General features: G+C 41.8%; 119 protein-coding genes, 1 tRNA gene, 1 riboswitch and 1 other annotated feature (1 of these 122 running past the window's edge). Of the genes, 60 read left to right on the top strand and 60 right to left on the bottom strand.

Translation table 11 applies throughout. The features are described 5' to 3' along the window. From tdh to ACGTN9_RS07575, 8 genes are all read left to right on the top strand, one after another. A protein-coding gene (tdh, locus tag ACGTN9_RS07610) for an L-threonine 3-dehydrogenase (RefSeq protein WP_499591751.1) crosses the window boundary here: on the top strand, nt 1-14 show its 3' end. 1027 nt of this gene lie to the left of the window's left edge; only the last 14 of its 1041 coding nucleotides appear in the window; the start codon falls outside the window, past its left edge; its stop codon occupies nt 12-14. A 141-nt stretch (nt 15-155) separates the two neighbouring features. Beyond that, nucleotides 156-1334, top strand: coding sequence for a glycine C-acetyltransferase (locus tag ACGTN9_RS07605; protein WP_499591750.1), 1179 nt, complete (start codon nt 156-158; stop codon nt 1332-1334). Nucleotides 1335-1482: 148 nt separating this feature from the next. Then, the gene (gene miaB / locus ACGTN9_RS07600) at nt 1483-3054 is read left to right on the top strand and encodes a tRNA (N6-isopentenyl adenosine(37)-C2)-methylthiotransferase MiaB (RefSeq protein WP_499591749.1); all 1572 of its coding nucleotides are present in this window, start codon (nt 1483-1485) and stop codon (nt 3052-3054) included. A 2-nt stretch (nt 3055-3056) separates the two neighbouring features. Further along, entirely contained in the window at nt 3057-3482 is a 426-nt protein-coding gene (locus ACGTN9_RS07595; RefSeq protein WP_499591748.1) for a YlbF/YmcA family competence regulator, read from the top strand. A gap of 184 nt (nt 3483-3666) precedes the next feature. After that, nucleotides 3667-4227, top strand: coding sequence for an outer spore coat protein CotE (locus ACGTN9_RS07590; RefSeq protein WP_093045732.1), 561 nt, complete (start codon nt 3667-3669; stop codon nt 4225-4227). Nucleotides 4228-4387: 160 nt separating this feature from the next. Continuing rightward, nucleotides 4388-6964, top strand: a complete 2577-nt coding sequence (mutS, locus tag ACGTN9_RS07585; protein ID WP_499591747.1) for a DNA mismatch repair protein MutS — start codon at nt 4388-4390, stop codon at nt 6962-6964. Between the two features lie 15 nt (nt 6965-6979). Continuing rightward, nucleotides 6980-8839: a DNA mismatch repair endonuclease MutL gene (mutL, locus tag ACGTN9_RS07580; protein WP_499591746.1), complete on the top strand. Its 1860-nt coding sequence runs from the start codon at nt 6980-6982 to the stop codon at nt 8837-8839. A gap of 547 nt (nt 8840-9386) precedes the next feature. Continuing rightward, nucleotides 9387-9953, top strand: a complete 567-nt coding sequence (locus ACGTN9_RS07575; protein ID WP_499591745.1) for a hypothetical protein — start codon at nt 9387-9389, stop codon at nt 9951-9953. A gap of 61 nt (nt 9954-10014) precedes the next feature. On the opposite strand, the gene ACGTN9_RS07570 is transcribed toward ACGTN9_RS07575, so the two are convergent. Next, nucleotides 10015-10371, bottom strand: a complete 357-nt coding sequence (locus tag ACGTN9_RS07570) for a helix-turn-helix domain-containing protein (protein WP_499591744.1) — start codon at nt 10369-10371, stop codon at nt 10015-10017. A gap of 276 nt (nt 10372-10647) precedes the next feature. On the opposite strand from ACGTN9_RS07570, the gene miaA reads away from it, so the two are divergent. From miaA to glnA, 7 genes are all read left to right on the top strand, one after another. Next, nucleotides 10648-11583 (top strand): tRNA (adenosine(37)-N6)-dimethylallyltransferase MiaA, encoded by a 936-nt coding sequence (gene miaA, locus ACGTN9_RS07565; RefSeq protein ID WP_499591743.1) that lies wholly within the window; start codon nt 10648-10650, stop codon nt 11581-11583. A gap of 39 nt (nt 11584-11622) precedes the next feature. Beyond that, on the top strand, nt 11623-11847 hold the full coding sequence (gene hfq / locus ACGTN9_RS07560) for an RNA chaperone Hfq (RefSeq protein ID WP_499591742.1): 225 nt from the start codon (nt 11623-11625) through the stop codon (nt 11845-11847). Nucleotides 11848-11970: 123 nt separating this feature from the next. Beyond that, nucleotides 11971-12906: an AAA family ATPase gene (locus ACGTN9_RS07555; protein WP_499591741.1), complete on the top strand. Its 936-nt coding sequence runs from the start codon at nt 11971-11973 to the stop codon at nt 12904-12906. A 72-nt stretch (nt 12907-12978) separates the two neighbouring features. Then, complete coding sequence (hflX, locus tag ACGTN9_RS07550; RefSeq protein WP_499591740.1) at nt 12979-14214, top strand: GTPase HflX; 1236 nt, start codon at nt 12979-12981, stop codon at nt 14212-14214. 19 nt (nt 14215-14233) lie between these two features. After that, the gene (locus ACGTN9_RS07545) at nt 14234-15490 is read left to right on the top strand and encodes a methionine gamma-lyase family protein (RefSeq protein ID WP_499591739.1); all 1257 of its coding nucleotides are present in this window, start codon (nt 14234-14236) and stop codon (nt 15488-15490) included. Between the two features lie 124 nt (nt 15491-15614). Next, nucleotides 15615-16019: a MerR family transcriptional regulator gene (locus tag ACGTN9_RS07540; protein ID WP_028782872.1), complete on the top strand. Its 405-nt coding sequence runs from the start codon at nt 15615-15617 to the stop codon at nt 16017-16019. Between the two features lie 21 nt (nt 16020-16040). Next, a complete protein-coding gene (gene glnA / locus ACGTN9_RS07535; protein ID WP_499591738.1) occupies nt 16041-17372 on the top strand; it encodes a type I glutamate--ammonia ligase in 1332 nt (443 codons plus the stop codon). A 142-nt stretch (nt 17373-17514) separates the two neighbouring features. On the opposite strand, the gene ACGTN9_RS07530 is transcribed toward glnA, so the two are convergent. Continuing rightward, nucleotides 17515-17754, bottom strand: a complete 240-nt coding sequence (locus ACGTN9_RS07530) for a YusG family protein (RefSeq protein WP_499591737.1) — start codon at nt 17752-17754, stop codon at nt 17515-17517. 281 nt (nt 17755-18035) lie between these two features. On the opposite strand from ACGTN9_RS07530, the gene ACGTN9_RS07525 reads away from it, so the two are divergent. Next, entirely contained in the window at nt 18036-18350 is a 315-nt protein-coding gene (locus ACGTN9_RS07525) for a hypothetical protein (RefSeq protein ID WP_499591736.1), read from the top strand. 73 nt (nt 18351-18423) lie between these two features. On the opposite strand, the gene lexA is transcribed toward ACGTN9_RS07525, so the two are convergent. Continuing rightward, entirely contained in the window at nt 18424-19044 is a 621-nt protein-coding gene (gene lexA / locus ACGTN9_RS07520) for a transcriptional repressor LexA (protein WP_093046446.1), read from the bottom strand. A 306-nt stretch (nt 19045-19350) separates the two neighbouring features. On the opposite strand from lexA, the gene ACGTN9_RS07515 reads away from it, so the two are divergent. The 5 genes from ACGTN9_RS07515 to ACGTN9_RS07495 all read left to right on the top strand — a co-directional run bounded on the left by ACGTN9_RS07515 (nt 19351) and on the right by ACGTN9_RS07495 (nt 23452). Next, the gene (locus ACGTN9_RS07515) at nt 19351-20010 is read left to right on the top strand and encodes a YneB family resolvase-like protein (protein WP_499591735.1); all 660 of its coding nucleotides are present in this window, start codon (nt 19351-19353) and stop codon (nt 20008-20010) included. Nucleotides 20011-20081: 71 nt separating this feature from the next. Then, nucleotides 20082-20315 carry a DUF896 domain-containing protein gene (locus tag ACGTN9_RS07510; RefSeq protein ID WP_499591734.1) on the top strand — a complete coding sequence of 78 codons (234 nt, stop codon included), beginning with the start codon at nt 20082-20084 and terminating at the stop codon, nt 20313-20315. A gap of 174 nt (nt 20316-20489) precedes the next feature. Further along, nucleotides 20490-22493 (top strand): transketolase, encoded by a 2004-nt coding sequence (gene tkt, locus ACGTN9_RS07505; RefSeq protein ID WP_499591733.1) that lies wholly within the window; start codon nt 20490-20492, stop codon nt 22491-22493. Between the two features lie 182 nt (nt 22494-22675). Beyond that, the gene (gene sirA / locus ACGTN9_RS07500; RefSeq protein ID WP_499591732.1) at nt 22676-23101 is read left to right on the top strand and encodes a sporulation inhibitor of replication protein SirA; all 426 of its coding nucleotides are present in this window, start codon (nt 22676-22678) and stop codon (nt 23099-23101) included. Between the two features lie 123 nt (nt 23102-23224). Further along, nucleotides 23225-23452 carry a YneF family protein gene (locus tag ACGTN9_RS07495; RefSeq protein ID WP_028782881.1) on the top strand — a complete coding sequence of 76 codons (228 nt, stop codon included), beginning with the start codon at nt 23225-23227 and terminating at the stop codon, nt 23450-23452. 48 nt (nt 23453-23500) lie between these two features. Here the strand turns inward: ACGTN9_RS07495 and ACGTN9_RS07490 are convergent, their stop codons facing one another. Beyond that, entirely contained in the window at nt 23501-23725 is a 225-nt protein-coding gene (locus tag ACGTN9_RS07490; RefSeq protein ID WP_499591731.1) for a hypothetical protein, read from the bottom strand. A gap of 236 nt (nt 23726-23961) precedes the next feature. On the opposite strand from ACGTN9_RS07490, the gene ACGTN9_RS07485 reads away from it, so the two are divergent. After that, nucleotides 23962-24405: a Na(+)/H(+) antiporter subunit B gene (locus tag ACGTN9_RS07485; protein ID WP_499591934.1), complete on the top strand. Its 444-nt coding sequence runs from the start codon at nt 23962-23964 to the stop codon at nt 24403-24405. An 84-nt stretch (nt 24406-24489) separates the two neighbouring features. Beyond that, nucleotides 24490-24990 carry a CcdC family protein gene (locus ACGTN9_RS07480; RefSeq protein ID WP_499591933.1) on the top strand — a complete coding sequence of 167 codons (501 nt, stop codon included), beginning with the start codon at nt 24490-24492 and terminating at the stop codon, nt 24988-24990. A gap of 16 nt (nt 24991-25006) precedes the next feature. On the opposite strand, the gene ACGTN9_RS07475 is transcribed toward ACGTN9_RS07480, so the two are convergent. Continuing rightward, nucleotides 25007-25444 (bottom strand): DUF2621 domain-containing protein, encoded by a 438-nt coding sequence (locus tag ACGTN9_RS07475; RefSeq protein ID WP_499591932.1) that lies wholly within the window; start codon nt 25442-25444, stop codon nt 25007-25009. A gap of 116 nt (nt 25445-25560) precedes the next feature. After that, a tRNA-Sec gene (locus tag ACGTN9_RS07470) sits at nt 25561-25657 on the bottom strand. Nucleotides 25658-25823: 166 nt separating this feature from the next. Between ACGTN9_RS07470 and ACGTN9_RS07465 the strand changes: the two genes are divergently transcribed. Both ACGTN9_RS07465 and selB read left to right on the top strand, forming a co-directional pair. Beyond that, nucleotides 25824-26921: an ATP-binding protein gene (locus ACGTN9_RS07465; RefSeq protein WP_499591730.1), complete on the top strand. Its 1098-nt coding sequence runs from the start codon at nt 25824-25826 to the stop codon at nt 26919-26921. A 66-nt stretch (nt 26922-26987) separates the two neighbouring features. Then, nucleotides 26988-28922, top strand: coding sequence for a selenocysteine-specific translation elongation factor (gene selB / locus ACGTN9_RS07460; protein ID WP_499591729.1), 1935 nt, complete (start codon nt 26988-26990; stop codon nt 28920-28922). Nucleotides 28923-28953: 31 nt separating this feature from the next. On the opposite strand, the gene selD is transcribed toward selB, so the two are convergent. Continuing rightward, the gene (gene selD, locus ACGTN9_RS07455) at nt 28954-30009 is read right to left on the bottom strand and encodes a selenide, water dikinase SelD (RefSeq protein ID WP_499591728.1); all 1056 of its coding nucleotides are present in this window, start codon (nt 30007-30009) and stop codon (nt 28954-28956) included. Between the two features lie 156 nt (nt 30010-30165). Here selD and selA point away from each other — a divergent pair, with 156 nt between their 5' ends. Next, the gene (selA, locus tag ACGTN9_RS07450; RefSeq protein WP_499591727.1) at nt 30166-31563 is read left to right on the top strand and encodes an L-seryl-tRNA(Sec) selenium transferase; all 1398 of its coding nucleotides are present in this window, start codon (nt 30166-30168) and stop codon (nt 31561-31563) included. Here selA and ACGTN9_RS07445 read toward each other — a convergent pair. Beyond that, nucleotides 31551-31661 carry a small acid-soluble spore protein P gene (locus ACGTN9_RS07445; RefSeq protein ID WP_499591726.1) on the bottom strand — a complete coding sequence of 37 codons (111 nt, stop codon included), beginning with the start codon at nt 31659-31661 and terminating at the stop codon, nt 31551-31553. The two genes, selA and ACGTN9_RS07445, sit on opposite strands and share 13 nt — an antisense overlap. A gap of 194 nt (nt 31662-31855) precedes the next feature. Between ACGTN9_RS07445 and ACGTN9_RS07440 the strand changes: the two genes are divergently transcribed. Further along, a complete protein-coding gene (locus ACGTN9_RS07440; RefSeq protein WP_499591725.1) occupies nt 31856-32113 on the top strand; it encodes a hypothetical protein in 258 nt (85 codons plus the stop codon). Nucleotides 32114-32161: 48 nt separating this feature from the next. Here the strand turns inward: ACGTN9_RS07440 and sspO are convergent, their stop codons facing one another. Then, entirely contained in the window at nt 32162-32311 is a 150-nt protein-coding gene (gene sspO, locus ACGTN9_RS07435; protein WP_093046435.1) for a small acid-soluble spore protein SspO, read from the bottom strand. 197 nt (nt 32312-32508) lie between these two features. Here sspO and acnA point away from each other — a divergent pair, with 197 nt between their 5' ends. The 8 genes from acnA (at nt 32509) to ACGTN9_RS07395 (ending at nt 40435) form a co-directional block, all read left to right on the top strand. Then, nucleotides 32509-35217: an aconitate hydratase AcnA gene (gene acnA, locus ACGTN9_RS07430; RefSeq protein WP_499591724.1), complete on the top strand. Its 2709-nt coding sequence runs from the start codon at nt 32509-32511 to the stop codon at nt 35215-35217. Between the two features lie 819 nt (nt 35218-36036). Continuing rightward, nucleotides 36037-36633 carry a redoxin domain-containing protein gene (locus ACGTN9_RS07425; RefSeq protein WP_499591723.1) on the top strand — a complete coding sequence of 199 codons (597 nt, stop codon included), beginning with the start codon at nt 36037-36039 and terminating at the stop codon, nt 36631-36633. Between the two features lie 52 nt (nt 36634-36685). After that, nucleotides 36686-36823, top strand: a complete 138-nt coding sequence (locus ACGTN9_RS07420) for an FbpB family small basic protein (RefSeq protein WP_093046363.1) — start codon at nt 36686-36688, stop codon at nt 36821-36823. Between the two features lie 113 nt (nt 36824-36936). After that, nucleotides 36937-37083, top strand: a complete 147-nt coding sequence (locus ACGTN9_RS07415; RefSeq protein ID WP_062446020.1) for an acid-soluble spore protein N — start codon at nt 36937-36939, stop codon at nt 37081-37083. An 11-nt stretch (nt 37084-37094) separates the two neighbouring features. Further along, nucleotides 37095-37325 carry a small acid-soluble spore protein Tlp gene (tlp, locus tag ACGTN9_RS07410; RefSeq protein WP_499591722.1) on the top strand — a complete coding sequence of 77 codons (231 nt, stop codon included), beginning with the start codon at nt 37095-37097 and terminating at the stop codon, nt 37323-37325. Between the two features lie 107 nt (nt 37326-37432). Beyond that, nucleotides 37433-39709 carry an AAA family ATPase gene (locus ACGTN9_RS07405; protein WP_499591721.1) on the top strand — a complete coding sequence of 759 codons (2277 nt, stop codon included), beginning with the start codon at nt 37433-37435 and terminating at the stop codon, nt 39707-39709. Nucleotide 39710: 1 nt separating this feature from the next. Beyond that, entirely contained in the window at nt 39711-40130 is a 420-nt protein-coding gene (locus tag ACGTN9_RS07400; RefSeq protein WP_499591720.1) for an acyl-CoA thioesterase, read from the top strand. A gap of 2 nt (nt 40131-40132) precedes the next feature. Further along, nucleotides 40133-40435, top strand: a complete 303-nt coding sequence (locus ACGTN9_RS07395; protein WP_499591719.1) for a hypothetical protein — start codon at nt 40133-40135, stop codon at nt 40433-40435. A 121-nt stretch (nt 40436-40556) separates the two neighbouring features. On the opposite strand, the gene ACGTN9_RS07390 is transcribed toward ACGTN9_RS07395, so the two are convergent. From ACGTN9_RS07390 to folE2, 3 genes are all read right to left on the bottom strand, one after another. After that, nucleotides 40557-40847 (bottom strand): HesB/YadR/YfhF family protein, encoded by a 291-nt coding sequence (locus ACGTN9_RS07390; RefSeq protein ID WP_499591718.1) that lies wholly within the window; start codon nt 40845-40847, stop codon nt 40557-40559. 82 nt (nt 40848-40929) lie between these two features. After that, complete coding sequence (gene yidD, locus ACGTN9_RS07385; RefSeq protein WP_499591717.1) at nt 40930-41154, bottom strand: membrane protein insertion efficiency factor YidD; 225 nt, start codon at nt 41152-41154, stop codon at nt 40930-40932. A 12-nt stretch (nt 41155-41166) separates the two neighbouring features. After that, nucleotides 41167-42099, bottom strand: a complete 933-nt coding sequence (gene folE2 / locus ACGTN9_RS07380) for a GTP cyclohydrolase FolE2 (protein ID WP_499591716.1) — start codon at nt 42097-42099, stop codon at nt 41167-41169. A gap of 290 nt (nt 42100-42389) precedes the next feature. Between folE2 and ACGTN9_RS07375 the strand changes: the two genes are divergently transcribed. Further along, the gene (locus tag ACGTN9_RS07375; RefSeq protein WP_499591715.1) at nt 42390-42584 is read left to right on the top strand and encodes a hypothetical protein; all 195 of its coding nucleotides are present in this window, start codon (nt 42390-42392) and stop codon (nt 42582-42584) included. Nucleotides 42585-42726: 142 nt separating this feature from the next. Here ACGTN9_RS07375 and plsY read toward each other — a convergent pair whose 3' ends face one another. Further along, complete coding sequence (plsY, locus tag ACGTN9_RS07370; protein WP_499591714.1) at nt 42727-43308, bottom strand: glycerol-3-phosphate 1-O-acyltransferase PlsY; 582 nt, start codon at nt 43306-43308, stop codon at nt 42727-42729. A gap of 130 nt (nt 43309-43438) precedes the next feature. Here plsY and ACGTN9_RS07365 point away from each other — a divergent pair, with 130 nt between their 5' ends. From ACGTN9_RS07365 to ACGTN9_RS07300, 14 genes are all read left to right on the top strand, one after another. Further along, complete coding sequence (locus tag ACGTN9_RS07365) at nt 43439-43591, top strand: hypothetical protein (RefSeq protein WP_499591713.1); 153 nt, start codon at nt 43439-43441, stop codon at nt 43589-43591. A gap of 128 nt (nt 43592-43719) precedes the next feature. After that, on the top strand, nt 43720-44787 hold the full coding sequence (locus ACGTN9_RS07360; RefSeq protein ID WP_499591712.1) for an ABC transporter ATP-binding protein: 1068 nt from the start codon (nt 43720-43722) through the stop codon (nt 44785-44787). Further along, nucleotides 44784-46304, top strand: coding sequence for an ABC transporter permease/substrate-binding protein (locus tag ACGTN9_RS07355; protein ID WP_499591711.1), 1521 nt, complete (start codon nt 44784-44786; stop codon nt 46302-46304). Before ACGTN9_RS07360 ends, ACGTN9_RS07355 begins: the two co-directional genes overlap by 4 nt. Nucleotides 46305-46317: 13 nt before the next feature. After that, nucleotides 46318-46731, top strand: a complete 414-nt coding sequence (locus ACGTN9_RS07350) for a CoA-binding protein (RefSeq protein ID WP_499591710.1) — start codon at nt 46318-46320, stop codon at nt 46729-46731. A gap of 189 nt (nt 46732-46920) precedes the next feature. Beyond that, a complete protein-coding gene (parE, locus tag ACGTN9_RS07345; RefSeq protein WP_499591709.1) occupies nt 46921-48873 on the top strand; it encodes a DNA topoisomerase IV subunit B in 1953 nt (650 codons plus the stop codon). A 14-nt stretch (nt 48874-48887) separates the two neighbouring features. Continuing rightward, nucleotides 48888-51344 (top strand): DNA topoisomerase IV subunit A, encoded by a 2457-nt coding sequence (parC, locus tag ACGTN9_RS07340; protein WP_499591708.1) that lies wholly within the window; start codon nt 48888-48890, stop codon nt 51342-51344. A gap of 142 nt (nt 51345-51486) precedes the next feature. Then, nucleotides 51487-52125: a TetR/AcrR family transcriptional regulator gene (locus ACGTN9_RS07335; RefSeq protein ID WP_499591707.1), complete on the top strand. Its 639-nt coding sequence runs from the start codon at nt 51487-51489 to the stop codon at nt 52123-52125. 74 nt (nt 52126-52199) lie between these two features. Continuing rightward, nucleotides 52200-53342, top strand: coding sequence for an acyl-CoA dehydrogenase (locus ACGTN9_RS07330; RefSeq protein ID WP_499591706.1), 1143 nt, complete (start codon nt 52200-52202; stop codon nt 53340-53342). 21 nt (nt 53343-53363) lie between these two features. Beyond that, a complete protein-coding gene (locus ACGTN9_RS07325; protein WP_499591705.1) occupies nt 53364-55004 on the top strand; it encodes an AMP-binding protein in 1641 nt (546 codons plus the stop codon). Nucleotides 55005-55021: 17 nt separating this feature from the next. Beyond that, nucleotides 55022-56377: an acetyl-CoA carboxylase biotin carboxylase subunit gene (locus ACGTN9_RS07320; protein ID WP_499591704.1), complete on the top strand. Its 1356-nt coding sequence runs from the start codon at nt 55022-55024 to the stop codon at nt 56375-56377. A 13-nt stretch (nt 56378-56390) separates the two neighbouring features. Then, nucleotides 56391-56603, top strand: a complete 213-nt coding sequence (locus tag ACGTN9_RS07315) for an acetyl-CoA carboxylase biotin carboxyl carrier protein subunit (protein WP_499591703.1) — start codon at nt 56391-56393, stop codon at nt 56601-56603. 15 nt (nt 56604-56618) lie between these two features. Continuing rightward, nucleotides 56619-57524, top strand: coding sequence for a hydroxymethylglutaryl-CoA lyase (locus ACGTN9_RS07310; RefSeq protein ID WP_499591702.1), 906 nt, complete (start codon nt 56619-56621; stop codon nt 57522-57524). A gap of 12 nt (nt 57525-57536) precedes the next feature. Then, nucleotides 57537-58319, top strand: a complete 783-nt coding sequence (locus ACGTN9_RS07305) for an enoyl-CoA hydratase (protein ID WP_499591701.1) — start codon at nt 57537-57539, stop codon at nt 58317-58319. Nucleotides 58320-58337: 18 nt separating this feature from the next. Then, nucleotides 58338-59867: an acyl-CoA carboxylase subunit beta gene (locus tag ACGTN9_RS07300; protein WP_499591700.1), complete on the top strand. Its 1530-nt coding sequence runs from the start codon at nt 58338-58340 to the stop codon at nt 59865-59867. 60 nt (nt 59868-59927) lie between these two features. Here the strand turns inward: ACGTN9_RS07300 and ACGTN9_RS07295 are convergent, their stop codons facing one another. The 3 genes from ACGTN9_RS07295 to ACGTN9_RS07285 are packed head-to-tail and all read right to left on the bottom strand — an operon-like array spanning nt 59928 to nt 61134. After that, entirely contained in the window at nt 59928-60233 is a 306-nt protein-coding gene (locus ACGTN9_RS07295; RefSeq protein ID WP_499591699.1) for a hypothetical protein, read from the bottom strand. Further along, nucleotides 60230-60679 carry a DUF948 domain-containing protein gene (locus ACGTN9_RS07290; RefSeq protein WP_499591698.1) on the bottom strand — a complete coding sequence of 150 codons (450 nt, stop codon included), beginning with the start codon at nt 60677-60679 and terminating at the stop codon, nt 60230-60232. The genes ACGTN9_RS07295 and ACGTN9_RS07290 overlap by 4 nt, the downstream gene beginning before the upstream one ends. Nucleotides 60680-60696: 17 nt before the next feature. After that, nucleotides 60697-61134, bottom strand: coding sequence for a DUF948 domain-containing protein (locus ACGTN9_RS07285; RefSeq protein WP_499591697.1), 438 nt, complete (start codon nt 61132-61134; stop codon nt 60697-60699). 163 nt (nt 61135-61297) lie between these two features. Between ACGTN9_RS07285 and ACGTN9_RS07280 the strand changes: the two genes are divergently transcribed. After that, nucleotides 61298-62140 (top strand): YihY/virulence factor BrkB family protein, encoded by an 843-nt coding sequence (locus tag ACGTN9_RS07280; protein WP_499591696.1) that lies wholly within the window; start codon nt 61298-61300, stop codon nt 62138-62140. A 54-nt stretch (nt 62141-62194) separates the two neighbouring features. Here the strand turns inward: ACGTN9_RS07280 and queE are convergent, their stop codons facing one another. From queE to queC, 3 genes are read right to left on the bottom strand one after another with little or no spacing between them, the layout of a single operon-like run. Next, nucleotides 62195-62923 carry a 7-carboxy-7-deazaguanine synthase QueE gene (queE, locus tag ACGTN9_RS07275; protein ID WP_499591695.1) on the bottom strand — a complete coding sequence of 243 codons (729 nt, stop codon included), beginning with the start codon at nt 62921-62923 and terminating at the stop codon, nt 62195-62197. Then, entirely contained in the window at nt 62916-63395 is a 480-nt protein-coding gene (queD, locus tag ACGTN9_RS07270; RefSeq protein WP_499591694.1) for a 6-carboxytetrahydropterin synthase QueD, read from the bottom strand. Before queD ends, queE begins: the two co-directional genes overlap by 8 nt. Then, on the bottom strand, nt 63392-64060 hold the full coding sequence (queC, locus tag ACGTN9_RS07265) for a 7-cyano-7-deazaguanine synthase QueC (RefSeq protein WP_499591693.1): 669 nt from the start codon (nt 64058-64060) through the stop codon (nt 63392-63394). The genes queD and queC overlap by 4 nt, the downstream gene beginning before the upstream one ends. A 95-nt stretch (nt 64061-64155) precedes the next feature. Then, nucleotides 64156-64200: riboswitch (PreQ1 riboswitch) on the bottom strand. 148 nt (nt 64201-64348) lie between these two features. Between queC and ACGTN9_RS07260 the strand changes: the two genes are divergently transcribed. Then, entirely contained in the window at nt 64349-64939 is a 591-nt protein-coding gene (locus ACGTN9_RS07260; RefSeq protein WP_499591692.1) for a hypothetical protein, read from the top strand. Nucleotides 64940-65035: 96 nt separating this feature from the next. Here ACGTN9_RS07260 and ACGTN9_RS07255 read toward each other — a convergent pair whose 3' ends face one another. Beyond that, nucleotides 65036-66997: an AMP-binding protein gene (locus ACGTN9_RS07255; protein WP_499591691.1), complete on the bottom strand. Its 1962-nt coding sequence runs from the start codon at nt 66995-66997 to the stop codon at nt 65036-65038. A gap of 279 nt (nt 66998-67276) precedes the next feature. Here ACGTN9_RS07255 and ACGTN9_RS07250 point away from each other — a divergent pair, with 279 nt between their 5' ends. Together ACGTN9_RS07250 and ACGTN9_RS07245 are read left to right on the top strand one after the other, a co-directional pair. Beyond that, nucleotides 67277-68425, top strand: a complete 1149-nt coding sequence (locus ACGTN9_RS07250) for an NAD-dependent epimerase/dehydratase family protein (RefSeq protein WP_499591690.1) — start codon at nt 67277-67279, stop codon at nt 68423-68425. Nucleotides 68426-68437: 12 nt separating this feature from the next. Continuing rightward, a complete protein-coding gene (locus ACGTN9_RS07245) occupies nt 68438-69601 on the top strand; it encodes a glycosyltransferase family 4 protein (protein WP_499591689.1) in 1164 nt (387 codons plus the stop codon). A 1476-nt stretch (nt 69602-71077) separates the two neighbouring features. Here ACGTN9_RS07245 and ACGTN9_RS07240 read toward each other — a convergent pair. The 5 genes from ACGTN9_RS07240 to ACGTN9_RS07220 form a co-directional block, all read right to left on the bottom strand. Then, entirely contained in the window at nt 71078-72196 is a 1119-nt protein-coding gene (locus tag ACGTN9_RS07240) for an NAD(P)/FAD-dependent oxidoreductase (RefSeq protein WP_499591931.1), read from the bottom strand. Between the two features lie 164 nt (nt 72197-72360). Further along, nucleotides 72361-73044 (bottom strand): cyclic di-AMP binding protein CbpA, encoded by a 684-nt coding sequence (gene cbpA / locus ACGTN9_RS07235; RefSeq protein ID WP_499591688.1) that lies wholly within the window; start codon nt 73042-73044, stop codon nt 72361-72363. A gap of 245 nt (nt 73045-73289) precedes the next feature. Then, entirely contained in the window at nt 73290-74369 is a 1080-nt protein-coding gene (gene rlmN, locus ACGTN9_RS07230) for a dual-specificity RNA methyltransferase RlmN (protein ID WP_499591687.1), read from the bottom strand. A 154-nt stretch (nt 74370-74523) separates the two neighbouring features. Further along, a complete protein-coding gene (locus ACGTN9_RS07225; protein WP_499591686.1) occupies nt 74524-75180 on the bottom strand; it encodes a DUF3889 domain-containing protein in 657 nt (218 codons plus the stop codon). Nucleotides 75181-75295: 115 nt separating this feature from the next. Further along, nucleotides 75296-76042, bottom strand: a complete 747-nt coding sequence (locus ACGTN9_RS07220) for a GDSL-type esterase/lipase family protein (protein WP_499591685.1) — start codon at nt 76040-76042, stop codon at nt 75296-75298. A gap of 155 nt (nt 76043-76197) precedes the next feature. On the opposite strand from ACGTN9_RS07220, the gene yxiS reads away from it, so the two are divergent. Together yxiS and ACGTN9_RS07210 are read left to right on the top strand one after the other, a co-directional pair. Further along, nucleotides 76198-76500, top strand: coding sequence for a protein YxiS (gene yxiS, locus ACGTN9_RS07215; RefSeq protein WP_499591684.1), 303 nt, complete (start codon nt 76198-76200; stop codon nt 76498-76500). A 54-nt stretch (nt 76501-76554) separates the two neighbouring features. Then, nucleotides 76555-76806, top strand: a complete 252-nt coding sequence (locus ACGTN9_RS07210; RefSeq protein ID WP_028782930.1) for a hypothetical protein — start codon at nt 76555-76557, stop codon at nt 76804-76806. Nucleotides 76807-76853: 47 nt separating this feature from the next. Here the strand turns inward: ACGTN9_RS07210 and ACGTN9_RS07205 are convergent, their stop codons facing one another. From ACGTN9_RS07205 to ACGTN9_RS07115, 19 genes are all read right to left on the bottom strand, one after another. After that, nucleotides 76854-77231, bottom strand: a complete 378-nt coding sequence (locus ACGTN9_RS07205; RefSeq protein ID WP_499591683.1) for a hypothetical protein — start codon at nt 77229-77231, stop codon at nt 76854-76856. Between the two features lie 153 nt (nt 77232-77384). Next, complete coding sequence (locus ACGTN9_RS07200) at nt 77385-78254, bottom strand: CvfB family protein (RefSeq protein ID WP_499591682.1); 870 nt, start codon at nt 78252-78254, stop codon at nt 77385-77387. A 77-nt stretch (nt 78255-78331) separates the two neighbouring features. Further along, entirely contained in the window at nt 78332-79303 is a 972-nt protein-coding gene (gene uvsE / locus ACGTN9_RS07195) for a UV DNA damage repair endonuclease UvsE (RefSeq protein WP_499591681.1), read from the bottom strand. 112 nt (nt 79304-79415) lie between these two features. Further along, entirely contained in the window at nt 79416-81449 is a 2034-nt protein-coding gene (locus ACGTN9_RS07190) for a catalase (protein WP_499591680.1), read from the bottom strand. Nucleotides 81450-81573: 124 nt separating this feature from the next. Next, nucleotides 81574-82359, bottom strand: a complete 786-nt coding sequence (locus ACGTN9_RS07185) for an SDR family oxidoreductase (protein ID WP_499591679.1) — start codon at nt 82357-82359, stop codon at nt 81574-81576. Nucleotides 82360-82378: 19 nt separating this feature from the next. Continuing rightward, nucleotides 82379-83908 carry an FAD-dependent oxidoreductase gene (locus ACGTN9_RS07180; RefSeq protein ID WP_499591678.1) on the bottom strand — a complete coding sequence of 510 codons (1530 nt, stop codon included), beginning with the start codon at nt 83906-83908 and terminating at the stop codon, nt 82379-82381. Nucleotides 83909-83973: 65 nt separating this feature from the next. Beyond that, nucleotides 83974-84966, bottom strand: coding sequence for an LLM class flavin-dependent oxidoreductase (locus ACGTN9_RS07175; protein ID WP_499591677.1), 993 nt, complete (start codon nt 84964-84966; stop codon nt 83974-83976). Between the two features lie 35 nt (nt 84967-85001). Then, entirely contained in the window at nt 85002-85382 is a 381-nt protein-coding gene (locus ACGTN9_RS07170; RefSeq protein WP_028782937.1) for a PadR family transcriptional regulator, read from the bottom strand. A gap of 343 nt (nt 85383-85725) precedes the next feature. After that, on the bottom strand, nt 85726-87711 hold the full coding sequence (locus ACGTN9_RS07165; protein WP_499591676.1) for a S9 family peptidase: 1986 nt from the start codon (nt 87709-87711) through the stop codon (nt 85726-85728). Nucleotides 87712-87888: 177 nt separating this feature from the next. Further along, nucleotides 87889-88884 carry a zinc-binding dehydrogenase gene (locus ACGTN9_RS07160; protein WP_499591675.1) on the bottom strand — a complete coding sequence of 332 codons (996 nt, stop codon included), beginning with the start codon at nt 88882-88884 and terminating at the stop codon, nt 87889-87891. Continuing rightward, nucleotides 88881-89837 (bottom strand): ArsA family ATPase, encoded by a 957-nt coding sequence (locus tag ACGTN9_RS07155; protein WP_499591674.1) that lies wholly within the window; start codon nt 89835-89837, stop codon nt 88881-88883. The genes ACGTN9_RS07160 and ACGTN9_RS07155 overlap by 4 nt, the downstream gene beginning before the upstream one ends. Before the next feature lie 26 nt (nt 89838-89863). Next, nucleotides 89864-90130, bottom strand: coding sequence for a cory-CC-star protein (locus ACGTN9_RS07150; RefSeq protein WP_028782942.1), 267 nt, complete (start codon nt 90128-90130; stop codon nt 89864-89866). Nucleotides 90131-90141: 11 nt separating this feature from the next. Then, nucleotides 90142-90435, bottom strand: coding sequence for a hypothetical protein (locus ACGTN9_RS07145; protein WP_499591673.1), 294 nt, complete (start codon nt 90433-90435; stop codon nt 90142-90144). A 143-nt stretch (nt 90436-90578) separates the two neighbouring features. After that, complete coding sequence (locus ACGTN9_RS07140) at nt 90579-92318, bottom strand: carbon starvation CstA family protein (protein WP_499591672.1); 1740 nt, start codon at nt 92316-92318, stop codon at nt 90579-90581. Nucleotides 92319-92505: 187 nt separating this feature from the next. Continuing rightward, a complete protein-coding gene (locus ACGTN9_RS07135) occupies nt 92506-93255 on the bottom strand; it encodes a 3D domain-containing protein (protein ID WP_499591671.1) in 750 nt (249 codons plus the stop codon). Between the two features lie 202 nt (nt 93256-93457). Then, nucleotides 93458-95074: an ABC-F family ATP-binding cassette domain-containing protein gene (locus ACGTN9_RS07130; protein WP_499591670.1), complete on the bottom strand. Its 1617-nt coding sequence runs from the start codon at nt 95072-95074 to the stop codon at nt 93458-93460. Nucleotides 95075-95334: 260 nt separating this feature from the next. Next, on the bottom strand, nt 95335-95538 hold the full coding sequence (locus ACGTN9_RS07125) for a cold-shock protein (protein ID WP_499591669.1): 204 nt from the start codon (nt 95536-95538) through the stop codon (nt 95335-95337). Nucleotides 95539-95632: 94 nt separating this feature from the next. Continuing rightward, nucleotides 95633-95833: a cold-shock protein CspD gene (gene cspD / locus ACGTN9_RS07120; RefSeq protein WP_028782948.1), complete on the bottom strand. Its 201-nt coding sequence runs from the start codon at nt 95831-95833 to the stop codon at nt 95633-95635. 259 nt (nt 95834-96092) lie between these two features. After that, nucleotides 96093-96620, bottom strand: a complete 528-nt coding sequence (locus ACGTN9_RS07115; protein ID WP_499591668.1) for a superoxide dismutase family protein — start codon at nt 96618-96620, stop codon at nt 96093-96095. Nucleotides 96621-96773: 153 nt separating this feature from the next. Between ACGTN9_RS07115 and ACGTN9_RS07110 the strand changes: the two genes are divergently transcribed. Continuing rightward, a complete protein-coding gene (locus ACGTN9_RS07110) occupies nt 96774-97532 on the top strand; it encodes a SurA N-terminal domain-containing protein (protein WP_499591667.1) in 759 nt (252 codons plus the stop codon). Nucleotides 97533-97753: 221 nt separating this feature from the next. On the opposite strand, the gene ACGTN9_RS07105 is transcribed toward ACGTN9_RS07110, so the two are convergent. From ACGTN9_RS07105 to ACGTN9_RS07090, 4 genes are all read right to left on the bottom strand, one after another. Further along, nucleotides 97754-101398 (bottom strand): dynamin family protein, encoded by a 3645-nt coding sequence (locus tag ACGTN9_RS07105; RefSeq protein WP_499591666.1) that lies wholly within the window; start codon nt 101396-101398, stop codon nt 97754-97756. 96 nt (nt 101399-101494) lie between these two features. Continuing rightward, on the bottom strand, nt 101495-103165 hold the full coding sequence (argS, locus tag ACGTN9_RS07100) for an arginine--tRNA ligase (protein ID WP_499591665.1): 1671 nt from the start codon (nt 103163-103165) through the stop codon (nt 101495-101497). 43 nt (nt 103166-103208) lie between these two features. Next, nucleotides 103209-103427, bottom strand: a binding site (T-box leader). A gap of 46 nt (nt 103428-103473) precedes the next feature. Next, complete coding sequence (locus tag ACGTN9_RS07095; RefSeq protein WP_499591664.1) at nt 103474-104367, bottom strand: gamma-glutamylcyclotransferase family protein; 894 nt, start codon at nt 104365-104367, stop codon at nt 103474-103476. Then, nucleotides 104367-105350: a P1 family peptidase gene (locus ACGTN9_RS07090; RefSeq protein WP_499591663.1), complete on the bottom strand. Its 984-nt coding sequence runs from the start codon at nt 105348-105350 to the stop codon at nt 104367-104369. The genes ACGTN9_RS07095 and ACGTN9_RS07090 overlap by 1 nt, the downstream gene beginning before the upstream one ends. A 92-nt stretch (nt 105351-105442) precedes the next feature. On the opposite strand from ACGTN9_RS07090, the gene ACGTN9_RS07085 reads away from it, so the two are divergent. Further along, nucleotides 105443-105682, top strand: coding sequence for a transcriptional regulator SplA domain-containing protein (locus ACGTN9_RS07085; protein WP_499591662.1), 240 nt, complete (start codon nt 105443-105445; stop codon nt 105680-105682). A gap of 70 nt (nt 105683-105752) precedes the next feature. Further along, on the top strand, nt 105753-106028 hold the full coding sequence (locus tag ACGTN9_RS07080) for an acylphosphatase (protein WP_499591661.1): 276 nt from the start codon (nt 105753-105755) through the stop codon (nt 106026-106028). A 34-nt stretch (nt 106029-106062) separates the two neighbouring features. On the opposite strand, the gene ACGTN9_RS07075 is transcribed toward ACGTN9_RS07080, so the two are convergent. The 9 genes from ACGTN9_RS07075 to ACGTN9_RS07035 form a co-directional block, all read right to left on the bottom strand. Beyond that, on the bottom strand, nt 106063-106806 hold the full coding sequence (locus ACGTN9_RS07075) for an SDR family oxidoreductase (RefSeq protein WP_499591660.1): 744 nt from the start codon (nt 106804-106806) through the stop codon (nt 106063-106065). Between the two features lie 252 nt (nt 106807-107058). After that, nucleotides 107059-107529 carry a peptide-methionine (S)-S-oxide reductase gene (locus ACGTN9_RS07070; protein WP_499591659.1) on the bottom strand — a complete coding sequence of 157 codons (471 nt, stop codon included), beginning with the start codon at nt 107527-107529 and terminating at the stop codon, nt 107059-107061. Between the two features lie 144 nt (nt 107530-107673). Then, nucleotides 107674-108135, bottom strand: a complete 462-nt coding sequence (locus ACGTN9_RS07065; protein ID WP_499591930.1) for a GNAT family N-acetyltransferase — start codon at nt 108133-108135, stop codon at nt 107674-107676. A gap of 142 nt (nt 108136-108277) precedes the next feature. After that, nucleotides 108278-108832: an alpha/beta fold hydrolase gene (locus ACGTN9_RS07060; protein WP_499591658.1), complete on the bottom strand. Its 555-nt coding sequence runs from the start codon at nt 108830-108832 to the stop codon at nt 108278-108280. Between the two features lie 355 nt (nt 108833-109187). Then, a complete protein-coding gene (locus tag ACGTN9_RS07055; RefSeq protein WP_499591657.1) occupies nt 109188-109823 on the bottom strand; it encodes an HAD family hydrolase in 636 nt (211 codons plus the stop codon). Nucleotides 109824-109987: 164 nt separating this feature from the next. Beyond that, entirely contained in the window at nt 109988-110338 is a 351-nt protein-coding gene (locus ACGTN9_RS07050; protein ID WP_499591656.1) for a VOC family protein, read from the bottom strand. A 227-nt stretch (nt 110339-110565) separates the two neighbouring features. Continuing rightward, entirely contained in the window at nt 110566-110802 is a 237-nt protein-coding gene (locus ACGTN9_RS07045; RefSeq protein WP_499591655.1) for a ferredoxin family protein, read from the bottom strand. A 123-nt stretch (nt 110803-110925) separates the two neighbouring features. Next, nucleotides 110926-111498, bottom strand: coding sequence for a histidine phosphatase family protein (locus ACGTN9_RS07040; protein WP_499591654.1), 573 nt, complete (start codon nt 111496-111498; stop codon nt 110926-110928). Nucleotides 111499-111570: 72 nt separating this feature from the next. Beyond that, a complete protein-coding gene (locus tag ACGTN9_RS07035) occupies nt 111571-113172 on the bottom strand; it encodes an amidohydrolase (RefSeq protein ID WP_499591653.1) in 1602 nt (533 codons plus the stop codon). A gap of 136 nt (nt 113173-113308) precedes the next feature. On the opposite strand from ACGTN9_RS07035, the gene ACGTN9_RS07030 reads away from it, so the two are divergent. Continuing rightward, nucleotides 113309-113683 (top strand): cbb3-type cytochrome c oxidase subunit I, encoded by a 375-nt coding sequence (locus ACGTN9_RS07030; protein WP_499591652.1) that lies wholly within the window; start codon nt 113309-113311, stop codon nt 113681-113683. 61 nt (nt 113684-113744) lie between these two features. Here ACGTN9_RS07030 and ACGTN9_RS07025 read toward each other — a convergent pair whose 3' ends face one another. From ACGTN9_RS07025 to ACGTN9_RS07015, 3 genes are all read right to left on the bottom strand, one after another. Beyond that, nucleotides 113745-113951, bottom strand: a complete 207-nt coding sequence (locus tag ACGTN9_RS07025) for a DUF6501 family protein (RefSeq protein WP_499591651.1) — start codon at nt 113949-113951, stop codon at nt 113745-113747. A 57-nt stretch (nt 113952-114008) separates the two neighbouring features. Beyond that, entirely contained in the window at nt 114009-114746 is a 738-nt protein-coding gene (gene sfsA, locus ACGTN9_RS07020; RefSeq protein WP_499591650.1) for a DNA/RNA nuclease SfsA, read from the bottom strand. A 111-nt stretch (nt 114747-114857) separates the two neighbouring features. Further along, a partial coding sequence (locus ACGTN9_RS07015) for a group II intron maturase-specific domain-containing protein (protein ID WP_499591649.1) occupies nt 114858-115343 on the bottom strand: 486 nt, incomplete at its 5' end.

Below are 115343 nucleotides of genomic sequence, written 5' to 3'. Positions count from 1 at the left end.
TCTTACATCCCTGAAGGTTATGGCAGTTTGTTGAAAAATAACCGGTAAATAAGGGATACTATAAGTAGAGACTTGGTGGTATATGGGGGGATACCTTCCTCCTTAGTACATACTATACAAGATAACATTTATCCATTATTCAAGGAGGCGTGTTTATGAAAGGGTTTGAATACTTACAAAAAGAATTAGATGAAATGAAAGATCAGGGAACATTCCGGGAGTTGATCCCATTACAATCACCGCAAGGTTCACGGGTGAAAATCAAGGGCAAAGAAGTAATTCAACTTTCTTCTAATAACTACCTTGGATTGACTTCTCATCCAAAAATGAAGGAAGCGGCAGAAAAAGCGGTTCGTGAATACGGAGCAGGAACGGGTTCTGTAAGGACGATCGCCGGGACTCTTGAAATGCATGAAGCATATGAACGGAAACTGGCTAAATTCAAGCATACCGAAGCTGCCCTTGTATTCCAGTCAGGCTTCACTACGAACCAGGGGGTTCTCTCCTCTATTTTGACAGATGAGGATGTAGTTATTTCCGATGAACTCAATCATGCTTCTATCATTGATGGTATCCGCCTGACAAAGGCCGGCCGTAAAATCTATAAGCATGTCGACATGGATTCTTTAGAAGAAAAGTTAAAGGAATCAAGTGATTACCGGACACGTCTAGTCGTTACCGATGGTGTTTTCTCGATGGATGGTAACATTGCTCCGCTTCCGGAAATTGTAGAGCTGGCTGAAAAATATGATGCACTTGTGATGGTAGATGATGCCCATGCAAGTGGCGTGTTAGGGGAAAATGGCCGAGGCACAGTCAATCACTTCGGACTGGACGGACGAGTTCACATCCAGGTAGGTACGTTAAGTAAAGCGATCGGGGTACTAGGTGGTTATGTGGCAAGCAGTCAGACACTGAAAGAATACCTGATCCATAAAGGTCGTCCATTCCTGTTCAGCACCTCCCATCCGCCAGCAGTAACAGCCGCTTGTGACGCTGCAATTGATGTACTGTTAGAAGAACCGGAATTGATTCAAAAACTATGGGATAATACCAAGTTCTTCAAAGACGGTTTGAAGTCACTTGGCTTCGATATAGGTATCAGTGAAACGCCTGTTACACCAGTTATGGTTGGCGATGATTCTATGACCCATAAGTTTTCAGATGAATTGTTCCAGGAAGGAGTCTTTGCCCAGGGAATCGTATTCCCGACTGTACAGCGTGGTAAAGGCCGGGTACGTACCATCGTTACTGCTGAGCATTCCAAAGAGGAATTGCAGGAAGCGCTGGATGCTTTTGAACGAGCTGGCAAAAAACTGAATATTATCTCCTAAGTTTCAAGGAGGCTGGTCGCTCTCTATAGCAGCGATCAGCCTTTCTCTATGGTACAACGCTTATTTTGTTGGTTGCTGCTCTTAAAATTTACAGATAAAGTTGATATAATGAAAAAGTTAGATATGTTATGCGAAAGGAGCACTGTTGATGAATGAACAACAGCGTAAACAGATGAGTCAAATTCGTGAAGCTAATCCAGCGGACGTAAAATCCGACCAGGACAATCTGTCACGAATCAAAGAGAAGAAAAGTGAAGACTTCATCAAATATTTTGAGACAAGCTATCAGCCTCCTTCTTTGAAAGATGCGAAAAAGCGAGGCAAGGAAGACGTAGAAGTTCATTATGACTTTACTATACCTGAAGAAATGGTCGGTCTTGGAAGTGGCAAGAAATTCATGATCCGTACTTATGGATGCCAGATGAACGAACATGACACCGAGATCATGGCAGGCATATTAGAAGAGATGGGCTATGTTTCTACGAATGAAGCAAAAGAAGCCGATATCATATTATTGAATACTTGCGCGATCAGGGAGAATGCGGAAAACAAAGTGTTCGGTGAAATCGGTCACTTGAAACCCTTGAAAACCGAGAATCCTGACTTGATCATCGGGGTCTGTGGTTGTATGTCCCAGGAAGAATCGGTCGTCAATCGAATCTTGCAAAAACACCAGTTTGTCGACTTGATTTTCGGCACACATAATATCCACCGGTTGCCGCAGCTCGTCAAGGAAGCGATGTTTGGCAAGGAAATGGTGGTAGAAGTGTGGTCGAAGGAAGGGGATATCATTGAAAACCTTCCTCGTTCCCGTAAAGGGAAAATCAAAGCATGGGTAAATATCATGTACGGCTGTGACAAGTTCTGTACCTATTGTATTGTTCCGTATACCAGAGGGAAAGAGAGAAGTCGTCTACCGGAAGATATCATTCAGGAAGTAAGACACCTGGCCGCTCAAGGATACAAAGAAATTACCCTGCTTGGCCAAAACGTCAATGCCTATGGTAAAGATTTAGATATGGACTACGGTTTAGGAGATTTAATGAATGACATTCATAAAATCGATATTCCACGTGTCCGGTTCACAACTTCCCATCCGCGAGATTTTGATGATCGATTGATTGAAGTGTTGGCGCAAGGCGGCAACCTGCTTGATCATATCCATCTTCCTGTCCAGTCAGGAAGCTCCGATGTCCTGAAAATCATGGCACGTAAGTACACCAGGGAAAGCTATTTGGAGCTCGTTGATAAAATTCGTACTGCTATGCCGAATGCTACGCTGACCACTGATATCATCGTAGGTTTCCCGAATGAAACTGATGAACAATTTGAAGAAACATTGAGTTTAGTGGAAGAAGTCGGATTCGAAGCGGCTTATACATTCATTTATTCTGCGCGCGAAGGCACGCCAGCTGCACGTATGAAAGATAACGTACCGATGGAAGTGAAAAAAGAACGTCTCCAACGCTTGAACGAATTGGTGAACAAACAGTCAGCAGAAGCGATGAAGAAATACGAAGGGCAGACTGTCGACGTATTAGTGGAAGGAGAAAGTAAGAAAAACCCTGATGTACTGGCTGGATATACGGAAAGAAATAAACTGGTCAACTTTATCGGGCCAAAATCAGCTATTGGTGAAATCGTCAAAGTGAAAATAAATAATGCTAAGACATGGTCTCTAGATGGAGAAATGGTCGAAGAAGCAGCAGAGGTGAACTGAACATGGCCGAATATACACGTAAACAAGTAGTGGAAGAAGCACAGAAACTGGCTAAGATGATGGCTAATATTGAAGAAATCGATCGTTTTAAACAACTTGAAGAAAAAATCAATGAAAATAAAAAAATACAGGAAAACATTTCCCGCATTAAAGCATTACAAAAGCAAGCGGTCAATTTCCAGGCATATGGTAAAACAGAAGCCCAGCAAAAAGTGGAAAAGGAAATCGATCGCCTGCAGGCAGAATTGGATGCGATTCCGATTGTGGAAGAGTTCAAAAGCTCCCAAACGATTATCAATGACATTCTGCAAATGGTATCCAACACGATTGCCCGTGAAGTGACAAATGAAGTTATCCGCTCCACTGGAGGAGATGTTTTGAAAGGGGAAACAGGCTCTAAAGTCAGTAATTCCGCCTGTAACCACTAAGTTTTTGTCATACCATTGAACGAGATTTCTCGTTCAATGGTATTTTTTTCGTACAATTATCTGGGCTCTTGCATAGAATGAACTAAAACCTTATACAAATCCTTCTTGATGGGAAAGGCATGTGCACATTTCGCCCAATTCAAGCATAGGATGTTGTGTATGATAAAGGGAGGTTTTAGGTGAGATGTCATTCTTTGACCAAGAATACCGTGAGATCTTCACGAAGGCTGTTTGTGGTAAAGGGAAGAAATTCACCCAATCAACACACTTGATTTCGCCCCCCCACCGTCCATCGAGTATCTTGGGTTGCTGGGTGATCAACCATGTCTATCACGCCAAGAAAAAAGGAGATCATGTGGAAGTACATGGCCACTATGATGCGAACGTCTGGTTTTCGTACAATGATAATACGAAAACGGAGGTCGTAACAGAGAGAATCGACTATTGCGACCATGTGCCGCTGTACATCAAAGATGAAAATTGCATCGACGATGATTTAGAAGTCTTTGCAAAAGCGACACAACAACCGAACTGCCTGGAAGCCAACATCACTAGCAATGGGCAGAAAATTTCGGTTGAAGTAGAGCGTGAATTCTACGTGGATGTAATTGGGGAAACAAAGCTTTGTGTCCGTGTCAATCCGAAGGGCTGTAAGCATGATGATGATTTTGATTTTGGTGACTTATCTGATGATGATTTTTCAGAGATCGACCCGGATTTTCTCGGAAGAAAAGAAGAAGAATAAAGACTGTTTGATAATCCTTGCTAACCATAGCGGGGATTATTTTTTTTGTACGGGATTTGGATACAAGTGTTCTTTGCAATGAAAACACAACCGTTCAAGGAGAGTTTGCATCTATGCTATAATAATAAAAGTGACTAAAGTACGTTTTGGGGGATATTAAATGAAGCAATACACACCAATGATGGAGCAATACTTGACGATCAAAGCACAGCATAAGGATGCTTTTTTATTTTTCAGACTCGGTGATTTTTATGAAATGTTTTTTGATGATGCTTTAGAAGCAGCAAGGGAACTGGAAATCACATTGACCAGCAGGGATGGAGGAGATGAAAGGATTCCGATGTGTGGAGTCCCTTATCATTCCGCAGCAAATTACATAAAAACGTTGATAGAAAAAGGTTATAAAGTAGCTATCTGTGAACAAGTAGAGGATCCGAAAACAGCAAAAGGCGTAGTCAAACGGGAAGTAGTTCAACTGATTACACCAGGAACCGTAATGGAAGGAAATATGCTGGATGAAAAGGAAAATAATTACCTGGCAAGTGTGACTTCTTTTGAGGATAGCAGCTATACGGTAGCCTACAACGACCTGACTACTGGAGAAAACAGCATTGCATTGATCACGGATGGCTGGGATGCTGTATTAAGTGAGTTGTATAACCGACCAGTCAAGGAAGTCGTCATTGCTTCCGACCTCCCGGAATCACATAAAAGTGATTTGAAAGAGCGGTTGGCTTACACGATTTCTTACCAGGATGAGGCCGAAACAGACGAGGCGTTTGCCCCTTTACTTGCTGATCTCCAGCAAGAGAAATATAAAATAGGTTTCGGAAGATTACTCAATTATATTCAGCACACCCAAAAGCGATCGCTGGATCACCTTCAGCCTGTGCAGAAAATTGAACTGAAGCAATATATGACGCTGGATATGTATTCGAAACGTAATCTTGAGTTAATGGAAACATTACGGAAGCAGGGTAAGAAAGGGAGTTTGCTATGGGTGATAGACGATACAGTCACTTCCATGGGGGCGCGGTTATTGAAAAAATGGCTGGAACGTCCATTATTGAATCGAAAAGGAATGGAAGAAAGGCATGAACAGGTCTCTGGATTTCTTGAGCAATTTTTTGAACGGGAAGAATTGAGAGAACAATTGAAATCTGTCTATGACCTTGAACGTCTTTCCGGAAGAATTGCTTTTGGAAATGTGAACGCTAGAGACTTGCTGCAATTGAAACAATCACTAGGGAAAATTCCAGAGATAAAGGAAACCCTTGAAAAATTTTCTCATCCAAGCATAAAAAATTTATATCAATCGATTGATCCGCTCCATTCATTATCCGAGTTGTTAGAAGAAAGCATTCATGAGGATCCACCCCTTACCATTAAGGAAGGAGGAATTATCAAGGATGGTTTCAATAACCAGCTTGATGATTACCGGGATGCAGCTAAAAATGGAAAGCAATGGATTGCAGAGCTTGAACGGAAAGAGCGGGAAGAGACGAAAATAAAGTCATTGAAAGTGGGCTATAATCGTGTGTTCGGTTATTACATCGAAGTGACGAAAGCCAATCTTCATTTACTGCCAGAAGGGAAATATGAACGGAAGCAGACACTGACAAACGCAGAACGATATATTACACCTGAATTGAAAGATAAGGAAACGCTGATTTTAGAAGCACAAGAAAAAAGTGTGGAACTTGAGTATGAATTATTTCTTACCATTCGGGAAAAAGTGAAGAATTATATTGAGGAATTGCAGCTGCTCGCCGGACAAATCAGCAAAATTGATGTGTTGCAGGGGTTTGCTTCCGTGTCGGAAAAAAATGATTATGTACAGCCTGGTTTCAATGAGAATCGCCTGATTGATATCAAACAAGGAAGACATCCGGTCGTGGAAAAAGTAATGAAAGATGCTTCCTTTGTCCCAAATGATGTCTATATGGATGACGATGCTGATGTCCTGTTGATCACAGGACCAAATATGTCTGGTAAAAGTACGTACATGAGACAGCTTGCCTTAACAGCCATCATGGGACAAGTAGGCTGTTTTGTGCCGTGCGAACAGGCCAATCTTCCAATCTTTGACCAGATTTTTACTAGAATAGGAGCAGCTGACGATCTTGTTTCCGGTCAGAGCACCTTCATGGTAGAAATGCTGGAAGCCAGGCATGCTCTTGCTAATGCTACCGAAAACAGCTTGATTCTTTTAGATGAAATCGGCCGGGGTACAAGCACGTATGATGGAATGGCGCTTGCCCAGGCAATTGTTGAGTATATTCATGAGGAGATTAAAGCAAAAACGCTCTTTTCTACCCATTACCATGAGTTGACGGAATTGGAAGAAAGTCTGGAACGTTTGAAAAACATCCATGTTCGGGCTGAAGAATATCAAGGAAATGTCGTTTTCCTGCACCAAATTCAAAATGGAGCAGCAGATGAAAGCTATGGCATCCATGTAGCTAAGCTTGCGGAATTGCCAGATTCCTTGATTGCAAGAGCGACAGATTTACTGAAAGAGTTTGAAACAGGACCAAAATATGAAGCAACCGTCAAAGAAGCAGACGAAGAACAGCTGACCTTTTTCCAGGAAGAAGTACGTGAGTCTAACCAGCAAAAAACGCAACCAGAAGAAAGCCGACTGGTTGATCAGCTCACTAAGCTGAATTTAATGGAAATGACGCCAATGGAAGCGATGAATCATCTTTACCAGCTTCAAAAGCAAGTGAAACGATAAGGAAGGGGGAGGACCATGGGAAAAATCAAACTCATGCCCGACCATCTGGCCAATAAAATTGCGGCAGGGGAAGTTGTTGAGCGCCCTGCATCCGTAATTAAAGAACTGGTCGAAAACAGCATCGATGCCAACAGTAAATCCATCAAGGTAGAATTAACAGAAGCCGGGCTCGAGCAAATCAAAGTAACAGATGATGGGGACGGAATGATAGAAGAAGATTGCGACCATGCTTTTTTTCGGCATGCCACCAGTAAAATCCAGGATGAAAATGATCTTTTCCATGTCAAAACCCTTGGGTTCCGCGGAGAAGCATTAGCAAGTATCGCAGCAGTAAGCCGATTATCCATACAGACGTCTACAGGCGAAGGAGCCGGTACGAGATTAGAGCTGGAAGGCGGAAAATTGATCAATAAAACAAAAAGCGATGCCCGCCAAGGCACAGAAATCATCGTCAATGATATCTTCTTCAATACTCCTGCCAGGCTGAAGTATATGAAAACTATCCATACCGAGCTCGGGCATATCACTGATGTCTTGAACCGGATGGCTTTGGCTCACCCTGATGTGAAATTCGTCTGCTTTCATAATGGCAAGCAGCTTTTCCAAACTTCGGGACGAGGGGACTTGCTTCAAGTGATCGCACAAATCTATGGAATGGCGACAGCCAGAAAAATGATCCCGGTAGAATCATCGTCTAAAGACTTCCGTGTGTCAGGATATATTGCCAAACCCGAAGTGACCCGTGCATCACGCAATTATATTTCCACTATCATCAACGGCCGTTATATCCGAAATATTACGTTGAACAAAGCGGTAATGCAAGGCTATCATACCTTGCTCCCTATCGGCAGGAATCCTTTGGTGGTACTCACTATCGAGATGGATCCCATTCTCGTCGATGTCAATGTTCATCCGGCGAAGCTTGAAGTCCGTTTCAGTAAAGAACAAGAACTTTTTGAATTGATTAAAACTACCATTCAATCCGCTTTTCGAAAAGAGACATTAATACCAGAAGCCCCTGAGCAAAAACGTCCTGTAAAAAAAGAACAATCTACCCAGGCAACGTTTCAATTTTATGAAGAGCGCGAGCAGGAAGCACACCAGCAAAGGGAAAATTCCATCGATCATTTGCTTCAGTCTGCTGCCGGTCCAGAAGAAAGCAACCCAGCCCCATCAAAAGACCAGGCGGAATTTACAGAGACACAAAATGAAGTCATAAAAGAGATGCAAAATCTTGGTCAGACTTCAGAGTCACCAGTGATTACAGAAGATGATAAGGGAAGCGATTCGGAAAGAGTACCAGCGATGTATCCGATTGGTCAGCTGCACGGCACGTATATATTGGCACAAAATGAAAAAGGTCTTTATATCGTTGATCAGCATGCCGCTCAGGAACGGATCAAGTATGAATTCTTCACCGAAAAATTAGGAATCGTCGAAAATGAAGTACAAGAGCTGCTGGTACCGATCACTTTTGATTTTTCCAAGCAAGAAGCACTGCGGATTGAGGAGCATGCGGAGGAATTGAAAAAAGTAGGTATCTTCTTTGAGCCTTTCGGAGAAAACAGTTTTATCATCCGGTCGCATCCTAATTGGTTCCCGAAAGGATTCGAGGTGGAAGTCATCGAGGAGATGGTGGAGCAGATTATGGCTGATGAACGCATCGAAATCAAAAAACTTCGTGAAGAAGCAGCTACCCTCATGTCCTGCAAGCGATCGATTAAAGCCAATCATTATTTGAATCAGCAGGATATGTTCCGCCTGCTTGAAGATTTGAGAAAATCTACTGATCCTTTCACCTGTCCTCATGGGCGGCCGATTATTGTCCATTTTTCAGAATATGAAATGGAGAAGATGTTCAAACGAGTCATGTAACTACGTCAAACTGAAGAACTCCTGGTTCTTCAGTTTTTTATTGCAGGCATACCATTAAGGTTTACCCATGTCTTATGCTAAAATAGCAAGGTGTCTAAAAAATAGATTCTTTTAAATCTCCATGTTGATTTTACAGTTAAAATTCCCTTTTCCAGAACACTCAGTTTCGAGATTTTAGGTTGCGGTTATGGCGGCTGAAAATAGTTTGCTTTTGGAATAGAAAATACGATTATTTCAGCATTGTAATAGGTTCCTCGCAAATCATGGAAGTAAATATAAAGGCGATTTCGATAATCTTTTTCGGTAAAGGGAGTAGGAGAAGGGTGAGACTCCCGCGGGAGAAGGAGCTAGGAGAGATCCCACAGGGCGATAGCCCGAGGAAGCTCGCCAGTTCCCCCGCAGGAAAGCGAATCCTTCTCCAACGACCTTAAACTCCCAAAATATATCGAAATCAAGTCTTCGACTTTTCGGCCCTTTAGTGGAATAAGCTTCTTATGGAAATCAACAACAACGTTTAAGAGAACCAAAAAAGGTTAGGGGGATGAAAATGGTATTGAAGCTCAAAATAGAAAGTGATAGAACCCAATCCTGGCAGACGGAAGATTTATATGATGAAAAGAATAGACGAAAAGATATCACAAAGCTCTTCGAAGCCGCCAATGCCTATTATCAGGGAAATGATAAGACATATGCTTCAATAGAAAGAGAAGTCGAAGATTTGGATGAGTGGAGGATAGGTTTGGAGAATCTAATCAAACAATCTTACCATATAGCAAAACGGGAAACGGATGATAATCCTGCTTTGCATGCTATTAATGATGTTGCTTTTCAACTATTAGTCGTCTACATCAGTGACTATTTTAAAAACGAAAATGCTCAATATAATCATTTTATAGATAATAAGCATACCTTTATCGGAGCTAGACTGCTGATTAAACAGGATGAAACAATCCGTTATGACGATGTCATGAAAGAAGAAGATCTGGAAGCAGTAGAGGAGGAGTTGACTCGTTACGAGCGGCTGATAAGTGCACAATTGTTGGCACAGCACCAAATCGTTTATCAATTGATTAAATCGGTGCTATTCAAATACAAGTTAACCCATCGACAGTAGGGGAGAGGCAGCAGGGGGGCAGCAATCACACAATTTACATAATATAGTACAGGTTATCTGTCTATTTTTTCGATTGTCTGATGAACTGGAAAAAGTTCAACACCTGCTTAATCTCTTCCTGTGTCAATTCCTCCCATACATAAACATAGAAGAAGTCAGTTTCATCAAACCCTTTATCCGCCAGCACATCGTTGATTTTTTTTAAGATGTCAAAGGGTTGATCACTTCTCCCCAAGAGATAATCGGTGGTACAATCCAGAGCGTCGGCGAGATCGAGAATGTTTTGCAGACTCGGTGTTGTATAACCGCGCTCCCAGTTTGAGATGACTTGTGATGACTCTCCGACTTTTTCGGAAAGTTTTTTTTGTGTCCAATTGTGATGAATACGAAGAAATCGAATACGTTCGGCCGTTATCATAAATCACCCCTCCTACCGCTATATTTTATCATGATAGCAGGCGATAGGGTACTTGTTTATAAGATATAACGGAAACCGTTATCATAGAAATAACGTTTTTCGTTAGCTGTGGACAAAGAAAACGTTTACACACACCTAACGGGATACGTTAGTTTATGATTAACCGAATCCGTTAGTGGATAACTGAATCGCTAATAAATCAAGGGTTAGGCTATTTAGTCTTCATTATGTATAATGTTTGTATAACATCTGGTGTGAATGAAAGGTGGATAACTTATGAAACCCACGGTTGTGTCCGTCGTTGGACCGACAGCGGTAGGTAAAACTAAATTAGGTGTAGAAATAGCAAAGCGTTTTAATGGGGAAGTGATCAGCGGCGATTCCATGCAGATCTATCGCGGCATGGATATCGGAACAGCAAAAGTATCCCGGAAGGAAGCGAATGGTATACCGCACCATATGATTGATATCAAAAACCCCGAGGAGTCCTTTTCAGTTGCTGAGTTCCAGGAAAAAGTGACTGCTGCTATCGAAGATATATTATCTCGAGGTAAGTTACCGATTATCGTTGGAGGGACCGGGCTTTACATACAGTCTGTCCTATATAATTTTAACTTTTCCAAACAGAAACGAAGCATCGAAATCACGGAACGTTTGGAGGCTGAGCTTCAAGAGAAAGGAAAGAACGCTCTGCATCAGCGCTTGGCCGGAATCGATCCGGAGCAAGCGGAAAAAATCCACCCAAATAACGAAAGAAGGTTGATAAGAGCCTTAGAAATCTATGAGAGCACAGGAATGACCATGTCTCAATATCAAAAGAACCAATCAAAGGAATCGCCTTACCAGCCGATCCTTATCGGGCTCGAAATGGATCGTGAACGTTTATATGATAGGATCAACCGGCGTGTGGATACGATGATGGAAGAAGGATTGCTCGAGGAAGTACAGTCCTTGTATGAGGCTGGGTTGGAGGAAGCTCAATCCATGAAGGCGATTGGCTACAAGGAATTCATCCCTTATCTGAAGGGAGAGTATGGTTTAGAACAGGCAGTCGAATTATTGAAACGCAACTCGAGGCGTTACGCAAAACGCCAATACACCTACTTCCGAAATAAGATGGATATACGTTGGTACACGGTCTCTGAGGAGGATTATCTGGAAAAGTTTCAAATAATTTTAGGTGATTTAGCAGGAATGATCGAACAGACATAGAATTACATGTATTATAGATAGAAAAGAGGAGGAAGATTCATGGCTCAATCCGTTAATATTCAAGACACCTTTTTAAATCAGCTAAGAAAAGACCGCGTTCACGTAACCGTCTTTCTACTCAACGGCTTTCAATTGAGGGGGAGTGTCAAAGCGTTCGATAATTTCACAGTTTTATTGGAGACAGATGGAAAACAGCAGCTTATCTTCAAACATGCGATCTCAACATTTGCGCCCGCTAAAAATGTTTCTTTAGATAAAGAATAATAGGCAGTAAAACGGACGTCCCAGGCGTCCGTTTTTTGGTGGAAAAATATCCCCTTCTCCCTGGGCGTTTGTCACACTTGCAGAGGAATTTACGTATAGTGTTAAGGAATAAGGGGTGATCCTATGAGTTCCCAATCGATGACTAACCAACAAGGTCAAATCAATATCATATTGCGAGATCGTAAGGAGCAGGTGGCTGAAAAAGCAGCAGCAAATACGGCTGCTAAAACGAAAGCGGATCCCTTCCGTATCATTGATGATCATTTGGATTCGTTCACCGGAATGTCTCGCTTGAGGGAAAAAATAAAAGAAATCTATGCACAGGTTTTGATTAAAGAAAAACGGAAACAGGCTGGATTGACTACAGAAAGCCAGGTGCTCCATATGATGTTTAAAGGCAACCCTGGAACCGGCAAAACAACAGTAGCTCGTGCATTGGCGAGTATTTTTTATGATATGAATCTGTTATCAAAAGGGCATTTTATTGAGGCTGACCGCAGTGATTTAGTAGGGGAATATATCGGTCATACGGCACAGAAAACGAAAGACTTGATCAAAAAATCTCTGGGTGGCGTCTTATTTATCGATGAGGCTTATTCGCTTGCCCGGGGTGGCGAAAAGGATTTCGGGAAAGAAGCAGTAGATACAATAGTGAAATGTATGGAAGATCATCATAATGAATTTATTCTTATCCTGGCGGGATACCCTAAGGAAATGGCACGGTTCCTTTCTTTGAACCCAGGCTTGAAATCTCGTTTTCCGATTACCCTTGAATTTCCGGATTATTCTCCTGGAGAATTATTGGAGATAGCTATCGATATGGTCGTCATGAAAGATTATAAACTTTCCAATGAAGCCCAATGGAAATTGAAGCATCATTTTCAACAGTTATTACAGCGTAGCCCTTATAACTTTTCAAATGGCCGTTATGTCCGCAATATCATCGAAGATGCTATCCGTAAGCATGCGATTCGGGTGATCCATTCCTCTTTGCAGAACAAAGAGGCATTGATGACCCTGGAAGCGAAAGATATTATATTTGAAGAAGGTTGGGGATGATAATCATTATCCAAGCTAATGATCTTTTGATATGATGGTAGGAGATACCGTCCATGGAAAGAGGTAGAAATAATGGCAGAAAAAGAACAGGTAATATTGGTAGCACGAGCTGAAACCAGACAGGATGATAAGCGGTTCCATTCCTCGTTGGAAGAATTGCAATCACTTACCGAGACAGCTGATGGTGTAGTTAAAAACACCTTTATTCAAAAACGGGACCGCGTCCATCCTGCTACTTACTTAGGAGAAGGAAAACTGCAGGAAATCAAAGCTTACGCTTCTGAAAATGAAATCGATCTAGTTATCTTCAATGAAGAGCTTTCCCCAGGTCAGCTGAAAAATATCACCGATAGACTGGAAGTACGAGTCATTGACCGCAGCCAGCTGATTTTAGATATTTTCGCCCAGCGCGCCAAGACGAAAGAGGGTAAGCTTCAAGTGGAATTAGCCCAGCTTCAATACCTGCTTCCACGGCTTGCCGGACAGGGGACTGAATTGTCCCGACTGGGGGGCGGAATAGGGACAAGAGGTCCTGGGGAAACAAAGCTCGAGAGTGACCGCCGCCATATCAGACGCCGGATAGATGATATCAAGAAGCGGCTTTCTACAGTTGTGAAGCAGCGTGAACAGTACCGGAAAAGGCGTAAGGAAAACAAAGCTTTCCAGATTGCGATAGTCGGTTATACCAATGCCGGAAAATCAACGTTTTTCAATCGAGCGACAGAAAGTGACTCCTTTGAAGAAAACCTTTTATTCGCTACGCTGGATCCGTTGACCCGCCAGCTTCAGCTGCCTTCCGGATTGCAAGTGCTTTTAACAGATACTGTGGGGTTCATCCAGGACTTGCCGACAACACTGATTGCCGCTTTCCGATCTACTTTAGAAGAGGTAACCGAAGCCGATTTTATCCTTCATATGGTGGATGCTTCTCACCCGGATCATGAGCAGCATGAAAAGACAGTATTGAAACTGTTAGGTGAATTGAAGGCAGACCATTTACCGATGCTTACCGTTTACAATAAGATAGATTTATTATCCAGCGATTTCATTCCGCATGCTTTCCCGTCGATTACGGTAAGTGTGCATGATCCGATTGATATCAAACGTATTCAGGATAAAATAGAAGAAACATTGATGAAAGAATGGGACAGCTACCATACTTTCATTCCTGCGGGTGATGGAAAACAACTGCAGCGTTTGAAAGGAGAAAGTATCGTTTCCTCGTTTCATTTTGATGAAGAGAGAGAAGGATATGTTTTGGCCGGAGCCATCCATCCAGACCACCCAATGAAACATCAATTATTATAAAAAGGAAGTAACGACTACTATGAATATCGAAAAACTTGCAGCTCAATCAGAAGAACAAATCCGCCCATTGCATACCACTATTCAAACGATTGTGGAGACAAATCAACAAAGGGTGTTAGAAGCTTTCCGCCGTTTGAGGATTTCAGACAGCCATTTCAACCCTACGACAGGGTATGGCTACGATGATTATGGACGAGATACACTGGAGGAGCTTTATGCTGAAATATTCGGCGGAGAAGACGCATTAGTGCGGCCCCAGATCATTTCCGGCACCCATGCGATTACCACCGCGCTGTTTGGGGTGTTGAGACCCGGGGATGAATTGTTATATATTACCGGCAATCCTTACGACACACTTGAGCAGGTAGTCAGCGGGTCTAACAGAAAAGATGTAGGATCCTTGAAAGACTACGGCATCAACTACCGGGCCATCCCGCTTAGTGATAAAGGCGAAGTGGATATGGAGCAGGTAAAATCCTCGATTCATAAAAAGACAAAGGTAGTCGCCATCCAACGCTCGAAAGGGTACGCGGACCGACCGTCTTTTTCAATCGCTGACATTGCCGAAATGATTCAGGAAGTCCGCTCTATTCACCCGGAAGCAATCATTTTTGTAGATAATTGTTACGGAGAGTTCGTAGAAACAGAAGAACCACCCCATGTCGGGGCGGACTTGATTGCAGGGTCCCTGATCAAAAATCCCGGTGGTGGAATTGTGCGTACTGGGGGATACATAGCCGGCCGGAAAGATTTGATTGAATTATGCAGCTATCGACTGACAGCTCCGGGCATCGGGAAAGAAGTCGGTGCCAGTCTGAACAGTCTCCAGGAAATGTACCAGGGGATATTTTTGGCGCCTCACATGGTCGGAGAAGCCTTGAAGGGTGCTATTTTCACTGCGAATTTGTTAGAGAATGCAGGATTTACGACCACTCCCCCCTTTGATGCAGCTCGTACAGACTTAATCCAAGCTGTCTCTTTCGATACAGCAGAACAAATGGTAGCTTTCTGCCAGGCTATCCAAAAATACTCACCAGTCAATTCCCATGTCACCCCATACCCGAGTGCTATGCCTGGGTATGAAAGTGATGTCATCATGGCGGCAGGCACATTCATCCAGGGGGCGAGTTTGGAATTGACGGCAGACGGACCAATCCGTCCACCATTTATGGCATTTGTGCAAGGCGGACTTACGTATGAACACGTGAAGATTGCTGTGAAACTTGCTCTCGGAGAAATCATTGAGGCAGGTTTCCATCAAATCGAAATAGGGTAAAAGCTGAGATGGAGAAGTTCATTTCAGTTTTTTTAATTTTATATGTAAGATTTCTTAACATCTCTTGACACATGATGTTTCATTGGTATAATTAAGGTATCACATTAAAGGGAGGTAGCGATCGATGAGTGATGAAATTAGACGTTCGATGCCGTTATTCCCGATTAGTATAGTCAAATCCTTGACAGACCTGTCAGCCAGGCAGATCCGTTATTACGAAGAACACGATTTGGTCCATCCAGCGAGATCAGAAGGAAATCGCAGATTATTTTCCTTCAATGATGTTGATCGTCTGCTTGAAATAAAAGCATTGATTGAAAAAGGCATCAATCTTGCAGGAATCAAACAGGTTCTGTCGATGCAGGAAGCACCTGAAAATGAACCGATGAATCAAGAGCAAGTCGAAGAAATCCACAATGATCTTTCTGAGAAAGAGCTTCGCCGTATGCTCCAGCAGGAATTATTGACAGCTGGAAGACACGGTAAATCATCGTTAAGACAGGGAGAATTATCACGATTCTTCCATTAAAAAATAGGAGGAAAACTATAAATGGGATTAACTAGAAAAGAAATTTTTAAAAAAATTGAAGAAGAAAACGTAAAATTCATTCGCCTACAATTCACAGACATGCTTGGAACTATTAAAAACGTCGAAATTCCTTTGAGTCAGCTTGATAAAGCATTGGATAATGAAATGATGTTTGATGGATCTTCTATCGAAGGTTTCGTTCGTATCGAAGAATCTGATATGTACTTAATTCCTGACCTCGAGACATTTGTGGTCTTCCCTTGGACTTCCGAAAAAGGTAAAGTGGCACGTTTTATCTGTGATATCTATAATCCGGATATGACACCTTTTGAAGGGGATCCACGTTACATTTTGAAAAAGAACCTGCAAAAGATGGAAGAACTTGGATTCTCCGCTTTCAATATTGGTACTGAGCCGGAATTCTTCTTATTCAAGCTTGATGAGCGCGGCGAACCATCCATGGAGTTGAATGACAAAGGTGGCTATTTCGACCTTGCACCGACTGACTTAGGTGAAAATTGCCGTCGCGATATCGTACTTGAATTAGAAGAAATGGGCTTCGAAATTGAAGCATCACACCACGAAGTAGCACCAGGACAGCACGAAATCGACTTTAAATATTCAGATGCAGTCAAACACTGTGATGATATCCAAACTTTCAAATTGGTTGTAAAAACAATTGCCCGCAAGCACGGACTGCATGCTACATTCATGCCTAAACCGTTATTCGGTGTCAACGGTTCCGGAATGCACGCGAATATGTCCTTGTTCAAAGGAAAGCAAAATGCATTCTACGATACAGAAGGCGAGCTTGAACTATCAGACGTTGCTTACCAGTTCACTGCAGGTATCATCAAGCACGCAACAAACTTCACAGCTATTACGAACCCGACCGTAAACTCCTACAAGCGTCTTGTTCCTGGTTATGAAGCTCCTTGTTACGTTGCATGGTCAGGACAAAACCGTAGTCCGTTAGTTCGTGTTCCAACTTCCCGCGGCCTAAGTACCCGTATCGAAGTACGTAGTGTCGATCCTGCAGCGAACCCTTACCTGGCAATGGCTGTATTGTTGGCAGCAGGGTTAGACGGTGTGGAAAATAAGATGGAAGCACCAAAACCGGTCGATCGCAACATCTATGTTATGAACAAAACAGAACGCGAGAAGAACGGCGTACAAGATCTGCCAGCTACTCTATATGATGCGTTAGAGCTGCTTAAGCAAGATGAAATCTTAGTGAACGCACTTGGCGAACACTGTTTTGAGCACTTTATCGAAGCGAAAGAAATCGAATGGGATATGTTCCGTACACAAGTCCACCCTTGGGAACGTGAGCAGTATCTATCCGTATATTAATAAGCATCCCCCTTGGTACTATTGGTATCAAGGGGGTTTTTTATTTTAGCGTATTATCTTCATATTTAAGTCCGTAAAAAAAGCCATTGATTTTTTCATCAATGGCTTCTTTCATTATTAAAAGATTACATTCTAACTTGATTTAACACCAGCCGAGGTCACAATCAGTAACATATTGTTTGATATCTGTTATTTTATGCATGCGATAGATTTTTCCGTTATGATATTTAAAGCCCTCTGACATTTCATAACGATTCTCTTGTCCAGACATGAGAATCCGTCCGATTTTTTCTTTATAGAGGTAGAGATTCATATTTCCTTCTTCTAACTTTCCATTGATACTATCTGTTATATCCACCATCTGCAATTCTTCTTTTCTCATTCCATTCCTCCTTATTAGAATCTTGATTCAAATAACGTAAATAAATATATAAATGGTATTATAATAATTTTTTCAGGTAAAATCAACACATATTCAGAATATATAGATTTTTCAGTTAATTAGTCCTGTATACTTTATTGAAATATCGTTCTATGCTTTTACGCTGGGGCAGGCAGGTTTAAGTTGTTGTAAATGCATTGTTAAAGAATGTTAAGAAGCCCAAGACATGCAGGACTAATAGAATCCCCTGTCAAAATTGTTTTCGAAAGGAGATGACATGCATGAGTTTTACTCGCCATTCGAAATCAATTACCAGAGAATTAGAATCGATTATGAAAACCAGGAGAGGTGAAGAGGTTCTTACCTTTATCACAGAATTTGGATTTGTTCAGGGTATACCAGGGGAGTTAAAAGAAAATCGACACAGCGATTTGAAACATCGGTCTGATAAGTCAGCATGTCGTTATAAACCTTACAATTTCACGTATGTAAAGGAAGTTATCATACATTCTTTTGAAGGTGAGTTAATTAAAGTGGATCATTTGGTTATTTATGATGAGCAACTTATTGGTATTATGCCTGGTAAACTGTTTTAGCCAGGGAAATAAGAAGAGCCCTGTATCCCTTCCCGGGATACAGGGCTCTTCTATTTTTATATAGAGATTATGATCAGTGAATTGCTCTATATAAACCTACGACTTTACCCAGAATCGAGACATCATGCAGGATGATCGGGTCCATGGTTGCATTTTCCGGCTGCAGGCGAATGTGGTTTTTCTCTTTGAAGAAGCGTTTGACTGTCGCTTCTTCATCTTCTGTCATGGCGACGACGATTTCTCCATTTTGAGCGGTTGGCGTCTGTTTTACAATTACCATGTCTCCATCAAGTATACCTGCTTCAATCATACTCTCACCTTCGACAACAAGGACAAAAGTGTTTTCTTCCCCAGCTAAATTTTGTGGTAAAGGTACATATTCTTCAATATTTTCAATAGCAGTTATCGGCGTACCAGCGGTTACTTTACCAATAACAGGAGCATAGGATGCTTCGCTCCTTGGAATGTTTTGTTCTTCCTCTAATTCTAACACTTCGATGGCTCTTGGTTTCGTTGGGTCACGTCGGATGAATCCCTTTTTTTCCAGCCTCGCAAGGTGTCCATGAACAGTAGAACTGGATGCCAATCCGACAGCCTGGCCAATTTCACGCACGGAAGGTGGATAACCTTTGGCGAGGACTTCCTCTTTTATGAATTTCAATATTTCCTGTTGCCGTTTCGATAATTTACTCATATAAGCACACCTCGTACATATGTTTTTATTAACCACATTGTACCATGATGATTTCAACAATACAAACATTCGTTCGAATATACACTTGACAGGAACGAATGTTCGTATATAATTATAACTAACAAACGCGAACAAAAGTTCTGTATGGAGGGGTTAAAATGTTTGATAAACTATCTAAATTGGACATGACTTATATTATTCTTTTCATTTTGAGTCTGGTATTTTTATATGCTGCGATGTCCATAAGCAGCTAAAATGGTCTATGTAGTTTATTGTTCGTATTAACACGCAGAAAGGGTCGCAGACATGAAAGTAATAATCTATTGCAGAGTCAGTACAGAAAAAGAAGCTCAAGTTACTTCTTTAGCGAGACAGGAATCGGAGTTGCTTGCCATGGCAGAACGAGAGAACATGGAAGTGATGGATATAATTAAAGAGCAAGCGAGCGGATATGAAATTGAACGTGAAGGTGTTTTTCAAATGCTGGACCGTTTTTCTGAAGGAAAGGCAGAGGGTTTACTGATCCAGGATGAGACTAGGCTGGGGAGGGGGAACACGAAGATTGCCCTGTTTCACCAGCTTCAAAAAATGAACGTACAAGTACTGTCTTTGACACATCAGGGAGAATTGCAATTGTCAGAGTCAGATTCGATGGTGTTGCAAATCGTCGGGATAGTGGAGGAGTACCAGCGGAAAATCCATAACCTCAAAATAAAGCGCGGAATGAATAAAGCGATGGAAAGGGGTTATAACCCGGGTGACAACCTTACCAATCAGCATTTGGCAAGGGGACGGGAAAGGATTGAGTTTCCGATTGAGGAGGTTGTCCGGCTTCGTAATAATAAACTGACTTTCGAGGAAATCGCTGCTACGTTACGCGGGCTGGGCTATGATGTTTCAAAGGCCACGGTCCATAGACGCTACCGGGAATACACCTCGCTTGAAATAACAGCTGATAAAAGTTAATATATAATGAAGACAAGGGTCTAACGGCACTTGTCTTTTTAGTTCAGGGCTCATAAAAGGAGTGTGTCAATATGTTATCCAAAGAAAAACTTAATCGTATAAACGAATTAGCCAATAAATCAAAAAAAGAATCGTTGACTGCAGCGGAAAAAGATGAACAGCAAAAACTACGTAAAGAATATCTAGGCAACGTACGTAAGTCCTTTAAAAACCAACTGAAGAGTATGAAGGTAGTCGATCCGGAAGGCAATGATGTAACACCGGAAAAAGTGAAGCGGATGCAGCGTAATGAAAAAAAACATTAATCTTCCCCATACAGCCGTACATAATAGTACGGTTGTTTTTTGTTTAAATTTCCAATGCAAGGGAAAACTTCAAAAGTAAAATCTTAAAATCAGGTGACAATGCTTGTCTATATCCCATTTTCATTATAGGATTATAGATGGTACATAATGCAGAGCGAGAAAGGGGATTATTCCATGTCAAACACAATCGAACAGACATCTATCAACACGATACGGACATTGACAATCGATGCCGTAGAAAAAGCTAATTCCGGCCACCCAGGTATGCCGATGGGGGCAGCTCCAATGGCTTATACGCTTTGGACGGAGTATATGAACCACAACCCTAAAAATTCAAACTGGTTCAATCGTGACCGTTTTGTGTTATCAGCAGGACACGGTTCCATGTTGATATACAGCTTGCTTCATCTTTCCGGTTATAACGTTACCATGGAGGATTTGAAAAATTTCCGTCAATGGGGATCCAAGACACCAGGGCATCCGGAGTTTGGTCATACGGATGGTGTAGAGGCAACGACAGGCCCATTAGGTCAGGGCATTTCCATGTCCACTGGTATGGCAATGGCTGAAGCGCATCTTGCGGCCAAGTATAATACCGAAGACCATCATGTAGTCGATCACTATACGTATTGTATCTGTAGTGATGGAGACTTGATGGAAGGCGTTTCCCAGGAATCTGCCTCTCTTGCAGGCCATCTTGGACTTGGAAAACTAATCGTTTTATATGATTCCAATGATATTTCCCTTGATGGAGACTTGAATCGTGCTTTTTCTGAAAGTGTAGAGGGTCGTTATAAGGCATATGGCTGGCAAGTGATTCGTGTAGAGGACGGAAATGACACAAAAGCTATCAGTGAAGCGATCAAAGAAGCCAAAGCTAATACTGATCAGCCGACCATGATCGAAGTAAAAACGGTCATCGGCTATGGTTCTCCAAACAAGTCAGGGAAATCTGATTCCCATGGTGCTCCATTAGGGGAAGAAGAAGCCAATGCAGCAAAACAACATTATAAGTGGGAACATGATGAGGCATTCCATGTACCTGAGGAAGTTTATCAGGACTTTAAGGAAAAGATCCAAAAGAACGGGGAACAAAAAGAGTCCGAATGGAAAGCATTACTTGATGAATATAAAAACGCGAACCCTGAGTTGGCCGCAGAACTGGAATTGGCGATGAAAGGGGAACTGCCGGAAGGATGGGAGAAGTCCCTTCCTGCTTATACCGAAGAAGATAAGTTAGCAACACGTGCTTCTTCAGGAGAAGCAATCAACGCATTATCTGAAGCTATCCCGTATTTCTTTGGTGGTAGTGCTGACCTTGCCGGTTCTAATAAAACAGCTGTAAAAGGTGAAGATGATTTTTCCAAAAACAACTATGCCGGCAGAAATATCTGGTTCGGTGTACGTGAGTTTGCAATGGCAACAGCATTGAATGGCATGGCGTTACATGGCGGCTTAAAAGCGTATGCTGGAACATTCTTCGTGTTCAGTGATTACATGCGTCCGGCCATCCGTCTGTCAGCGTTAATGAATTTACCAGTGAACTATGTCTTCACTCACGATTCAATTGCTGTCGGTGAAGATGGTCCTACTCATGAACCAATTGAACAGTTGGCATCACTTCGTGCAATGCCGAACCTTTCTGTCATCCGTCCAGCAGACGGTAATGAATCCAGTGCTGCATGGCGTGTCGCTTTAGAATCCAACACTACACCTAATGCCCTTGTACTGACTCGACAAGGTCTGCCTACATTACCTGGGACAGCAGAGAAAGCATATGAAGGTGTGAAAAAAGGTGCATATGTATTGAGCCCGGCCGACAAAGGAACTCCAGATGCCTTGTTGTTGGCCACTGGGTCTGAAGTTCAGCTTGCTGTAGCTGCGCAAAAAGAATTGAAGGAAAAAGGCTACGATGTGAGTGTCATAAGCATGCCATCCTTTGATCGTTTCAATGTCCAGTCGGATGATTACAAAGAAAGTGTTCTTCCAAAAGCAGTAACCAAGCGTCTAGCTATCGAAATGGCTTCTCCTTTCGGTTGGGAGCGTTATGTTGGCTTGGACGGGTCTGTACTTGGTATAGATACCTTTGGTGCTTCTGCTCCAGGAGAAACTGTAATGAAAGAATATGGATTTACAGTAGAAAATGTAGTTAAAGAAACAGAAAAACTGTTCAAGTAATGGAAATATAAGCGTGTAGTCGACATGCTCTAAAGGCTGTCTCTCCGGTTAGAGGCAGTCTTTTCTTTCCTTCTATGTATTATTTTTCAATTCGACAAAACTCGATGGATTCTTTTTCAGCTTTTGACAGATTTATCGATGTACAACCGATATAATATCCCTCAAACAGGAGGGATTGCTGCATGCATCTTTACTATGTCTATGCTGTCAAAGAGGAAATTGCGAAAGAATATTATTATAAAACGGAATTATTGTTCCGATTTTTCCAAGAGTATCATAATCATTCACATAAAGATTTATATAAATTGCAATTCGAATTTATCACTAAGCCGTTTCCCGATAACTCTCTGGTGTGTTTGTTGAAAAATAGTCCGAGATATAATCATAGGAAACTGATAGAAGGCAAAAAGGTGACGAAATGGGTTGAAACCCGTGGTATAATAGAGATAACAAAAGAAATGTGTCTTATACAGTGTAATAGTTTCATGGAGGCGGAACAGATTTTATTTCAAAAACTCCGAATGATCGACCGCTGCTTTTTCATTGCAGAATACCATTTTCAGCAATATGGGTGGATTTCCCCCCAAAGGAAAGAAATGCTATTATAGGTACGTATGGAAAAAAGGCAGGAAAAAGAAATAGCACGCACTCTTACAGGAGACATGCTATTGTATTCTTATGTCCATTTTACTATACTGTATAAGAGACAACATGAAGGAGGAAGACGGAGAATGAGCTTGGGTATCGTATGGGTAATCATCATTGCCATCCTGGCGCTTATCGGTGGTGTAGCCCTGGGGTTTTTCATTGCGAGAAAGTATATGATGAACTATTTGAAGAAGAACCCTCCTATTAATGAACAAATGTTACGTACGTTGATGATGCAAATGGGACAGAAACCATCACAGAAAAAGATTAATCAGATGATGCGTTCCATGAATAATCAACAAACCAAATAACATTAAAAACCTTCTTTCTAATAAAGAAAGAAGGTTTTTTTCTACTAATTATTGATCAATAGGAGAGTTGGACTTTTCATAGCGTCCATTGATCCAAAATTTAATATTGGTCAATATGGAAAAGCTTAAAAAAAAGTTTACAGCCAATACGGATGCAAGCAAGGAATAATTGTCAAAATAAATCATCTCGTATTCCTTGATTCCCATAACAATCATTGTTTGAATCACCAGGAAAACAAAGCTCATAACCAGGGAAATAGCTGTCCGAACCATACCGCACCCCCACTTTAGTTTTTACGATTCTTTCTATGATTACCTTAACTATAAGCTATTTTCACAAAATGTTCAATTTTTAAGTTTTACATATTTTGCTTTTTATAGCCATGTAAAAGACGATAGTTAAACACCTGGGGTATGTTGTGATAGTTCCCCTGGTATCAAACTATGGATTTTGACATGATTTTATATTAAAATTAATACTATCTACGTCATAAAGGAGTTACTGCATGATGATAAAAACAAATGATTTGATTCTTAGGACAGCCACAACCTTGATCGCCTTCATTTTGTTCGCATTTTCCATCTACTTGTTTTTTGCCGGACATAATAAACCAGGCGGCGGTTTTATCGGAGGTTTGATGACCTCAACTGCCATCGTTTTGATGTATATGGCCTATGGAATGAAAGCTGTTTCTAAAATCATTCCGATAAACTTTCGAGTTGTCATTCCTATAGGGCTTTTAATCGCAGTAGCTACTGGAGTAGGTTCTTTCCTTTTCGGTCAGCCTTTCTTAAGCCAGACATTCGCTTATTTTCAACTGCCGATCCTTGGGAAGACAGAACTTGCAACAGCGTTGCTTTTTGACCTCGGCGTATATTTGACTGTCATAGGTGTTACGATGACCATCATTTTGACCATCGCCCAGGATCATGGAGATGAAGAACTTTCCTAATAAACCATTCGGAATGTGGTCCTTATGGTAGCGGAATCCAGAAAGCCACGTTTTAGTTAAAGCATGGAAATGAGTGGATTGAATATGTTTTGGTTGATTGCAAGTACAGTTGTAGCAGCCTTCATGGCCACAGCGATGATTTTCGTAAGGATGAGGGCTGCCCGCCGTCCTGCCAGTGTAAAAAAGATCATACTACCACCGCTGTTTATGAGTACAGGAGCATTCATGTTTGTACTTCCTATCTTCCGTGTCGAATGGATACAAGTTTTAGAAGCTTTGAGTGTCGGGGCTTTATTCTCTATCTTTTTGATAAAGACCTCAAACTTCGAGATAAGAGAAGGGGATATTTACCTTAAACCTTCCAAAGCCTTTATGTTCATCTTATTCGGACTACTGGGGCTAAGGATAGTATTGAAGCTGTTGATTGGACAACATGTTTCCATTGGTGAAACAAGTGGTATGTTTTTCTTATTAGCCTTCGGCATGATTGTTACATGGCGGATAACAATGCTGTACCGTTATTTGCAGCTGGCAAAGTCCCTGCCTAAAAATGAAGTAATGAAAGAAAGCCTGTCCAGAACTTAAAAGGTTCGGACAGGCTTTATGTTTGTTCATGGAACAGATATTGGTAAGGCGTCAGATCAATATCCTTCTGTTCAAGGGTTTTGATTAGAAATTTATGATCCCGCTTCGGTGTAGCAATAATATAACCTTCGATAATAACATCCTGTGTTATTTTTTTTCGGTTTTTTTTCAGGGCTACTTCTCCGATTTTACTTGCAATCTTTTGACGCGCGATGTCCCGAAACAGTTCTGGGACCGGAGAGACGAGATCCTCTAATAATTGCTTTTCTTTATCTCCCCACATATGCTTGGATTTTTCTAAGTAATACTCTTCCCAATCCATATCGGATTTCCCATCTTCTTTCGGAAGCCGTTTTAAAAACTTCCGGAACATAAAGAATCCGCCGATACTCAGCAGGACAACCATGATGATGACCCAGCCAATTATAAACGCTGCAAATCCTCCGGACATAATACCACCTATTTCATCATATATTGGTAACAATCAAATTTTAACGATAGAAATCATGACAAATTAGGTCGAAAGTTTTACCTGTTTGTCAGATTATAGTATGATAAAGTTGAATTATTTGGCGGGACTGTGTGGGAATCGAACCCACCTGAGACGACACGCGCCTCACAAGCAGTTTTGAAGACTGTGGCCTGCACCAGCATAGCAACCAGCCCCATGAAAATTGCCCTGTATGTAACATAAGTCATTATAAAAGCTGAGGGATAAATTGACAAGCTTTTCATTTCAGTATCTTTTTCACCTTAAAATTCATTCTACAACTTGATGTAGCTTTTCAAAGTAGGATACTATATATTTAGATAGAAAGGAAGGGGCGGGTAGAATGGGCAACCATGACCTTGGATCATCTGACCAGCAGGGAGAATATACTCCTTATACATATGTTAATTATTCCTCTCTACCCGATTGTTTTCAGTCGTGGATTGAACATAACGGAAATGATCTAGTGACGATTTTTGATTTGGAAGGATATATCAAATATATTTCTAAATCGGTGACTCGATGGTTAGGTTTTGAAGTCGATGAAGTCGTGGACTCCAAAGCGGGGGATTACCTTCATATCAAAGATCATCAAAAGATTCGGAACCTGCTTGGACAGAAGCCGGACCAGACCCATCACACGAACCTATTAGTGAAGGATAAGAATGGCCGGTATTTACTGATGCGTACGATGGTATCAAAAAGGTACAATCCAGAAGACGGTAACACTTATATACTGACCATTGCCCAGCATATAACGGACCATAACATGATGGAAGAACAGATGATGCAATCGGAAAAGATGACAGTGGCCGGGCAGTTGGCTGCCAGCGTCGCTCATGAAATCAGAAACCCGTTGACTTCTTTGAAAGGTTTCCTTCAATTGCTGCAGGCAGGAATTCGTAAGGAAGAGGAATATTATAAAATCATGTTAGAAGAAATCGAAAAGATGGAGTCGGTTACCTCTGAATTGCTTTTTGTATCAAAACCGATGACTGATGAACGGACCAGTGAATCCTTAAAAGAAATGCTTGAAGATGTGATCACATTGATGAACACACAAGCAAAAATGCAGAGTATAACCATAAGAACGGAAATACCAACAGGCATTTTCGTATTTTGTGATCGATCACAAATCAAACAGGTTTTCATCAATATTATTAAAAATGCCATAGAGGCTATGCAAGAAGGCGGACTGCTGGAGATTAAAGTATCCAGGATAGAGAACCGGGCGTATATTGATATCATTGATGAGGGCCAAGGCATTTCTGACGACCTGGTAGAAAAGATAGCTGAGCCATTTTTTACAACGAAAAAAAATGGCACCGGATTAGGACTGATGATCAGTAATCAGATTTTAGATAAGCATAATGGATATATGGAAATCCATCCAAATGCTGAAATTGGAACTACTTTCCGGCTTGTATTACCAGCAGAATGACACGTTTGCCATGCAAGCGTGTTTTTCTTATGGGTTCCAGCCCAGCTGAAAGAAGAGGGGGATATGATGCTGAATCGTTATATTACAATCGGTATGGCTGGCCATATCGATCATGGGAAAACAGCGTTGACAAAAGCTTTGACAGAAGTGGATACCGATCGTCTGAAAGAAGAAAAAAGCCGTAATATTTCCATCGAGCCAGGTTTTGCCCCATTGAAATTGCAAAACCATGATTTGAATGTATCGATCATAGATGTACCAGGCCACGAAAAATTCATCAGACAGATGATAGCGGGGGTTGCCGGGATAGATTTAGTTATCATCGTAGTTGCTGGAGATGAAGGAATAATGCCGCAAACCAAGGAGCATATGGATATTTTATCCTTACTCGGGGTGAATGAGGCTATATTAGTAGTTACAAAAGCTGATTTGATTGATGAGGATATGAAGGAATTAGTAGAAGAGGATATTCGTTCGTATATTAATGGGAAAAGTTATCAGCATTCGGACTTGCTTTTTGTCGACAGCCTTTCCGGAAACGGGGTTTCCGAGCTGGAACAATTGATTGAAAAGAAGGTTGCTGTCCAGCCCACTCGGGATACAACAGGTTCCTTCCGTATGCCGATCGATCAGTCTTTTACAATCAAAGGCCAGGGAACGATTGTCAGGGGAACCATTTTTGAAGGAAGTGTGATAGCAGAGGATCATATCACGATACTCCCCCAACATAAAAAAGCGAGAATCAGACAAATTCAAGTTCACCATGAACCAGTGGAACAGGCATTTGCCGGGCAGCGTGCCGCTGTTAATATTACCGGGATTGGTAAGGAGGACGTTAAGCGTGGGGATGTGATTGTGAAAAATGATGCTTTCCTTGTTACCCGAATTATTGATGTACGGACGACATTGATTGATGAACTTCGTTACCCGATCAAACAACGTGGTCCTATAAACATATATATCGGTACAACACAGGCGGCTGGAAAAATAGTGTTCTTCGACCGTAATGAGGTAACAGAAAGCACAGAAGAAATATTTTGCCAGCTTCGATTAGACGAGCCTGTAGTAGCCAAGAGAGGGGACCGGTTCATACTTCGCAGGCCGACACCAGTGGAAACAATCGGAGGGGGAGTAGTGATCGACCCGAATGCAGGAAAGCATAGATTCAGTAATGAAACGATCGAGATGCTGAAAGAAAAAAGCAGGACTACTCCAGATGAATTGCTGGAAAACCTGTTACAAGCGAACAAATGGTTGAATATACAGCAATTACTAAAAGAGACCTCCATGGATGAACAACAATTAGATAAACTATTAGCTTCCCAAATAGACGGGAAACGAATCATCAAAGTTAATAAAGGGTATATGCTTTTTTCAGAAAGTGAGCGAATGCTTCATGTCGTTATAGAGCGTTTGAGGGAGTACCATCATCTTTACCCGCTCAGGGCAGGGAGAAATAAACCGGAGGTAGTCACTCAGCTTCCTTTGAAAAAATCTGTAGGCAGTCAATTGGTAGATGCATGGATCGAGAGCGGCAAATTAAAAGCATCCGGTCCATTTGTCGCATTACCGGAATTTTCGCCATATTTTCCTGAGAAATGGCTGAAACGGATGACAGCATTAACAAAAGATTGGAAAAATGATGGCCTTCAAGTGAAGGAATGGAATGATTATGGAAGTGAGCACGATATACCGGCTGATTGGATGAGAGAATTACGGCTGTTCTTTTTACAGCAGCATTCAGCCTGGGAAATAGATGATAAACATATTGTCCATATAAATCCGATCCGTGATTATTTTGAACGACTATATGAAGTGACGGAAAATGAATTCTCATTAAAAGAAGCGAAAGAGACGTTCCAGGTGTCACGTAAATACCTTGTACCTTTGTTGGAAAAAAGCGATGATGCCGGTATGACAAAAAGGGTGGAAAGTGTAAGGAAATGGTTGAAGAAACCTGAGGAATATTTTAAAACCGTAAATGAACAAGAGGCTGACTAGGAAAAGCTTTTTCCTTAGATCAGCCTCTTTGTTATGGATGGACAGTAATCCTTATTTTTTCTTGCTCTTTTACTTCGCCGATTATGGCAGCTGTCGTGTCAGCTGTCCGGTTAAATGATTCTACATAGGATTGAGCTTCACCCTTCGGCATAGAAATCAATAATCCACCGGAAGTGATGGCATCACATAAAACGAGCTGTTGTACTTCAGTCAGCTCCTGGTGATAATTGACCTGAGCTTCGAGCCAGGAATGGTTAGCCTTAGAACCTCCTGGAACGACTCCATTTTCTGCTAACTCTAATGTTCTGCCAAGTTGAGGAACCTGGTTGTAAGATATGTGTAAACTCACTCCACTGCCATTGGCCATTTCAAACGCGTGACCTAAAAGTCCGAAGCCGGTAACATCAGTTACTGCATTCACCTGATAGTCAGCCAGAAGTTCAGAAGCCTTTTTGTTCAAAGCAGCCATGGTATTAGTGACAAGCTGCTTCTCATGTACTTCAAGAAGATCCCTCTTAATTGCAGTGGTATGAATACCAACGCCAATAGGCTTGGTAAGGACAAGGACATCACCCGGTTTAGCGGTAGAATTTTGATGGATTCTTGCCGGGTGGGCAATGCCAGTAACAGCCATGCCAAACTTTGGTTCCTGATCATCAATGGAATGTCCTCCAATGATGTCACCACCAGCTTCAGCCATTTTATCCTGGGCTCCTTGAAGAATAGCAGCTAAAATTTCAGGACCTAATTTTTTGATCGGGTAACCGACGATGTTAAGACCGGTTTTGACTATACCACCCATTGCGTATATATCACTCAGGGCATTAGCGGCAGCTATTTGGCCAAAGTCGTAGGGATCATCAACAATCGGTGTAAAATAATCGACGGATTGAATCATGGCAATCTCTTCGGTCAGTTTATAGACACCAGCATCATCATTGGTGCCAGAACCTACTAAGACATTTGCATTTGCTTGAGGTGTGTTGATTTGTCGCAGCACGTGCGACAGGTCTTCAGGACCGATTTTGCATCCTCAGCCAGCTTTTGTCGATAATGCGGTCAATCGGATGATTTCTTCTTTATTCATCGTTCCACCTCCTAAAGCCTAGTATAATACAGGGGGACAAGAAGAGAAAATTCAGGCGCCTTACGAAACCGCTCTGTACACTTGGAGAGCGGTTATTTTAATTATAGCTGAAAAATGGATATACTGATAACTGAATAAGGGAGAGGAGGATACAGAATGAATGAACTGCTGCGGCAAATACCTCCCGTACATGAACTACAAAAACACGCTGACATAGTTGCTATTCGAAAACAACACCAGGTAACTGAAAAATTGTGGACGTTTTGGATTCAACAAGCGGTAGAATCACTCAGACAGGATATCCTGAATGGTGAGTATATACAAGCGGATAGATTTACAGCCATCATCATCAATAAGGTAAAGCAGGCTGCAGACTTTTGGGAACAACCAATGTTACATAAAGTGATAAACGGCACCGGCACCGTCCTCCATACCAATCTCGGAAGGGCGAGGTTAAGTGAAAAGGCGATCGCTCGTGTAAGTGAGGTCGCTGGAAATTATTCAAACTTAGAATACGATATCAAAAAAGGGAAGCGTGGTTCCCGTCATTCGATATTGGAAGAGCGTTTGAAACAAATAACCGGTGCTGAGGCGGCAATGGTAGTCAACAATAATGCCGGCGCAGTCTATCTGGTATTAAGAGCGTTAGCAAAAGGAAAAAAAGTTATCGTATCACGGGGGGAACTGGTGGAAATAGGCGGCAGTTTTCGTGTATCGAAAGTGATGGAAGAAAGCGATGCACTATTGACAGAAGTAGGTACTACCAACAAAACCCATCTCTTTGATTATAAAGAAGCTATCGATGAAGAAACAGCCATGATCATGAAAGTGCATACGAGTAACTTTTATATGGAAGGGTTTACGGAATCACAATCGAGCTCAAGCCTCGTACCGTTAGCACAAGCAAATAATATGATTTTTTATGAAGATTTAGGGAGTGGCTCGATCGCGGATTACCAGTCCCTCCATATCGGAAAGGAACCTGTGGTACGTGACGTTCTGGCCACGGGAGCTGACATCGTCTCTTTCAGTGGGGATAAACTGTTAGGCGGGCCTCAGGCTGGTATCATAGCAGGAAAGAAGAAATATATCGATGTGTTAAAAAAACATCAGCTGGCTCGTGTGCTTCGGGTTGATAAAATGACGCTGGCGGCATTGGAAAGTACGTTGCAGGAATATGAACGGGATGATCTATCCCATGGAAATTACGTTTATCGGGATATTACAAAATCAGCGGAAGAAGTAAAGAGTATTAGCAAAGCATTTTTAAGAGAAGTGGAAAATTTACAAAAGCTTAAGTTTCAAATCCAAGCATGTACTTCCAAAGTCGGAGGGGGTACCATGCCTGAAGTTGAGCTTCCAAGTTATGGGATCAGTGTAACAGCTGATGAAACGCCTTCACATGAGATTGAGAAGTTTTTACGTATGCATCGTCCGGCAGTCATCGGACGTTTAATCGATGAAGCTTATTTTCTCGATTTCCGTACCATAACCGAAACGGAAATCGAGACATTAATACAAGCTATGCAAGAGCTGGAAAATCACATGTCATGAGAAGCATGCTTTTTTTGACGGGAATGGTTTTGGTTTTTCACTTTTTTAGAACCTTTTAACGGTTGGTTTGGTTGTTTATCTTTTCTGGAATGTGTCATGGTAGTCGCTCCTTTCATATTTAGGATTTGAGCTTTTGTCGAATGATATGTATGGAAAACTTTTGTCTGGTGCATGCTATTCATTAAAACAGCTTGGCTTATCGCAAGTTCCTGTGGCGAAAGCCTTATTTTTTCTAAACCTTTTATACTTCAACAAAGTAAACTTTATTAAAGTACAAAAAAGAGGTGTCTTTGTGAGTTATTATCAAAACAAACAAGAAGCTTTTCAACATGCATCAAATAAAGTCAATGAGGCAGAACGTACTGCAGACGATGTCATCATGGCCATCCATGAAGCCGACTACGGCACAGAGCTTGCTCATCTTAAGGAAGAAGTGAACCAGGCCTACCAGCAAGTTGAAAAAGCATTGACGGTTGCAAGTGAGCATCAGGAAACTCAATTGCAGTCTTACAAACAACAGTTGGACAAAATAAGAAATCAACTGCTTTAAAAAACAGACGCTTCCGGCGTCTGTTTTTTATCGTTCCTAAATCTACAGTTACTGGTTTTTCTTTTTCTTCTTATTGAACATTCTTTCTTCAGCGGTCAATGGTTCACGCGGGGTTTCCTCCTGATATCCTGCACCGCCGCCTTGTGCTTTTGCGGCATTCATTCCCGGTCGTACATGGTTCGCTTTTCTCGTTGTCAACGTCGTCCACCTCCTTCCCATATCTATAGTGTGACAAAAATTGACCAATTTAATTTACTTCTAAATCGTTTTCATTTACAATGATAGATGCATATTTGTGAACTTTTTCTGATAAAAGTAACAAATCGAATTTACCGAATAGTGTAATCGAATAACTCGGGCACTATTCAATTCCATCTGAGGGGGTAAGAGGAAAATTGGCAAACAATAATGCTTACAATGCAAAAAAACAATTTGAACTCAATGGTAAGTCCTACAACTACTACCAACTGAAAGCATTAGAAGATGCTGGATTAGGCAAAGTTTCACGGTTGCCTTTCTCCATCCGTATCTTGCTGGAATCATTGCTTCGTCAACATGACGGCCGTGTCATCAAAGATGAGCATGTGGAAAGCCTTGCAAAATGGGGTACGAAAGATGCAAAAGGGGAAGACGTACCTTTCAAACCGTCTCGTGTAATCCTGCAAGACTTTACAGGGGTACCTGCTGTTGTTGACCTTGCTTCATTAAGAAAAGCAATGGTTGATATGGGAGGAAGCCCGGAAAAAATTAATCCTGAAGTTCCAGTCGACCTTGTAATCGACCACTCTGTCCAGGTAGATGCTTATGGTACAGAGAAAGCATTACAAGTAAATATGGAATTAGAATTTGAACGAAATGCAGAGCGCTATGAGTTCCTTCATTGGGCTCAAAAAGCCTTTGATAACTACCGTGCGGTTCCACCTGCCACAGGTATCGTTCACCAGGTAAACCTAGAATACCTGGCTAATGTTGTACACGCTGTAGAAAATGAAAACGGCGAAACTGATACTTATCCTGATACACTTGTCGGTACTGACTCCCATACCACTATGATCAATGGTCTTGGTATTCTGGGCTGGGGTGTCGGCGGTATCGAAGCGGAGGCAGGAATGCTTGGTCAGCCTTCTTACTTCCCAGCACCAGAAGTTGTCGGTGTCAAGCTGAAAGGAAGCTTCCCGAATGGAACGACTGCTACTGACTTAGCTTTGAAAGTAACCCAAGTGTTACGTGAGAAGAAAGTTGTCGGTAAGTTTGTCGAATTCTTCGGACCAGGACTTCAAGAAATGCCGCTTGCCGACCGTGCAACCATTTCTAACATGGCTCCTGAATATGGGGCAACTTGCGGTTTCTTCCCAGTAGATGGGGAATCCCTTGATTACCTGCGTTTGACAGGACGTAGCGAAGAGCAAATTGAACTTGTAGAAAAGTATTGCAAAGAAAACGATCTATGGTACTCTCCAGAGCTGCCTGATCCAGAATTTACGGAACTTGTTGAGATCGACCTTTCTGAGCTGGAGCCGAACTTGTCTGGTCCTAAGCGTCCGCAGGACTTGATTCCACTTTCTAAAATGAAGGAATCCTTCAACCAGGCGTTGACAGCTCCTACTGGGCCACAAGGTTTCGGACTTGATAAAGATGAAATCGAGAAGGAAGTAACATTTGATCTTTCTGACGGTAAGAGTACAACCATGAAGACCGGTGCATTAGCAATTGCTGCAATCACTTCCTGTACCAACACATCCAACCCACATGTCATGCTGGGAGCTGGATTGGTTGCTAAAAAAGCAGTAGAAAAAGGGTTGGAAGTTCCTGAGTACGTCAAGACTTCCCTGGCACCAGGTTCTAAAGTAGTTACACGCTACCTTGAAGATTCCAACCTAATGGAATACTTGAACCAGCTAGGTTTCAACCTGGTCGGTTATGGCTGTACGACTTGTATCGGTAACTCCGGGCCATTGAAGCCGGAAATCGAAGAAGCGATTGCAAGCAGCGACTTGACTGTTTCTTCCGTACTATCCGGTAACCGTAACTTTGAAGGACGTATCCACCCGCTTGTGAAAGCGAACTACCTGGCTTCACCACCATTGGTTGTCGCTTATGCATTGGCTGGTACAGTGGACATCGACCTGAAAAACGAACCAATTGGAAAAGACAAAGATGGTAATGATGTGTACTTTAGCGACATCTGGCCAACCCAGGAAGAAGTCAAAAAAGAAGTTGCAAGCGTTGTGACTCCTGAAATCTTCCGTAAAGAATATGAAAATGTCTTCAATTCTAACGAGAAATGGAATGAAATCAATACGACAGATGAGCCGTTATATGATTGGGACAGTGAGTCTACTTACATCCAGAACCCACCATTTTTCGAAGGGCTGTCTGCAGAACCGGATACAGTCAAGCCATTGAACAATCTAAGAGCTATCGGTAAATTCGGTGATTCTGTAACGACCGACCATATTTCACCAGCTGGAGCAATTCCAAAAGATATGCCTGCTGGCGAATACTTGCAAGATAAAGGTGTATCCCCACGTAACTTTAACTCCTTCGGTTCCCGTCGTGGTAACCATGAAGTAATGATGCGTGGTACATTTGCCAACATTCGTATCCGTAATGAACTGGCTCCAGGCACAGAAGGCGGGTTCACTACCTACTGGCCGACAGAAGAAGTGATGCCTATCTATACTGCTGCCATGAAATATCAGCAGGATGATACAGGCTTGCTTGTCATTGCTGGAAAAGACTATGGTATGGGAAGTTCTCGTGACTGGGCTGCCAAAGGTACTGACCTTCTTGGCATCAAAACAGTCATTGCAGAAAGCTTTGAACGTATCCATCGTTCCAACCTTGTTATGATGGGCGTACTGCCATTGCAATTCCAGGATGGTGATACCATTGAGTCTCTTGGTCTGACTGGCCGTGAAACTTTCAATGTCGAAGTTGGTGAAAACGTCAAACCGCACGATCTTCTAGATGTGACTGCAGTTGACGAACAAGGCAACAAAAAGGAATTCCAAGTTGTTGCGCGCTTCGATAGTGAAGTAGAAATCGATTACTATCGCCATGGCGGTATCCTACAAATGGTACTCCGTAATAAATTGAAGTAATCAACAATAATCCGCATAGCCTTTTCAGGTTATGCGGGTTTTTTATTACAAAGACTATATTAAATCACAGTGTTGACTTTACAGTTAAGCTCCCTTTTGCTTAAGACTCAGTTTTGAGATAATTGGTTACGTTACCATGAAAGGGATGGGATGGGCATGGAAACGACTCGCTTTCCTGCGGGGGACCTGGCAAGCTTCCTCGGGCTACGCCCTGCGGGATCTCGCCTAGCCCCTTCTCCCACGGGAGTCTCGTCGTTTCCCAGCCCATCCAGCCAGTTTTGTAATAAACGGACCCTTCAAAAAGAGAATAGGGCACAACTAAAACCTTCATCCTGACGCATTTATAAAGGATATAAAGAGGCCAATATCCTTTTTAACATCATAGGGAGATTCCATAAGGGGGATTTCGTGAACTTCCCATTACTAGGGGAGTAGGGAAACGGTGAGACTCCTCGAAAATGCTACGCATTTCCTTCGTGCGTGGGTTAAGTCAGGATGATAATTCAAAGTCCTGTGGGAAATGCGGGATCGCTGAGGCCCCGCAAGACGAAGCCTGAGGAGACTCAGCACACGCCCACGGAAAGCGAATCGTTTCCCGGAGCCCCTAAACGCCAACAATATCTTGAAATCAAGTCTTCGACTTTAGGGCCTTTTAGTTGAATAAGCTTCTTATGAAAAACAAACCACTACATTTAACAGAACCATAACAAAAGTAAAGACCTTATTCTCTAAAGCGTAAACAATCTTCTTTACTTTTATAGCCAGCAATCTTATTATCATTATGGAAGCAAGGTTACATACGTAAAGGAAGTGAACCCCATGATTAAGCGTTTGGGAATAAGTATCCTGGTCTTAGGCCTGGTCGGTTATGCCATCTACAGTTTTACAGATAATGGCAGCGATGAAACGGACGGACCAAATGAATATAATGTGTCAGGGGACACAAGCCAGGAAGGAACAGGGATCATGCCTCCGAATACTCCGAAAGGTATACAAAAAGGTGAGCAGGCTCCCGACTTTGAATTGGAAACTGTAGAAGGGGAAACCCTCCGTTTGTCTGACTTGCAAGGAAAGAAGGTTTTTCTTAACTTTTGGGCCACCTGGTGTCCTCCTTGTAAAAAAGAAATGCCTGAAATGCAGAAGTTTCACGAAGAGTTTGGAGATGAAGTAGAAATCGTTGCAGTGAACGCAACCACCACCGAAACAAGCATGGATGATGTAAAAAAGTACCTGGAACAGGAAGGCTATACATTCCAGGTTCCGCTTGATAAAAAAAATCAAGTCAGTTCGGAATACCAGGCGATCACCATCCCGACGACTTATTTCATCGGCACAGATGGTATCGTCCAGCAACCTCGGCAAGTTGGTCCAATGACATATGACTTTATGGTAAAGATGAAAGATAAATTAAAATAATGTATATTCTTTTCGGAATAGGGAATCCTTGCTAATAAAAGGAGAGATTCCCATGGCTAAAAGGCGTAAACCTAATTTCCAGGACCTAGTCAAAGAAAACCGAAAACAAATTTTATCTGACCACGAGCTGATCAATAAAATCGAAACAAAAATCGATGAACGACACCACCAGAAACTGCGTTCTTCATAAGGCAGAAAAAAGCAAACCATCCAGAAGGATAGGCTTTGCTTTTTTTATTTTTCAGCATAAAAGCATGGATGTTTGCAAATATTATTCCTGAGAGATAGAAGGAGGTTCTAGTGATGAGCAATCCGAAAAAACACGCTCAAGCTTTCACACCGAGTCACTTAGGTACTCAGCCGCGGGAATCTGAAGTGAATAATGGTAAGAAAATGGAAGTGAAAACAGATAAAGAGCCTAAAGTCATCCAGACAAAAGGGAAGAAATAGGAGGTTTTGTTATGACAGAAAAGCAACGACATCCAAATCCTGATGACCGCAGTGATAACGTAGAAAAATTACAGCATATGGTGCAGGATACCATTGAAAATATCGAGGATTCACATGACGCCTATCCTATGGCAAATGAAGAAGAAAAGCGCGCAATCGAAGAGAAAAACAAGCGTCGAGAAGAATCTATTAACGCAATGCGTAGTGAAATTAAAGATGAAGCCCGCCATAATCAGCAATAAAGGGAAGCGTCCTTTCAATCCAGAAAGGACGTTTTTTATGTGCACGAGCGTCTACATAAAAGTCCAGGTATGATAAAATAAACCAATGAATCTAAAGGAGGGGCGTTATGGACGTAAAAATGGTTAAATCTGAATTACAGCAATGGAATACAATAGATAAACAACCTCCAATTTCGGAAACGACAGCTTTGAAACTGATGGATGATGTAGCCGAAAATGAACAAGATTTTAAAGCGCTCCTATACGTGACCTTAGCTTATCACCGAATCAGACGTCATCCAGAAGAAGATCAGCTGGCTGATTTTTTCATTGCACAGGCAAAAGCAATGAAACAAAACCATCCTTTATTAACCCAATTGAACGAGGCTAAGAAAGTGATGAAGGTCTATCATCGACTTTGCGAAGCGCCTTTTGAAGACTGGGTGTTACATGAAACCGATCACCAAACTGCGAAAGTGAAAAAAGCGAATAATATCCATGAACAGGTTAGCCGGCTATTGGAAGCCTGGGATCCTGAGCTAGTGGAAAAGGACATTGTCGACGCAGCAAGTGGCCGTTTGAAATTATACCAGGAGAGCTATCATCAACTCACTGAATTAAAAATTATTCTTGAAGAAGCGATTGAAACGATTGAGAATAGGCGGATTCGCCTGCCGGTAAGTGCTATCAATGAAAAGACAAGAGTATTAAGTGATTATAATGATGAGCTTTTCAAGCGCCTTCCAGCGTTTTTAACTGGTTCCGAACAACAGTATGCATTAGAAGCATTGGATAATATGGTCGGGCTAAAGGATGTAAAGAGCTATATCCATCGCTATTATCACTATTTAAAATATCAGCAACAAAGGAAAAGCCTTGGCTTCAGCATGGTGGACGAGCCTGGTCTTCATATGATTATGACAGGCAATCCTGGTACGGGAAAAACCACCCTGGCCAGATTATTGGCAAATATCTATTACGAACTGGGTATTCTGGAAACAAAAGAAGTAGTAGAAGTTAATCGTTCTCATCTCGTGGGTGCGTATATCGGTCAAAGTGAAGAAAACACCATGAATTATGTAAAGCAAGCAACAGGCGGTGTCTTATTCATCGATGAAGCATACAGCTTAAGCAGAGAAGGCCAAACAGGCAACGATTATGGCCAAGCTGTCATTGACACACTGGTTTCTGCGATGACCAGCAAAGAATATGGTGGAAAGTTTGCGGTGATCCTGGCTGGTTATCCGGAAGAAATGAGACAGTTTTTGTGGTCGAACCCTGGCCTCAGAAGCCGGTTTCCAGAACAAAACCATATCGCGCTTCCTGACTACCAGATGAGCGAGCTTCTGGAAATAGCAGAAATCAGCGCGATTGAAAATGACTACTTTTTTACTGTTGGAGGTTTAAAACAATTAGAAACACTTATCGATAAACACCGGGTTGATGACTCCTTCGGAAATGCCCGTACCGTTAAAAACCTTGTATTAAAAATCATCTTCAATAAGAGTGCCAATCTATCAGGAGAAGATCACCACGAATGGATTGACCATATGCGCCTAACCAAAGAAGATGTGCATCTTGAAGGTGAAAAAGAAGCCGATGAAGAATCACCGATACAACAGCTTGAGGAATTGATTGGTTTAGGGAACGTAAAAGATGAGGTGAAAAAGCTCTCTGCTTTTGTTAAGATCCAACAAGAGAGAAAAGATAAAGACCTGCCTCATGTGCCTGTTCAATTGCATTCGGTTTTCACAGGGAATCCAGGAACGGGGAAGACGACAGTTGCTGCTATATATGCCAATGTATTAAAACAATGCGGTTTATTGAAGCGTGGTCATATGATCGTGGTCTCTCGTAGTGACCTCGTTGCCGGCTATGTGGGCCAGACTGCTATGAAAACAAAGAAGAAGATTCGCGAAGCACTGGGTGGGGTTCTGTTCATTGATGAAGCTTATTCGCTATATAATGGCGGCCGGGATGATTTTGGTAAAGAAGCAATCGAAACGCTCGTCGATGAAATGACCCGCCATAATGAAAATTTAGTAGTCATCTTAGCTGGATATCAAAATGAAATGAGACAATTAGTGAACAGCAATCCAGGCCTGACGACAAGGTTTAAAAAATACTTCCACTTCCCTGATTATAATTCGGAAGAACTGCTTGCTATGACAAAATATCAGTCATCTTCTTACCAGTATCAATTAGAAAGAGAAGCGGAAGCGTTCTTATTGACGCGATTTCAAGAAGAAGATGTGAAAGGCAATGGCAGGTTCGTTAATAACCTGATTAACGAAGCAATTCAGTTCCAGGCGCTTCGGATTGAAAACAATACAGAACCCGCTATGGATCTTTTAGTTAAAAGCGACTTTGAACAAGCATGGAACACAGTACAGGGGGAATTTTGATATGAAGAAGACAGAAACACCGATTCGTGTAAGGTACCAGGAAACGGACCAGATGGGCGTTGTTTACCATGCTAATTATCTAGTATGGTTTGAGCTTGGGCGCACGGACTTCATCGAAGCGCTGGGATTCAAATATCATCAGATAGAAAATCAAGGCGTGGTGTCACCAGTGGTAGACGCAAATGTACAATTTAAAAAGCCGGTAAGGTATGGGGAAGCAGCTAATGTGGAAACATGGCTGGAGGATTATGATGGTCTTCGTATTACGTATGGCTACAAAATTTTCAACGAGAAACAGGAACTTGCTGTTGCTGGCATCACTAAACACGTCATAGTCAAAGAAGGAAGCTTTCGGCCGGTATCGATTCGCAGATCCTTTCCGGAATGGCATGAAGCCTACACGAATGCATTGGAGCGCTGAAAATGGCATTCGGAGTAAACCGTAACGAATTGAGGCAGTGGAAGGAACAGGTGAGCCGGGGAGAAATTGCTTTTCTCACTCATTATTGGCTGGATGAGCGTTTTCCAGGCTGCGACACGGTTACAAAAGTAGGCTGCCGTGATCTGAAAAAACTTGAACAATGGGGTGCTCATTATGGACTGAAACCCCAATGGATTCACCTGGACGAAAGATTCCCCCATTATGATTTGTTTGGTGATGTCCAGGCGAGGATTCTTAAGTCTGAAGGCATCTGGACACAGATAGAGCGATTCAACATCAACTAAACAGTTAATTTTAGCCCGATGGTTTCAAAATCGAATAAAGACATAAAAAAGCATTAAATTGGCTTGCAATTTAATGCTTTTTCTATATTATTCATCAAACAAAACTAAGCAATTATCTTTTTTACCCTACATAGTTAAATTCCGGTTCATCCCAGGTAGAGTTATAGTCTACCTTCAAAGATTTATCATCAAAATACCATGCGTCTGACTCTTCAACAAAAAAGGTAATACCATTAACTTCTGTTGAAGCATGCGGTTCACCAGGCTCTTCTAATTGTATCGCTAAAGAGAACCCTGGCTGCAGTCCGCCTGAACCACCATAGCGGACTAAGAAGCGGAGTGATACCTCGCTCTCAAGTTCTAATTCGTCCTGGTACCATTTTGCTGCTTGTTCTGTCACTTCAATGTTCATACTCTCAACCCCTATCCTGTGAAATTTGCTCAGACTTAATTGGAGCATTGGAAAAAAATAAAACAAGCTTAAGAAGCCTGTTTTATTTTTCTTTTTTATCTGGGACAGGATCGAATCCTCCAGGATGAAATGGCTGGCACTTGGCAATCCGGACCACTGTCAAATAAAATCCCTTAAAGAAACCGAACCGTTGAAAAGCTTCCAGCCCATATTGAGAACATGTGGGGTAGAAGCGGCACGTGGGAGGTTTAATAGGGCTAATCACTTTTTGATAAAAGCGGATCAGGCCGATGAAAATATATTTCATTCTACTCCCGCCTTAATTGCCTTCATCATTTTTATCGTAAGACAGGCTTGCAATTGCATCATGAAGGTGGATCGATTCTTCATTACGGCACGTAACTTTAAAACTCTCCACAAAGTCATATTCATATAGATCTGCGGCGACAAGGCGGACGACATCCTCCACGAAGCGAGGGTTTTCATATGCCTGCTCCGTCACCATTTTTTCGTCAGGACGCTTCAGTACCGGGTGGATTCTTGCACTGGCATTACTCTCTGCCGCTTCCAATAAAGCTGCTTTCCAATCAGTTTCCTGATCGTTGAAGTCCTCTGTCAACTTCACAGACATGGAGACATTTCCCCGTTGATTATGGGCGCTATATTCACTGATTTCTTTCGAACAAGGGCAAAGAGTAGTGATGGTTGCTGTCAAACCTACTTCAATATCGTGCCCGGTTTCTTGATGATAGCTGACTTTCATAAAGGCATCGGCATGATTCATACCTGCTAAATCAGAAGCTGGCCCTTTTCGTTCAAAGAACCACGGGAAAGTGACTTCCACTTCTGCATCCTGTTGCTTTAACCGGGCAGCCAGTTCTTTGGTGAACTTTTTCAAGGTCGTCAGATCGATGGCGAATCCTTCCTGATGGTACTCATCAAGCTGTTGTGTAAATCTGCTCATGTTTGTTCCTTTGCTATCCTGAGAAATGGAAGATCCAAAAGTGAACGTCCCTATAGTCGTTTGTATTTCCGGCGTCAATTGACTTGGAATACGAATAGGGTGTTTTACATTCGAAATCCCGACCGTATCAATATTAAACAGGAAGTCCTGTTTTGAATTTTGTAAATCAACCATTTGCTCTTTTTCAATAGGTTTTGTTCTTGGTCCAGGATCGCTGGAACCGAATAATTTATGTCGTTCCTTTTTGGAAGGTAGTAGTTTTTTATTCCTGATATCAATTTGAGACATAACTTTGACTCCTTTCAAGCCATAGCGGTGTTTCCTATAATTCAAAGTATACATGATGTGAAAATTATTATACAACTACTTGCTTAGAACTATGTAAGCGATAAGGTAATTGAATTGATAAGCTTAGTTGGAATAAACCTCTTACGATAATACCATATTTTGAACGGCCAATAATACATTCCTGTGAATTTGTCTGAAAATCTGACATATTTGTGAACTAATTCACAAAGATATATATTTCTATAATGCTTAATATTATAATTAAGACAAACATTAAAGGAGTGGTTGAGGTGACAGGGACAGCTGTATTATTAGACCATGGTAATAAATATATCGTTTTAGAAGAAATCGAACGAAGCCAGATTGATCCCGCCTTAAGTATAAGTGATTATCCGGCAACTGAGATTCAAAATGAAAACCAGAATAAAGCCATCTCACTCGTCGGATTTAAAGAAGAAGAAATAGACTGGGATTACGGTTATTGAGGTATAAAGTACAAGAGGCTGGGGGATGAAAACACCACGTCCTATGCGTCGTAGCTTGATGCAAATACGTTATCCATACTCTTAAAATTTTATAACAACGAAAAAGAAGCAGCTTAGCCTATCACAGGCAAGCTGCTTCTTCTTACATCCAGGTTATTTTAGGTTCGGTTTTATTGAGGATGCGCTTAATATTTGCGCGATGTCTGTATATCACGAACAGGGTAAGGAGGGTAATGACAATGAATAATCCCAGATCCCCTAAGAAAAAGCTGACTGCCATGGACACGACACCTGTTATCATGGAGGATAAAGATACATATTTCGTCAAATAAAGCATCACGAAAAATGTAGCGATCATGATTCCGAATACGAGCGGGTTGACACCAAGGATGACCCCTCCCGAAGTCGCGACCGCTTTCCCGCCTCGAAATCCGGCAAATATAGGGTACATATGGCCGATAACGGCAAGTATACCAATAATCAATGGGTTAATATCCGGAGTGAAAATAACAGCAAGCACAGTTGCAAGCGTCCCTTTGAGGATGTCCGCAATAGTCACGAACAGCCCGGCTTTCTTACCAAGAACACGGAAGGTATTCGTACCACCGAGATTACCGCTGCCATGCTCCCGGATGTCAATACCATAGCCGAGTTTTCCTACTAGCAAACCAGAAGGAATTGAACCTAAAAGATAAGCAATGATAGCAAAAACGATGTATTCCATTTTAAAACTCCTTTGTTTGCCTGATACACTTTCATTTTAGCATGCCGCATACTACATAAGAACTATCTTTTTAAAAAATATTACTTTCTTTTCTAACCATATTCGATAGAATGACGAAAGGGGGTTAGACATGCAGACATATAAAAATAAGAGAAAGTTTATCTACATAACTGCCATTTTCCTGCTTATGACCGGCGTTATTATATTATATCTTATGCCTACGGACAAACAAATAGAATTTGAGCGGGTTGATTATCAGCTATACCTGGATTATGTAAAATAGAACAGGCAGCTGCTATCTGTCATCAGGAAAAGCTATACTTACCTTTTTCCTTTGTCTAACCACAGATGTTTTCTTCTGCAGGTAAATGGGTATAACTATGTCAACATGTGTCTATTGGGGGTATAAGGATGATTGAGTTTAAGGAAGTAACCAAAACCTATCCCGATGGCACGACTGCTTTGAAAGGTTTGACGTTCTCCGTGAGTGAAGGGGAATTGTTGACGGTGGTCGGGCCAAGTGGGTGTGGTAAAACGACAACGATGAAGATGATCAACCGATTGATCAGCCCGACAGAGGGTTCTATCTTCATACATAATAAAGATATCAAGGAGTTCAACATCCATGAACTTCGCTGGAATATCGGCTATGTGTTACAGCAGATAGCTTTATTTCCGCATATGACGATCGAAGAGAATATAGCTATTGTTCCTGAAATGAAAAAGTGGAAAAAAGGAGACATTTCTTCTCGAATTGATGAGCTGATGGAAATGGTCGGCCTGGATCCGGCCACCTATCGCAAACGTAAACCGGATGAACTTTCAGGCGGAGAACAGCAGCGTGTAGGTGTCATCCGCGCCCTTGCTGCTGACCCTGACATCATTTTAATGGATGAACCGTTCAGCGCACTTGATCCTATCAGCAGAGAGAAATTGCAGCAGGACATCCGGGAACTGCAGCAAAAAATACAAAAAACGATTGTATTCGTCACCCACGATATGGACGAAGCTTTAGCTCTCGGAGATCGCGTATGTCTGATGAAAGAAGGGGAAATCGTGCAGCTCGATACACCCCAGAACATGATTCTTCATCCGAAAAATGAATTTGTCAAAGAATTCATCGGAAACCGGAAATCTCCATGGCAGACAGCCGTAGACGTCATCGCAGACCAAACGGGCAGCCGCGTGATTTCCCAGAATGAATTAGAAAATCGAAAATTTGAGGCGAATAAAACGTATATCCTGCAAGATGATGCGGGCAAGTATGCCGGAGCGGTAAAGTATGCCGAGAAAGTCGAGCTGCCTGTACTTACTAATGACATGCCATTGAAAAGAGCTGCTGATATTTTTGAGGAACATGAAGAAGAGCTTTTACCGGTAGTCAAAGGACAACAATTAATCGGAACATTATCTTATCGTGACATCGTACTACACCTGAAAGAGAAAGTTTCTACAGAAAATGGGGTGGTGCGATCATGAACGAGTTTTTAAATGTCTTTCAACAGCGCCAGGATGTATTATGGCCAACCATATGGGAGCACTTGCAGATATCAATTATCGCTCTGGTAATCGCAACGTTAATTTCTTTGCCTTTAGGTTTGATTTTAACCCGAAATCAAAAGATAGCTGAGCCGATCATCGGTTTGACTGCTATTTTGCAAACCATACCAAGCCTTGCGGTACTGGCATTTTTGATTCCTTTTTTCGGAATCGGCCAGACACCAGCCATCATCGCTTTGACAGCATATGGACTATTACCGATTCTACGAAACACCTATACAGGCATCAAGGAAGTTGACCCCGCTTTGAAAGAAGCTGCTACCGGGATGGGAATGAGTTCATTTCGCCGGTTGTCCCGTGTCGAGCTTCCACTGGCTATGCCAGTCATTATGGCAGGGATTCGGACTTCGATGGTGCTTATCGTTGGTACCACTACAATTGCGGCTCTGATTGGGGCTGGTGGTTTAGGTGAAATCATCCTGCTTGGTCTCGACCGTGGAGGAGATTTAAACTTAATTTTATTAGGTGCGATACCTGCCGCTTTATTGGCTATCGTACTGGATTTGGTTTTACGGTTATTCGAACGAACTTCCGCCAAATCAGGCTTCCGTTCTCTTGTCAGTCTATTAGTGATCGCTGCATTGATCGCTGTCGGACCGCTCGCATTCGGAGGCAGTGCCAAACCGGATATTAAAATCGGCGCAAAACTAGGGGCAGAGCCTACGATACTGATCAATATGTATAAATTGATGATCGAAGAAGAAACTGACCTGAACGTCGAGCTGGTCCCTAATTTAGGGAAAACCGATGTCGTTTTTTCTGCATTACAGGAAGGAAGCATTGATATCTATCCGGAATTTACGGGTACAGCGCTGGTCAGTCTGTTAGAACAGCAGGCTGAAAGCAATGAATCGAAAGAGGTCTATCAGAGGGCAGCCAAAGGGCTTGCACAAGAATACAATATGGCCTATCTGCAACCCATGCAATTCAATAACACCTATGCACTTGCTACTACGCAGGAATTTGCAAAGCAATATAACCTAAAGTCCATCAGTGACCTAAAACCGATCGCAGATCAGGTGACCGCAGGATTCACACTTGAATTTAAGGATCGGGAAGACGGTTATCAAGGCATCAAGAAACTCTACAACCTGGAATTTGGAAAGGTAAAAACGATGGATCCCGGGTTAAGGCAGGGAGCATTGAAAAAAGGAGAGGTGGATGTCATCGATGCTTATTCGACTGCAAGTTATATCGCAGGCATGAACTTGCGGGTGCTTGAAGATGATAAAAAACTATTCCCTCCATATCAGGGTGCTCCGTTATTAAGACAGGAAACGATCGATAAGTATCCGGAACTTAAAGAAATATTGAACCAGCTTGGTGGAAAGATTACTGGTGATCAAATGAGGGAAATGAATTATAAAGTTGAGGAAGAGGATATGGATCCAGAAAAAGTAGCCCGCGAATTCTTAGAGAAGGAAGGAATCTTGTAAAGGAGGAAACTTCATGGCTTACCAGCACCCGGATAATGAAACAATCAAACAGGCACTGACAGAGACCAAAACGATTGCAGTTGTAGGTCTCTCCGATAAGGAATTCCGCACCTCTTATCAGATTTCTAAAGAGATGCAGGATGCAGGATATCGCATCATTCCTGTCAATCCGATGGTTGACAGCGTATTAGGTGAAAAAGCCTACGCTTCCCTGCTGGATGTGGAAGAACCATTCGAAATGATCAATGTTTTCCGGCGATCCGAACATTTGCCTGCCCTGGCGAAGGAAGCGGTCCAGACCGATGCGAAAATCTTTTGGGCTCAGCAAGGAGTTATGGATGACGAAGCCTATGAATACTTGAAAGACCATGATTTTACCGTCATGATGGATATGTGTCTGAAAGTCGCCCATGCTGTTCTGATGTAGCAAAATCAGTTTGAAACCGTTAAAAAAATCCCTGTGCATGCAGGGATTTTTTACTGTTAAAGGAAAACGTTACTTGCGTCTTTCGTCAAAAAGGCTAAAATAGAACAAGCAGATAGTATATCCGTTTACACATCCGAACGTTTGTTCTATTATTATAACAGATAGACATGGAAGAAGGGAGACGTCGTATTGGTTAAACAATCGCAGCAATACTCAGATGATTCAATACAGGTGTTAGAGGGATTAGAAGCGGTGAGGAAGCGGCCGGGCATGTATATTGGCAGCACGGATCATCGCGGTCTCCATCACTTAGTGTATGAAATTGTAGATAATGCGGTGGATGAGGCCCTTGCCGGATTTGGTGACCGGATTACTGTCACCTTACATAAAGATGGCAGTGTCTCGGTCGAGGATGAAGGAAGAGGTATGCCCACGGGCATGCATAAAATGGGGAAGCCAACCCCGGAAGTGATCCTGACTGTTCTACACGCCGGAGGAAAGTTCGGACAGGGAGGCTATAAAACGAGCGGGGGTCTTCACGGTGTCGGAGCTTCCGTGGTAAATGCTTTATCAGAATGGCTGGAAGTGACCATCCATCGTGACGGGCAGACATATGTCCAGCGTTTTGAAAATGGTGGCGTTCCGGTGACTTCACTCGATAAGAAAAAGAAAACAAGGAAAAGCGGAACGATCATCACATTCAAACCCGATCCTTCTGTTTTCTCTACGCCTACTTTTAACTTTGAAACGCTTTCGGAGCGGCTGCGGGAAGCTGCTTTCTTATTAAAAGGTGTAGAAATCCGGTTGATCGACCAACGAAAGGACGTGGAGGAAAGTTATCAATATGACGAAGGATTAAAAGCTTTTGTCAGTTACCTGAACGAAGAAAAAGATACCCTCCATCCTGTAGTCGCTTTTGAAGGAGAGCAAAACGGAATAGAAATTGACTTTGCCTTCCAGTTCAATGACGGTTTTGCCGAAAGCATGCTGTCCTTTGTCAATAATGTCCGTACCAAAGATGGCGGCACCCATGAGTCAGGAGCAAAAACCGCCATTACACGTATTTTCAACGATCATGCCCGTAAAACGAACCTATTGAAAGAAAAAGATAAAAACTTAGAAGGCAATGATATTCGTGAAGGATTCACAGCTATTGTATCTGCCCGCATACCGGAAGAACTGTTGCAATTCGAAGGGCAGACGAAAAGTAAGCTAGGGACTTCGGAGGCAAGGTCAGCTGTGGATGCCATCGTTTCAAGCAAACTATCTTATTTCCTGGAAGAAAACCCGGATATCGCAAGTCTATTGATCAAAAAAGCGATCCGTGCTAAAGAAGCACGGGAAGCAGCGCGTAAAGCACGGGAAGATGCGCGCTCTGGTAAGAAAAAGAAACGGAAAGAAACTATGTTAAGCGGGAAATTGACGCCAGCTCAATCCCGTAACCCGAAGAAAAACGAACTTTACCTGGTAGAGGGTGACTCAGCAGGAGGCTCAGCAAAACAAGGGCGCGACCGTAAATTCCAGGCGATTCTCCCACTGCGAGGTAAAGTCATCAATACAGAAAAAGCGAAAATTGCCGATATATTTAAAAACGAAGAAATTTCTACGATCATCCATACGATCGGAGCGGGTGTCGGGGGAGACTTCGATTTAGAAGACTGTAATTATGATAAAATCGTCATCATGACCGATGCTGATACCGACGGTGCACATATCCAGGTATTACTGCTGACATTCTTTTACCGGTATATGCGGCCGCTTGTAGAAGCAGGAAAAGTGTTCATTGCACTACCCCCGCTTTATAAGATTTCTAAAGGAAAAGGTAAAAAAGAACAAATAGAATACGCCTGGGATGAAGAAGGCATGGAAGCGGCAGTCAAGAAATTTAAAAATGGCTACATCATCCAGCGGTACAAAGGTCTTGGCGAGATGAACGCAGACCAGCTATGGGAGACAACGATGGACCCGGCTACAAGGACCTTAATCAGGGTCACCATTGATGATCTTGCCCGTGCGGAAAGACGTGTTACCACGTTAATGGGTGATAAAGTCGAACCAAGAAGAAAATGGATAGAATCCCACGTCGCTTTCGGTATGGAAGATGAAGTGAACATTCTTGAAAACGATAAAATTCAGAACTAGAGGAGGATATTCTTTTGGCGGAAGTGGAGAATTACTTAGATTTACCTTTAGAGGAGGTCATCGGCGACCGTTTCGGAAGGTATAGTAAATACATTATACAGGAACGAGCGCTTCCGGATGCCCGTGATGGCTTAAAGCCGGTACAGCGAAGAATCCTGTATGCGATGCATCAAGAAAAGAACACCTATGATAAAGCATTCCGTAAATCAGCGAAGACAGTCGGTACGGTAATTGGTAACTACCACCCCCATGGTGATACCTCAGTTTATGATGCAATGGTGCGGCTTAGCCAGGAATGGAAAGTACGGAAGAACTTAGTTGAAATGCACGGAAATAACGGGAGTGTCGACGGGGATCCTCCGGCAGCGATGCGTTATACGGAAGCACGTTTATCAAGCATTTCGTCCGAACTGCTCCGGGATATTGAAAAAGAAACAGTCGATTTCATTCCAAACTTTGATGACACGATTGAAGAACCGGTAGTCTTACCTGCTAAATTCCCAAATCTGCTGGTCAATGGGTCTACTGGTATTTCAGCAGGATACGCTACCGACATCCCGCCTCACAACATCGGTGAGGTGATTGATGCTGTCATCATGAAAATCGAAAAACAGCAAGTTACGACAAGTGAACTGATGACCAGGCTGAAAGGACCTGATTTTCCAACTGGAGGAATCATCCAGGGAGAAGACGGCATCCGGAAGGCCTACGAGACGGGTAAAGGCAAGGTTATATTACGAGGGAGAGCAAAGATTGAGGACATTAAAGGGAACAGGCAGCAAATCGTAATTGATGAAATTCCTTTTGAAGTCAATAAAGCAACCCTCGTCAAACGGATGGATGAACTTCGTATCGATCGTAAAGTTGAAGGAATTGCAGAAGTTCGTGATGAAACAGATCGGACAGGGCTTCGCATTGTCATAGAGTTAAAAAAAGAGGCTAATAGTGAAGGTGTTTTGAATTATTTCTATAAAAACACCGATTTACAAATAACTTACCACTTCAATATGGTAGCTATTAAGGACAAAACACCTCAATTGCTAAGTTTACATCAGATTCTGGATTCCTATATAGCTCACCAAAAAGAAGTGGTGACCAGACAATCCAGGTATGACCTTAAGAAAGCAAAAGCACGCGCCCATATTGTAGAAGGCCTGATCAAAGCCATTTCGATACTGGATGAAGTAATCGCGACCATTCGTGCTTCAAAAGATAAACAAGATGCCAAAAAACGCTTGATTCAGGCGTATGATTTTACGGATGAACAAGCAGAAGCGATCGTCAATTTGCAACTGTACCGACTGACGAATACGGATATCACAGCTTTAGAAAAAGAAGCCGGTGAACTGAGGGACAGGATTGCATATTTAGTGGAAATTTTGGCTGATGAAAAGAAATTGTTGAAAGTCATCAAAGCTGACCTGAAGAAATTGAAGAAGCAATACAACGACGACCGCCGAACGGAAATTCAGGCAGAAATCGAGGAATTGAAAATCAACCTGGAAGTCATGGTAGCCAGTGAAGATATTATCTTGTCTGTAACAAGAGACGGATACGTAAAACGGACAAGCCTTCGTTCTTATGCTGCCTCCAACGGCGAGGATTTGGCGATAAAAGATGGTGATCACCTCCTCCGGTTGATAGAAATCAATACGACTGACAAGCTGCTGTTGTTTACCAATAAGGGCAATTACCTTTATCTCCCTGTCCATGAGATACCCGATATCCGGTGGAAGGATCTTGGACAGCATATTGCCAACCTGGTTCCGATAAACAAAGATGAAAAAATTGTAGCTGCCTACCCTGTAAGGGACTTCAAAGAAGAGAGTTGCCTGTTATTCTTCACGAAAAATGGCATGGTAAAGAAGAGTGAATTGTCGCTTTACGAAGCTCAACGTTATTCGAAGCCACTGGTAGCTATCAACCTGAAAGGTGAAGATGAAGTAACGAACGTCCATGTAACCAATGGTCATTCGGATATTTTCATTGCTTCCGATAAGGGTTACGCACTTTGGTATCATGAAAGCGAAGTGAAAACAGTCGGCCAGCGGGCTGCAGGGGTGAAGGCCATTACCTTAAAAGAGGGCGAGAGCGTCGTCTCCGGCCAGGTTTTCGATGATTTATCAGACCCATCGATCGTTATTGTGACTCACCGGGGAGCATTGAAACGAATGCGCCTCAAGGAATTTGAACAGAGTTCCCGTGCCAAACGAGGCGTAGTCATGCTAAGGGAACTGAAAAAGAATCCCCACCGAATCGTCAACATGCATTTGATGGCCTCTGGCCAGGAACTGCAAGTGAAAAGTGACAACGGGGAAGTAGTGACGGTCAATCCAATGCAATATAAAGCTAATGACCGCTATAGCAATGGTTCTTACATCATCGACATCGACCAAAGCGGGAATGTCATCGACTCCTGGGTAAAAAATGAATATGAAAAACCTTTTGATACAGAAAGTGAAAGTTCTTAATACAGCGTCACTTATTTAAGTCCAGAAAAACATCCAGGCAGCTGCCTGGATGTTTTTGTATGTTATCATTCATAAAGTCTTTGTAATTTTTGAAAAATGTGATAAAATTATGACAAATGTCCAGCGGGAAAGGGGATGATGTATGGCCGAGTTAAGAGAGACAATCCTTAAGACCTCGCTTGAACTATTCGAGCAAAAAGGGTTCCATGGGGTTACAGTCAATCAGATCGTAGCAGCCTCAAACACTTCAAAAGGTGGGTTTTATCATCACTTCCAATCGAAAGATGAACTATTGTTCGTCATTCATGATACATTCATTACATATGTTTTGAAGGAAGCAAAAGCAGCCAATGAAATCCACAGATCTCCCATCAAGAAAATCCAATCAATCATCAAAGCATTTGTTAAAGTTTTTGACTTGTACAAACCGCACATCTCAGTTTTTTACCAGGAAAGCAATTACCTGAAACCTGAATATGAAGAACAAATCAAACGTAAGCGTGATGCATTCAAGCAAATGGTTTTCCAAGTGATCGAAGAAGGTCAGGAGACCGGCGATTTCCGAAAAGAACTGCCAATGGAAATCACAGGAATGGCAATTCTCGGAATGGTCAACTGGATTTATAAATGGTACAGCCGGGACGGCAAATATACCATCGATGAAATCGCAGATGTCTATGTCGATATTATCCTGCATGCCGTGTTGGCAACCAATTCGGTCCATGAAGAAAGCCTTCAGTCTCAAATGCTTGAACGCCCTTTTTTTACTAACGAAAAGTAACCGCTTACATTATATTTTGAGTAAAACAGACCAACCAGTCGGTCTCTAAAAAAGGATTATTAAGGGGGAGCAATATGAATTTTGAATTGACGAAAGAACAGGAAATGACACGGAAGATGGTAAGGGATTTTGCAGAAGACGTTATTCAGCCGAGAGCTATTGATATCGATGTAAATGCTGATTTTCCGGAAGATATATTCAAGGAAATGGGCAAGCTTGGCCTCTTGGGTATCCCGTTTCCGGAAGAATACGGAGGAGCTGGCGGAGATACCGTCACATACGCTTTAGCAGTCGAAGAAATTGGCCGGATCTGTGGGTCGACCGGTCTAAGTTACGCTGCAGCGGTATCGCTTGGGGCTAGCCCAATCTATTATTTCGGAACGGAAGAACAGAAACAGGAATTTCTGGTTCCATTAGCCAAAGGGGAAGGGCTTGCATCTTTCGGTCTTACGGAACCGAATGCAGGTTCTGATGCAGGTGGGACACAGACACGAGCAGTATTAGATGGAGATGAATATGTCATCAATGGAGAAAAGAGCTGGATCACAAACGCTGGATATGCCCGCTCCATTACTGTCACAGCTGTCTCAGGAAAACGTGATGATGGCAAAAATATCATTTCCGCATTCCTTGTTCCTGCCGACACGCCAGGACTTACGATCAATAGTAATTATGAAAAAATGGGTGTCCGGGGATCCAATACTTCAGAAATCATTTTGGAGGATGTCCGGGTGCCGAAAGAGAATATATTAGGAGACCCGAAAAAAGGGTTTGGTCAATTCTTATACACCCTTGACGGTGGGCGAATTTCAATCGCTGCTCTTGCGGTCGGAATAGCACAGGCTTCACTCGACCGGGCGCTTGCTTATGCAAAAGAACGAAAGCAATTCGGGCAGCCGATTTCAAACTTCCAGGCTATCCAATTCAAACTTGCCGATATGGCAATGGAAGTAGAACTTGCAAGGAATATCACATTGAAAGCAGCATGGCTGAAAGATCAGGGGAAACCATTTACCAAGGAATCAGCTTATGCGAAACTGTTCGCTTCTGAAACCGCTTTCCGATCTGCCAACCAGGCGATTCAGATTCACGGGGGGTACGGTTATATGCGTGAATACGAAGTGGAACGGTACTTACGTGACGCTAAACTGTTGGAAATCGGGGAAGGAACCTCAGAGATCCAGCGTTTGGTCATCGCTCGTCAGCTTGGGTGCTAAATTATTGCGAGGAGGAACTGTATGACTTTATTAAAACAGACTGTCGGTGAGATTTTAGAAGAAAAAGCAAAAGCACTTCCAGATCATGAAGCTTTCGTTTATCCAGAGTTGAACCTGCGTAAAACCTATAAAGAGTTGGACGAAATAACGGATGAAGCGGCCAAAGGTTTTATGGCCATGGGAATTGAAAAAGGGGAGCATGTTGCCATATGGGCAGATAACAAACCAGAGTGGCTGATCTCCCAATTCGCAACAGGAAAAATGGGGGCAGTTTTGGTTACTGTCAATACGAACTACCGTGCCCAGGAGCTTGAATATCTGTTGAAACAATCCGATACCACGACATTGATTTTGGCAGAAACTTTCCGCGGTGCTTCTTACATCGATATTTTGAAAGAGGTTTGTCCGGAACTGGAAATCTCAGAAAAAGGGGACGTCCAATGTGAAAAGCTGCCCAACCTGAAGCGAGTCATCGTATTGAGTGATAAGGAATACAATGGCTGCTACAAGTGGCAGGACCTGATGGATATGGGCAAAGAAGTAGAAGACGAAGCATTGAAACAACGGAAAGCGATATTGACTTACGATGAAGTCATTAACATGCAGTACACTTCCGGAACGACCGGCTTCCCGAAAGGTGTCATGCTGACCCATTACAATATTGTTAATAACGGTAAACAAGTAGCAGAAGCGATGAAAATGACAAAAGAAGATCGTCTCTGTATCCCGGTGCCATTTTTCCACTGTTTCGGCTGCGTCATGAGTACGATTGCATGTGTAACCCAAGGAGCGACAATGGTAATCTTAGAGCAGTTCGATCCTGAAAAGGTGCTCAACGCAGTAGAAAGTGAACAGTGTACGGCTCTTCATGGAGTGCCGACGATGTTCATTGCAGAGTTGAACCACCCTAAATTCGAAAGTATTAATACTGCTTCTCTCAGAACAGGTATCATGGCAGGTTCCTCCTGTCCGATGGAAGTGATGAAGGATGTCATCAATAAAATGGGGGCAGAAGAAATCACGATTGCTTATGGACAGACAGAATCCTCTCCGGTTATCACACAGACACGTACCGACGATACGATTGAACGTCGAGTCAGCACAGTGGGGAAAGCACATCCGAATGTTGAAGTTAAAATCGTGGATCCAAGCACCAACAAGGAAGTAGAAGCCGGTGTACCTGGGGAGTTGTGTACGCGTGGCTATCTAGTTATGGAAGGCTATTATAAGAACGAAGAAGCCACTCAAATGGCGATCGATACAGAAGGATGGCTGCACACAGGCGATATTGGTGTCATGGACGAAGATGGTTATGTAGAGATCACTGGACGTATCAAAGATATGATCATTCGTGGCGGTGAAAATGTCTACCCTCGTGAAATCGAAGAATTCCTATACCAATATCCGGATGTCCTTGATGTTCAGGTAGTCGGTATACCAGACAGTAAATATGGGGAAGAAATCATGGCCTGGATCATTCCAAAAGAAGGTAAAACCATTACAGAAAAAGATATCCGTGAATTTTGTGAAGGGAAAATTTCCAAGCATAAAATCCCGCGTTATATCGAATTTACAGATGAGTATCCAATGACGGCCAGTGGTAAAATACAAAAGTTCAAACTTCGTGAAACAGCTTTGGAAAAATTACAGTCGAAATCGTAATCAAAGGAGGAGTGTCCATGTTCCAAAAAATATTGATTGCTAATCGTGGAGAAATAGCTGCCCGAATCATCCGAACATGTAAAAAAATGAATATAGCAACGGTCGCTGTCTACTCAGAAGCGGATCAGAATGCTCCTTTTGTAAAACAGGCGGATGAAAGTTACCTGATTGGAAAACCGCGTGTGAATGAGTCTTATTTGAATATCGACAATATCCTGGAGGCAGCGGAAAAGTCAGGAGCTGAAGCCATTCATCCAGGGTACGGGCTGTTAAGCGAGAACGCGGAATTCGCAAAAAGATGTCGGGAAGCGGGACTTACGTTCATTGGCCCCTCTGAAGAAGTAATGGCAAAGATGGGAGATAAAGTCGCTGCCAGGCAAGCGATGAAAGAAGCAGGAGTTCCAATCGTACCTGGTACTGAGCAGGCGGTCTCAGATGTGGAAGAGGCAAAGGCATATGCCAATGAATTCGGCTATCCGATCATGCTGAAGGCGGCTGCTGGCGGTGGTGGCATCGGCATGCAGGCTGTCAATGATGATGCGGAGTTAGAAAAAGCTTTCGAAGGTAATTCCAAACGTGCGGAAACCTTCTTCGGTGATGGGACGATGTTTTTAGAGAAGCAAATCCTGCACCCACGACATATCGAAATCCAGGTACTTGCTGATGAACATGGAAATGCCGTCCATTTATTCGAAAGAGAATGTTCCATTCAGCGCCGGCATCAAAAAGTTGTCGAAGAAGCACCTTCACCATTTTTATCAGAAAAAACCAGAAATGAGATGGGTGATACCGCTATCCAGGCCGTGAAAGCGCTGCGTTATAAAAACGCAGGTACCATCGAATTTTTAGTCGATAAGGATGAGAATTTCTACTTTTTAGAAATGAACACAAGGCTACAGGTAGAGCATCCTGTAACAGAAGAAATCACAGGCATCGATTTGGTAGAACAGCAGCTGCGCGTAGCCGATGGCGAAACGCTTCCTTTCGAACAAGGGGATATCAAAAGGGAAGGCCATGCAATCGAAGTTCGAATTTATGCGGAGGACCCAGTCCGTTTCTTCCCTTCTCCGGGTCAACTGACCAAATTCAACGTTCCGGAAGGGGAAGGCATCCGTCATGAATTAGCGGTAGCTGATGACTCGAAGGTAACCCCATTCTATGATCCTATGATCGCAAAGCTGATTGCTTACGGGAATGACCGCAAGGAAGCGATTGACCGCCTTCAAGGAGCGCTGGAAAACTATCAAGTAGAAGGAATAAAAACAAACATCCCGATGCTGAAGGATGTAATCGCTCATGAAAAGTTCAAAGAAGGAGCGACAGAAACATCATTTGTAGAAGAATATTATTTACCACTTGTATCTGAAAAATAGGGAGGAACCAGACATGACAGAAGTAAAAGCATCAATGGCAGGAAGTGTATGGAAAGTAGTAGCAGCCCAAGGAGACAGTATCACAAGCGGACAGGATCTTGTTATTTTGGAATCTATGAAAATGGAGATTCCTGTTCCAGCGGAAGCGGACGGGACCGTTAAAGAGCTGAAGGTGAACGAAGGAGACTTCGTCAATGAAGGCGACGTCATTGCAATCATCGAATAATTAGGAGCGGTTTTTATGTTGCAATTACCGGAACAAGTAACCATCAAGGAGGTCGGCCCACGGGACGGCCTTCAAAATGAAAAGAAACGGATCGAAACGGAAGATAAAGTAGCCTGGATCAATCACTTATCTGAATCCGGGTTGTCCTATATCGAAATTTCATCATTTGTCCATCCGAAATGGATTCCACAGCTTGCTGACGCCAAAGAAGTGGCAGAAGCAATCAAGCGTCATCCGGAAATTACGTATGCTGCATTAGTGCCTAACATGAAGGGATTGGAGCGGGCGATAGAAACAGAGATAGATGAAGCTTCCATCTTCATGTCAAGCAGCGAGACGCATAACAAAAAGAATATTAATAAATCCATCGAAGAAACTTATCCTGTGTTGAAGGAGGTTGTGGATGGAGCCAAACAGGCAGGTAAAAGTGTCAGAGGCTACGTATCTACGGTGTTTGGGTGCCCATATGATGGCCATGTACCTGTCGATCAGGTTCTCCGTGTCTGCGATCGGTTGTTTGAAATGGGGATCGATGAACTATCACTCGGCGATACCATTGGTGTAGCTGATCCAAAACAGGTGGACCAGGTACTTGGAGAAGTTAATAAGCGTTTTTCCTTCGAGAGGATCGCTATGCATTTTCACAACACGAGGGGAATGGCATTGGCAAACGTGCTTGTATCCCTTCAGCATGGTGTAACTATTTTCGATGGAGCTTTAGGAGGACTTGGCGGCTGCCCATATGCCAAGGGGGCTTCTGGTAATCTGGCAACGGATGATCTCGTCCATATGCTGAACCAGATGGGTATCGACACCGGGATCCGTCAAGAAAAACTGCTCGAAGCTGCGACATTCATTCAAAGTAAACTGGATAAAGAATTACCCAGTCACCAAATGCAAGTGACAAACCGCTCTTCCTGAGGAGGATACATTATGTTGGAATTAGTGAAACTTGAAGAACCGGCAGAACACGTCAAGAAATTGACGTTGAATCGCCCTGAAGCTGCCAATGCCCTATCCAAACAGCTGCTTGCTGAAATTAATGAAGCCTTGGGAGAAGTTGAAAAAAATAAAAATACCCGTTGCCTGATCATTACGGGAAGTGGTGGAAAAGCGTTTTGTGCCGGGGCGGATTTAAAAGAACGTAGAGGCATGACAGAACAAGAGGTCGTTGAGACGGTAACCCTGATCGGTGATACCATACATCGGGTGGAGCAAATTGAGATACCTACGATAGCAGTTTTAAATGGCGTTGCTTTCGGAGGAGGATTGGAACTTGCCCTGGCCTGTGATCTACGGTTAAGTTCCAATGCAGCTAAGATGGGATTGACGGAAACTTCGCTTGGAATCATTCCAGGGGCAGGCGGAACCCAAAGACTTTCACGTCTGGTCGGCCTTGGAAAAGCGAAAGAATTGATTTTTACGGCAAAGCCGATCACATGTGAGACAGCCCGGTCAATAGGGCTTATTGAATATGCTTATGACCAAACGATCGTTCACGAAGAAGCCTTAGCCTTAGCTGAGAGGATCGCAAATAATGCTCCAATCGCTCTAAGGCAGGCGAAAAAAGCAATCCACCAAGGGTTCCAGACAGACATAGAAACAGGACTTCAAGTCGAGAAAATGTGCTACCAGACAACTATTCCTACAAAGGACCGCTTGGAAGGTCTCCAGGCATTCAAAGAAAAAAGGAAGCCCATTTATCGTGGTGAATAGAACAGGAGGGAAAGCTTCATGTCATTAGATCAAACATTACAAGAGCGAGTAGAAAAAATCTCCCAGGGTGGAGCTGAAAAATATCACGCTAAAAATAAAGAAAAAGGAAAGATGTTTGTACGGGAACGTCTAGCCCTGCTTTTTGACGATGGAATGGACATTGAGGACGCTTTTTTCGCCAACTGTATGGATGACTCCCTGCCATCTGATGGGGTGGTCACCGGAATCGGTGAAATAAACGGACAAAAAGTTTGTGTGATGGCCAATGATTCGACAGTCAAAGCAGGCTCCTGGGGAGCAAGGACTGTAGAAAAAATCATTCGTATCCAGGAAACAGCGTTAAAGCTACAAATCCCAATGCTATACCTGGTCGATTCAGCAGGAGCAAGGATAACCGACCAGGTAGAAATGTTCCCGGGCAGAAGGGGAGCAGGAAGGATATTCAACAATCAAATCAAATTATCAGGCCGGGTCCCACAGGTCTGTTTATTGTTCGGACCTTCCGCTGCCGGAGGAGCGTACATACCTGCGTTTTGTGATATTGTCGTCATGGTGGACGGGAATGCTTCCATGTATTTAGGTTCACCAAGGATGGCAGAAAAAGTGATCGGGGAGAAGGTCACACTTGAAGAAATGGGTGGTGCAAAAATGCATTGCTCCGTTTCCGGATGTGGAGATGTACTGGCGAAGTCCGAAGAAGAAGCAATCGCTTATGCGAGAGAATATATGAGCTACTTCCCTGCCAATTATACCGTTGCTCCAAAAGTGGCAGAAGCAAGGGAACCTGCAGAAAGCGACAAGTCTATTCATGATTTGATTCCGGAAAACCAAAATGCACCATTTGATATGTATCAATTCATCGATCGGTTGATTGACGAGGATTCTTTCTGTGAAATCAAAAAATTATTCGCTCCGGAACTCGTGACTGGTCTTGGCCGGATTGATGGCCGTACCGTCGGCATCATCGCCAATCAGCCAAGAGCAAAAGGCGGGGTTTTGTTCCCGGATTCCGCTGATAAGGCGGCTAAATTCATCCAACTATGCGACGCCTTCAACATTCCGTTGCTTTTCCTGGCTGATATCCCAGGCTTTATGATCGGTACGAGGGTTGAGCGGGCAGGTATCATTAGACATGGTGCGAAAATGTTGTCAGCTATGAGTGAGGCGACTGTGCCAAAAATTTCTGTGATTGTACGAAAGGCGTACGGTGCTGGATTATACGCCATGGCCGGTCCGGCATTTGAACCGGATTGCTGTCTGGCTTTACCAAGCGCACAAATAGCTGTTATGGGTCCGGAAGCGGCGGTCAACGCTGTCTATGCAAATAAGATAGCAGAATTACCAGAAGAAGAGCGCCCGGCGTTCATCAAAGAAAAACACGAAGAGTATAAAGAAAACATCGACATCTACCGGTTAGCTTCGGAAATGGTAATTGATGCCATCGTTCAGCCGGATGAACTGAGAAAAGAACTGATCAAGCGTTATGACACGTATGCTTCCAAAGAGGTAACCTTCACCGAACGGAAACATGGCGTGTACCCAGTATAATAGACTCCTAAGATCCAAAAAAACCCCGGACTTCTATGACAGGAAGTCCGGGGTTTTTGTTTAGCCACTTTGTGTTTCTTTATGAAGTGTCGCTTCTTTTATTGCTCGTTGACGCGCTTCACTTTGCAGCCTGTTTTTTTGTCGTTGGATTCTTTCGTCTCGCTTTAATCCAGCAAGGTAAAGTTCGTCCTTTTTTAACTTATATTTTTGCTTTGCACTAGAGAGTACCCGGGGTGACTCTTGCTTAGAATGGGATCCTCCCACTTTTTTCTTACCGGCAAGCAGGGTCCCGACTAAGAAACTGCCGAGAAAGACAGAACCAATTGCCCCGGCGCCACCTGAAGATTTGGTTTCTTCTTTGTTCATGCTGAAATTTCATCCTTATTGATATCTTTTAAAGCTTTACGTTTTTCTTTAAAGTAATATCCTAATGCAATAGCTCCATATAAGCCGCCAAGATCTTGTCGTCTTGTCGTATCTTTACCTTCCTTTGTGTCCTTTTTCATTGCCATCGTGACATCTACAAGGGAGGAGGTCAGCTTACGTGAAGATTCACCAATATCTCCGACAATATAAAAGAGCGGGCTTAATGATTCAATTTTTTTATTGACATCTGCCAGGGTATCATTACTGTTATGAAGTAATTGTCCGGTCTCCTTCATGACCTCATCCAATTGATCCGGTAACCTATCCACTGTTTTATCCACGCTATTCAGGACACTTGATAAATTGTTCAAGGTACGTGCCAGGAAGATAGAACCGATTAAAACTCCAATGCCTATGATTAATACTCCAATACCTACTAAATCCACTGTTCATCCCTCTTTTCTTAATGATTGTACTCGTGCTTCTTGACTGGTTTGTCTGGTTGTTTCCATTTAGCGTACATGTTCGTAATAGCTTCTCCCCATCTTACCGCCTTGATAATCGAGTCATTATGCTTGTTGGTATGATAGGTGAAGTTATCCGAGGCCTTGTTTAAACCGTGATTGAGATTATCCACGGAGTCTCCAACATTATGAAGTGAATCAAATAATGCGTCCGTAGAATCGATCTTATGGTGCAGATCTTCAGCTAAGTAATTGGACTTGTTGATTAAATGCTCCGATTCTTTGGTAATGCCATTCATTTGGGTGACCAGGCTATCAACCGTTCCATCCAGACTCCTCATCGTTTTATTGACACTGATCAAGGTCTTGACGATGAAAGCTACAATCAAGGCAAAAGACAAGGCCATGATAAAAATACCAATATAAACTAAATCCATCGGTTCTCTTCACCTCCTAAGTTACCACTTCCCTAATATACGACCGGCAAAACTGTTTTCGACCTGAAATGACAACTTTGTCACTTTCTTTTTATATGATGATTAACCAGCCGTTAAAAGGGGGTAGATATATAGAAGATAATCACGATCAAGGAGGAAAACTATGAAAAAAATGATGTCATATATGAAACAGCTGATTAAAGAGTTTCAGAATGATGATGTACCTGTTCTGGCAGCGGCTCAGGCTTATCATTACTTACTGGCTATTGTTCCAATGCTGATACTGCTATTTTCTATTATTCCATTCCTGGGCATCGACCCTAATCAGGCAGTCAGCTTTATGAAAAATGTGCTGCCTGAGGAAACAGCTTCTGCTCTGGAAAAGAATATCATCAGTGTCGTTTCTAAACCGAATGGGGGATTGTTGACGGTTGGTATTATAGGTACGATATGGTCAGCTTCCAACGGGATAAATGCCTTCATCAAAGCTTCTAACGTAGCTTATAATGTCGAAGAAACCCGTTCATTCATCATCGTCCGTTTGATTTCTATAGGACTGACCCTCGGCATGATCCTTGCTATTGTGGTAGCATTAGTACTTCCGGTTTTCGGACAAGTCATCCTTGATTTTATAAAAAAGATCTTATTTATACCGGATCAGCTCATGATACTTTTGGAAATAGCCCGCTGGGTAGTCAGTATACTAGTCATGAGTGTGATTCTTATGGTGTTATACCGCTTCGCTCCTAATCGGGAGTTACCTTTTAAGGAAATCATGCCTGGAGCTATCATCACTTCTGTTTTATGGATGTTGATCTCCCTAGCATTTTCTTTCTATGTAAGTAATTTCGGCAGCTATTCAGCAACATACGGAAGCTTGGGTGGGTTGATCATACTCATGATATGGTTCTTCCTGACTGGCTTGATATTAGTAGTAGGGGCGGAAATTAATGTCATCAAACACCGTAAGAAGCATGGGTTAACTCGAAAATCAGAGGCTATATGAGAATATTAAAACAGCCATAGCAGTTATCTCTGCTATGGCTGTTTTACGTTTTCATCAAACCCCTCTTTTATTACCCCATAACAAGGCATGGAGCTGAGGAAGGACGCGGACTCGGTTCAAAGCAGATGATGTCATCACCTGGTCGACCAGCCACTCATATTTTTGTAATAGTTTTAGAGCGATTTGACTATCATCGGTTTCTTCCAAATCATCATTGCCAACCTGGAGATAAAAGGGAACTTCCTGATAACGTGCATGAACCGAAGCGGCATATTCCAGGTCCTGTTCATTGAAAATTACCACTTTAAGACTGGTGTTATTCAGCCGGTCATTTTCTTTGAGTCGATTGATGATACCATCAAGTTGATCCCAGTCTGTTTTCATATTAGAGCTTGGAGGCTTCGGGGAGATGGTGAGATCATCTATTGCCAGGAACCATTCCTGCCAGCGGCTGCCCTGAGTTTCCAAGGCCACCTGGATTTGCTTTACTTTCAGCTTACCGATCAATTCGTCCAGGTAAGGGAACAGCGCGGGATTGCCTCCAGAAATAGTGACATGATCAAAGTTTTCACCACCGATCTTTTGCAGTTCACTTAGAACCTCGTCGGTATCCATCCGTTTTATATCTTCTTTGGCACTCCCGTCCCAGGTGAACGCCGAATCACACCAGGAACAGCTATAATCACAACCTGCTGTCCGAATGAACATGGTCTTTCTGCCAACTACCATGCCTTCTCCCTGGATGGTGGGACCGAAGATTTCTAACACAGGGAGTTTAGGCATTTTCCATCCACTCCCGTTTTACTTCTGCGTAACTTGTCGGCGTTTCGTATAATTTCACAAATTCCACTCGTGTACCAGCAGTTTCTGCCTGGAGCGCAGCTTCCATCTGCTCATAAATCCAGACCACCATGTTTTCGGCAGTGGTATTCATAGCGGGCAGTGTATCATTAAGGTAGCGGTGGTCGAGATGGATTTCTATTTGTTCTTTCCATATTTTTTTAATGTCACCAAAATCGATGACGATTCCGATATCATCTACATAGCCACTGATCCCGAAGATCACCTTATAGGTGTGACCGTGGAGGTTTTTGCATTTACCTTCATAACAATGGAGATGATGTGCGGCATCGAAAGTGAATTCCTTGCTGACCATGACTCGTTTGTTATGGTATTTCAATTGATGCCGTTTAATATCCTCATCGATTTTTTGCAGGTTTTCCACAATGGTGAATCCGTAATTAGATAGGCTCATTTGATGTCCGCTCCTTCGCGCTGCTGTAGATACTTCCTTAGTCCATGGTTACGAAGTTTACATGCCGGGCATTCGCCGCAGCCGCTGCCGATTACGCCATGATAGCAAGTCAGTGTATGGTCACGTACAAATTCAAAGGCTTCCAGTTCATCAGCGAGCTGCCAGGTTTCAGCCTTATCGAGCCACATCAATGGGGTATGAATGACGAAAGATTCGTCCATCGATAGATTCAACGTGACATTCAAGGATTTAATAAACACATCACGACAATCAGGATAGCCGCTGAAGTCTGTTTCACATACTCCGGTGATGATATGTTTCGCTCCAGTTTGCTGGGCCACAATAGCAGCGAATGATAAAAACAATAGATTTCTTCCTGGTACGAAAGTAGAAGGGAGGCTGCCATCTTTTCCATCCTCGACATCCATTTCTTTATGCGTCAAGGCATTAGGGGAAAGCTGGCTCAACAGGGACATATCAAGGACTCGATGATTAACCTTCAATTTATCTGTGATCTCTTTAGCAACTTCCACTTCTTCTTCGTGACGCTGGTTATAGTGAAACGTGACTGCTTCCACTTCGTCAAAACGCTCCAGCGCCCAGAACAAGCAAGTTGTACTGTCCTGACCACCACTGAATACGACGACCGCTTTATTATTTTCCATAAAAAAATTCTCCTTTCTATTGAAAGAGAATTCTACTCACCCGGTTTTTGAATAAGATAAACTAAAAAAACCGCACCTAAGGGATAGGTACAGTTCCATCCTTAGTTTTTTATAGAGGGTGTAGCTAGAACCTCTCCTGCGGTAGAGTTGCTCCGCAGACTTTTATGATAGTTTGTCGGTCATAGTATAACAGACGAACCGATGAATGTCATGGTCAATTTCTATAATAGTATTGGAATCAGGGCTGATTTCTTATATACTATAGGGGGTTAGCCGCCAGGGGAATACATGAGAGAAAGAGGCAGAATAGAGAGAATGAACAATCGGCTGCAAAAGAAAAAGATTAAAAAAATTGTCCATCAAACACTGGAGAAGATTGATATTTCACTTGAGGTACATATACAAACAACTCATGTGAACATGATTTATGATTTTATTAAAAATCTATTGATTATTGATGTTGACCGGGTCAGGAAAGCACGAAATGAAATGATCACCCCTGTGCCACTGGAAGATTATATCAAAGCGTTAGTCCTGCATGAAGTGGGGCATTATTTGGATCGAGATGCCTTATGGGCTTCTATTCCACGTACCCTGGAGATTAGAAAGAAAAAAAGAGAGACTCCATATTTTGAACGTACAAAAGACCTTAACTTATTCCAAGTGGATATAGAAGAGCATGAAATGGAGTACTCTTTTGAAGAAACCGCATGGAATAATGCCGCTGTTTTAAACGAAAAATTTAACATGGTGGGGCGGGATAGCTTTGAAAAGGTCAAATTCGAAAGCCTGTTGAGCTATGCTGCAGTATATAACCGTGATTTATTGATTTACCAGGCACTATTAAAGCAAAAAACAGGCAAGCAATTGGCTGTATAAGAGGAAAGGTCCTGAACCAGTAATGGGCTCAGGACCTTTTTTTGTCAGGTTATCTCGTTAACTTTAAATCAATCTCCAGATTCTTATCTGTATTTGTTAAGATAACGAAGCGGATTTGCCTAAAGCACGGATCTCATCCACGGCATGCGGGTTCTCTAAGGCACTCAAATCTCCAGAATCTTTATTTAAATAAGCGGATTTAATGGCTCTTCTCATTACTTTGGCATTCCGGGTTTTTGGCAAGTCGGACACGACATGGACGATTTTAGGTGCCAAAGCTTTTCCTAACTTCTCATTAAGGTGCCGGCTTATATCTTTGATTAATTCCTCCGACTTCTCATAATCTGGACGCAAAACGACGAAACCGATAGCTTCCTGTCCTTTGACTTCATGCGGGACACCGATCACGCCGGCTTCCACAACAGCGTCATGTTCGACGAGTACAGACTCGACTTCCGAAGGGCCAAGCCTTTTTCCTGCAACGTTAAGCACATCATCAGAGCGGCCTGTTATCGTATAAAAACCCTCCTCATCATGAATCACCCAGTCTCCATGAACCCATGTGTCTTTAAAGCGGCTCCAATATGCTTTTTCATAACGGTCATTTTCTTTATAAAAGCCGTTGGTCATGCCGACCCATGGTTGACGGAGCACCAGTTCACCAACATCGTTTTTGACTGAGTTACCATTTTCATCATATACACCGACATCCATTCCTGGCAGAGCAGCATTGAATGAAACCGGATTGATCGGTTTTACTAAAACATTACCGAATATACCACCGGAAATTTCTGTCCCGCCTGAATAGTTGAAAATAGGAACTTTGGATTTCCCTGCGTGTTCGAATAACCAGCGCCAAGGTTCAGGATTCCACGGCTCACCTGTGGAACCGATCATTTTCAATGAAGACAGGTTATGTTTTTCAATCCAGCTTTCCCCATGCTTCATCAAGGAGCGGACCAGGGTAGGAGAGATACCAAGATGCGTGACGGTATACCGTTCGACCAGTGCCCATAAACGATCCGGTTCAGGATAATCCGGTGTGCCTTCGAACATGACGATCGAAGCCCCGTTCACTAATCCTCCGTAGACAAGGAATGGCCCCATCATCCATCCCATATCTGTATACCAGAATAAGTTATCATTTTGGGTGACATCCATACATATCCCGGCATCAAACGCAGCCTTTATTGGAAAACCGCCATGGGTGTGAAGGGCTCCTTTCGGTTTACCGGTAGTCCCTGACGTATAGATGATCATATAGGGGTCATGCGCGTAGGTCTTCTTCGTTTTGTAATCGTTTTCATTTTCAAGTAAAGCATTCCAGTCAACATGCCGGGTGTCGTTCCATTCAACATCACGGCCAGCCCGGTCAACTACAACAATATGTTCCAAAGTTGAGCATTGTTCAGCTGCACGATCAGCTTCTTCTTTCATCGGTACTACTTTACCTCTGCGATAAAATCCATCAGCTGTGATAATTGCTTTCGATTCAGAAGCATTTACCCTGGTAGCAATTGCTTCCGCTTTATAGCCTGAGAAAGCAGGGGAGAAGACGGCACCAATTTTTGAGACAGCAAGCATGGCGATCAAAGTTTCAGGCAGCATCGGCATATAGATGGTAACTACGTCTTTTTCTTTAATGCCGAGTTTCTCTAAGCCGTGGGCACATGCATTTACTTTTTTATATAAGCTATCGAATGTAAAAGTTTCCGTATCTCCATTATCTCCCTCCCAGTAGAGGGCAACTTTATTTTTGGTTGCTGGATTCATTGCCCACTTATCAAGGGCATTATGAACAACATTTATTTTTCCTCCAACAAACCAGTGGGGATATTTGATTCCTTTTGATAAGTCGAGGGTGTCTGTATATGGTTCGTACCACTCCACGTCAAGCTCGTTGACCGCTTCCTCCCAAAACCAGGAGATATCGTCGATCGATTTCTGATAAAATTCATCATAAGATTCAAAGCCATGTTTATTCATCCATTGATAGAGTCTTGTAGCTTGCTTTTGTTCTTCTGTAGGTGTCCATGCAGGCTGCTGTGAAATCAACATCATTTCCTCCTTTAAACAAAGAATATTCTGAATGTTCCACTTTCAATTATACCTGATTTTGTACCGATATTGAAATGGGAGGGTGGTAATTCCTGTTAGAAGGGGAATTTTAAGTAGAACAGGTTTGAATAATAAATTAGATAGGGTATAGGGTTAATCGGTAAAGGAGTTGAAAAATTCCTTAACAAATTTTAAATATAATATCATTACCATTTTATCTGGAAAGAATGTTATTCTAATATGGAGTAATGATAAGGATGAGGTATTAGGAGGGAAAATATGCGAATAGTAGTAGCAGGTGGAGACGGTTTCTGTGGTTGGCCGACCGCATTACACCTATCCAACCAAGGACATGAAGTAACCATTGTTGACAACTTATCACGAAGAAAATGGGATGAGGAACTTCATTCCAATTCCGTAACACCAATCGCATCATTGGAAGAGCGTGTTGGTAAGTGGAAAGAGCTTACAGGTAAAGAAATCAAAACATACATCGGAGACTTAAACCATTATGATTTTCTAAGAGAAGTATTCCGCCAGACAGAACCGGAAGCATTCGTTCACTTTGCGGAACAGCGTTCAGCTCCTTATTCGATGATTGATCGTGAACATGCCGTTTTCACACAACAGAACAATGTATTAGGAAACTTGAATGTTTTATATGCTATCAAAGAATTCGCTCCGGAGTGCCACTTGATCAAGCTGGGTACAATGGGTGAATATGGCACGCCGAATATTGATATTGAAGAAGGATATATTGAAATAGAACATAAAGGTCGCAAGGATGTCATGCCATATCCGAAGCAGCCAGGTTCTTTCTATCATTTATCAAAAGTACATGACAGTCACAATATTATGTTTGCCTGCAAGATCTGGGGTATCCGTGCGACAGATTTGAACCAGGGGATCGTTTATGGTCTACATACGAATGAAACCAAAATGGATCCAATGCTAGTCAATCGTGTTGATTATGACGGGGTATTCGGTACAGCGTTGAACCGGTTCCTGATTCAAGCAGCTACCGGCCATGACTTGACTGTTTATGGTTCTGGAAATCAAACGAGAGCATTCTTGAACATTGAGGATACCGTTCGTTGTGTCGAAATTGCTGCTGAAAACCCGGCAGACAAGGGAGAATTCCGTGTGTTCAACCAATTCACCGAATACTTCTCTGTCCAGGAGCTTGCTGAAAAGGTACAAAAAGTAGCAAAAGAAGAAGGATTGAATACAGAAGTATCCCATTTGGAAAACCCTCGTATCGAAGCGGAAGAGCATTACTATCATGCTGTAAACACTAAGCTCCGTGACCTTGGCCTTGAGCCGCATTTATTGACGGACGAAGTCCTGCATGATATTTTACAGACAGTAATCGAACATAAAGACCGAGTAATCAAAGAGAACGTACTACCGTCCATTAAATGGAAGTAAGGAGCCGCCGTTTTGAAAATCGCAATCATAACTGAAACCTTCCTGCCCTCCACAGATGGAGTGGTGACTAGACTTAAAGAAGCTATCAAACATCTGCAAAAAGAAAATAATGAAGTCATAGTTATCGCCCCTGACCTTGGCGTGAAGGAATATGAAGGTGCGATTGTGGAAGGTGTCAAAACGACCAGGATGCCTTTCTACAGGTCCAGGGAGTTTTCGATGCCTCAAAAAAAGGTGAAGGACCTGTTGATGAAGCATCAGCCAGACATCGTCCACGTGGTAAATCCTGCGCTGGTCGGTGTCTCTGGCGTATACTATGCCAGTAAATTAGGATATCCATTAATTGCTTCTTATCACACCCATGTACCGAAATATCTTGATTACTATCGTCTTTATCCGTTCAAACCGTTGGTCTGGTGGTATTTCAAGAAGCTGCACAGCTACGCAGACTTGAATTTGTGTACGTCAAAAGCAATCCAGAAAGAATTAATCGAAAAAAAGATACCAAACGTGCATGTGTGGGATCGTGGAGTTGCAATTGACAAGTACCATCCAAGCTATCAGAACAAGGCGATGCGCGAACGTCTATCAGGCGGAAAACCTGATAACAAACTTTTAGTGTTTGTCGGCAGATTGGCCCCAGAAAAGGAAATCCATAAGCTGAAGCCGTTGTTAGAAAGAAGAAATGACATTTCCTTAGCTATCGTAGGTGATGGTCCTGTCCGAGATCAGCTGGAGAAAACATTCGAAGGAACGAACACCACGTTCACAGGTTTCCTTCATGGCGAAGAGTTGTCACAGGCATTTGCTTCAGGGGATGCCTTCATCTTTCCATCCGTGACAGAGACTTTAGGATTAGTTATTTTAGAAGCAATGGCATCAGGGATGCCCGTCATTGCTGCAAAAAGCGGACCGACAATGGAACAAGTAGAAGATGGCCGTACTGGGCTGCTATTTGAAAATGAGAATACGGATAGTCTGATCCGTGCCATTGAAAAAATAGAAGACCCTGGATTGCACGAGCAGCTGAGCATTAATGCGAGAAAAGAAGCAGAAAAATTCAGCTGGAAGAAGCCATCCGAACAAATTCTTGATTTTTATTATCAAACGCTGAAAGTCTTTCAAAAAAACCAAGTGAATGCCCCAAAAGAGGGAAAAGTGAAAGTAACTGAATAGTTCAGGGTAATCCTGCTGACCGGATGAAAAACTCCGGTCAGCTTTCTTTTGTGAATGCTTTGTCGAAATATGGAATAATATAGTACGAGAAGCAACAAGGCAGATCACATTGTTTTCCCAGGGAGGCAACAACCTAAAAGGACAGCATGAAGTAACCGGACTTACCAACACCAGCACGCAGTTTATCTTAGGAAAAACGGAGAAATCTGTTTTGAAAAAAGCCTGCCAAAAACCAACCATCAACCATTCTTCAAACAACTCGCTCTTCATACTTAGTAGCAACTCCGAAAACAAAATAAAAATACTATCCTTAACGCAAGTGAAAACCCTTGACAGAAGGGATTAACAAGGGATTCGTTCGCTTAAATATCATGCAGGTTTAAAAAAAGTGGGGGAGTGACCAATAAAAATTTCAATATAGCTGACACAAAGAAGCACCAGAAAACCAGCATACAATAATGATCGTATAGGAGAAATGGAATATTAGGGTATAACCAGTGCAGGGTAAATGAATCAGTTAATAGCAAGAATTAATAAACGCTATCAGAAACTGATGATTAAGAAAATCTAACTATCATAGAGAATATAAAAAATGAGAATGAAGAAAGATATCAAAAGGAATAATGTTGGCTTATTTTTTGATATTAATTAGCGGCAGCAAGTTGAATTAAAAACTAAATTTACAATGAGATTAATGCAGAAATGATTTGGAGCTTTTCACTTAATTTTAAATTCCATCTCACTATCTTAAGTATACTTAGTCATTGAGACAAAATTACCGTTTCTGAATTAACTTCCGATAATAAGTATTATGTAAACTAAGAAATAAAAACAGCAACTATAAGTTCCAGTCCCCTAGTTCCTATAATATTTCATATCAGGAACTTCTTCCTCTGAGATGCTGATAATTATAAGCGATGTCCATGTAAGACTTCCCACAATTCAATAATTAGCGATGATGTCTCATAAGTTATACGGACGTCCTCATAATTCCATTACATGATGGTCATTAATTATGGATTATTGAAATATGTACAAGTTTCGGAGAATTTCTGTTTTATTTAGTAATTGCACCCAGTATCAGTCGCAGCTTACTCATTCAACTTATTACCTTTTTGCTTTTCTTACAGCAAAATAATTCTTCGATGAATTTAGATTCTATTGCAACATCCACAGTGCTTCGACTCATCCAGCATCAAGTCTGTAATCAACATATATCTGCACATACGATTCAGCGCCGTATTGCAAACCTGTTTTCCTTTATGCTTTGGCATGAATTGAAAAAAACGATAATAGTAACAAAGCCCAAATATATGGCTTTGTTGGATTTGTACCAGCTTTTCAGCTTTGGGTAAATGTCAAACACACCCTGAAGAACGTGTGTTCTTAAGTGAATTGGCACTAACTAAACAGAGAGACCTCCATTCTATTAATTCCATCAAATGAATTTTTGCTGTGCTTATCAAGTGTTTTTACTTACTTATTTAATGCATTAGAAACATCATAATCATTCATATTCAACTCCGTAGGTTTGCCAAGTGCTAAATTAGCAAGCTCCGCACCTAAGTATGGCCCGCTAGTCAAACCTGAAGCCCCAAGACCATTAGCTACGAACAATCCTTTTATCCCAGGGACTCGCCCTATGATAGGGAGACTACCGGGCGTAAAGGGACGAAACCCTACTTTAGTTCCTAAGTAGGTTGCTGAAGCAAACCCAGGTGCAACACGTAAAGCTTTATCGATAACTTTATGGACTCCCCCTGCTGTAACCCTTGGATCTTTACCAACGTTATCTTCCTGGGTAGCACCTACAACAATTCTACCGTTTCCGAAAGTAAGGAAATATTGTCCAAATGGAGGCATGACCACTGGCCAATGGCTGGTATCTGTGTCAGGCAATTGTAAGTGGACGATCTGTGCCTTTTGTGTATGCATGTTAAAGTTAAGTCCTAATGGCTTAAGCACTTCTTCCGTCCAGGCTCCTCCAGTAATAATAACCTCATCGGCTTCAAAATTTTTCGGACCTACAGTTACACGTTTGACATGATTATCTTCCAGGTGAATCCCTGCATCGCCCTTGATGTAAGTTGCCCCATTCATTTTAGCTCCTCGGATAAGTGCATCTCGTAAAGCACCTCCGTTCACTCTCCCCCCGCCACTGACGTGAACTGCTCCATATTCATCTTTCAAGGGTGGGAAAAGTGATTTGGTTTCCTTTCTTGAAAGCTTGGTGACTTCGCCCATTTCGGGTGTATCACGCCTGCGCTCTAAGGCGAGCTCAAACTTGCGATCTAGCATATCTTGTTTATTATATATATTGATTGCTCCAACTCTTGAGTATGCAGTCTCTGCTTCCCCATACTTTTCAAGTTCTTTTATGAGTGATGGGTAGTACTTGGCACCACCTATCACTAATCGGTACCATTCATTATTTTTACGGTGAGTTAGCCAAGGACATACGATTCCTGCCGCTGCAGCTGTCGCTTGTCCATGGTCTTCCCTGTCAATTAGTATGACATCAGCTTGCTGCTTCGCCAGGTGGTGTGCAGTTGATGCACCAAGTATGCCCGCTCCTATTACGATATACTTTTTCAAATTAACACCTTTTCTTATTCTGACTTCATCTAAAGGATATTCTACAAGATAAGTTACCCTCACTCAATGAATCCTCCTCACCGTATTTCTTATACTTTAATCCTTTAACAAAGTTAAAATTTCTTAAAGTGTAAAAAAACCACCAGCATCCCTGGTGGTTTGAATTAATCTTCCAATATAGCTCTTGTCATATGGTCGTTCTTTTCAGTCTGTTCTGACCGAAGTACGCGGTAACCTTTCTTTTCTAATTTAGCGAACAGTTCGCTTAGCTGCGCTTTGGTGACATTGGATACAGTGATACAGAGACGTCTTACAACTTTACTGCCATCATCATCGAACGTCATTAACCCCTCAATGTTAATCCCTCGTTTATTCAACATTTTGGAAAGCTGAGCGACTGCCCCATGTTTTTCGGGTGATACGATAGTGACAATATAATCTCCCGAATGAAGTCCAAACGATTGTTCCAGTAAATCAAATACTTTGTTATGCGTGAGAATACCGGCAAACTTCTCTTGCTTATCTAGTACAGCTATAAATGGAAGAGCTTTCACCCGTAGCATCGCCTGAGGGAACGAGGTTTCTTCATACACAAAAGTTTGTGGGTAGGAAAGAACCTTTGTGATGCATTCGTTTTCAATGGGTGTTACCCCATTTCTAAAAGATTCGTTCTCCTGTCGTTCAATTCTGGAACGGAACACCATTCCTTGGTATCTACCATTACTATCAACAACTGGAATACAGCGATACCCGCTATTATCCAATGCCTCTTTCGCTTCCTTCATTGTTGATTCTATATGAATAGTGACTACCCGATGTTTCGGAATAATATTGTTTTTAACTAACACTCAATCCCCCCCTTCCATCCATTTTATTCAAAATGAATTTGTTGATTCCTTCTATTTCTTCCGCCTGTATCTTTACAACTTCTTTTTATTTATATAGAAAGGAAACTTCCTAGAAATGAAAGTTCCTTAAAAAAGCAAATGATGCTCAGAGGAAAGACTCGTTAAAAGATGTAGAAGGCATCCATAATCACTAAATGAATGCACAAAAAAAGTACACCATTCAACTAAACGGTGTACTTTTTGATTTATTTTGCTTTCGCTGCCTGTTTCTTTTTATCTTTTTTGACTTGCTTACTGCGCAATTGCCCGCATGCTGCATCGATATCTGTTCCATTTTCATGGCGAATGACACAGTTGATGCCATTTTTCTTCAACGTGTCATAAAATCCTAAAATCGCTTCTTTCTCACTACGTTGATAAGAATGGTCGTCAACTGGATTATACGGAATCAAGTTGACATAAGATAAATGCCGTTTATCTTTCAACAGTTCTGCAAGTTCTTTCGCTTCTTTTTGGTGGTCATTGACATCCCTTAGCATGATATATTCAAAGGTAATCCGGCGATTAGTTTTCTCTAGATAATAATCAATCGCTGGCATCAATTTATCTAATGGATATGCTTTATTGATCTTCATGATTCTTGTACGTAGCTCATCATTTGGAGCGTGTAATGATAAAGCAAGGTTTACCTGCAAGTCTTCATCAGCGAACTGATAAATTTGATCAGCTAGTCCACTTGTAGAGACAGTAATCTTTCTTGCACCGATAGCCAGCCCTTTCTGAGAGTTGACGATACGAATGAAATCCAACGTATTATCATAGTTATCGAACGGTTCTCCAATACCCATTACGACAATATGACTAACACGATCTCCTTCTCCCTTATCGTCCAATGCATGCTGGACATTCATGATCTGCTCAACAATTTCACCACTGGTCAGATCGCGGCTTTTTTTCAATAGTCCACTTGCACAGAAGGAACAACCGATATTACAGCCAACTTGCGTTGTAACACAAACGGATAATCCATAATGGAACCGCATCAATACGGTTTCAATTACATTACCATCCTGCAGTTTAAATAAAAATTTGATTGTACCATCTGAAGATTCCTGTTTGATTTCTTGTTGCAACGTCTGGATCACAAAATTTTCTTCAAGCAGTTGGATACAATCTTTATTGACATTATTCATTTCTGAAAAGCTTTTGACTCGTTTGTTATACAGCCAGTCCCAAACTTGTGATGCACGGAATTTTTTATGTCCGCGTTCCATCAGCCAGTCAGTCAACTGGTCGAACGTCATTCCATATATAGATTGTTTCATTTATAACCCTCTTTTCAATTTTAACCATTCATTCCTACAATACTAGAAGTGTTGCCATTTCGCAACAGTTTTATCAGCCTGCTGTTATATCCGCAGCCTGCTATTAAAAATGAAAGAGATAGGGTTCGTCTCCCTATCTCTTTCATCATACTGCTTATACTTCCTTTAAATCAATTGATATAATTCGATCGGTATTTGGGTTATATACGACAGTTCCTTCAATATTGACTGTTTCTTGTGGAGAACGCAGTACATATTTATAGGTTTCCGTCATTTGGTTAGCATTCTGCTGCGTTTTACTTATTCTATTATAATCTGTTACATTATAGTTCGAGTACGCTGATTGAACGATTTCGAGCAGATACTTTCCCCATTTTTCCTCTTCCAGCTCAATACCAGTAGTGATCTCTACATTGATAACCCCTAAATCGACATTGGCACCTAATGCTTCAAAAGCTCTCTTGTGTAAATTCACTTTATTGGCACCATAACCGGCGACCTGATCCACTACAGTCACTAATACTTCTCTACCGTTAGCTAAGTTTTTGATTTTTAAGGTATCTCCACATTTGTATGGTGTGTTCTGACCAACTGCTACTGTCATATAGAGATTAGCCGACCACGGAATCCCGCATTGGGTCACTGCTCCCCCCTCAGTCCATGTCGCCTGGCCACGGACCGGCTGCCTGACATCCTGATAGGATTGGTAACTGCCATAATAATGGCTATAAGGATAGCGGACATATGGTGCCTGGTATGGATTCGTCACATATGGATATACATAGGGCATGTGAAAATAGTTAGAATTCATGAATCTTCCTCCTGTATTTTCATAACTGTCTTTCATAGCCTATGCCCTTTATAGGTTGACCTGTGACAAGTGCAACCATAAATAAAGACAGATAGCACCAGCTACCTGTCTTTGATTAATTACCGTAATTTCGCGGGGTCATCTTTTTCCAAAATTCCTTGGCAACCGCCTGATAGCCCTCTTCACTTAAGTGGACATCAGCATGAGGAAGATACGTATCATAATCCTTAGCTATCACTTTAAATGTCGGTACATACACCGCATCAGCCGATTCTGTCACTTCTTTTATCTCATGGTTGAACCGTTGTAAAAGTGGCAGTATTTCAGGCTCTAAATCCTTATAACTCTCATAAGGTTCGATTGCATTATAATAGCCCATCACATAGATATCTACATCCTTGTTCAATTTCCTGATGTCACTTAAAATCTTATCAATATTTAAAACTGCTGTTTCCGAAGCACTTTCCAATCCTGCTAAATTACCATTAAATAAGTGAGCAAGTAAATCATTGGCTCCGATATCTATTGTTAGTAAATCTGCTTCATTGATATCTTTTTGTATATTTTTGTCCTTTAAATCCTTCAAAACGTCTGTTGTGGTATGCCCATTTGCACCATAGTTACTCAATGTGATATTGTAATTCGATTGCTCGAACCTTTCCACTAGAAATTCAGGATATCCCTCCCCATCATATCCTTTTTCATCAGATATAGGGGTCCATCCAGCTGCCAGTGAATCTCCCAGCGCAACATAGTTAATCGACTTTCTGTCAGGAATTTTCGCATCGCCTTCCACTGTAATGCCAAATGATAAAACTAATAAGCTCAACACGCTGATCAGTAATACTCTAACCCGTTCCAATAGTTAATCCCTCCTCGAAAGTATGCTCTTTCCGTTTATTAATTCCCTATTACGAACGAATTTTCCTTTAATTGTCGAAAAATATGTAGAAATAGTTGTTATTGTTTCGAGTGGCTCGATATAATGAAACCATCATAGTAAAGGGAGTATGTTTCATGAATCGAAAAGAAATCGAAGAACAAGTCATCCGCAACTACCAGCAGGATGAAGAGATGATGATCCTTGTCTTTGCCCAGTGGTGTATTAACCATGATTTAGATCCTGTTGAAGTATATGCACGCGCATATCCAACTCAAAAATCAAATGATGCCTTAAACCGGGCTATAGAGTTGACAGTCCCTAAAAGTGAAGCAGATGAAATCATGGATGAAACACTTCTAGGTGTGCTTTCCTTATTCGGAAATGATGATCTTGCATTTGTAGTTAGTGAAGAAATGGAAAAACAAAAAAAGAAATAAATAACATAATAATCAACGATTATTGGGGAAATAATAAGGTTGGAGGTGGTCAGCATGTCTAACCCATACTTATGCCCCAATTGTAAAACCAATCGTTCCCGATTCAATTTAATCCAGCAGCTTCCTTCATCCGTCAAGATGGATCCTGGTACTGGGATTATTATGGAAGAGTATACCGATGATAATCTGGATGCCTTTCATTTGAGCTATAACGGACCAGATAAGAAGGTACAATGCGCTTCCTGCGGGTTGATTGAGGATGAAACGACCTTTGTGAAATTCGCCGAGCATAACCCAAGAGAGTAGATAGTAAAAAGCACGCCAATGGAACTTCCATTGTGCGTGCTTCTTGTTTAATAGAAAAACGGGAAAAACAGCCTTCCGATATGAAAAAATGGGAAGCGCCGTCGTCTGAATCTGCGGAATCGCCTTGGATAACCATAACCGCCGCCAAAAGGGTATCCGCCGTATCCGCCGTACCCTCCATAGCCTCCAAAGCCACTGTATCCGAATTGCCTCTGCTCCATCTCTTCCATTTCATCTCCGACTGGTACAAGCAAATAGACATGATCTTCATCAGTTCCATCAATGATCCCATCCACAAGCGAACCATCAGATAGTTGAATTTGGACGAAATAGTAGTGATTAGTTTGGCACATTTCTTTGACCTCAGATGGATTTTGTCTATCCATATCTGCCTGTTCTGGATATCCGTGATAATAGTTATACATTATTCTATCCAACCTCCTCCCAAAGGCAGGATATTCAAATAGCCCACTATCTGTGAAAGTTTTTCTTATACTTTAATCCTTTAACAAAGTTAAACTTTCTTAAAGTACAAAAAAAGACGATATCTGTAATTCAGATACCGTCTTTCTACATTATTATTGTTCCATAGTATCAGTGAGAACCGTCTTACCGTCCTGCTGAATAACTTTTCCTTCTTTCATTAATTTGCCCAGGGCTCGTTTGAAAGCAGCTTTACTGATACGAAATGTCTTTCTTATTTCGTCCGGATCACTCTTATCATGAAATGGTATGCTGCCACCACGTTCGATTAAATATTCCATTATAACCTCAGCATCTTCTGTCATTCCTTCTTGCTTAAGCGGACGTAATGAAACGTTGATAGACCCATCCTCTTTTACATCAATTACTCTTCCGGTTACCGTCTCACCAACACGGGGTTCTTCTTTTCGTTCTGAAGGGTGGATAAATCCACGGTAGCCCTCTTCTGTCAAAAGGAAAGAACCAGCTTTAGTGGAACGGTAGATTCTGCCCGTAATATCGCTTTTCAATAATGATTCTGGAGCGGGCTCTAAGTCTTCTTGGACTGCTCCTTCCGTTATCGGTTTCGCCAGCAGGCGTCCTTTCTTATCTAATTCCAAACTGACAAACAGCCAATCTCCTGGCTTGGGCCATACACTTTCTAATAGAGGCAGATCATCTGAAGATACAAGGATTTCTTTTTCAATGCCAATATCAACGAACACGCCCAGATTTTTGACTACTTCCACGACTTCAACCCAGCCGTATGTCTCGAGGTCCACTTCAGGGGTACTCATCGTCGCTAACGTGTTTCCCCTCTTATCCTGGTAAAGAAACACTTCTATTTCCTTATCCAATTCAATATCATCACGTGCCTGCTCGTCCGGAAGCATAACTTCCTGATTACCATCTGAAAGCACGAATCCTTCTGTTTTTTTCTTTCGTACATTCATCTTTTGTACCATTCCGATTTTTAAATTACTCATTTCAATATTTCTTCCCTTTCCTCACCTATAGTGATTTTCATTATAGCTTAATGGAATGCCTGAAGAAACTTTTATACTTACCCTTCTACCCAATTGAATGTAGTATTACTCTTCATTTTTATTGTCGGTCTTTCGCGTAAATCATCGATTAAATGAAATAAAGCCCTGTCTTTTTGCTTTGCCTCAATCATACAGTCCACTTGTGATATCGTTCCCTCCACTTTTTTAATAAAATCAAGAAACATTTCAGGTTCGATATAATCCGCATGGCTTTTGAAATTTTCTTCACTTTTAGGACTCGAAATATGCATTTTAAGCGGCAAAGTGGATGATTTCCATGTATTAACGACACGACTCCACTCGTTAACCCAGTTTTCATCGCTATGGTTTGCCAGGTGGTGATGGAGATCGAATACCAGTGGGATATTGAGTTTTTCGCACACATAGAGACAGTCCTCTAATGTAAATGATTTATCATCATTTTCAATCATAATCATCTTTTGCAGACTGGAAGGAACGAGAGCCCAGTTTTCAATGAAACTTTCCAGTGCCTGCTCTTTATCCTGGTATTGTCCGCCTAAATGCAGTACACATCGGTGAGTCGGATCAATCCCCATGGCATGAAGGAGCATAAAATGGTACTTTAAAACAATCATTGCCCTTTGAAAAACTTCTTTATCCGGTGTATTGATCACTACAAAATGATCGGGGTGGAAATCAATGCGCATCTCATTCGCTTTAGCATAATCGCCAATCGCTTTCAGTTCCTCTTTCAGGGCTGAAATATACCGCCATTCTCGTAAATCTTCATGGGTTGCCAGCGGAATGAGTCTCGAACTCATACGGAAGAATTTGATGCCCTGTGCTTGATTATGCTTTAACAGCCGTAATGTATTATGTAAGTTAGAGCGGGCAATTGATTCTAATTTTCTTATCGCTGCCTCCCTATTCGAAAGCGCCTGAAAACGAGTATACGTCATCGTTTGGGATGGCGAGGCATTTTCAAGCGTTTTACTCATCGCTACATATCCAAGTCGGAATATTGTCATAACGTCCACCTTATCCTTGTAAATAAGGTTAGTTTGTTCTTTCTTTTCAATAGTTATGTAACATGGAAATAAAATAAGAGGGAGGTTCCCCTCCCTCTCTACTGTTTAAAGCTTAAACAATTTCACGGTCCCAGTGACGGTGCTCAGCGATTGCCGCTACAAACTCTTTTACAAAAGACTTCAAGTCATCATTGGTAACGACACCTAAACCGTCAGCGATTTCTGCTTTTTTCAACAAATCGACACCCTCATGCGTGGCGCCAATCGGTTTATAATGGGCAAATGCTTCTTTCAGGAAGTATAAAGCATCTTGTTGGAACTTCTTATCTGCTGAAGTACTTCCTACTGCATATAGTGCATCAAACAAGACAGATTCTCCCGTTAAGAACGTATGATCTGCTTCCAGTTCTTCCCCATCCGTTCCTTTTACAGTGCCAAGTTTGTCACTGATGATTTCCGGTTCTACCTCAGCTTTTTTAAGTGCCTCGATTACGGAAGTCACCTCTGAGCCGTTGAAACCTTCTGCCACAATCACACCAACTTTACGGGTATGTGGCAATTTATTGGTATTTTCCTGGCTCAAAGCTGGGGATGACTTCGTTACATTGGATCCTCCCTCTTCCGGCACTTTGACACCAACATTCTGTGCTACTTCTCTAGCCAGTTCCAGGCTGACATTAGCAAACATGTCTACTACCTGCTGCTGGACAGATTCACTGGAAAGCTTACCAAGCTCAAAACTGAAGGCTTCTTTGATATGCTCTTTTTCCGGATCGCTCATACTATTCCAGAATAAAGTCGCCTGTGAGAAGTGATCTTTGAAACTGTCACTACGTTTACGAACTTTCTTTCCTTCCACTTTTTCCTGATAATGTTCAAAACCGCCTTCTTCCGGAGCGGCAGTTTCTGGTGTATTATCAGCCATGGAATTCTTATGATAAGCAACTGGCCCTTTATTGATCGTCATACGTCCATAGCCATCGCGCTGGTTATTATGGAAAGGGCATACGGGACGGTTGATCGGCAGCTCATGGAAATTAGGGCCGCCCAGGCGAATCAACTGTGTATCCGTATAAGAGAACAATCGGCCTTGCAGTAACGGATCATTCGTAAAGTCAATTCCCGGAACTACATGGCCTGGATGGAAAGCAACCTGCTCCGTTTCAGCGAACACGTTATCGACATTTCGATTCAGCGTCATTTTACCGATTTTCTTAACTGGCACATCTTCCTCCGGCCAGATTTTTGTAGGGTCCAGAATGTCAAAATCAAATTTAAACTCATCTTCTTCTTTAATAATCTGTACACCCAGTTCAAATTCAGGATAATCTCCGTTCTCAATTGAATCATAAAGATCCCCACGGTGGAAATCAGGGTCTTTACCGGATATTTTTTGAGCTTCATCCCATACGAGCGAATGAGTACCTAAGACTGGCTTCCAATGCCATTTAATGAAATGAGCTTCACCTTTATCATTAACAAAGCGGAAGGTATGGACACCGAATCCTTCCATCATACGGAAACTTCGTGGTATAGCTCGATCAGACATCGCCCACATGACCATATGGGCAGATTCCTGGTTATTGGCAATAAAGTCCCAGAATGTATCGTGGGCGGTAGCTCCCTGCGGCATTTCATTATGTGGTTCTGGTTTCAAGGCATGCACTAAATCAGGGAATTTAATAGCATCCTGTATGAAGAAAACAGGAATGTTGTTACCGACTAAATCGAAGTTCCCTTCCTCCGTATAAAATTTAGTAGCAAAACCACGAGCGTCCCGGACAGTCTCGGCTGAACCTTTGGAACCTTGGACCGTTGAAAAACGGACAAACACAGGGGTTTTCTTAAAAGGGTCCTGTAAGAAATCAGCTTTCGTAAATTCCTTCATAGATTCATAAGGCTGGAATTCACCATGTGCAGCAAATCCCCGGGCATGAACAATACGTTCAGGTATACGTTCATGGTCGAAGTGGGTCATTTTTTCACGGAAGTGGAAGTCTTCCATTAAGGTTGGTCCACGTTCACCGGCTTTTAAAGAAAATTCATCCTCCGATACTTTCGTTCCTTGATTAGTGGTCATCTGTTTATCTCTATCGTCGGTACGGAACTGCTCGAGTTGTTCATCTTTACGATTATCTTTACTCATGTATAAATTTCCTCCTTTTTTTGGTATGTAACTACTTTCCGTTAATCTTCTACCCTTGTAATTTTGTTGTAAAACATTTGTCGACAAAAAAAGAGTACTCGATGCTGAGTACTCGAATGAATAATTATAAAAGTGATTCGGCGCCATCAATATACATCTCTGTGCCTGTAATATGACTAGATTGGTTGGAAGCTAAAAAGTAAACCAGATCAGCCACCTGCTCTGGCGTTCCTGGTGCGTGTTCAAGCGGCTGGCTGCCCTCTGGATATTCCACTGGAATTTGGACTTTTTCCAGGCTTTTTGTTTTCTCAGTATTTTGGCCAATATTAGTATCAATAGCACCAGGACAGATAGCATTCACGCGGATATGATAGCGGGCAAGTTCCAGTGCAGCCATTTTCATAAAAGCTACTTGTCCTGCTTTTGATGTGCTGTAAGCTGACATGCCTATACCAGAAAAGGTCCGATTTCCATTGATAGAACTGGTAATGATGATGCTTCCCCCTGACTCTTTCATGTAGGGAATGCTATGCTTAACAAATAGGAACGTGCTTTTTAAATTGGTATGGATCGTCTGTTCCCAATCCTCCGTCTTCATATCTTCAATCGGTGCAAAAGTGCCATTGATGCCAGCATTATCAAACACGACATCGATGCTGCCCCATTGCTCATTTATATGGGCAAGTCCTTCCTTCACCCTGGTCTCATCGGATACATCAATATCATACACATGTGCTTGCCCGCCATCCTCTAAAATTTCTTCTTGAACGGCTTTTGCTCGATTTTCTTTCAAATCCATTAAAGCGACTGCGTAACCTTCTTTTGCCAGCCTGATGGCTGCTGCCTTTCCTATCCCGGATCCTGCACCCGTTACTACGGCTGTTTTGGAAGACCCACCTTTCATTATCATCACCCTCCTGTAAGTTTAGTTATTTAACGTTTACTTTGTTCAGCGGTTGAGTTGCCGGCCCTTCAATTACTTCTCCCTGCACGGTGAACCTGGAACCATGACATGGGCAGTCCCAGGAACGCTCTGCATTATTCCAGGCAAGCTCACAGCCCATGTGGGTGCAGGCAGTATCTACCACGCTTACGTTCCCGTCCTCATCTTTGTAGGCCCCCGCAGTCTTTCCCACAACTTTTATAATGGCACCCTGGTCCGGTTCCAGGTCTTTAATATCCTTTTTACGCTTTGTCGGTAATTTTCCTTTAACAAACTCTTTAGCCACATCGGCATTTTCTTTTGTGAAACTCTTCACACCACTGCTCTTTTTAAATCTTGATGGAGAATATAAGTCTTCAAATGGATTTTTCCTTCCGGTTATCATGTCATGGATAACATCAGCAGCAATTGTTCCTTGGGTCATTCCCCATTTGGCAAAACCTGTGGCGACGTAAATGTTTGGTTGATTAGAAGTGATTTTCCCAATATAAGGCACCATATCCAGGGTGCTCATATCCTGGGAGGACCAGCGGTATGGTACATCATGGACCGTATAATGTTCTTCTGCAAATTCCGCAAGGTTTTTGTAATGTTGAAACGTATCTTCGCTTTGCCCGCTTGTATGTCCTTCACCACCGACAAGCAATACCTTTTCCCCAGTCGTATCCAACGCATTACGTATGGATCGTTTTGGCTCTTCCACATTCAAGTACATACCTTCCGGGATAGGCTGCTCTGTCTTAACAGCCAGGGAATAAGAACGTTCGACATGGAGTCTGGAAAAGTAAAGACCGTCCATGTCCTTGAAAGGAAAATGAGAGGCAATTACCACATGATTGGAAGTAATAGAATGACCGTCCTTCGTAACTACCTTTGGCTTGTCTCCTTTTTCGATATCAACTGCCCTGGTATTTTCATAAATATTGGCCTGGTTCTTCTTTAGAAACTCTATCAAAGGGAGTAAATACTTTACAGGATGGAACTGAGCCTGTTTATTCATCCTGATAGCGGATGTCACAGGGAATGGTAAATCAACCTTGTCTGTCATCTCCCCGTCAATATCCAGTATTTCATACAGCTCTGCTTCTTTTTCGATCATTTTCTTCGCTTTTTCTGTTTCTCCGTATACAAAAGCTTCCTGGTATGAAAAGTTACATGCTATTTCAAGTTCTTCGATGTTTTGCTCTATCGCCTGAATAGCAGCCTGATTAGCCTGATAATATAACTTAGCATTTTCCTGGCCAATTGTTTTTTCCAGCTGCTGATAGATCAAACCATGCTGAGCAGAAATTTTCGCTGTTGTATAACCGGTTGTCCCTTCCAATATCCTGCCGGCTTCTATCAACGTCACCTGATAGCCTGACTTGACGAGCCGGTAAGCAGTAGTGATACCGGCAATACCGGAACCTACCACCGTGATATCAGAAGCTATATTTTCAGAAAGTGCAGGAAATGTCTCTATCTCCAGCTCTCTCCATAAAGAAGATGGCTGCTTTGGAATAAGATGTTCACCCATGAACGGTACGCCCTCCTTAATGCTTGATATAGGTACATACCCATATGGTGGAATTTCATGCATCTTCAAAATGTTATATCTGCAATCAATTGATAGGACCTGAGTTTAGCATCAAAATCGTAGATATTTGTAATGATCAAAAACTCATCTGTTTGATATAACTCCTTTAGTTTAAGCAATTCTTCCTTCACTTTTGCTTGAGAACCTACAATCATGCGTTTCCGGTTTTTCCTGATTTTTTCTATTTCTTTTATTGTAAACGTATGGTTCTTTACTTCTTCTACCGACGGTACGCGTGTATCCAGCCCTTTCTCTACTTGCAGCAGCCACATATCCTGACTCAGAGCCAGTTGTTCAGCTTCTTCATCCGTGTCGGCACATACAACAAACACACAAACATTTACCTGGGGAAAACTTTTATTGTACACAGCTTTAAAATGCGTTCTGTAAGTATTAATCGCTTCTTCCCCATTAGCAGGGTCAATGAAATGGCCAAAAGTGAAACCAGTCCCGTTGTTAGCGGCATGCCGAGCCCCGCGGGAAGATAAACCAAGTACCCACACATCCGGGTTACTGTTCGTATCAGGAGTCGCCCTAACACCAAAGGAAGGGTGTTCTTTCGGTATATCCCCAAAAAGAAACTGCTGCAGTTCCTGTACCTGCCTGGGAAAAGCACTTAAGGTTTTATTAATACCATCTGTAAGAGCCAGGCGTGTTTTTTGTGACCCGCCCGGTGACCTTCCAAGCCCTAAATCTATCCGGTTTGGGAAAAGTGCTTCCAGCATCTTAAAGTTTTCTGCTACTTTTAGCGGGCTGTACTGCGGAAGTAAGACACCACCTGAGCCTATACGTATCCGGCTGGTGGCAGCACCTATTCTGGTTATCATTATTTCAGGGGAAGAACATGCCAATCCATTCGTATTATGATGTTCTGCCATCCAATAACGGTGATACCCCAGCTTTTCTGCTTGTTGAGCAAGCAATAAACTATTATTCAGCGTTTCGGTTGCTGTATTCCCTTTGGATATTGGTGACTGATCTAAAACGCTTAGTTGCATAAAGCGGACGCTCCCTTTATCTTGTCTTGAACTTGTTACTTATAAATTTCTTTCATTATTTTATTAAGTATGTCTAACTGCTCTTCAAATAATAACCGGTAACGTTTTTTCAACACATCGAATTCTTCTTTCCCCTTATCTGTGAGGGAATACCAATATACCTTCTGCCTCTTCCGGTCATGAGATTTATAGTCTTCTCTTCTGGACAATAATCCCTCTTCTGTCATGTCGTGCAATGTATCCAGTAATGTTGAGGGTGCTGGTATCCAGTTTGTTGTCAGTTTTTGAAATTCTTTTTTAAATTGTTCGCTGATCATCGGAGGATGTACTTGTAGGAGATGCATGATATAAAACTTAGTAAACTGAGCAGCACTCATATTCAACGCGAACTTTTTTGGATTATTCTTGTGAGACATTCCAACACCACTCCTGTTCTTTTATAAGTAAATGTTTCCTAAATTACTAGATTTATCTTCTATTTTACAATACAATTGTGTTTGTCTGTCGAATGAGGCGCGTTTCCCTGTTCAAAAAATCTTCATTTATGAGCTTCGGCGTGTATCCTCTAAAAAAGTTCTATTTTTTAAGCGTTTAGATAGACTTATGAAATAGCTTTTTGTAAGCTTGTTGCTGATAATGGTTTCTTGTTATCTTTCGGAGTTGCTACTAAGTTTCAAGTAGAATGTTTTACTTACTTAAAAAAGAGGGTTTTTGCTTTAAAAAAAGAGACCGGGAAAGTTTCCCGGGCCCTAGGATTTCTTATAGCTTTTCTTCAAACCATCTCATCAGATGCTGCAACCGCTCCAAACGAAGCGAGGGTTTGCCTGTTCGTGATAAGTTGTGATCGGCATCTGGTATACGTACAAATTCCGTATCCTTCTCCTGCCGCTTCAAAGCGATGAAAAGCTGCTCCGATTGTTCAATTGGACAACGCAGATCGTTTTCACTATGGATGATCAATAATGGCGTTTCCATATTATCCACATAGGCCAATGGGGAATGCTTCCACAACTTTTCGAAGTCATGAAGATCCGCTTGTATCTGCCATTCACTGAAGTAATAACCAATGTCACTGACACCGTAGAAGCTGATCCAATTGGAGATACAACGTTGTGTCACAGCCGCTTTAAAGCGATCCGTGTGACCCACGATCCAGTTGGTCATGAATCCTCCATAACTTCCTCCTGTCAACCCAAGCCGCTCCTCATCAATAAAATCATACGCCTCGAGTAAATAGTCGAGACCATTCATGACATCTACATAGTCATTGCCGCCATAATCGCCCCGCACGGCATTGACAAATTCCTGATGATAGCTATGTGAACCACGCGGGTTGACATAAGCTACTACATAGCCTTGAGCAGCAAGCAGTTGCATTTCGTGGAAGAACGTATTGCCATACATAGCATGAGGACCACCATGGACCTGATATATCAATGGATATTTTTCACCTTCAACGAAATCGACCGGTTTCATCACCCATCCGTGGACATCCCAGCTGTCTACACTTCTAAAAATAAATTCCTCCGGTTCAGAGAGTTTTGTGCTACGAAGCCATTCCCCATTAAAATCCGTCACTTTTCTACTTGTTTGTTGATCAGCATCGAATAAATAAAGTTCTCCTGGGTCCATCGTAGTGGAAACCACTGCAGCTACTTCTCCTGTTTTCACATCGACATCAAATCCATAGATATGTTGCTTTTCATTCCAAACCCGCTTCAGTTTCCCCCACGTATTCCCTTCATATAACACCACATTGCCGTATTCGCTTACAGAGAAATAAAACGATTCATCATCCAGCCAGACGATTCCAGGCAGCTGTGCCCCCTGCTGAATATCCCCTGCGGTGAAGTCACCTACAGGAAGGTCCAACTGATCGGTCACATTAGTGGTTTCTCCACTATCCCGATCCAGGATATATATATCAGGATGAGAGGCATTCTTATAAACCAGGCCATGAAAGATGAATGCAAGTTTGCTGCCATCCGGTGACCACTTTGCATCAGAGACAAAACCTTTTTCTGTGTCAACAGTTGTACGCTCTCTACTTTCCACATCATATAAAAACAAATCAGCACTGAATGAAAAATCCCTGTTTTCCGCTTCATCTCCGGAAAAAACGAGTGTCTTTCCGTCTGGTGACCAGGATAGCAATCCATAGCTATGGCCTTTCTCTGTTAACTGGATAATCTCTCCGCTGGTTACATCCACGATACCGATTTGTTGCTCCTGGTCTTCAACAAAGCCAACACCATCAGCTTTATATTTCATCTTTGTAATGACTCGGACTTTATCTTTCTTATCATCCTTTTTTTCTTCCTTCTTCTCCTCATCAAAAGCCTCGTCTACATTCAACGGAGCCTGAAAAGCGATCCGCTTACCATCTGGCGACCATTCAAAATCATTGACACCGTTCGGACAAGTGGTGATTTGCTGTGCTTCTCCTCCTAGTAAGGGAAGCACGTAAAGCTGGCTCTTTTCTTCCCTCGTTGATAAAAACGCAAGCTTATTGCCATCAGGGGACCATTTCGGCTGAAAATTTTTAGATTCCCCATAGGTCCATTGGTTCAACTCTGCTGTCGTTTTATCAAAATAAAACAAATTAGATATGTATTTATCTTCCTCTTTATCGATATGGGTTTTTACGAATACAACCCCTTTCCCGTCGGGCGACCATTTAGGGTTGGTGACCGATTGAATGTTGAAAATATCATCTTTGGTGACAGGTCTTTTATCTTCAGACATATTACTCCTCCTTTTGACGTCGTACTTAATTTCTATATTTGAAATAATTCTTCCTTCTTATTATTACAATTTTTTTCATATTATTGGCATGTTAGCGGTTTTCTCCTATATTATTACACGATTCGACAATAAAAACCCCGTGGATGTCGTTAAAAACGTACCACGGGGTGAGACATGCTATCCTTCTATTGTAAAACCAATTTTTCCAAAGTTTTTCGTATCTCGCAGATACTCGAATGCTTCCTTATATTGAGACAGCTTGAATACACGATCGAGCTCAGGTTTAATATCGTTCGCAACGATGAATTCCAACATTTCCTTGAATTCTTCCCCGCTACCCATGGTAGAACCTAGCAAATTGTACTGCCCATAGAAGAATTTGCGGATATCAATTTCCACTTCATCTTCTGTAGTAGCACCAAAGGTAACGATTGTACCACCCTTCCGGACGACTCCAAGAGATTTGTTGAAGGTAGCCCGACCGATACTTTCGACTACAAGGTCCACTTTTTCATTCTGTAACTCTTCATTCCAATCAGACTGGGTGTTGATCGCACGGTCTGCTCCCAGCTTCTTAGCTGCTTCTAATTTTTCTTCACTTCTTGAAGTCACGATCACACGTGCTCCAAGAGCTTTAGCGAATTTCAATGCAAACGTGAGCACACCGCTTCCGATACCAGGAAGCAGAACGGTGTCACCCTTTTTCACTTTTCCCCTTGTGAAAATTACTCGGTAGGCAGTCAGAGCAGCAAGTGGTAAAACGCCAGCTTCTTCCCATGATAGATGGGCCGGTTTAGCTTCTACATGGTCGCCTGGTACAACAACATATTCGCCAAACGTTCCATGATCAGGGAAGCCCATAATTTCAAACCCTTCCGGCGGTGCATCACTGTTTTCTCTCCAGCCTAAACCGGGATTGATGACAACCTCATCGCCTGCCTGGACGTTTGTCACTCCTTCTCCGACTTCCGTAACAACTCCAGCACCATCAGATCCTAAAACCAGTGCCGGTTGATCAGCCTTATGGCGAGAAGTGACAGCAATATCTCTGCGGTTCATGCCCGCTGCCTTCAATTTCACTTTCACCGTTCCAGGAGTTGTTTCCAATTCATAAATATCGCGGTAAGATAAACCACCAAGTCCTTCTTTCCCTTCGTGTACGATCGCTTTCATAACTCCGATTCCTCCTTTAAATTTTGCTGTATATAATCAGCGAATACTTGCAGCTTTTCCATATCCGAAACATCCTCTTCGAATAATGGCACTTTAATCAGTTTCTGCTTTGGAAAAGTCTTTTCAATTTGCTTGAGGTAATTCAGTTCCTGTTTTCTTCGCTTGGCTAAAAAAGTACCATCAGCATGTTCAGGCAGCACTTTATTGACGACCAGCGTCCTTACATGCAGGTGGTATTTATCCAACTGTTTGATGGCCTGCTCGGTTTCTAAAATCGGGAGCCGTTCCGGGTTGAGGACAAACAGGAACCCTGTTTTACTGCCGTCCAAAATGATTTCCCGAACGGCAGCGAATTTATTCTTCCTTTTCTGCAATATTTCATATATTGGGTCTTCAACCGGCTCGCCGTCATTCAATAACTGGGTGTAATTATCATTGATTTTCTGTCTCCGTTCCAGCATGCCATCGATCCAGACACTCATTAATTCAGGTAATGTCAAGAGACGGATCGTATGGCCGGTAGGAGCTGTATCGAAGATGATTTTGTCAAAATCTCCTGATTCCTCCAGAATGATAGAAATCAACCGGTCAAACAAAGCTGCTTCATCGGCACCTGGAGAAGCACTTGCCATATCGATTTGACGGTGCACTTCTTCTACCATCCGGGATTTGACAAGACCCTGCAGATTATCCTTCACCCCTTCAATATAACGTTTCGACTCCCGTTCCGGATCCACTTCGATCCCCCAGAGGTTTTCAGCAAGTTTCGTCTTTTCGTGTTTGACTTTTTTATGGAAGATATCCCCTAAATTATGAGCAGGATCAGTGGAGACAATTAATGTGCTGTGTCCCGAATCAGCCAGCGCAAGCGCAAAAGCGGCGGATGTCGTAGACTTACCCACCCCTCCTTTACCGCCTACAAACAGAATTTTTTTATCATGTAGATTACTCATTAGCCAATAACCCCTTCACTCCATATTTAACAGCAGCGAATACCGTCGAGAGGAGATTTTTCCATCCCCATTCGAAGGTGCCAGTCATGAAACTTTTCGATGATATAAGGATAAAGTTCCAGTGTATAATAAAAGGCAGGATTCGGTATGCCAAGCATATCTGAATAGACCAGTAATAAAAATAAGTCATCTTCATCACGCAATTCCCTAGCCACTTCATTTTTGTGCGGTAGACTTAAAACTTCATCATAAAGTTCGAAGAGACGTTTAAGCGAAAACTTTTTATCCGTCATCTTGCCGCCTCCTAGGTATATAGTATTTCTTTAATCAGTTTATCATAATTGTTGAGATCTTTAAGGTATCGGCCATTGATGAATACGGCATTGAATTTAATATGAAGGAAAAAATGGTTGAATCCTTCCCAGGAAGTGATATTTCCTGCTTTTATATGTTTGATGAAATAAGCAGCAATCGATATCAGGTTTCTTGGATCTAAAAAACTGATATCCACCTTATCCCCATAATCTATCATGGTCTGACGATAGATTTCCCCCATATCTTTTCGGTCCTTGTCATGGTGCTTGAATTCTTCAGACATGGTGATGAGCCCGTCATCACTGATGCCGCCACATCATCCCATCCCGATTTCTTTTTCAGCCCGGATAATAATAATATCAACCATTTCTTTCACCTCCTTGAAAGAGAAAAGCCGCACTATTTTCAGCGCGGCTTATCGGTTTATTAAGCACTTCTTTCGATACTATCCTTTTTATTCATGGCGATTGCAGAGAAAGCGGTGAGCAGAATCCACAAGGTGAATATGAGGATAATCGCACCAAAGCTGAATAACAGCCAATCACTAGTCTCTGTCCATGGCGCCCATTGTGTAAACACCTGGGAGATCATCGCCCATAAAGTCATAAACATGACGAAAGCCATCGGAATGATTGTCGGTAGATAATTTCTGCCATTACGTTTCAGCCAGATGGAAACCAGCAATAGACTGATTCCTGCAAGCAATTGGTTCGAAGTACCGAATAACGGCCATAACAGGTAACCACCAGAACCGAAACCTTTTGGTCCTTGAGGAATCAACGTAAGTGCGGCACTGGATACCACAGCAATTGTTGTAGCAACATGTGTTTTGGTAATAGGTTTGACATTATATTCTGTACCAAGTTCAGCAATGATATAGCGCATCAAACGTACAGATGAGTCAAGTGTTGTTGCAGCGAAGCTTACGACGATAACAGATACGATAGTAGCAGCCACTGACGCAGGAATTCCTAATCCTGTTGCCAATTGAGCAGCACCCTGGATAAAGACTCCTAACCCTGCACCACTTGCTGCCGTGAAACCACTATAGGTAGCTGTGAATTCTCCTGCTGTCGGGAAAAATGTAACTACTGCAATAATGGCAATCAAAGCAAGTGCACCTTCACCGACAGAACCTAAATATCCTACGAAGCGGGCATCCGTTTCTTTATTCAACTGTTTCGAAGAAGTACCGGATGATACCAGCCCATGAAACCCTGAAATGGCCCCACATGCAATCGTGATGAATAATAACGGGAACCAGGATACATCATTGGCTTGACCATTCGTAACTGGTGCAGTGATCTCCGGATTGGTAAACAACAACCCTAAATAAAGAATTCCCAGGCCGACGATCAACTGATGAGAATTGATATAATCACGCGGTTGAAGCAGTTTCCATACTGGTAATGTGGATGCAATGTAGACGTAAACCATTAACACGATGATCCATACCAGAAATGCTGCAGAAGTGGCACTCATGCCAAATAAAGCTGTTGCGCCTTCACCTCCGAAATACTTCACCATATCTATTTGCAGTGCCGGCACGTAACTAGCGACGATTGCCGCCAGATACATGACTCCTAAAGCCACTATTGAAGGTAGAAGCATGCTTCCTTTTCTCTTGTATACACTGTAGCCGATCCAGATAGCTAAAGGAATTTGGATAAACACAGATAACACACTTGCCGGGAAGGAAATGAACAAGTTTGCGATAACCCAGGCAAATACCGCATTTACCATAAGTACTAACAATAGAATAATGAATAAAAACAATATTTTCGCCCGTTGGCCGATAAGCTTGTTTGCCAGTGTGCCTACGGACTGTCCTTTGTTTCTAACAGATAACACCAATGTTCCAAAATCATGGACCCCGGCAGCAAATACCGTACCGAGAAGCACCCATAATATTGCAGGGAGCCAGCCCCAGTAAACTGCGATAGCCGGTCCAACAATCGGAGCAGCTCCGGCGACAGATGTAAAGTGATGTCCCCATAAAACGAATTTGTTGGTCGGTACAAAATCTACACCATCTTTATACTGATGGGCAGGTGTTGTAAAATTCGGATCCAACCGGTAAATCTTTTCGGCGATGAACTTGGAATAATATCTATAACCAAGAAAGAAAACGAGACCGCCGATTAGCGCTAACCAAATACCACTCATATAACCCCTCCTCCATTTCATATAGTAAGCTATTTGTATTCGCTTACATACAATACAATTATACTATTATAGGAATCAATCTATCAATAAAGTTGACTGACTTGTCTAAAAATTCCTTTTATTAAAGTGAATCTGTCATTTTTATGATAAAAAAAGCTGCCTCAAAAGAGGCAGCTTTCTCAATCTATTAATCTAAGATAGTAACTTCTACGTTTTTGACACCCCATGCAAGAGCATCAGAACGATTTGGGATGAATACGTCAATCTTATTCCCTTGGATAGCTCCGCCGATATCTCCGGCTACAGCTCGTCCATAACCTTCTACATATACTTCAGAACCTAGTGGAATGACATCAGGATCTACAGCGATAACTTTTTTGTCCGGGTTAGCGTTCAGGTCGATGCCTGTTGCTGTCACACCGGAGCAGCCTGTGCAGTTAGCTGTATAAGCAGTTGCGCTGACATTTATAGTTTGGCCTTCTACTGAGTTAGATGCTTGCTCTGTTTCTGTTGTTGTTTCTTTTGTTTCAGTGTTGCTTGTCTGTTCAACAGCACCTTTTAAGCTCAGTTGATCGCCAGGATAGATTAGATTAGTAGATATTTGGTTCCATTCTTTAAGTTCATTAACAGATACGCCATGATCTTGTGAAATTCCCCAAAGTGTGTCACCGGATTTAACAGTATAATAGTCGGCGCTTGAAACGGCCGGAGTAGCTCCTTCGTTAGAAACTGTCAATTTATCATTAGGATAGATTAGATTGGAGTCAAGGTTGTTCCAATCTTTCAATGAATTTACGGTCACGTTATACTCTTGGGAGATTCCCCAAAGCGTGTCGCCTTTGTTCACCACATATTCCCCATCGTGTGCCTGTGCTTGTACTGCTAGACCACCAGAGATTGTGGTTACGGCTGCTAATGATACTACTGTTTTCTTCACAGGAAAACCTCCTTAGAAAATTGGATTAATTTGCTTACAAACCCTAATTTAACATATAAGGGAAAAATGTGAAGAACAAAACAGTAACAATTATATTTCAGTAATAACATTAATATATCAATAAGATTACAATGGAAAATAATACAAAATAATAGTGTTATCACAATATGTAATAACACTATTATATAAATTCAATATTCTATTATTGTAAAGCTTTTAATTTTTGTTCTACTTTCGGATCCTGGATATATTCATCATAACTCATTTCTTCGTCTACAATCCCGTTCGGGGTCAATTCAATGATGCGATTTGCGATCGTTTCGATGAATTGGTGGTCATGAGAAGAAAATAAGATAGATCCCTTAAACTTGATTAACCCATTATTCAATGCCGTAATGGATTCTAAATCCAAGTGGTTGGTTGGTTCATCAAGAATCAAGACATTAGCCCCGCTCAGCATCATTTTAGACAGCATACATCTTACTTTTTCTCCACCGGAAAGAACACTCGCTTTTTTCAATGCTTCTTCCCCAGAGAATAACATCCGTCCAAGGAAGCCGCGCAGGAAAGTTTCCGTTTCATCTTCACGGGAATATTGACGCAGCCACTCGACCAGTGTTAAATCGCACCCTTCAAAGTATTTAGAGTTATCTTTTGGAAAGTAACTTTGAGAAGTTGTAATTCCCCACTTATAAGTGCCTTCGTCAGGCTCCATATCACCAGATAAAATCTGAAATAATGTCGTCTTAGCGATTTCATTCTCACCAACAAACGCGACCTTGTCATCTTTATTCAAGGTAAAACTGACATTATTCAATACTTTCTCACCATCAATAGTCTTGGATATTCCGTCAACCACTAATAGATCATTTCCGATTTCTCTGTCAGCATTGAATGCAATATAAGGATATTTGCGGGATGATGGCTGGATATCATCCAGTGTAATTTTCTCAAGCAGCTTTTTCCTGGAAGTCGCCTGTTTGGATTTCGAAGCATTGGCGCTGAATCTGGCGATGAACTCTTTTAATTCATTGATCTTTTCTTCTTTTTTCTTGTTTTGTTCGGCAGCCATTTTTTGTGCTAACTGGCTGGATTCATACCAAAAATCATAGTTACCGACATAAACCTGAATCTTACCGAAGTCTAAATCGGCAATATGGGTACAGACGTTGTTCAGGAAGTGACGGTCATGGGATACGACGATGACTGTATTCTCAAAATTGATCAGGAAGTCTTCGAGCCATTGGATTGCTTTGATATCCAAGTGGTTGGTCGGCTCATCCAAAAGCAGTACATCAGGATTGCCGAAGAGTGCTTGCGCCAATAGTACTTTCACTTTTTCTGAACCACTGAGGTCTTTTAACAGTTTTCCGTGTAATTCTTCACCGATTCCTAATCCTTTCAATAGACGGGCAGCATCTGATTCTGCTTCCCACCCATTCATTTCTGCAAATTCCCCTTCAAGCTCAGCAGCCTTGATTCCATCTTCATCAGAGAAATCAGGCTTCATATAGATAGCGTTTTTCTCTTCCATCACTTCATAGAGTCGTGCGTGACCCATGATGACAACTTGTAAAACCTCATACTCATCGTACTCAAAATGGTTCTGTTTCAATACGGCCATACGCTGTCCTGGTTTCATCGAGACGTCTCCAGTCTGCGCTTCGATTTCTCCGCTCAAGATCTTTAAGAATGTGGACTTCCCGGCTCCGTTGGCGCCGATAAGTCCGTAGCAATTACCAGGGGTGAACTTTATATTTACGTCTTCAAAAAGCTTTTGATCACCAAATCGAAGACTAACATTGTGTACATTGATCATTCATAAATCCTCCATATTTCAAAATTTATATCAGAAGAATTATATCATTGTTAAGCGTAAGATGATATATTTCCACCATTAATTCTCCTCTATGCTTATCTAATTATTTGATAAGCAAGGTTTCAAGTCTAATATGCCTGTATGGAGAGAAGACAACTTTTGTCGATTCTACAATCCGGAGCTCCCAGTTCCCAACAGGTTGACCATTCAACTATTCATAAAAAAAGCCACGCTTATTTCTTAGCGTGACCTTCCGAATTTTATTTATAATAAATACTGTTATTATCTACCACTTGAAGAACCTTCGTAGAGATGCTCATATCACTTTTGCATATCGGACAAGTCGGTGTTTCTTCAATTTTAAAATTATCCCTCATCCAACAATTACAGTCCTCTGAGTCACACACCCAAATCTTAGTCTCTTCTTTAATGATTTCCTCTTGATTCTTTTTACCGAATGCCATTGTATGCCTACCTCCTTTGAAAAATGGGAACCTATGTAAAAGAGACTGACTTTCTTAAAGCCAGTCCCTTTCTTTTCATATGTTTGTGCTACTATTATAGTTTAACTACATTTGCAGCTTGTGGTCCGCGGTTGCCTTCAGTGATTTCGAATTCAACTGCCTGGCCTTCTTCAAGTGTCTTGAAGCCTTCGCCTTCGATTGCACTGAAATGTACGAATACGTCGTCTTCACCTTGCACTTCGATGAAACCGAAGCCTTTTTCTGCGTTAAACCATTTTACTGTACCATTTTTCATTCTTTGGTCCTCCATTGTTTCATAAAAATTAATATGGACTTCATAAAAAATCACATATTATAAAAAGTATCAGATGAAACATCGATCACTCTTTATAATAGGTGATTTTTGTCTTTCATACTTTTCTAACTTTCCATATTTAAAGTATTAAAATTATATTTTTATGTTACTATAATTTGCTTGATAAGTCAAGATGAAGGCCCAAATCACCTCCGCTTTTTCCAGTTTATGCAATCTGCTTCCTTTTTATTCAAAAAAATCACATCGGTTTTATAATACCGCATGCAAGTCGTTTGCCAGCGTCGCCCGCAGGCTGCGTTTGATAGTCATCCGGACTTTCATGAATAATCACCGTTTTATTAAGGATATCGTCTATTGTAAACCGATTGGTAAAGAACATCATTTGTGCAAAGCCATCATTAGAAAACAGGACAGGAAAATCTCCGGCATGATTGCCATGCGGCTGATTGTCTGGGTTCCAATGCCCGCCTGCCGCTTCAAAAGGACTTTTTTGATCACCTACTTCACAGGATCCATTTTCATGGATATGAAATCCATGCGGGCCGATTTGTTTCTTTCCATTTCCACCTGGCTGATACTTTGGCAGTCCTTGGAATTGGACAAACACCTCTACTCCATACGGTAATTCATAAAAGTTAACATCGCCTTTCAGCTCTTTAGCCAATGGTCCACCTTCAAGTTTGGCATGAGCGCGCTTACCAGGCTGCTGCTGCCGGTATGGGACAGGATAGTAATACGTGTAATAAGGATACTGATAATAATACATATGGAAACCACCTCTCCTCTGCTTTCCTCTAATCACCTTATTCGCAGGAATGCCAAATTATGTATCTGAATGCATGGCATCTTTGTTTACAAGCCATTAGGGCTATGCTACACTCCTCTTATGCTTCATCATGTTCATCAAAGGAGAGATAAAATGAATAAAAAGTTACTGACGATCATGTTCGGGATCGTATTGGTTCTTGGACTCGCGGCATGCAGCGGCGGAGACAAAGAATCCGGCCAAGGCGAAAGCAAGGAAGGCAAAGATGGTAAAACAGAGGAAAAACAAGAGAAAAACGCCGAAGAAAGCAGCAGCGATATTCCAGACCCAGTAGCCGTCGTCAATGGTGAAGAGATTTCAAAAGACAGATTCACCCAACAATACGAGGCAATGAAACAACAATATGAACAAATGGGTATGAATGTAGACGAAAATAAAGAACAGCTACAAAAAAGCATCGTTAACTCTTTAGTGGATTCTGAACTTCTCGTACAATATGCAAAAAAATCCGGTATTAAAGTCGACGATAAAAAGGTCGAAAAGAAATACGAAGAAATAGAGAAACAAATTGAATCCGAGGAACAAATGCAGGAATTCTTAAAAATGAACAATATGTCTTCTAAAGATGAGTTGAAACCAAGAATCAGAGAAAGTCTTCAAGTTGAAAAATATGTAGAAGAAAATACAGAGCAAGCAGAAGTAACCGAAAAAGAATTGAAAGCTGAATACGATAAAATGGTCAAGCAAATGGAACAGCAAGCAGAACAATCAGGCAAGGAACAAGAGATTCCTAAGTATGAAGATGTTAAACCACAAGTAGAACAACAGTTAAAGAAATCAAAAGAACAAGAACAAATCACCAAACTAGTAGAAAAACTACGTGATGACAGTAAAGTAAAAATCAATATTTAATTACAAAAGACGCCTGAAGCACTTTCAGGCGTCTTTTTTGTGTTGACTAGGAAATTATAAAATTTAATGATTGTGGATACCATTTTGCAGTGGGCTACATCTAGCTCCAGCGCCTACCCCCTCGAGGTCTTAAGTCAATCCTCTCTGTGACAAAGAACGTCACGGCGAGGCTTGTCTTAAGCTTGTCGGGGGTGAGCAAGGCGCTTGCGCTTTTGTTCTGTTTAATAGAGTTTATTTAGCTGTTCTTTTTTATTTCTTAAGCCTTCGATATCCAGTGGATGCTCGAGGTTGTAATTCAACCCGTCATAGTAGTCACTAATTTCATTGTTCTTATCTTGTTTAAGTGCTGTGACGATTTCTTCCCACTGAGGAAGATACAGTCCATGCAACTCCCGTTCAGCGTCTTCCAATTGACTCTTGATAACAGGGTCAACCGCTTCTTTGAAAGCTTCTTTCATCAGCTCTTTCTCATTCTGTTCAAAAAATTTCTTCGTCCCTTTGAAACTTTGCAATAACCTGGCCGTTTCATTGCTATCAAGATTGACAATGAAATTGAACGTAGGATGCTGAAGCTCCTGCGTTTCTGGTTCACTCAGCTCAAAGCTTTTTCTTATTTCTTGCAAACGACGTTGCAAATCCTGGTTTAATTGCATCAATGAATCATTTAAAAATCCCTCTATTCTCAGGGAGACAGCTCGCAGTTCCTGATTCAGTTCATAACTGACTTCCTGGAACAATGATTCTGCTGCCATTTCCAATTGCATTTTCGCTTCTTTACCGCTCCCTTTAATCGTAGCAGGATTAAAATGATGCTTGAAATAATCATTGAAGTTCAAGAGCATGCGTTGATGGATATAATACACTTGTTTTTCTGTTTTTTGCTCTATCCTAGTATGATATGGCGCATAATTGAAGCTGCTAAGGACTTCCAGCATTTCTGTCTTATCCTGGTTATTCACTTCAATCTTCTGCTTACGAGCCGATTGATCAAGACTTGCATCAGCTATGATCGTGTCCATCCTGCTTTTTGCACGGGTGAAATCATGCTCGATAGACCGAATCAAAACCTCAGGCAGGTCCCTGTCAATAAAGGTGTAGAAACGTTTTTCAAAGTTCGCAAATCCTTCCCTTGCCTTTTTAACAAGGGCATCCTTGTCCTCCCCCTCCCTTAACGCAAATAGACTGGAGACAGGGAAGAGTTGTGGTTTCCTTATTTGAAAACGCAGCAGCTGCTCTTCCATATAAGTGAGCACACTATCGAGTTCCTCTTCAGAATGAGCAAGGTCTGCTGCATTGATAAGGAAAAACATCTTATCCATACTAAAGGCATCCTTGACTCTTCCAAGCTGAGTCAGGAAGCTTTCATCCGCTTTGGAGAAAGGATGGTTATAATAGGTGATGAATAATATCGCATCCGCGTTACGGATATATTCGAAAGCAACATCTGTATGTCTGGCATTGACGGAGTCCGCTCCAGGTGTATCCACTAATGTGATTCCTTTTTGAGTGAGAGGACAATCATAATGGACTTGCATCCATTCCACAAAGCAAGATTTCTTTTCATCTGCTACATAACCCGGAAATTCTTCTAATCCGATAGTCAACTGTTTACCGATTTTATCCTCAGCTGCTTTATATCCCTCTAACACCGCATATACAAAAGAGCGTTGTTTATGCTCCAATGGCTGGAAATCCTTTTCTTCCAGAGCAGCAAACTTATTCACTAAGGCTGGTAATTTGTTTTCTTCTATTCCAAGAATGCTGGCAAAGGCCTGCAGGTCTTCTGCCATTTGCGATTCTGTTTTCATTTTGACTAAAATGCTTCCATGAGGATGTTGCTCACTTGGAGGAGCAATTTTGTTAATCGTCGCTGTCGTAGGATTTGGTGATACCGGCAATAGCTTTTCTTTCATCAAGGCATTAGCAAAAGAAGACTTACCGGCACTGAAGGCACCGAATAAAGCGACTGTGAATTCCTGATCTTTCAGACGTTTTCGCTTATCTGTCAACTGGGCTGCTAACTCTTGAAAACCTGGAGTATCCTCGATCGTATCCACGACCTGGGCGATCGTTTTTAGTGTTGCATCCTTATCAATAGTAACCTGTTGCCCCTCATCCGTTGTCTGCGGTACAACTTCATCCTGTTCAGGAGTTTCTTTTGGTTGTTTGCTGGTTAGGAAGGTTTCCTGTACCTCAACATTCGTTTCCCTCTCTTTCAGCCTTCCCTGGATCCGATGCAACAGTCCGTCATCCGAAGAATCATTTTGGAAAGCTGTCCATAACTGGGCGCGGTAATTTTCAATCTCTTTCTCTAAGTCCTCGATTGCATCACGATATTGCTGAATTTGATCCAGTAATTGACGTTCATCCTCAAATGATGCCATTTTTGTATTTGCGTCTTCATTTATTCCTTTTTTAATGGTTTCCCATAATTCTTTGACATAAGACTTATAGACACGCTTGACATCATCAGCAACTTTATCGGTATATACCAACACATACTGGCCAGTCACTTTGGCTCCTGGTTCAATCAGTTCTTCCAACCGCTGTTCCGGATAGTGGACATCCATTTTCTGTATCTTATCTGTCACTTGGGAATAAGCGACAGGGTAAGCTTCTACAACTTCCAACAGCCGATCCCGCAACGGCCATTTCAAGTTTTTTTCTACGACCTTCATCAAATGGCTATAAAAAGCTTGTTTCCGTTGGTCGCGCTCCTCTTCCGTCTTTTTCTTTGTAAACATTAAACCAACTTTGAAACCTGGCTGCATCGCTTCTAAATACCGCTCGGCATCTTCTCTTAATGTTGTCGGCATCAAATAAGCATTTTTAAAAAGGGAAAGTACTCGTTCCTGATAAAAAGATTCCGCTTGATCTTCCCTTGTCGATAACTCTTGAAGTTCTGCTTCCACACCTTCACTGTGTTCCTGATCGTCCATCGCTGCCTTTAACTCTTCGATACGATCGGATAAGTCAGCCTTTTCATCTTCGTTTTCCTCAGCAAGCTGATCGACGCTTTCTTCGATGATTAAGGAAGCGTTACGGAAAATACTTTCTGCCCGCTCCCCTTCTTCCAGCTGGTAGATATCTTGAAGGTGTGTTTTTAACTGCGGCAGTTCATTAATCGATAAGTCGGGCTTCATCAAAGATGTGTAGAATATTTTCTCAGGGCTCAAGTTCCAGTCTTCAAGCGCCTGGCTGACACTGGTTTTAAAGTCCTGGAATGATAATTCCTCATCCTGATGTTTATCGACCTGATTAATGATGATGGAAAACGGAAGTCTGTTCTTTTGCATTTCCTGCAAAAATGACAGGTTCACTTCTGATTGCACATGATTGTAATCCATGACATAGTACATGTAATCCATTAAATGAAGAGAAGACTCAGTTATGACCCTGTCTGCATCATTGGTAGAATCAACGCCCGGGGTATCAATGAGGGTGACATGCTCAGGAAGATTTGTATCACGCTGACTAATTTCTAATGAAACGATTTCATCACCGTCTTTACAAAGCGCTTGAATCGTTTTCATGTCAGACTTTCCGGGATAATGGACCGGGCGCTCTTTCCGGTAAAAAACACGCGTGTAATCGTCACCTGAATGAAGTTTGACAACATTGGCACTGGTTGGTATCGGACTGGAAGGGAGAATATCATCTTCTAACAGTGTATTGATCATTGTCGATTTTCCAGCAGAAAAATGTCCTGCAAAACCAATCATCAACTGTTTCTTTTCCCATTTACCGATCAAATCCAATACCTTTTCCGCATGCTTATCTTTATCCTGACGATTTAATTCATGATATAAACCACTCAATCGTAGTGCTTCTTTCGTAAGCTGACTGTCTTTCGTAGTTACATTCATGGCTGGGACTCCTTTATATCTGGCAGATACTCTGTTATTTTGTCGTTATTCTTGTTATATATTGTAGCAGGAGCAAGGCTCTATGAATAGTGTTACCTACATCTTAGCTGGCGCCTGTATCCCGAGTAATCTCAATCCTTCATTCAATACCGACTGTACCCCAAAAACGACTGGTAAGTATTCTTGATGATCGATGACTTTCACTTTCCCATAAAGTCTATTGAATGCTTGAGCCAGCTTCAGTAAATAATCCGCCATAATGGAAGGGGCTTTTTCATGATATGCTTTCTCAACAATAGCCGGGAATGCTGCTAGCTGTTTAAGTACTTTCCAGCTTTCATCATCCTCCAGCCCCTGGACCAAAAGTGTGGGGTTCTCTTTTACTTTCTCCAATATCGAACAAGCACGTACATGAGAGTATTGGAGATAAGGCCCAGTTTCCCCCTCAAAGCTGGTCATCTGCTCAAGGGAAAATTCTACATCATGGAGACGATGATTCTTCAGATCATGAAAAATGACAGCTCCCGCTCCGATTTGCTGTCTAATCGCTTCCTTGTCTTTCAAAGCTGGGTTTTTCGCATCCATTTGTTCAGTAACAAGCAGCTCTATTTCATCCAATACCTCTTGAAGCAGGATCACTTTCCCTTTCCTTGTCGACATTTTCTTGCCATCTTTCAAAATCATTCCAAAAGGGACATGGACGATGTCCTCCGCCCATTCGTATCCCATTTTAGCCAATACAGCTTTAAGTTGCTGAAAGTGAATGGTCTGTTCACGTCCGACCACGTATAGCGAAGCATCAAAATCGTAGGTTTCTTTCCGGTAAATAGCTGCCGCTAAATCTCTTGTCGCATAAAGGGAAGAACCATCTGATTTTTGAATCAAACAAGGAGGCAGATCATATTCATCCAGTTGGACAACCATGGCTCCTTCAGACTCTTCCAATAAGTTCTTCTCCTGCAACAGTTTAATCACCCGCGCCATCTTATCATTGTAAAACGCTTCTCCGTGATAACTATCAAAATCTACGTGTAATCGATTGTAAATCGTCTTGAAATCTTTTAATGACTCATCCCGAAACCATAACCATAAATCTAACGCTTTGGGATCACCCGTTTCTAATTTCTTGAACCAGGCTCTCCCTTCTTCGTCTAACTCCGGGTGTTTCGCTGCCTCATCATGAAATTGGACATAAAGACGAAATAATTCCTGAATGGGGTTCTGTTTTACTGTCTGCTCATCCCCCCATTCCGAATAGGCATACAGCAGCTTCCCGAACTGGGTTCCCCAATCTCCAATATGATTGATTCTGGTCACCTGATTTCCCAGCTTTTCAGCAAGAAGCCCGATTGAGTTGCCGATAACCGTCGAGCGGAGGTGCCCCATCGCAAAAGGTTTCGCTATATTAGGAGAGGAAAGATCAATGGTAATATGCCCATTCTTTTGCTGGTTTCCATAATCAGCTCCTGAAGCAATCATATTTTCCAGTATGTCCCTGCTTGCCATGACCCGGTTTAGCTTTACATTCACATACCCGCCGGCTGACTCGATTTGAGCGAACAGTGGATGCGAAAGCTTTTCAGCAAGCCCTTGTGCTATTTTCTGGGGAGGTGATTGGTACACTTTTGCTAACGTAAAACAAGGAAAAGAAAGGTCACCGTGCGTGTCTAATTTAGGAACCTCTATCAGTGCTTCTATTTCCTGATAAGATAAATCTCTGTTCAATTCTCCCTCTAATACAGTTGCCAGTGTCTTTTTTCCATACATGTGAATTCCCCCTTAAATAAAAATAAGACTCCCGTCTCTAACGTATAGAGACGGGAGTCTTCCCGCGGTACCACTCTTGTTAAGGGGAAAAATCAATATTCCCCTCCAGCTTGACGCTTTAACGCAGCGACACGATCAACTCTACTGTCATTCAAGTCAATATCTCGGAAGTCCGGTTCATCATCTGCTTTCAACCAGGCTCCCACCGTTCCTGGTTCGCTTTGTGTCTACAGCTGATTACTCTCTTCGTCATCGATTTCAAATATTTAGCAATGATTATACCTTAACTGAAAATTACTGCAAGCCTTTTATTTTTGTTCACTTGTACTCTTCTTAACGTAATTCCTGAAGCCATCAACCTGGAACTCTTCGACAAATAACTTTTCCAGATAGTTCATATAATCATCCGAAAGGCAGGATGCGGCGCCACGATGAATTTCCTCTGCATAGTGGAAAGGAGGAGAAAGATCGGACTTCTTATCAAGCACATAAAATGTCAACACATCCTTCAACTGCTTACCATCTTGTTTGATATCAACTACGGTAGGACGATAGTGACCCGCTTCGACCCCTTCACGTTTGAACAAATACTCTACGGCATCCAGCGGCGTCCTGTATAAGACTCCCTCAACATGGTTATCTGCTTCCATGATATCCGCTCTCCCGCCATCATGTACATGGTGGGAGAAAAGAAGGCGGTAACCCTCCAAGACCCCGCGCCCAAGTTTTTGATGGAAATAATGATCGACCCCTGCCAGTTTGAACCGCTCAGCATCCATACATGATCCATATGCAAAGTAAGTGACTTCATCTTTTTTTAATAATTCGTGGACCTTCCAATCGCCATACAAGATTTCGGTTTCAGCCATTTCTTTTCTTTTAGGCGATAAATAATAAACATAAGCCTGATAGTTGCCCAGATCTGTCTCTACTTCTTTTATCTTTCTATCATATAAATTATCCTCGCCGTCTTCCTGGAAGCCTTCGAGTTCATCTACGATTGCGAGGGTTGCTTCATCCACTTGATACAATTCCCCAAAAACAACCGCATCTTCCTCCAATAACACCGGATAATAACTTGGCCCTTCATACAATCTCCCGGTAGTACTTGCTTGTTCTGACACGAGTTCTGCATGGTTTAGATGAAAATGGTTCGGCTGATGTTTGCGTAAGGTACCATAAACGAATAAATGATAGAGCATTATGCTTTCCTCCTTTTCTGCAAATCTCTATAGCTTAATAGACTATATGCTGATGTTGTATCCCTGACACCTCGTAGTACTGCCTGCTCTACAACTTTTGCTGCGAGCAATCCAATGGTATTGACATCCGCTTCTACCTCACCGGTAGCCATCAAAAATAGGCTGTCCCCATCGATCAAGGTATGAGAAGGGCGCATCGTCCTGGCAAAACCATCATGGGCAATAGAAGCGATCTTATTTGCCTGAGCTTTTGATAACTTGGCATTTGTCATGATGACACCAATCGAAGTATTGCCGGAAAATCGATTGGGATCCGCTGTTTTTATTTGTTTTATTAATATATTTTCAGTAGAGAGCAATTCTAAACTCTCTTTTTCATACACCCCAGCTATCAGCTTACCGGTTTCAGGATCCATGATATCCCCAAAGCTGTTGACGGCGACTAATGCCCCGATTTGTATGTCTGCAGCTTGTAAAGCATAGCTTCCTATACCGCCTTTCATCGCCTGCTCGGGTCCTAAAACCTTTCCGATCGAGGCACCTGTACCTGCACCGAAATTGCCCGTTTTTATTTCATGGGAATCATAAGCATCCACGCACGCCTCATACCCCATAAGCTGATCGGGTCGCCTTTTGCTGTCACCGACTTGAAGATCGTAAAGAATTGCACCAGGAACAATCGGGACTCTTCCTGCTCCGGTATCAAATCCGATTCTTTTCTCCTCAAAAAAATCCATAATTCCCGAACCGGCCGCCAATCCGAATGCACTTCCTCCTGCTAAAAAAATGGCGTGGACGCTTTCAACCAGGTTCTCCGACCGCAACAGATCTGTTTCCCTTGTTCCTGGTGCGCCACCTCGCACATCTACCCCTCCGACCGCTCCTTTCTCACAAATTACAACCGAACATCCAGTTGCTGCTTTATGATCAGAAGCATGTCCGACTCGAAAACCATCTATGGAAGAAATATCGATCTCCCTCATGTTAACTGCCACCTCTCCTTGTCTCTTAGCATATTTTCAGATTACCGGAACAAACTATGTAAATAAACTATTTTGATGTTGGAGGAAACCACATGGATCATTTGATCGATCCCCATGAAGTTAAAGGCGGCGATGACGTCTATGTCATTTTGGGGAGCATACATAATCCTGCGCCTTGTGATATTAAGCCAGCAAAAATTATACAGTCTCCAGAAAACCCCCACATAAAATCTGTCTGCTTACAGAATAAATATTGTAGGATAGAAGACAACCATGTATTATTTAAGACTGAACAAGATGCCAGGAACTATTACGAAGAATTATTTGACTAGGCAGTTGTTTAGAGATTTTGAAAAGGTTATGGTATAAATGATAAAAAAAGTTGAATTTAGGGGGTAAAATATGGCTTTTGCACATATCATTGTACATGGGAGAGTACAAGGCGTAGGATTCAGATTTTCCGCGCAGCAACTAGCAACGGAACATAATATCAAAGGCTGGGTAAAAAATAATTCCGATGGCTCGGTAGAAATGGAAGCAGAAGGGGACAAACAGGACCTTGATGCTTTTGTCGAAGACATCCAAAAGGGACCCAGCCCTTATGCAAAAGTAGATCATATCGACATTACAACAGAGAATAATGAAAAAGGATATAAAAAATTCCAAATAAAAGAATAGCCGCTGCGTGTGCAGCGGCTATTCTTTTGCTTTATTACTTTTTAGCCTGAGATGGGCGTACAATCACTTCATTGACATTGACATAATCAGGCTGTGACACAGCGTAGGTAACAGCCCGTGCTATATCACCTGGTTCCAATGGAGTCATTTTTCGATTCTTGAAATTTTCAATGACTTCTTCATCCGTAATATGCTCGGTCAACTCTGTGGAAACAGCGCCTGGGGAAATATTCGTCACCCTGACCCCGGTTTTTGATAACTCTTTTTCCATTCCCATCGACAAGGCTCTGACCGCATATTTTGTTGCACTGTAGACAGAGCTGGAAGGAAATACTTCGTGTCCTGCTACTGAAGAAACATTGATGATATGCCCGCTTTCCTGTTCTAACATCGTAGGCAGTGCAGCGTGGACACCGAACAGCACCCCTTTTATATTGACATCGACCATTTTTTCCCACTCATCTACATGATCATTTTTTAAAAATGAAAGCAGCATGACACCGGCGTTATTAACGAAGACATCGACACTCCCGAATGCATCCTTGGCTTCAGCAACCAGTTGTTCAACTTCTTCGCGGTTTGTCACATCCGTTTCTACTGCTTTGATATGGACAGAATGTTTTTGCTGAATCTTTAAGGCGATTTCCTCTAAGCGTTCTTTTCTCCTGGCTGCCAGCACGATATTCGCTCCTGCTTCCGCCAGATGCATGGCGATTGCCTCTCCGATTCCACTGCTTGCACCAGTTATTATTGCGGTTTTATTTTTGATACCTGTCATGATAAGTTCCTCCTTTATTACAATACATCTACATATACGCATACCCTCATCTGGACTCTGGTATTCATAAAAACAAATACCATCTCAGATCATGCTTATCTTATTCAACATTAACGCCCTAATAATAAAGACGCGTTTGGTGATAAACGCGCCTGATTGTTGAAAATGATTAAACTGTTGTTTTTCCGTTAATAGATAGTAAAGCATTCCTGAAGACTATAAAGCTTATAAGCCATCTTTTAATATTCTCTCTTACTTATATCTGTTTAATATTTCTTCTGGAATATGACAATAATCATCTGGACACCTGGCTAACCTATCTTGATGCTCTTCTGCACTTTTAACATAGTTGGCAAGAGGTAATACTTCAACAACTATACGGTCATAATCATCTCTCTCACTAAGAAACACCTTCGCCTCTTTCAAGTGATCAGGATTTTCACTATATACTCCTGTTCTGTATTTCTCGCCAACATCCTGTCCCTGTTTATTCAAACTGTATGGATCAATGATTTCAAAGAAATACCCCATTAATTCTCTGATTGTTACAACCGCCGGATCAAATTCTGTTTTTACACATTCCGCATAGCCATCATAATCACCCTCAAGTGTATGACTGGTTCCATTAGCCCTTCCCGCTTCTGTAAACTTAACTCCAGGTAAAGTTTTTATAAAAGCTTGTACTCCCCATAAACATCCACCTGCAAAGTATACTACTTCCATATTGACTCTCCTCTCTGTGTAACTTATGTTCCGGTTCATTCATATTCATTAGTAATATATAGCTTAATAGCAATTTAATTTTTAACGAGTATTTTTTGTAACCTAAACTTACGCATTAACCTACATTATGTAATACAATAACGTTTACTCAAGTATAAGAACAAATTCTTCTACTTCTTCGCCACGCGCATTGGAAAACCCACTGTCTTCACCAGAGATAGTAAAACTACATTTCTCCAATACCTTGAGTGACCTAATGTTGTCCTTGGCAACACGAGCATAAAGCGGACGAATGGTAACGTGTTTTAAAAATTCCCTTAAAGCAATGGTAGCTATTCCTCTTCCCCAATATTCTTTTCCTATCCAGTAGCTGACCCCTGGTACGCCGAACTGCTCGAAACACAGAATGTTTCCAGCAACATTATTTTGAACAGTGATCGTTCTCTTGATGATGTCTTTATCTGCCAGAATTTTATTCCAGTGAGTTAAGAAGCTGTTCCAATCCCCCGGGTCCTTACTCGTAAATGCCGCCATATGATTTGCATCCTGATCCTGCTGGTGTTTGAAGAAAACCGGAAGATCGTCTTCAATTACGTTTCGAAGCATGATATTGCTCACCAAAATTTCCCCTTTGTATTTTACTAGTTTTAATAAACATATTTCACGTTAAGAGAAGACTGGAACAAAAGATAATACATCAAATAAACATGGTTCCAGCTTTCCCCCTAAAATGTAACAATCACCCACCTTACCAGGAAGACTCGATATCATGTACAAGTTCAGGCAGGTCACCATGAAATAAATGCCCGTAGTACTTGAAGGTCCTAGTCTTCGCGTGTGGAAGCTTATAGGCATAGTGTTCAAAATGACTAAAAGGGACCACTTTATCATTACGGCTATGATAAAGATAGATTTGTGAGATTTGAGGAAGTGTTGAAGCAAAATCATCAGAGAGTTCAAATTCTTTAGATGGCCACTCTTTATCCAAGCCCCAGTAGGGCGTTCCCATCACAATTAAGCCAGAGATGGATAAGTCACAATATTCTTCTGAGAGATATTTTAATAGGACAGAGCCACCAAGTGAATGGCCGATCAGAATTACATTACCCTTCAATTCAGAAAGTTTCTCTTTCAGTACGTCCTTCCACAGAGCATAACTCGGGTTTTCAGGATCTGGCATGGCAGGAGAGAAAAAGTGGTAATCCGCACTAATAGATTTTTGTAAGTAGGCGATTATGTGACTACTTCCTTGCTTCCCTTCCTGAGGACCTGCACTGTGAATAAACAACACTTGCTTTTTCAAATATTAACCTCCTTACTGAGGGAGAAATAGGAAGATGAAAGTGATTATGCAATATTTAACTTTTGTTCTTGTTTGATTAACGATTTCCCCTCAACATTTATTTGCTCGCAAGCTCTAAAATAATCTCTTATGGACACGTTTCCCCTAGCACTTCAAGTCTAGGGTATGAAGCAGGAGGTAGAACATTTACAATTACACCTACATAATCTATTCTATGAATCTACCTACCTCATACCTCCTATATAACTAAGTGTTACATATATGTCTCCTAAAAATTTCTTCTGGATTGCTTAAAACCTTTTCTTTTTTATTTCACAACCTGGCAGTATAAATGAAGACTTAATTTCAATATAATTTAACAAGAATCAGAATTTACCTGTTGAATTATTTTTGGTATTTCATTTAATTCATCAATAACATAGTCTGCTTCTACTGCATTCCATTGACGATCTCTTTTCCAAATACCTATCATTCCAACATCTTGCGCTGCCTTCACATCTTTCTCAGGATGATCCCCGATAAACACACATTCCTCCGGATAAACCTTAAGCCTTTCCGATGCTCTTTTAAAAATGATTGGATTGGGCTTTTTAACTCCTTCCCAATCCGATATAAGAATGGTATTTATGTAACCTTCAATTTCCAAAGCCTTTACGTTATCCATTTGAAACTGACCTTTTCCATTGGTTATGATACCAATAAGAAAGTTATCTTGTTTCAATTTCTCCAGCGTTTTCAAGAGTTTAGGGAACGGTACGCAAGTTTCTTTAAAGTAAGTTAAATAGTCCTCCAGTAGTTCCTCCCACGTGATTCCCTGAATAGAAAATTCATTTATTAATTGTTTGTACACCTTATCTTTCCACACATATCCACGACTATCTAGTTCAATGAACCTTCGCATGTACTCCTCTTTCGCGATATGATATAGAGACTCCTTCAATCGCTCATATTGTTCGGCTATAAAAACCTTTACTGATTCATCCCGGTTCAATAAAGTTCCATCGAAATCAAAAATAATTGCTTTAATAATATTAACTCCCTCTAATGGCTTTATTTCAATAATTTATATATACGTATACTTATAGAATAAAAGCCCCCGTTTGTTTACTTACAGTTCCACCTGATTGTGTAAAATGTTAAATGTGCCTGATTAATTTATAGATGAGTTAAAATATTGACTAGTTTCCCGAACGGATCTCTAACATAAAAACGCCGAACCCCCCACCGTTCTGTAGTTGGTCCATATACAATTGGAACTCCACTATCTTTTATACGAGTAAGAACTTCGTCCAGGTTATCAACTTCAATTGACAAATCAGGTACTGGTGTGCCAGATCCTCCCTCAGATAAAAAACTGATTTGCGTGGCCATTTTCTCATTAGATCCATAGGTTGCAATAAATCCAAGGTCCATTAATTGATCAAGTCCTAGTATTTTCTCGTAAAAGTGTTTTGCTTTGGAAGTGTCCTGCGTTTCAATATTTGCAACAATTCGCTTGACTTTCATTTCTACACCTCCATGGTATTTTGAAGTTTTAGTTTTCAAGTTACTCCACAAACTTGCCCTTATATAGAATAACTTCAGGATTACTGCTCCAGAAACCTTCATAAACTTTAGCGAAAAAGATACAAGTTGATCCATTCGACAAAAGAGCTTTTTAAAAACTTAAAACAGAACAAATATAAAAAAGCTGCGTTAGGACAACGCAGCTTTTTTATAATGTTATGAATCAATTACTTATCGAAGAATTTACGATTGATTTCGATGTATTCTTTTTCTTCTTCTGGTACTTCATCTTCCATGTAGATTGCTTCAACCGGGCAGACCGCCTCGCAAGCTCCACAATCGATACAGATACCTGGATCGATATAAAACATATCTTCTCCTTCGTCTATACAATCGACTGGACATACATCTACGCATTCAGCCGCTTTTTCATCCTTACATGGTGATGTAATGACAAATGCCAAGTGAATCTCCTCCTTTTATGTTGGTAAGTTCTATTTTAATTACATGTGTGATGTACATCACTCCATATAATATCTATTTGATACCATCATATTTAATTCCTGCTTATTTATGAGAAAAAATCGCTATTCTGTACTTTGAGGATGAGGGAGGTAGTCTTCCCATATCCGTTCTATTGTATAGTCCCCACCTTGCTTTTGTACAAGGAAAACATCGGGGTTACTGATGGCTTTCCAATGTTCGAACCCGATTTCCACATCGAATGTCTGTAACAGGAGCGCCAACAGATTTCCATGTGTGACTAAAGCTACGGCATCATGTTCTTCATCTTGCTCAATTTCCTGAAGCAACTGCTGGACCCTTGTTTTTGCTTCATTCGAAGACTCACCGCCGGGCATTTTAAAATCAAGATCTTTAAAAGTCTTTTCTAAATAATCCATGAAATCATCTAACGGTTCTTTACTTAAAATTCGTTCCTGGAGACGGTCATCAATTTCAATGGTCAGTCCTTTATTGGCAGCATAGGGCCTGATGGTTTCTACCGCTCGAAAGTATGGACTGGAGATCACTCGCTGGATCTCGGCTTTCTCTAGGAAATTAGCAAGCATTTGTGACTGCCTGATTCCTGACTTCGTTAAGGGAGAATCATGATGTTGTCCTTCCGTGGCACTATGCCGGATAAGAAATAACTTTTTCACCTCTGACCATCTCCTCATTTTACAGGTTATCTTTATTATGGAGGATAGAGACTATATTGACAAGGCGGCTTGCTATCCTTCTTGTTTTTGAAAGACACACCTTCCACGATGCCACGTTTCCTCGACCTCTATATCTTTCACTTCGCTATCTCCCACTGTTAACGGATTCTTATTTAGCAGGACAAAATCCGCCTGGAATCCTTCTTTTATTTTTCCCTTGGCGTGTTCCTGGTATTCAAGCTCTGCCGGAGTAACGGAAAAACTATGAAAGCTGTCGGATAGGCTTAACTTTTCCTGAGGCATCCAGCCTCCCTCAGGATTGCCATCTAAATCAGTCCGTGTCACAGCAGCATATACACTTTCTAAAGGATTTATGGTCCCAATCGGTAAATCGGAGCTTAATGTAATTGGGATGTGACTTTTGATCAGGCTATTGAAGGCATCACAGTAAGGGAGTAAATCTTCCGGCGTCCATTTGTCCTTATCCATCCACTCTTCCATTAGAAAAGAAGGCTGTGTTTCAATATAAGGCTTAATCTTTTTCATACGCTCGATCAAATCAGGGGCTTTACATTGGGCATGAATAATGCGATGGCGAAGCACTTTCGTTTTTGCTTCGGGCATTTCTAAAGCGGTGACTGCTTGTTCTACCGCACGGTCCCCGATGGCATGCATGGCGACCTGCATATTATTTTCGGCTGCAGTCTTGATCATACTATTCAATTGTTCCTGGCTGTAAATCAATACTCCATCTGTATCGGGTTTGTCAGGGTAAGGATTGCGCATAGCAGAGGTATGCAGGCGTTGCGTGCCGTCTAAAAAGATCTTGATCGCTCCTACTTTCACTTGTTCTGTCCCATCTCCGGTACGCATCGTATTTTCTTTTATAAATTCATCAAGATCGTTTTTGTCGAAGATATAGTGATGCAAATGGACATCAATAGGTAATTCCCCTTCTGATTCCAGTTCCGTGTAGGCTTGCCACAACTTTTCATAGGAACCAATAAAATTCAAGTCATCGGTGTGCAATGAGGTGATGCCATATTTTGATATGTGCGGAAAGGCTTTCTTCAATGCTTTTTTGGCATCCTCGACAGAACGACCCCAGAAGTGGCGTTTGATGTAATGGACAGCCGTATCCTTGAAACGGCCATTCCAGTTCCCATGTTCATCTGTTTCCTTGAAAATATCAGGTTCTTTCTTAAAATCTTCTTCTTCTTTTAATAGTTCTAAAGCTTTTCGGCTGATGACGCATTCATGACCATCCTGATGCATGAAATACATGTATTTTCCAGGAAAGATCTCTTCCAGATCATCTGCTGTCAGCAGCTTTTCAATATCTTCAAATGATCCATCATCAAACCCTTTTCCAAATATCCAATCATACTCTTCCATTTCTTTATAGTGGTTCTGGACAGCCTCTTTCATTTCCTGCCAGCTGGCGACTTCGGTCAAATCCAGTTCTTTTTTCAGGAGCCCATAGCGAAGTAAATGCATGTGGCTGTCATTAAAACCGGCTGTCACTACACGACCTTTGCCATCATGAACATCCTCCTGATCCCCCTGATAACGACCGTGTGCTAGGGAGATAATTGTTCCGTCCTCAATTTCCATATGGTATATCTCTTCGTCATTACTATAAGGTCGATAAATTTGAATATTATCAACGATCATCTTCTCATCCTTCCCTTTTTGCTATCCCGTTAAAATTACCCATAACCACAGCCTATAAAACATTACACACTTAAGTAAGAAATGTTACTAAATGAAACCATAGACTCATACATATAGGTGTAAAGGAGGGATACAAATGGGTGTGAAATTAATTAAGCTTTCGACTTTATATTTTTTGCTGGGGGCAGCACTTGGTTATGGTATGTCGATTTCCCATGATTATGCGCTTGCGCCTGTTCATGTCCACATCAATTTACTTGGCTGGACAGCGTTGACATTAGCTGGAATTGTATATTATTTATTTCCTTCAGCAGAGTCTTCCAGGCTAGGTAAATGGCACTTCTGGCTTCATAATATCGGCTTGCCGATTATGATGGGGTCACTCGCACTCATGATTGTCACACAGAATGAAGCATTAGGAACAGGTACTGCTATAGGAGCAAGCCTGGTGATGATCAGTGTGGTATTATTCACGATTAATGTCTGGAAAAATGTCAAACCAAAAAGCTAGACAGCACATGCTGTCTAGCTTTTTTATAAATTTAATTTAGCTTTGTTTGTTGAGTGCTTACTTAGTTGATTTCCTTGAAATAATCTTTGTAGAAGCCACCGATTCTTCCGGAATTATCAAGAATGAAATAAAATTCTTCCGTTTCATTTTTTACATCGTAGACTTTACCTGGTGTAAGTACTTTATCTACCACAAATTTTTCAGCATCATTATGCACACATTCAATTTGTTTAATCGTTTTGCTTGTTTCCCAGTTTTTATGGATCATGTTACCCCATCCTTTTTCCAGTTTATTTGTCTATGATATCGTTTTAGGTCGTCACGCTCAACTATTATTCGTTGCATACTGAAAAGGAATTTCATTTTCATATTTGATTCCTGTCCAGTCGACGGAGCATGTAATGCCAAGGACTGTCACTCCGTGAACCGCCGCTTGTTTCAAAGCCACACTGAAGGCTGGGTCAATATCATCCGCTGTTGTAATTGCAGTTACGTCATTCCGCTGAGCGACAAATAATATGGCAGTGTCCACTTCTCCCTCCTGCTGTATCTGCGTCAGTTCTTCCACATGTTTTTTTCCCCGTTTGGTGACAGCATCAGGAAACTTTCCTACATTATCTTCTCTCATGGTGACACTTTTAACCTCCAGTATCATCTTCCTGTTTCTGTTTTCAAGCAGGAAATCGAACCGTGAAGGTCCCATTGTATATTCTCTTTTTAGAAACTTATAATTTTTCAAGGAAGGAATCACTGAATTTTGTAACGCTTTTTCGACTAATTGATTGGCAAGCTGTGTGTTTAAAGAAACCATAGTATTCGTTATTTTATCTTCTATCATTACTGCCGACCAGGCTGTTTTTCTGTTCGGATCATCGTGATATCTCACAATAATGGCCGCTCCCTGTAATAATAAGCCAGTTAACCTGCCCGGATCAGGAAGATGCACACGAATGGTATGATCATTATCTTTTAACCGACAGTGTAAAATGAAACGATTAGGCCGTTCAAGGAAAACCGCTTCAAACAATCTATCCTGTTCAAACAGAACAAATGCTGGTTGCATGACATCAGCCACCTTTCTGCGTAACCGAGTAGGCGTCGCCATTACTGACCACGCCTCTCACAGAGCACACACGTGCGGACCTTCGCATGCGGCTCTTCCCATATATCTCTTTTAGAGATAACGTTCATCGTAAACAGATAAAAGACTCACCAGTCCAAGTTCTGAAAAGAACTTGTTATCTAGTGCTGCATGTACCATGGGACTCTTGGAACTTCGCCATGCAAACATGCGAATACCACGTAAACTTTCTTCCCTCCATCCCTTTCTTCTCAAAAGGCGATGGAGGTTCTTTACTTTACGCCAGCTTCTTAATTGAACCATTCTCAGCCTTCTTCTTATCCAACTATCCCACTCATCGAATTTGGTTTTCACATTCCCATATCGGAAGTAGTTTGCCCACCCTCGAAGATAGGGGTTTAGCTTTTCTTGGATAAGCGTCTGGATATCAACTGTCTGATTTCTTCGAGTAATCTCTTTCACTCTTTTCTTGAACTTTGCTTCTTTCTTTGGGTCTATTCTTCGAATATCTCCAATGAATTCATACCCTAGAAATGTGAATGGCTCTTTTTTCGCATCTACTACCTTGGTTTTTTCTTG

The organism is Halobacillus sp. B23F22_5 (assembly GCF_043497085.1).
In the GTDB taxonomy this organism is placed as follows: Bacteria; Bacillota; Bacilli; order Bacillales; family Halobacillaceae; genus Thalassobacillus.
The sequence above is the reverse complement of the archived record's forward strand: the minus strand, read 5'-3'. Positions and strand labels throughout refer to the sequence as shown.

Coding starts and splice junctions, on each gene's coding strand:
- ACGTN9_RS07605 (WP_499591750.1), top strand. CDS start 156: ATGAAAGGGTTTGAATACTTACAAAAAGAATTAGATGAAATGAAAGAT.
- miaB (WP_499591749.1), top strand. CDS start 1,483: ATGAATGAACAACAGCGTAAACAGATGAGTCAAATTCGTGAAGCTAAT.
- ACGTN9_RS07595 (WP_499591748.1), top strand. CDS start 3,057: ATGGCCGAATATACACGTAAACAAGTAGTGGAAGAAGCACAGAAACTG.
- ACGTN9_RS07590 (WP_093045732.1), top strand. CDS start 3,667: ATGTCATTCTTTGACCAAGAATACCGTGAGATCTTCACGAAGGCTGTT.
- mutS (WP_499591747.1), top strand. CDS start 4,388: ATGAAGCAATACACACCAATGATGGAGCAATACTTGACGATCAAAGCA.
- mutL (WP_499591746.1), top strand. CDS start 6,980: ATGGGAAAAATCAAACTCATGCCCGACCATCTGGCCAATAAAATTGCG.
- ACGTN9_RS07575 (WP_499591745.1), top strand. CDS start 9,387: ATGGTATTGAAGCTCAAAATAGAAAGTGATAGAACCCAATCCTGGCAG.
- ACGTN9_RS07570 (WP_499591744.1), bottom strand. CDS start 10,371: ATGATAACGGCCGAACGTATTCGATTTCTTCGTATTCATCACAATTGG.
- miaA (WP_499591743.1), top strand. CDS start 10,648: ATGAAACCCACGGTTGTGTCCGTCGTTGGACCGACAGCGGTAGGTAAA.
- hfq (WP_499591742.1), top strand. CDS start 11,623: ATGGCTCAATCCGTTAATATTCAAGACACCTTTTTAAATCAGCTAAGA.
- ACGTN9_RS07555 (WP_499591741.1), top strand. CDS start 11,971: ATGAGTTCCCAATCGATGACTAACCAACAAGGTCAAATCAATATCATA.
- hflX (WP_499591740.1), top strand. CDS start 12,979: ATGGCAGAAAAAGAACAGGTAATATTGGTAGCACGAGCTGAAACCAGA.
- ACGTN9_RS07545 (WP_499591739.1), top strand. CDS start 14,234: ATGAATATCGAAAAACTTGCAGCTCAATCAGAAGAACAAATCCGCCCA.
- ACGTN9_RS07540 (WP_028782872.1), top strand. CDS start 15,615: ATGAGTGATGAAATTAGACGTTCGATGCCGTTATTCCCGATTAGTATA.
- glnA (WP_499591738.1), top strand. CDS start 16,041: ATGGGATTAACTAGAAAAGAAATTTTTAAAAAAATTGAAGAAGAAAAC.
- ACGTN9_RS07530 (WP_499591737.1), bottom strand. CDS start 17,754: ATGAGAAAAGAAGAATTGCAGATGGTGGATATAACAGATAGTATCAAT.
- ACGTN9_RS07525 (WP_499591736.1), top strand. CDS start 18,036: ATGAGTTTTACTCGCCATTCGAAATCAATTACCAGAGAATTAGAATCG.
- lexA (WP_093046446.1), bottom strand. CDS start 19,044: ATGAGTAAATTATCGAAACGGCAACAGGAAATATTGAAATTCATAAAA.
- ACGTN9_RS07515 (WP_499591735.1), top strand. CDS start 19,351: ATGAAAGTAATAATCTATTGCAGAGTCAGTACAGAAAAAGAAGCTCAA.
- ACGTN9_RS07510 (WP_499591734.1), top strand. CDS start 20,082: ATGTTATCCAAAGAAAAACTTAATCGTATAAACGAATTAGCCAATAAA.
- tkt (WP_499591733.1), top strand. CDS start 20,490: ATGTCAAACACAATCGAACAGACATCTATCAACACGATACGGACATTG.
- sirA (WP_499591732.1), top strand. CDS start 22,676: ATGCATCTTTACTATGTCTATGCTGTCAAAGAGGAAATTGCGAAAGAA.
- ACGTN9_RS07495 (WP_028782881.1), top strand. CDS start 23,225: ATGAGCTTGGGTATCGTATGGGTAATCATCATTGCCATCCTGGCGCTT.
- ACGTN9_RS07490 (WP_499591731.1), bottom strand. CDS start 23,725: ATGGTTCGGACAGCTATTTCCCTGGTTATGAGCTTTGTTTTCCTGGTG.
- ACGTN9_RS07485 (WP_499591934.1), top strand. CDS start 23,962: ATGATAAAAACAAATGATTTGATTCTTAGGACAGCCACAACCTTGATC.
- ACGTN9_RS07480 (WP_499591933.1), top strand. CDS start 24,490: ATGTTTTGGTTGATTGCAAGTACAGTTGTAGCAGCCTTCATGGCCACA.
- ACGTN9_RS07465 (WP_499591730.1), top strand. CDS start 25,824: ATGGGCAACCATGACCTTGGATCATCTGACCAGCAGGGAGAATATACT.
- selB (WP_499591729.1), top strand. CDS start 26,988: ATGCTGAATCGTTATATTACAATCGGTATGGCTGGCCATATCGATCAT.
- selA (WP_499591727.1), top strand. CDS start 30,166: ATGAATGAACTGCTGCGGCAAATACCTCCCGTACATGAACTACAAAAA.
- ACGTN9_RS07445 (WP_499591726.1), bottom strand. CDS start 31,661: ATGACACATTCCAGAAAAGATAAACAACCAAACCAACCGTTAAAAGGT.
- ACGTN9_RS07425 (WP_499591723.1), top strand. CDS start 36,037: ATGATTAAGCGTTTGGGAATAAGTATCCTGGTCTTAGGCCTGGTCGGT.
- ACGTN9_RS07420 (WP_093046363.1), top strand. CDS start 36,686: ATGGCTAAAAGGCGTAAACCTAATTTCCAGGACCTAGTCAAAGAAAAC.
- ACGTN9_RS07415 (WP_062446020.1), top strand. CDS start 36,937: ATGAGCAATCCGAAAAAACACGCTCAAGCTTTCACACCGAGTCACTTA.
- tlp (WP_499591722.1), top strand. CDS start 37,095: ATGACAGAAAAGCAACGACATCCAAATCCTGATGACCGCAGTGATAAC.
- ACGTN9_RS07405 (WP_499591721.1), top strand. CDS start 37,433: ATGGACGTAAAAATGGTTAAATCTGAATTACAGCAATGGAATACAATA.
- ACGTN9_RS07400 (WP_499591720.1), top strand. CDS start 39,711: ATGAAGAAGACAGAAACACCGATTCGTGTAAGGTACCAGGAAACGGAC.
- ACGTN9_RS07395 (WP_499591719.1), top strand. CDS start 40,133: ATGGCATTCGGAGTAAACCGTAACGAATTGAGGCAGTGGAAGGAACAG.
- ACGTN9_RS07390 (WP_499591718.1), bottom strand. CDS start 40,847: ATGAACATTGAAGTGACAGAACAAGCAGCAAAATGGTACCAGGACGAA.
- yidD (WP_499591717.1), bottom strand. CDS start 41,154: ATGAAATATATTTTCATCGGCCTGATCCGCTTTTATCAAAAAGTGATT.
- folE2 (WP_499591716.1), bottom strand. CDS start 42,099: ATGTCTCAAATTGATATCAGGAATAAAAAACTACTACCTTCCAAAAAG.
- plsY (WP_499591714.1), bottom strand. CDS start 43,308: ATGGAATACATCGTTTTTGCTATCATTGCTTATCTTTTAGGTTCAATT.
- ACGTN9_RS07365 (WP_499591713.1), top strand. CDS start 43,439: ATGCAGACATATAAAAATAAGAGAAAGTTTATCTACATAACTGCCATT.
- ACGTN9_RS07360 (WP_499591712.1), top strand. CDS start 43,720: ATGATTGAGTTTAAGGAAGTAACCAAAACCTATCCCGATGGCACGACT.
- ACGTN9_RS07355 (WP_499591711.1), top strand. CDS start 44,784: ATGAACGAGTTTTTAAATGTCTTTCAACAGCGCCAGGATGTATTATGG.
- ACGTN9_RS07350 (WP_499591710.1), top strand. CDS start 46,318: ATGGCTTACCAGCACCCGGATAATGAAACAATCAAACAGGCACTGACA.
- ACGTN9_RS07335 (WP_499591707.1), top strand. CDS start 51,487: ATGGCCGAGTTAAGAGAGACAATCCTTAAGACCTCGCTTGAACTATTC.
- ACGTN9_RS07330 (WP_499591706.1), top strand. CDS start 52,200: ATGAATTTTGAATTGACGAAAGAACAGGAAATGACACGGAAGATGGTA.
- ACGTN9_RS07325 (WP_499591705.1), top strand. CDS start 53,364: ATGACTTTATTAAAACAGACTGTCGGTGAGATTTTAGAAGAAAAAGCA.
- ACGTN9_RS07320 (WP_499591704.1), top strand. CDS start 55,022: ATGTTCCAAAAAATATTGATTGCTAATCGTGGAGAAATAGCTGCCCGA.
- ACGTN9_RS07315 (WP_499591703.1), top strand. CDS start 56,391: ATGACAGAAGTAAAAGCATCAATGGCAGGAAGTGTATGGAAAGTAGTA.
- ACGTN9_RS07310 (WP_499591702.1), top strand. CDS start 56,619: ATGTTGCAATTACCGGAACAAGTAACCATCAAGGAGGTCGGCCCACGG.
- ACGTN9_RS07305 (WP_499591701.1), top strand. CDS start 57,537: ATGTTGGAATTAGTGAAACTTGAAGAACCGGCAGAACACGTCAAGAAA.
- ACGTN9_RS07300 (WP_499591700.1), top strand. CDS start 58,338: ATGTCATTAGATCAAACATTACAAGAGCGAGTAGAAAAAATCTCCCAG.
- ACGTN9_RS07295 (WP_499591699.1), bottom strand. CDS start 60,233: ATGAACAAAGAAGAAACCAAATCTTCAGGTGGCGCCGGGGCAATTGGT.
- ACGTN9_RS07285 (WP_499591697.1), bottom strand. CDS start 61,134: ATGGATTTAGTTTATATTGGTATTTTTATCATGGCCTTGTCTTTTGCC.
- ACGTN9_RS07280 (WP_499591696.1), top strand. CDS start 61,298: ATGAAAAAAATGATGTCATATATGAAACAGCTGATTAAAGAGTTTCAG.
- queE (WP_499591695.1), bottom strand. CDS start 62,923: ATGCCTAAACTCCCTGTGTTAGAAATCTTCGGTCCCACCATCCAGGGA.
- queD (WP_499591694.1), bottom strand. CDS start 63,395: ATGAGCCTATCTAATTACGGATTCACCATTGTGGAAAACCTGCAAAAA.
- queC (WP_499591693.1), bottom strand. CDS start 64,060: ATGGAAAATAATAAAGCGGTCGTCGTATTCAGTGGTGGTCAGGACAGT.
- ACGTN9_RS07260 (WP_499591692.1), top strand. CDS start 64,349: ATGAGAGAAAGAGGCAGAATAGAGAGAATGAACAATCGGCTGCAAAAG.
- ACGTN9_RS07255 (WP_499591691.1), bottom strand. CDS start 66,997: ATGTTGATTTCACAGCAGCCTGCATGGACACCTACAGAAGAACAAAAG.
- ACGTN9_RS07250 (WP_499591690.1), top strand. CDS start 67,277: ATGCGAATAGTAGTAGCAGGTGGAGACGGTTTCTGTGGTTGGCCGACC.
- rlmN (WP_499591687.1), bottom strand. CDS start 74,369: ATGAAACAATCTATATATGGAATGACGTTCGACCAGTTGACTGACTGG.
- ACGTN9_RS07225 (WP_499591686.1), bottom strand. CDS start 75,180: ATGAATTCTAACTATTTTCACATGCCCTATGTATATCCATATGTGACG.
- yxiS (WP_499591684.1), top strand. CDS start 76,198: ATGAATCGAAAAGAAATCGAAGAACAAGTCATCCGCAACTACCAGCAG.
- ACGTN9_RS07210 (WP_028782930.1), top strand. CDS start 76,555: ATGTCTAACCCATACTTATGCCCCAATTGTAAAACCAATCGTTCCCGA.
- ACGTN9_RS07205 (WP_499591683.1), bottom strand. CDS start 77,231: ATGTATAACTATTATCACGGATATCCAGAACAGGCAGATATGGATAGA.
- ACGTN9_RS07200 (WP_499591682.1), bottom strand. CDS start 78,254: ATGAGTAATTTAAAAATCGGAATGGTACAAAAGATGAATGTACGAAAG.
- uvsE (WP_499591681.1), bottom strand. CDS start 79,303: ATGACAATATTCCGACTTGGATATGTAGCGATGAGTAAAACGCTTGAA.
- ACGTN9_RS07190 (WP_499591680.1), bottom strand. CDS start 81,449: ATGAGTAAAGATAATCGTAAAGATGAACAACTCGAGCAGTTCCGTACC.
- ACGTN9_RS07185 (WP_499591679.1), bottom strand. CDS start 82,359: ATGATAATGAAAGGTGGGTCTTCCAAAACAGCCGTAGTAACGGGTGCA.
- ACGTN9_RS07180 (WP_499591678.1), bottom strand. CDS start 83,908: ATGGGTGAACATCTTATTCCAAAGCAGCCATCTTCTTTATGGAGAGAG.
- ACGTN9_RS07175 (WP_499591677.1), bottom strand. CDS start 84,966: ATGCAACTAAGCGTTTTAGATCAGTCACCAATATCCAAAGGGAATACA.
- ACGTN9_RS07170 (WP_028782937.1), bottom strand. CDS start 85,382: ATGTCTCACAAGAATAATCCAAAAAAGTTCGCGTTGAATATGAGTGCT.
- ACGTN9_RS07165 (WP_499591676.1), bottom strand. CDS start 87,711: ATGTCTGAAGATAAAAGACCTGTCACCAAAGATGATATTTTCAACATT.
- ACGTN9_RS07160 (WP_499591675.1), bottom strand. CDS start 88,884: ATGAAAGCGATCGTACACGAAGGGAAAGAAGGACTTGGTGGTTTATCT.
- ACGTN9_RS07155 (WP_499591674.1), bottom strand. CDS start 89,837: ATGAGTAATCTACATGATAAAAAAATTCTGTTTGTAGGCGGTAAAGGA.
- ACGTN9_RS07150 (WP_028782942.1), bottom strand. CDS start 90,130: ATGACGGATAAAAAGTTTTCGCTTAAACGTCTCTTCGAACTTTATGAT.
- ACGTN9_RS07145 (WP_499591673.1), bottom strand. CDS start 90,435: ATGTCTGAAGAATTCAAGCACCATGACAAGGACCGAAAAGATATGGGG.
- ACGTN9_RS07140 (WP_499591672.1), bottom strand. CDS start 92,318: ATGAGTGGTATTTGGTTAGCGCTAATCGGCGGTCTCGTTTTCTTTCTT.
- ACGTN9_RS07130 (WP_499591670.1), bottom strand. CDS start 95,074: ATGATCAATGTACACAATGTTAGTCTTCGATTTGGTGATCAAAAGCTT.
- ACGTN9_RS07125 (WP_499591669.1), bottom strand. CDS start 95,538: ATGGCATTCGGTAAAAAGAATCAAGAGGAAATCATTAAAGAAGAGACT.
- cspD (WP_028782948.1), bottom strand. CDS start 95,833: ATGAAAAATGGTACAGTAAAATGGTTTAACGCAGAAAAAGGCTTCGGT.
- ACGTN9_RS07115 (WP_499591668.1), bottom strand. CDS start 96,620: ATGTATTATTATCAGTATCCTTATTACACGTATTACTATCCTGTCCCA.
- ACGTN9_RS07110 (WP_499591667.1), top strand. CDS start 96,774: ATGAATAAAAAGTTACTGACGATCATGTTCGGGATCGTATTGGTTCTT.
- ACGTN9_RS07105 (WP_499591666.1), bottom strand. CDS start 101,398: ATGAATGTAACTACGAAAGACAGTCAGCTTACGAAAGAAGCACTACGA.
- argS (WP_499591665.1), bottom strand. CDS start 103,165: ATGTATGGAAAAAAGACACTGGCAACTGTATTAGAGGGAGAATTGAAC.
- ACGTN9_RS07095 (WP_499591664.1), bottom strand. CDS start 104,367: ATGCTCTATCATTTATTCGTTTATGGTACCTTACGCAAACATCAGCCG.
- ACGTN9_RS07090 (WP_499591663.1), bottom strand. CDS start 105,350: ATGAGGGAGATCGATATTTCTTCCATAGATGGTTTTCGAGTCGGACAT.
- ACGTN9_RS07085 (WP_499591662.1), top strand. CDS start 105,443: ATGGATCATTTGATCGATCCCCATGAAGTTAAAGGCGGCGATGACGTC.
- ACGTN9_RS07080 (WP_499591661.1), top strand. CDS start 105,753: ATGGCTTTTGCACATATCATTGTACATGGGAGAGTACAAGGCGTAGGA.
- ACGTN9_RS07075 (WP_499591660.1), bottom strand. CDS start 106,806: ATGACAGGTATCAAAAATAAAACCGCAATAATAACTGGTGCAAGCAGT.
- ACGTN9_RS07070 (WP_499591659.1), bottom strand. CDS start 107,529: ATGGAAGTAGTATACTTTGCAGGTGGATGTTTATGGGGAGTACAAGCT.
- ACGTN9_RS07065 (WP_499591930.1), bottom strand. CDS start 108,135: ATGCTTCGAAACGTAATTGAAGACGATCTTCCGGTTTTCTTCAAACAC.
- ACGTN9_RS07050 (WP_499591656.1), bottom strand. CDS start 110,338: ATGAAAGTCAAGCGAATTGTTGCAAATATTGAAACGCAGGACACTTCC.
- ACGTN9_RS07035 (WP_499591653.1), bottom strand. CDS start 113,172: ATGATCGTTGATAATATTCAAATTTATCGACCTTATAGTAATGACGAA.
- ACGTN9_RS07030 (WP_499591652.1), top strand. CDS start 113,309: ATGGGTGTGAAATTAATTAAGCTTTCGACTTTATATTTTTTGCTGGGG.
- ACGTN9_RS07025 (WP_499591651.1), bottom strand. CDS start 113,951: ATGATCCATAAAAACTGGGAAACAAGCAAAACGATTAAACAAATTGAA.
- sfsA (WP_499591650.1), bottom strand. CDS start 114,746: ATGCAACCAGCATTTGTTCTGTTTGAACAGGATAGATTGTTTGAAGCG.